This window comes from Dactylosporangium siamense (genome assembly GCF_016862795.1).
GTDB lineage: Bacteria > Actinomycetota > Actinomycetes > Mycobacteriales > Micromonosporaceae > Dactylosporangium > Dactylosporangium siamense.
In genome coordinates, this window is sequence record NZ_BONQ01000036.1 from 1 (window position 1) to 111,542 (window position 111,542).

At 71.6% G+C, this 111,542-nt stretch carries 112 protein-coding genes, 2 tRNA genes and 2 pseudogenes; 40 read left to right on the forward strand and 76 right to left on the reverse strand.

Features of this window, described 5'->3' with window-relative positions:
- A partial coding sequence (locus Dsi01nite_RS12165) for a DUF2786 domain-containing protein (protein WP_239135849.1) occupies positions 1–696 on the reverse strand: 696 nt, incomplete at its 3' end.
- 20 nt (positions 697–716) lie between these two features.
- Positions 717–2,267: a Rieske 2Fe-2S domain-containing protein gene (locus Dsi01nite_RS12170; protein ID WP_203846320.1), complete on the reverse strand. Its 1,551-nt coding sequence runs from the start codon at positions 2,265–2,267 to the stop codon at positions 717–719.
- A gap of 133 nt (positions 2,268–2,400) precedes the next feature.
- Here Dsi01nite_RS12170 and Dsi01nite_RS12175 point away from each other — a divergent pair, with 133 nt between their 5' ends.
- Entirely contained in the window at positions 2,401–2,619 is a 219-nt protein-coding gene (locus tag Dsi01nite_RS12175; RefSeq protein WP_239135850.1) for a DUF2631 domain-containing protein, read from the forward strand.
- A gap of 94 nt (positions 2,620–2,713) precedes the next feature.
- Here Dsi01nite_RS12175 and Dsi01nite_RS12180 read toward each other — a convergent pair whose 3' ends face one another.
- The 8 genes from Dsi01nite_RS12180 to Dsi01nite_RS12215 all read right to left on the reverse strand — a co-directional run bounded on the left by Dsi01nite_RS12180 (position 2,714) and on the right by Dsi01nite_RS12215 (position 10,497).
- On the reverse strand, positions 2,714–3,754 hold the full coding sequence (locus tag Dsi01nite_RS12180) for a DivIVA domain-containing protein (protein WP_203846219.1): 1,041 nt from the start codon (positions 3,752–3,754) through the stop codon (positions 2,714–2,716).
- A complete protein-coding gene (rlmN, locus tag Dsi01nite_RS12185) occupies positions 3,751–4,941 on the reverse strand; it encodes a dual-specificity RNA methyltransferase RlmN (RefSeq protein WP_203846322.1) in 1,191 nt (396 codons plus the stop codon). Before rlmN ends, Dsi01nite_RS12180 begins: the two co-directional genes overlap by 4 nt.
- A gap of 59 nt (positions 4,942–5,000) precedes the next feature.
- Positions 5,001–5,864, reverse strand: a complete 864-nt coding sequence (locus tag Dsi01nite_RS12190; protein WP_373318769.1) for a phosphatidate cytidylyltransferase — start codon at positions 5,862–5,864, stop codon at positions 5,001–5,003.
- 62 nt (positions 5,865–5,926) lie between these two features.
- The gene (frr, locus tag Dsi01nite_RS12195) at positions 5,927–6,484 is read right to left on the reverse strand and encodes a ribosome recycling factor (RefSeq protein ID WP_203846221.1); all 558 of its coding nucleotides are present in this window, start codon (positions 6,482–6,484) and stop codon (positions 5,927–5,929) included.
- Positions 6,481–7,272, reverse strand: coding sequence for a UMP kinase (gene pyrH / locus Dsi01nite_RS12200; RefSeq protein WP_052386308.1), 792 nt, complete (start codon positions 7,270–7,272; stop codon positions 6,481–6,483). Before pyrH ends, frr begins: the two co-directional genes overlap by 4 nt.
- A gap of 134 nt (positions 7,273–7,406) precedes the next feature.
- The gene (tsf, locus tag Dsi01nite_RS12205; RefSeq protein ID WP_203846222.1) at positions 7,407–8,234 is read right to left on the reverse strand and encodes a translation elongation factor Ts; all 828 of its coding nucleotides are present in this window, start codon (positions 8,232–8,234) and stop codon (positions 7,407–7,409) included.
- A gap of 27 nt (positions 8,235–8,261) precedes the next feature.
- Entirely contained in the window at positions 8,262–9,089 is an 828-nt protein-coding gene (gene rpsB / locus Dsi01nite_RS12210; protein ID WP_203846223.1) for a 30S ribosomal protein S2, read from the reverse strand.
- Between the two features lie 532 nt (positions 9,090–9,621).
- Positions 9,622–10,497, reverse strand: coding sequence for a hypothetical protein (locus Dsi01nite_RS12215; protein WP_203846224.1), 876 nt, complete (start codon positions 10,495–10,497; stop codon positions 9,622–9,624).
- A gap of 88 nt (positions 10,498–10,585) precedes the next feature.
- On the opposite strand from Dsi01nite_RS12215, the gene Dsi01nite_RS12220 reads away from it, so the two are divergent.
- Complete coding sequence (locus Dsi01nite_RS12220; RefSeq protein WP_203846225.1) at positions 10,586–11,764, forward strand: pyridoxal phosphate-dependent aminotransferase; 1,179 nt, start codon at positions 10,586–10,588, stop codon at positions 11,762–11,764.
- Between the two features lie 470 nt (positions 11,765–12,234).
- Here Dsi01nite_RS12220 and dprA read toward each other — a convergent pair whose 3' ends face one another.
- The 4 genes from dprA to Dsi01nite_RS58875 form a co-directional block, all read right to left on the reverse strand.
- Positions 12,235–13,440 carry a DNA-processing protein DprA gene (dprA, locus tag Dsi01nite_RS12225; RefSeq protein ID WP_203846226.1) on the reverse strand — a complete coding sequence of 402 codons (1,206 nt, stop codon included), beginning with the start codon at positions 13,438–13,440 and terminating at the stop codon, positions 12,235–12,237.
- Positions 13,437–14,951, reverse strand: coding sequence for a YifB family Mg chelatase-like AAA ATPase (locus Dsi01nite_RS12230; RefSeq protein ID WP_203846227.1), 1,515 nt, complete (start codon positions 14,949–14,951; stop codon positions 13,437–13,439). The genes dprA and Dsi01nite_RS12230 overlap by 4 nt, the downstream gene beginning before the upstream one ends.
- Positions 14,951–15,310 carry a YraN family protein gene (locus Dsi01nite_RS12235; RefSeq protein WP_203846228.1) on the reverse strand — a complete coding sequence of 120 codons (360 nt, stop codon included), beginning with the start codon at positions 15,308–15,310 and terminating at the stop codon, positions 14,951–14,953. The genes Dsi01nite_RS12230 and Dsi01nite_RS12235 overlap by 1 nt, the downstream gene beginning before the upstream one ends.
- 96 nt (positions 15,311–15,406) lie before the next feature.
- Entirely contained in the window at positions 15,407–16,315 is a 909-nt protein-coding gene (locus Dsi01nite_RS58875; RefSeq protein WP_239135851.1) for a bifunctional helix-turn-helix transcriptional regulator/GNAT family N-acetyltransferase, read from the reverse strand.
- A gap of 76 nt (positions 16,316–16,391) precedes the next feature.
- On the opposite strand from Dsi01nite_RS58875, the gene Dsi01nite_RS12250 reads away from it, so the two are divergent.
- From Dsi01nite_RS12250 to Dsi01nite_RS12265, 4 genes are all read left to right on the forward strand, one after another.
- Positions 16,392–16,694, forward strand: coding sequence for an ACT domain-containing protein (locus Dsi01nite_RS12250; RefSeq protein ID WP_239135852.1), 303 nt, complete (start codon positions 16,392–16,394; stop codon positions 16,692–16,694).
- 3 nt (positions 16,695–16,697) lie between these two features.
- Positions 16,698–17,045 (forward strand): hypothetical protein, encoded by a 348-nt coding sequence (locus Dsi01nite_RS12255; protein ID WP_203846229.1) that lies wholly within the window; start codon positions 16,698–16,700, stop codon positions 17,043–17,045.
- 194 nt (positions 17,046–17,239) lie between these two features.
- Entirely contained in the window at positions 17,240–18,139 is a 900-nt protein-coding gene (locus Dsi01nite_RS12260; RefSeq protein WP_203846325.1) for a tyrosine recombinase XerC, read from the forward strand.
- A gap of 47 nt (positions 18,140–18,186) precedes the next feature.
- Complete coding sequence (locus Dsi01nite_RS12265) at positions 18,187–19,347, forward strand: aminotransferase class V-fold PLP-dependent enzyme (RefSeq protein WP_203846230.1); 1,161 nt, start codon at positions 18,187–18,189, stop codon at positions 19,345–19,347.
- Here the strand turns inward: Dsi01nite_RS12265 and Dsi01nite_RS12270 are convergent.
- On the reverse strand, positions 19,238–19,834 hold the full coding sequence (locus Dsi01nite_RS12270; RefSeq protein ID WP_373318770.1) for a peptidoglycan DD-metalloendopeptidase family protein: 597 nt from the start codon (positions 19,832–19,834) through the stop codon (positions 19,238–19,240). The genes Dsi01nite_RS12265 and Dsi01nite_RS12270 overlap by 110 nt on opposite strands.
- A 98-nt stretch (positions 19,835–19,932) precedes the next feature.
- On the opposite strand from Dsi01nite_RS12270, the gene Dsi01nite_RS12275 reads away from it, so the two are divergent.
- Positions 19,933–20,109, forward strand: a complete 177-nt coding sequence (locus Dsi01nite_RS12275) for a hypothetical protein (protein ID WP_203846231.1) — start codon at positions 19,933–19,935, stop codon at positions 20,107–20,109.
- A gap of 28 nt (positions 20,110–20,137) precedes the next feature.
- Here the strand turns inward: Dsi01nite_RS12275 and Dsi01nite_RS12280 are convergent, their stop codons facing one another.
- The 19 genes from Dsi01nite_RS12280 to ftsY all read right to left on the reverse strand — a co-directional run bounded on the left by Dsi01nite_RS12280 (position 20,138) and on the right by ftsY (position 36,936).
- Positions 20,138–20,458, reverse strand: coding sequence for a DUF2469 domain-containing protein (locus Dsi01nite_RS12280; RefSeq protein ID WP_033357832.1), 321 nt, complete (start codon positions 20,456–20,458; stop codon positions 20,138–20,140).
- Entirely contained in the window at positions 20,455–21,201 is a 747-nt protein-coding gene (locus Dsi01nite_RS12285; RefSeq protein ID WP_203846232.1) for a ribonuclease HII, read from the reverse strand. Before Dsi01nite_RS12285 ends, Dsi01nite_RS12280 begins: the two co-directional genes overlap by 4 nt.
- Positions 21,201–21,701: an NUDIX hydrolase gene (locus Dsi01nite_RS12290; RefSeq protein WP_203846233.1), complete on the reverse strand. Its 501-nt coding sequence runs from the start codon at positions 21,699–21,701 to the stop codon at positions 21,201–21,203. The genes Dsi01nite_RS12285 and Dsi01nite_RS12290 overlap by 1 nt, the downstream gene beginning before the upstream one ends.
- A 19-nt stretch (positions 21,702–21,720) precedes the next feature.
- On the reverse strand, positions 21,721–22,365 hold the full coding sequence (lepB, locus tag Dsi01nite_RS12295) for a signal peptidase I (RefSeq protein ID WP_203846234.1): 645 nt from the start codon (positions 22,363–22,365) through the stop codon (positions 21,721–21,723).
- Positions 22,366–22,386: 21 nt separating this feature from the next.
- Positions 22,387–23,199 carry a signal peptidase I gene (lepB, locus tag Dsi01nite_RS57255; protein ID WP_239135859.1) on the reverse strand — a complete coding sequence of 271 codons (813 nt, stop codon included), beginning with the start codon at positions 23,197–23,199 and terminating at the stop codon, positions 22,387–22,389.
- A gap of 896 nt (positions 23,200–24,095) precedes the next feature.
- Entirely contained in the window at positions 24,096–24,452 is a 357-nt protein-coding gene (gene rplS / locus Dsi01nite_RS12305) for a 50S ribosomal protein L19 (protein WP_203846236.1), read from the reverse strand.
- Between the two features lie 98 nt (positions 24,453–24,550).
- Positions 24,551–25,267, reverse strand: coding sequence for a tRNA (guanosine(37)-N1)-methyltransferase TrmD (gene trmD, locus Dsi01nite_RS12310; RefSeq protein ID WP_203846237.1), 717 nt, complete (start codon positions 25,265–25,267; stop codon positions 24,551–24,553).
- Positions 25,264–25,815, reverse strand: a complete 552-nt coding sequence (gene rimM, locus Dsi01nite_RS12315; protein WP_203846238.1) for a ribosome maturation factor RimM — start codon at positions 25,813–25,815, stop codon at positions 25,264–25,266. Before rimM ends, trmD begins: the two co-directional genes overlap by 4 nt.
- 3 nt (positions 25,816–25,818) lie before the next feature.
- Positions 25,819–26,076 (reverse strand): RNA-binding protein, encoded by a 258-nt coding sequence (locus Dsi01nite_RS12320; RefSeq protein WP_033357826.1) that lies wholly within the window; start codon positions 26,074–26,076, stop codon positions 25,819–25,821.
- The gene (rpsP, locus tag Dsi01nite_RS12325) at positions 26,051–26,536 is read right to left on the reverse strand and encodes a 30S ribosomal protein S16 (protein WP_203846239.1); all 486 of its coding nucleotides are present in this window, start codon (positions 26,534–26,536) and stop codon (positions 26,051–26,053) included. Before rpsP ends, Dsi01nite_RS12320 begins: the two co-directional genes overlap by 26 nt.
- Positions 26,537–26,693: 157 nt before the next feature.
- Positions 26,694–27,320: a ribonuclease FAU-1 family protein gene (locus Dsi01nite_RS12330; protein ID WP_203846327.1), complete on the reverse strand. Its 627-nt coding sequence runs from the start codon at positions 27,318–27,320 to the stop codon at positions 26,694–26,696.
- Positions 27,321–27,349: 29 nt separating this feature from the next.
- Complete coding sequence (locus Dsi01nite_RS12335) at positions 27,350–28,003, reverse strand: ribonuclease FAU-1 family protein (RefSeq protein ID WP_203846240.1); 654 nt, start codon at positions 28,001–28,003, stop codon at positions 27,350–27,352.
- A gap of 7 nt (positions 28,004–28,010) precedes the next feature.
- The gene (locus tag Dsi01nite_RS12340; protein WP_203846241.1) at positions 28,011–29,105 is read right to left on the reverse strand and encodes an amidohydrolase family protein; all 1,095 of its coding nucleotides are present in this window, start codon (positions 29,103–29,105) and stop codon (positions 28,011–28,013) included.
- Complete coding sequence (gene ffh, locus Dsi01nite_RS12345; RefSeq protein WP_203846242.1) at positions 29,089–30,627, reverse strand: signal recognition particle protein; 1,539 nt, start codon at positions 30,625–30,627, stop codon at positions 29,089–29,091. The genes Dsi01nite_RS12340 and ffh overlap by 17 nt, the downstream gene beginning before the upstream one ends.
- Before the next feature lie 47 nt (positions 30,628–30,674).
- Entirely contained in the window at positions 30,675–32,924 is a 2,250-nt protein-coding gene (locus tag Dsi01nite_RS12350) for a [protein-PII] uridylyltransferase (protein ID WP_203846243.1), read from the reverse strand.
- Positions 32,925–32,952: 28 nt separating this feature from the next.
- Positions 32,953–33,291: a P-II family nitrogen regulator gene (locus tag Dsi01nite_RS12355; RefSeq protein ID WP_033358035.1), complete on the reverse strand. Its 339-nt coding sequence runs from the start codon at positions 33,289–33,291 to the stop codon at positions 32,953–32,955.
- A gap of 27 nt (positions 33,292–33,318) precedes the next feature.
- Complete coding sequence (locus Dsi01nite_RS12360; RefSeq protein ID WP_275423356.1) at positions 33,319–34,695, reverse strand: ammonium transporter; 1,377 nt, start codon at positions 34,693–34,695, stop codon at positions 33,319–33,321.
- A 173-nt stretch (positions 34,696–34,868) separates the two neighbouring features.
- Positions 34,869–35,657, reverse strand: coding sequence for a phosphotransferase enzyme family protein (locus tag Dsi01nite_RS12365; RefSeq protein WP_033357818.1), 789 nt, complete (start codon positions 35,655–35,657; stop codon positions 34,869–34,871).
- 64 nt (positions 35,658–35,721) lie between these two features.
- The gene (ftsY, locus tag Dsi01nite_RS12370) at positions 35,722–36,936 is read right to left on the reverse strand and encodes a signal recognition particle-docking protein FtsY (protein WP_203846244.1); all 1,215 of its coding nucleotides are present in this window, start codon (positions 36,934–36,936) and stop codon (positions 35,722–35,724) included.
- A gap of 107 nt (positions 36,937–37,043) precedes the next feature.
- On the opposite strand from ftsY, the gene Dsi01nite_RS12375 reads away from it, so the two are divergent.
- Complete coding sequence (locus Dsi01nite_RS12375) at positions 37,044–38,720, forward strand: alkaline phosphatase D family protein (RefSeq protein ID WP_203846245.1); 1,677 nt, start codon at positions 37,044–37,046, stop codon at positions 38,718–38,720.
- Between the two features lie 288 nt (positions 38,721–39,008).
- On the opposite strand, the gene Dsi01nite_RS57260 is transcribed toward Dsi01nite_RS12375, so the two are convergent.
- From Dsi01nite_RS57260 to Dsi01nite_RS12400, 5 genes are read right to left on the reverse strand one after another with little or no spacing between them, the layout of a single operon-like run.
- Positions 39,009–40,793 carry a discoidin domain-containing protein gene (locus tag Dsi01nite_RS57260; RefSeq protein ID WP_239135853.1) on the reverse strand — a complete coding sequence of 595 codons (1,785 nt, stop codon included), beginning with the start codon at positions 40,791–40,793 and terminating at the stop codon, positions 39,009–39,011.
- A gap of 9 nt (positions 40,794–40,802) precedes the next feature.
- On the reverse strand, positions 40,803–41,729 hold the full coding sequence (locus Dsi01nite_RS12385; RefSeq protein WP_203846246.1) for a sugar ABC transporter substrate-binding protein: 927 nt from the start codon (positions 41,727–41,729) through the stop codon (positions 40,803–40,805).
- Positions 41,726–42,691: an ABC transporter permease gene (locus tag Dsi01nite_RS12390; RefSeq protein WP_203846247.1), complete on the reverse strand. Its 966-nt coding sequence runs from the start codon at positions 42,689–42,691 to the stop codon at positions 41,726–41,728. Before Dsi01nite_RS12390 ends, Dsi01nite_RS12385 begins: the two co-directional genes overlap by 4 nt.
- Positions 42,688–44,145 carry a sugar ABC transporter ATP-binding protein gene (locus Dsi01nite_RS12395; protein WP_203846248.1) on the reverse strand — a complete coding sequence of 486 codons (1,458 nt, stop codon included), beginning with the start codon at positions 44,143–44,145 and terminating at the stop codon, positions 42,688–42,690. Before Dsi01nite_RS12395 ends, Dsi01nite_RS12390 begins: the two co-directional genes overlap by 4 nt.
- The gene (locus Dsi01nite_RS12400; RefSeq protein ID WP_203846249.1) at positions 44,142–45,530 is read right to left on the reverse strand and encodes an aldehyde dehydrogenase family protein; all 1,389 of its coding nucleotides are present in this window, start codon (positions 45,528–45,530) and stop codon (positions 44,142–44,144) included. The genes Dsi01nite_RS12395 and Dsi01nite_RS12400 overlap by 4 nt, the downstream gene beginning before the upstream one ends.
- Positions 45,531–45,717: 187 nt before the next feature.
- Between Dsi01nite_RS12400 and Dsi01nite_RS12405 the strand changes: the two genes are divergently transcribed.
- On the forward strand, positions 45,718–46,200 hold the full coding sequence (locus tag Dsi01nite_RS12405) for a glutathione peroxidase (RefSeq protein WP_203846250.1): 483 nt from the start codon (positions 45,718–45,720) through the stop codon (positions 46,198–46,200).
- Positions 46,201–46,406: 206 nt separating this feature from the next.
- On the opposite strand, the gene Dsi01nite_RS12410 is transcribed toward Dsi01nite_RS12405, so the two are convergent.
- From Dsi01nite_RS12410 to Dsi01nite_RS12420, 3 genes are all read right to left on the reverse strand, one after another.
- Positions 46,407–47,003: an HAD-IA family hydrolase gene (locus tag Dsi01nite_RS12410; RefSeq protein ID WP_203846251.1), complete on the reverse strand. Its 597-nt coding sequence runs from the start codon at positions 47,001–47,003 to the stop codon at positions 46,407–46,409.
- Positions 47,000–50,572, reverse strand: coding sequence for a chromosome segregation protein SMC (gene smc, locus Dsi01nite_RS12415; RefSeq protein WP_203846252.1), 3,573 nt, complete (start codon positions 50,570–50,572; stop codon positions 47,000–47,002). Before smc ends, Dsi01nite_RS12410 begins: the two co-directional genes overlap by 4 nt.
- Before the next feature lie 335 nt (positions 50,573–50,907).
- Entirely contained in the window at positions 50,908–51,102 is a 195-nt protein-coding gene (locus Dsi01nite_RS12420) for a hypothetical protein (protein ID WP_203846253.1), read from the reverse strand.
- 292 nt (positions 51,103–51,394) lie between these two features.
- Between Dsi01nite_RS12420 and Dsi01nite_RS12425 the strand changes: the two genes are divergently transcribed.
- A complete protein-coding gene (locus Dsi01nite_RS12425; protein ID WP_203846254.1) occupies positions 51,395–52,039 on the forward strand; it encodes a CAP domain-containing protein in 645 nt (214 codons plus the stop codon).
- 26 nt (positions 52,040–52,065) lie between these two features.
- On the forward strand, positions 52,066–52,845 hold the full coding sequence (locus tag Dsi01nite_RS12430; RefSeq protein WP_203846255.1) for a spherulation-specific family 4 protein: 780 nt from the start codon (positions 52,066–52,068) through the stop codon (positions 52,843–52,845).
- On the opposite strand, the gene mutM is transcribed toward Dsi01nite_RS12430, so the two are convergent.
- The 9 genes from mutM to rsmD form a co-directional block, all read right to left on the reverse strand.
- Entirely contained in the window at positions 52,769–53,635 is an 867-nt protein-coding gene (gene mutM, locus Dsi01nite_RS12435) for a bifunctional DNA-formamidopyrimidine glycosylase/DNA-(apurinic or apyrimidinic site) lyase (RefSeq protein WP_203846256.1), read from the reverse strand. The two genes, Dsi01nite_RS12430 and mutM, sit on opposite strands and share 77 nt — an antisense overlap.
- A gap of 16 nt (positions 53,636–53,651) precedes the next feature.
- Entirely contained in the window at positions 53,652–54,893 is a 1,242-nt protein-coding gene (locus Dsi01nite_RS12440; protein WP_239135854.1) for a mannosyltransferase family protein, read from the reverse strand.
- Positions 54,886–55,554 carry a ribonuclease III gene (gene rnc / locus Dsi01nite_RS12445; RefSeq protein ID WP_203846330.1) on the reverse strand — a complete coding sequence of 223 codons (669 nt, stop codon included), beginning with the start codon at positions 55,552–55,554 and terminating at the stop codon, positions 54,886–54,888. Before rnc ends, Dsi01nite_RS12440 begins: the two co-directional genes overlap by 8 nt.
- Before the next feature lie 50 nt (positions 55,555–55,604).
- Entirely contained in the window at positions 55,605–56,585 is a 981-nt protein-coding gene (locus Dsi01nite_RS12450) for a phosphate acyltransferase (protein WP_203846331.1), read from the reverse strand.
- Positions 56,586–56,634: 49 nt separating this feature from the next.
- A complete protein-coding gene (gene rpmF / locus Dsi01nite_RS12455) occupies positions 56,635–56,808 on the reverse strand; it encodes a 50S ribosomal protein L32 (protein WP_203846258.1) in 174 nt (57 codons plus the stop codon).
- A 5-nt stretch (positions 56,809–56,813) separates the two neighbouring features.
- Positions 56,814–57,377 carry a YceD family protein gene (locus Dsi01nite_RS12460; protein WP_203846259.1) on the reverse strand — a complete coding sequence of 188 codons (564 nt, stop codon included), beginning with the start codon at positions 57,375–57,377 and terminating at the stop codon, positions 56,814–56,816.
- Between the two features lie 79 nt (positions 57,378–57,456).
- The gene (locus tag Dsi01nite_RS12465) at positions 57,457–57,957 is read right to left on the reverse strand and encodes an ATP synthase subunit B family protein (RefSeq protein ID WP_203846260.1); all 501 of its coding nucleotides are present in this window, start codon (positions 57,955–57,957) and stop codon (positions 57,457–57,459) included.
- A gap of 95 nt (positions 57,958–58,052) precedes the next feature.
- Positions 58,053–58,532 (reverse strand): pantetheine-phosphate adenylyltransferase, encoded by a 480-nt coding sequence (coaD, locus tag Dsi01nite_RS12470; RefSeq protein ID WP_203846261.1) that lies wholly within the window; start codon positions 58,530–58,532, stop codon positions 58,053–58,055.
- Positions 58,533–58,590: 58 nt separating this feature from the next.
- The gene (rsmD, locus tag Dsi01nite_RS12475) at positions 58,591–59,157 is read right to left on the reverse strand and encodes a 16S rRNA (guanine(966)-N(2))-methyltransferase RsmD (RefSeq protein ID WP_203846262.1); all 567 of its coding nucleotides are present in this window, start codon (positions 59,155–59,157) and stop codon (positions 58,591–58,593) included.
- A gap of 316 nt (positions 59,158–59,473) precedes the next feature.
- Here rsmD and Dsi01nite_RS12480 point away from each other — a divergent pair, with 316 nt between their 5' ends.
- Positions 59,474–60,775 carry a hypothetical protein gene (locus tag Dsi01nite_RS12480; RefSeq protein WP_203846263.1) on the forward strand — a complete coding sequence of 434 codons (1,302 nt, stop codon included), beginning with the start codon at positions 59,474–59,476 and terminating at the stop codon, positions 60,773–60,775.
- Positions 60,776–61,070: 295 nt separating this feature from the next.
- Here Dsi01nite_RS12480 and recG read toward each other — a convergent pair whose 3' ends face one another.
- The 3 genes and pseudogenes from recG to Dsi01nite_RS12495 form a co-directional block, all read right to left on the reverse strand.
- Positions 61,071–63,263 carry an ATP-dependent DNA helicase RecG gene (gene recG / locus Dsi01nite_RS12485; RefSeq protein ID WP_203846264.1) on the reverse strand — a complete coding sequence of 731 codons (2,193 nt, stop codon included), beginning with the start codon at positions 63,261–63,263 and terminating at the stop codon, positions 61,071–61,073.
- A gap of 4 nt (positions 63,264–63,267) precedes the next feature.
- Positions 63,268–64,458: pseudogene (locus Dsi01nite_RS12490) on the reverse strand (DAK2 domain-containing protein); the annotation flags it as partial.
- Between the two features lie 492 nt (positions 64,459–64,950).
- Positions 64,951–65,433, reverse strand: a pseudogene (locus Dsi01nite_RS12495) (DAK2 domain-containing protein); the annotation flags it as partial.
- A gap of 189 nt (positions 65,434–65,622) precedes the next feature.
- On the opposite strand from Dsi01nite_RS12495, the gene rpmB reads away from it, so the two are divergent.
- A complete protein-coding gene (gene rpmB, locus Dsi01nite_RS12500) occupies positions 65,623–65,814 on the forward strand; it encodes a 50S ribosomal protein L28 (protein ID WP_033357799.1) in 192 nt (63 codons plus the stop codon).
- Positions 65,815–66,150: 336 nt separating this feature from the next.
- Here rpmB and Dsi01nite_RS12505 read toward each other — a convergent pair whose 3' ends face one another.
- Positions 66,151–66,618: a GNAT family N-acetyltransferase gene (locus Dsi01nite_RS12505; RefSeq protein WP_203846265.1), complete on the reverse strand. Its 468-nt coding sequence runs from the start codon at positions 66,616–66,618 to the stop codon at positions 66,151–66,153.
- A 28-nt stretch (positions 66,619–66,646) separates the two neighbouring features.
- Entirely contained in the window at positions 66,647–67,609 is a 963-nt protein-coding gene (locus tag Dsi01nite_RS12510) for a thiamine-phosphate kinase (RefSeq protein ID WP_203846266.1), read from the reverse strand.
- Between the two features lie 163 nt (positions 67,610–67,772).
- On the opposite strand from Dsi01nite_RS12510, the gene Dsi01nite_RS12515 reads away from it, so the two are divergent.
- From Dsi01nite_RS12515 to Dsi01nite_RS12525, 3 genes are all read left to right on the forward strand, one after another.
- The gene (locus tag Dsi01nite_RS12515) at positions 67,773–68,006 is read left to right on the forward strand and encodes an Lrp/AsnC ligand binding domain-containing protein (protein ID WP_203846267.1); all 234 of its coding nucleotides are present in this window, start codon (positions 67,773–67,775) and stop codon (positions 68,004–68,006) included.
- Complete coding sequence (locus Dsi01nite_RS12520; RefSeq protein WP_203846268.1) at positions 68,007–68,519, forward strand: DUF3515 domain-containing protein; 513 nt, start codon at positions 68,007–68,009, stop codon at positions 68,517–68,519.
- A gap of 83 nt (positions 68,520–68,602) precedes the next feature.
- Positions 68,603–69,055 (forward strand): CHRD domain-containing protein, encoded by a 453-nt coding sequence (locus Dsi01nite_RS12525; RefSeq protein ID WP_203846269.1) that lies wholly within the window; start codon positions 68,603–68,605, stop codon positions 69,053–69,055.
- On the opposite strand, the gene Dsi01nite_RS12530 is transcribed toward Dsi01nite_RS12525, so the two are convergent.
- The 4 genes from Dsi01nite_RS12530 to Dsi01nite_RS12545 all read right to left on the reverse strand — a co-directional run bounded on the left by Dsi01nite_RS12530 (position 69,052) and on the right by Dsi01nite_RS12545 (position 73,014).
- On the reverse strand, positions 69,052–70,071 hold the full coding sequence (locus Dsi01nite_RS12530; protein ID WP_203846270.1) for a D-alanine--D-alanine ligase: 1,020 nt from the start codon (positions 70,069–70,071) through the stop codon (positions 69,052–69,054). The two genes, Dsi01nite_RS12525 and Dsi01nite_RS12530, sit on opposite strands and share 4 nt — an antisense overlap.
- 61 nt (positions 70,072–70,132) lie before the next feature.
- Entirely contained in the window at positions 70,133–71,242 is a 1,110-nt protein-coding gene (locus Dsi01nite_RS12535; RefSeq protein WP_203846271.1) for a cystathionine gamma-lyase, read from the reverse strand.
- Positions 71,243–71,252: 10 nt separating this feature from the next.
- Positions 71,253–72,290, reverse strand: coding sequence for an NAD(P)H-dependent glycerol-3-phosphate dehydrogenase (locus Dsi01nite_RS12540; RefSeq protein ID WP_203846272.1), 1,038 nt, complete (start codon positions 72,288–72,290; stop codon positions 71,253–71,255).
- 16 nt (positions 72,291–72,306) lie between these two features.
- Complete coding sequence (locus Dsi01nite_RS12545; RefSeq protein WP_203846273.1) at positions 72,307–73,014, reverse strand: lysophospholipid acyltransferase family protein; 708 nt, start codon at positions 73,012–73,014, stop codon at positions 72,307–72,309.
- Positions 73,015–73,096: 82 nt separating this feature from the next.
- Here Dsi01nite_RS12545 and cofC point away from each other — a divergent pair, with 82 nt between their 5' ends.
- The 5 genes from cofC to Dsi01nite_RS12570 all read left to right on the forward strand — a co-directional run bounded on the left by cofC (position 73,097) and on the right by Dsi01nite_RS12570 (position 78,726).
- Complete coding sequence (cofC, locus tag Dsi01nite_RS12550) at positions 73,097–73,717, forward strand: 2-phospho-L-lactate guanylyltransferase (RefSeq protein ID WP_203846274.1); 621 nt, start codon at positions 73,097–73,099, stop codon at positions 73,715–73,717.
- A 133-nt stretch (positions 73,718–73,850) separates the two neighbouring features.
- The gene (locus Dsi01nite_RS12555) at positions 73,851–74,048 is read left to right on the forward strand and encodes a cold-shock protein (RefSeq protein ID WP_203846275.1); all 198 of its coding nucleotides are present in this window, start codon (positions 73,851–73,853) and stop codon (positions 74,046–74,048) included.
- A gap of 165 nt (positions 74,049–74,213) precedes the next feature.
- Entirely contained in the window at positions 74,214–76,487 is a 2,274-nt protein-coding gene (locus Dsi01nite_RS12560) for an RNA degradosome polyphosphate kinase (protein ID WP_373318771.1), read from the forward strand.
- A complete protein-coding gene (locus Dsi01nite_RS12565; RefSeq protein ID WP_203846277.1) occupies positions 76,484–77,869 on the forward strand; it encodes a CYTH and CHAD domain-containing protein in 1,386 nt (461 codons plus the stop codon). Before Dsi01nite_RS12560 ends, Dsi01nite_RS12565 begins: the two co-directional genes overlap by 4 nt.
- Positions 77,857–78,726 (forward strand): NUDIX hydrolase, encoded by an 870-nt coding sequence (locus Dsi01nite_RS12570; RefSeq protein ID WP_203846278.1) that lies wholly within the window; start codon positions 77,857–77,859, stop codon positions 78,724–78,726. The genes Dsi01nite_RS12565 and Dsi01nite_RS12570 overlap by 13 nt, the downstream gene beginning before the upstream one ends.
- Positions 78,727–78,803: 77 nt before the next feature.
- Here the strand turns inward: Dsi01nite_RS12570 and Dsi01nite_RS12575 are convergent, their stop codons facing one another.
- The 3 genes from Dsi01nite_RS12575 to leuC all read right to left on the reverse strand — a co-directional run bounded on the left by Dsi01nite_RS12575 (position 78,804) and on the right by leuC (position 81,632).
- The gene (locus tag Dsi01nite_RS12575) at positions 78,804–79,457 is read right to left on the reverse strand and encodes an HU family DNA-binding protein (protein ID WP_203846279.1); all 654 of its coding nucleotides are present in this window, start codon (positions 79,455–79,457) and stop codon (positions 78,804–78,806) included.
- Positions 79,458–79,597: 140 nt separating this feature from the next.
- Positions 79,598–80,185, reverse strand: coding sequence for a 3-isopropylmalate dehydratase small subunit (gene leuD, locus Dsi01nite_RS12580; protein ID WP_203846280.1), 588 nt, complete (start codon positions 80,183–80,185; stop codon positions 79,598–79,600).
- Positions 80,186–80,219: 34 nt separating this feature from the next.
- Positions 80,220–81,632, reverse strand: coding sequence for a 3-isopropylmalate dehydratase large subunit (gene leuC, locus Dsi01nite_RS12585; protein ID WP_203846281.1), 1,413 nt, complete (start codon positions 81,630–81,632; stop codon positions 80,220–80,222).
- A gap of 49 nt (positions 81,633–81,681) precedes the next feature.
- Here leuC and Dsi01nite_RS12590 point away from each other — a divergent pair, with 49 nt between their 5' ends.
- The 3 genes from Dsi01nite_RS12590 to Dsi01nite_RS12600 all read left to right on the forward strand — a co-directional run bounded on the left by Dsi01nite_RS12590 (position 81,682) and on the right by Dsi01nite_RS12600 (position 84,656).
- Positions 81,682–82,368, forward strand: a complete 687-nt coding sequence (locus Dsi01nite_RS12590) for an IclR family transcriptional regulator (RefSeq protein ID WP_033357786.1) — start codon at positions 81,682–81,684, stop codon at positions 82,366–82,368.
- Between the two features lie 39 nt (positions 82,369–82,407).
- Positions 82,408–82,707, forward strand: coding sequence for a hypothetical protein (locus Dsi01nite_RS12595; RefSeq protein WP_203846282.1), 300 nt, complete (start codon positions 82,408–82,410; stop codon positions 82,705–82,707).
- A gap of 95 nt (positions 82,708–82,802) precedes the next feature.
- Entirely contained in the window at positions 82,803–84,656 is a 1,854-nt protein-coding gene (locus tag Dsi01nite_RS12600) for a hypothetical protein (RefSeq protein WP_203846283.1), read from the forward strand.
- Positions 84,657–84,709: 53 nt separating this feature from the next.
- Here Dsi01nite_RS12600 and Dsi01nite_RS12605 read toward each other — a convergent pair whose 3' ends face one another.
- Both Dsi01nite_RS12605 and Dsi01nite_RS12610 read right to left on the reverse strand, forming a co-directional pair.
- On the reverse strand, positions 84,710–85,087 hold the full coding sequence (locus tag Dsi01nite_RS12605; protein WP_203846284.1) for a YccF domain-containing protein: 378 nt from the start codon (positions 85,085–85,087) through the stop codon (positions 84,710–84,712).
- A gap of 7 nt (positions 85,088–85,094) precedes the next feature.
- On the reverse strand, positions 85,095–86,045 hold the full coding sequence (locus Dsi01nite_RS12610) for an FAD-dependent oxidoreductase (RefSeq protein ID WP_203846285.1): 951 nt from the start codon (positions 86,043–86,045) through the stop codon (positions 85,095–85,097).
- Between the two features lie 70 nt (positions 86,046–86,115).
- Between Dsi01nite_RS12610 and Dsi01nite_RS12615 the strand changes: the two genes are divergently transcribed.
- The 7 genes from Dsi01nite_RS12615 to Dsi01nite_RS12645 all read left to right on the forward strand — a co-directional run bounded on the left by Dsi01nite_RS12615 (position 86,116) and on the right by Dsi01nite_RS12645 (position 91,240).
- A complete protein-coding gene (locus Dsi01nite_RS12615; RefSeq protein WP_203846286.1) occupies positions 86,116–86,985 on the forward strand; it encodes a LysR family transcriptional regulator in 870 nt (289 codons plus the stop codon).
- Positions 86,986–87,110: 125 nt separating this feature from the next.
- The gene (locus Dsi01nite_RS12620) at positions 87,111–87,863 is read left to right on the forward strand and encodes a lytic polysaccharide monooxygenase (RefSeq protein WP_203846287.1); all 753 of its coding nucleotides are present in this window, start codon (positions 87,111–87,113) and stop codon (positions 87,861–87,863) included.
- A 59-nt stretch (positions 87,864–87,922) separates the two neighbouring features.
- Positions 87,923–88,507 (forward strand): DUF305 domain-containing protein, encoded by a 585-nt coding sequence (locus Dsi01nite_RS12625; RefSeq protein WP_239135855.1) that lies wholly within the window; start codon positions 87,923–87,925, stop codon positions 88,505–88,507.
- Positions 88,508–88,941: 434 nt separating this feature from the next.
- Positions 88,942–90,165, forward strand: a complete 1,224-nt coding sequence (locus tag Dsi01nite_RS12630; protein WP_203846288.1) for an FAD-binding protein — start codon at positions 88,942–88,944, stop codon at positions 90,163–90,165.
- A 9-nt stretch (positions 90,166–90,174) separates the two neighbouring features.
- Complete coding sequence (locus tag Dsi01nite_RS12635; protein WP_203846289.1) at positions 90,175–90,963, forward strand: fumarylacetoacetate hydrolase family protein; 789 nt, start codon at positions 90,175–90,177, stop codon at positions 90,961–90,963.
- Between the two features lie 74 nt (positions 90,964–91,037).
- Positions 91,038–91,109: transfer RNA gene (locus tag Dsi01nite_RS12640), tRNA-Gln, on the forward strand.
- Positions 91,110–91,167: 58 nt separating this feature from the next.
- Positions 91,168–91,240, forward strand: a tRNA-Glu gene (locus Dsi01nite_RS12645).
- A gap of 292 nt (positions 91,241–91,532) precedes the next feature.
- Here Dsi01nite_RS12645 and Dsi01nite_RS12650 read toward each other — a convergent pair.
- The 3 genes from Dsi01nite_RS12650 to Dsi01nite_RS12660 form a co-directional block, all read right to left on the reverse strand.
- Positions 91,533–91,832 (reverse strand): helix-turn-helix domain-containing protein, encoded by a 300-nt coding sequence (locus tag Dsi01nite_RS12650; protein ID WP_203846290.1) that lies wholly within the window; start codon positions 91,830–91,832, stop codon positions 91,533–91,535.
- A complete protein-coding gene (locus Dsi01nite_RS12655) occupies positions 91,829–92,182 on the reverse strand; it encodes a type II toxin-antitoxin system RelE/ParE family toxin (RefSeq protein ID WP_203846291.1) in 354 nt (117 codons plus the stop codon). The genes Dsi01nite_RS12650 and Dsi01nite_RS12655 overlap by 4 nt, the downstream gene beginning before the upstream one ends.
- 162 nt (positions 92,183–92,344) lie before the next feature.
- Positions 92,345–93,127 (reverse strand): 3-methyladenine DNA glycosylase, encoded by a 783-nt coding sequence (locus tag Dsi01nite_RS12660; protein ID WP_203846292.1) that lies wholly within the window; start codon positions 93,125–93,127, stop codon positions 92,345–92,347.
- A 30-nt stretch (positions 93,128–93,157) separates the two neighbouring features.
- Between Dsi01nite_RS12660 and Dsi01nite_RS12665 the strand changes: the two genes are divergently transcribed.
- Entirely contained in the window at positions 93,158–94,510 is a 1,353-nt protein-coding gene (locus tag Dsi01nite_RS12665) for a PQQ-dependent sugar dehydrogenase (protein WP_203846293.1), read from the forward strand.
- Here Dsi01nite_RS12665 and Dsi01nite_RS12670 read toward each other — a convergent pair.
- A complete protein-coding gene (locus tag Dsi01nite_RS12670) occupies positions 94,485–96,440 on the reverse strand; it encodes a glycogen debranching N-terminal domain-containing protein (RefSeq protein WP_203846294.1) in 1,956 nt (651 codons plus the stop codon). The genes Dsi01nite_RS12665 and Dsi01nite_RS12670 overlap by 26 nt on opposite strands.
- A gap of 35 nt (positions 96,441–96,475) precedes the next feature.
- Here Dsi01nite_RS12670 and Dsi01nite_RS12675 point away from each other — a divergent pair, with 35 nt between their 5' ends.
- From Dsi01nite_RS12675 to Dsi01nite_RS12685, 3 genes are all read left to right on the forward strand, one after another.
- A complete protein-coding gene (locus Dsi01nite_RS12675; protein WP_239135856.1) occupies positions 96,476–97,156 on the forward strand; it encodes a hypothetical protein in 681 nt (226 codons plus the stop codon).
- Positions 97,157–97,243: 87 nt separating this feature from the next.
- On the forward strand, positions 97,244–98,158 hold the full coding sequence (locus Dsi01nite_RS12680; protein ID WP_203846295.1) for an ABC transporter ATP-binding protein: 915 nt from the start codon (positions 97,244–97,246) through the stop codon (positions 98,156–98,158).
- A complete protein-coding gene (locus tag Dsi01nite_RS12685) occupies positions 98,155–98,964 on the forward strand; it encodes an ABC-2 transporter permease family protein (protein WP_203846296.1) in 810 nt (269 codons plus the stop codon). Before Dsi01nite_RS12680 ends, Dsi01nite_RS12685 begins: the two co-directional genes overlap by 4 nt.
- Before the next feature lie 105 nt (positions 98,965–99,069).
- Here Dsi01nite_RS12685 and Dsi01nite_RS12690 read toward each other — a convergent pair whose 3' ends face one another.
- From Dsi01nite_RS12690 to Dsi01nite_RS12715, 6 genes are all read right to left on the reverse strand, one after another.
- On the reverse strand, positions 99,070–101,184 hold the full coding sequence (locus Dsi01nite_RS12690) for an MMPL family transporter (protein ID WP_239135857.1): 2,115 nt from the start codon (positions 101,182–101,184) through the stop codon (positions 99,070–99,072).
- 132 nt (positions 101,185–101,316) lie between these two features.
- On the reverse strand, positions 101,317–102,210 hold the full coding sequence (sigJ, locus tag Dsi01nite_RS12695) for an RNA polymerase sigma factor SigJ (protein ID WP_203846297.1): 894 nt from the start codon (positions 102,208–102,210) through the stop codon (positions 101,317–101,319).
- Between the two features lie 92 nt (positions 102,211–102,302).
- Entirely contained in the window at positions 102,303–102,566 is a 264-nt protein-coding gene (locus Dsi01nite_RS12700; protein WP_203846298.1) for a hypothetical protein, read from the reverse strand.
- Entirely contained in the window at positions 102,563–104,110 is a 1,548-nt protein-coding gene (locus tag Dsi01nite_RS12705; protein ID WP_203846299.1) for a radical SAM protein, read from the reverse strand. Before Dsi01nite_RS12705 ends, Dsi01nite_RS12700 begins: the two co-directional genes overlap by 4 nt.
- Positions 104,107–104,499, reverse strand: a complete 393-nt coding sequence (locus tag Dsi01nite_RS12710; RefSeq protein ID WP_203846300.1) for a hypothetical protein — start codon at positions 104,497–104,499, stop codon at positions 104,107–104,109. Before Dsi01nite_RS12710 ends, Dsi01nite_RS12705 begins: the two co-directional genes overlap by 4 nt.
- The gene (locus Dsi01nite_RS12715; protein ID WP_203846301.1) at positions 104,496–105,263 is read right to left on the reverse strand and encodes a prolipoprotein diacylglyceryl transferase; all 768 of its coding nucleotides are present in this window, start codon (positions 105,261–105,263) and stop codon (positions 104,496–104,498) included. Before Dsi01nite_RS12715 ends, Dsi01nite_RS12710 begins: the two co-directional genes overlap by 4 nt.
- Positions 105,264–105,354: 91 nt before the next feature.
- Between Dsi01nite_RS12715 and Dsi01nite_RS12720 the strand changes: the two genes are divergently transcribed.
- The 3 genes from Dsi01nite_RS12720 (at position 105,355) to Dsi01nite_RS12730 (ending at position 108,065) form a co-directional block, all read left to right on the forward strand.
- Positions 105,355–106,356, forward strand: coding sequence for an endonuclease/exonuclease/phosphatase family protein (locus tag Dsi01nite_RS12720; RefSeq protein ID WP_203846302.1), 1,002 nt, complete (start codon positions 105,355–105,357; stop codon positions 106,354–106,356).
- A gap of 65 nt (positions 106,357–106,421) precedes the next feature.
- Positions 106,422–107,438 carry an endonuclease/exonuclease/phosphatase family protein gene (locus Dsi01nite_RS12725; protein WP_203846303.1) on the forward strand — a complete coding sequence of 339 codons (1,017 nt, stop codon included), beginning with the start codon at positions 106,422–106,424 and terminating at the stop codon, positions 107,436–107,438.
- Positions 107,439–107,573: 135 nt separating this feature from the next.
- Positions 107,574–108,065 carry a hypothetical protein gene (locus tag Dsi01nite_RS12730; protein ID WP_203846304.1) on the forward strand — a complete coding sequence of 164 codons (492 nt, stop codon included), beginning with the start codon at positions 107,574–107,576 and terminating at the stop codon, positions 108,063–108,065.
- A gap of 46 nt (positions 108,066–108,111) precedes the next feature.
- Here Dsi01nite_RS12730 and cimA read toward each other — a convergent pair whose 3' ends face one another.
- On the reverse strand, positions 108,112–109,725 hold the full coding sequence (cimA, locus tag Dsi01nite_RS12735) for a citramalate synthase (RefSeq protein WP_203846305.1): 1,614 nt from the start codon (positions 109,723–109,725) through the stop codon (positions 108,112–108,114).
- Between the two features lie 368 nt (positions 109,726–110,093).
- Between cimA and ahpD the strand changes: the two genes are divergently transcribed.
- Positions 110,094–110,624, forward strand: a complete 531-nt coding sequence (gene ahpD, locus Dsi01nite_RS12740; protein ID WP_203846306.1) for an alkylhydroperoxidase, AhpD family — start codon at positions 110,094–110,096, stop codon at positions 110,622–110,624.
- Between the two features lie 284 nt (positions 110,625–110,908).
- Positions 110,909–111,196 carry a hypothetical protein gene (locus Dsi01nite_RS12745; protein WP_203846307.1) on the forward strand — a complete coding sequence of 96 codons (288 nt, stop codon included), beginning with the start codon at positions 110,909–110,911 and terminating at the stop codon, positions 111,194–111,196.
- The last annotated feature ends 346 nt before the right edge of the window (positions 111,197–111,542 follow it).

A 111,542-nucleotide genomic window follows, 5' to 3' on the forward strand; every position in this document is an offset into this window, starting at 1 on the left:
CGACTGACGGGCGGCGGTCGGGACGCGCGGGCTGCCCAGGTCGGCGCGCTGCCCGGCGGCGTTGCCCGCGTCGAAGCCCCCGCCGGTCAACCGCCGCGGGCGGGCCATGCGCAGGTCCGGATACTGCTCGTCCACCGCGACGTCCACGGCGCGGCCCCGGTCGGCCAGGACGAGGGCCACGCCGGGTTGGTCGGGGGCGGCGGCCCGGTTGCGCCGGTCGGCCTCGGTGAACCGGTGCGCGACCGCCGAGCTGAAGCCGATGAGCCAGGACCGGCGCCAGGCGGCGACCTGCTCACCCGGCGGGACGTGCTCGACGAGGACGCCGCGGGCGGCCTGGACGAGCAGGGACGCGAACAGCAGCTCGACGCCGGCGACGTCGGACTCGAAGCCGAACAGGTGCATGGAGATGCGCAGGCCGTCGCGGGTGCGGTGCTGCAGGCGCACCGAGCGGCAGCGCAGCGACGTGGCGACGACGTGCAGGAGATGGGCCTTCTCGCGCAGATACGGCGGGTGCAGCTCGACCAGGCGGTTGCCGACGGCCTGCGGGCGCTGCCCTTCGGCGGCGGCGAGCAGGGCCTGGTCGATGCCGTATTTGCCGATGAGCTCGGCGGCCTTGGCGGTGAGCGCCTCGGCCTCCTCGCGGGTGCATGCGGGGTCTTCGGCCTTGGCGAGCAGCTTGCGAACCTTCTCCAACACGAGCAGAGGCTACCGCCGACCTACGACACTTCCGAGGATGTGCCCGCCGGGCGGGAGCGCAGTTCGTGCCCCACGCTGGTGAGGCAGCGGCCGCTGGGCAGGTCGAACTTCCAGCCGTGCAGCTGGCAGGTGAGGGTCTTGCCGTCGACGATGCCGAAGCGGGTCAGGTCGGCCTTGAGGTGGGGGCAGCGGCGCTGCACGATCCAGTCGCCGAGCTTGATGTCCTCGGCGTCGGGCTTCTGTTCGGCGAACCAGCCCTCCGCGTACTGCAGCCGCTCCTCGGACAGGCACTTGAAGAACGAGTAGACGAACTCGTTGTACTGGCCGATGCGGGTGGCGGTGAAGCGGCAGGACAGGAACAGGGAGTTGACCCAGTCGACCTCCTCGATGAAGAGGAGGTGCTCGATGAGGGCGCGCTCGGTGCGGAACCGGTAGCGGACCTTCTCGTCGGCGTACTCGCGGACCTGCTTGCCCGGGAAGTCCACGACGATCGACTCCACGGAGACACCGTCGTATCCGACGAGGTCGAAGCGGACGGGGCCGCCGACGCCCTTCGCCAGATACACGGACTCGTCCAGCAGGGGCTCGATGCGCTCCTTCATCCCCTTCAGGACGTCGACCTCGGGGTGGCGCCAGGACGCCTTGGCGGCCTCGATCACCGGGCGCTTCCGCTCCCGCATCTCCTCCAGGTGCTCGCGCTTGTGCGCGAAGAACTCCTCGACGTCCGTCGGGTGCACCGTGTCGACCCGATCAACACCCACCGTCATCACCGAGCCGGGCAGCAGGACCGTGGAGTTGGTGCCGCCGTGCTTGGCGTACTCCTGCTGGAACACCCACTGGTCGGGGAAGATGTTGCCCTCGTCACCGAAGATGTCGTTGAACTGCCACAGGTCGTCGTCGAGGAAGCACGGCGGGCCGGCGATGGGCACGACGTGCGAGGCCTTGAGGTCGTCGATGTACCGGAAGGTCCGGTCGAACTGCCGGTCGCGCTTCTGCTTGCCGAACGCGGTCTTCGCCGACTGCGGCAGGTCGTAGACCATCGGATACCAGATGGCGCCGGAGAACTGCAGCAGGTGGGCGTGCACGTGGCCGAGCGCCGTGTAGGTGGTGAGGTCGGTCGGCCGGGCGTCGTTCTGGTTGAGGACGCGCACGCCGTCGTATTCGACCCACAGCGAGGAGTCGCCGATCGGGCCGTCGGTCGGCGAGGTCAGCGCCTGGATCATGATCTTCAGGCCGCCGTCGAGCTCGTGCACCTGGTTGCTCTTCGTCTCCAGGAACCTGGTGAAGCCCAGCGCCTCCAGCTCGTCGCGCATCTCCGAGGTGGGGAACTCCGGCAGCAGGACGGTCGCCTTCTTCGACACGAACCGCTTGAGGTGCTCGGCGTCGAAGTGGTCGCGATGCAGGTGGGACACGTACAGGTAGTCGCAGTCGCCGAGCGCCTCCCAGTCGAGCAGGGAGTTGTCGGGGAACGGGAACCAGGACGCGAAATACGCCGGGTTGACCCACGGGTCGCACAGGATGCTGCCGGCCTCGGTGTCGATGCGCAGGCTGGCGTGCCCGGTCCCGGTGATCCGCACCGCGTTCCTCCTATCAGCCATGAGAAAAACTGCGGTCCCGACGCTACCCGACCGACCCGCAACCGTCGGGCCGGGTGCCGCATGCCAGACTTTGTCGCGAAGCACACCTGCAGCGAAAGGACGCGTCGTGGCCGAGCACGAGCCCGTGACCTCCCCCGACCAGCTCAAGCCGGGACACCCGCGGGCGGCCCGCTTCGGTGCGGCCGTCACCGTGCTGTTGATCCTGGGGATGCTGGTCGGCAACCACCAGGGTCGCGTCGAGGACATCTGGTTGGTCGTTTGTGCCGGTGTACTGGTGCTGGCGCTGGTCGGTGACTGGGTGCTGCGCCGCAACGGCCTGCGCTGACTCGACGACCTGCGCTCGACCGGGCGGTTTGCGCTGGTCGTACACATGGAAAAAGGCGCACCGGAGAACCGGTGCGCCTTTCTTCGTCCCCGTGTCAGCGGCGACGAATCACGATGTCGCGGACTTCCTTCAGCGCGGCGTCGACCTCGGCCTCGAAGTAGCCACCGGGCACGAGGTTGAAGTGCGAGGGGTCCAGGTCACCGTCGGTGAGTGGGCCACCACGGCCGGACAGTGACGCCATCACACCCTCGAACAGCCGGTCGACCTGCGCGCGGTCGTAGCCGCTGCCGAAGCGGCGCAGCTGGAACGTGCGGCGCAGCTGGTCGATGCGGGCCACCTCGGTCGACTGGTGCTGCACGGGGGCCGCCGCCTGGGGCGGGCCGCCGTAGGAGTCGCCGTAGGGGTCGCGGTCGGGGCCGCCGCCATACGGGTCGCGGTCCCGGTCCGGCGCGCCGCCGTAGGTGGTCGGCTCGGGGCGCTCGCGGGGCTCCATGCGGATCTCGGCCGTCATGTCGGCGCGCGGCTGGCGCGGCGCCTCGTAGCCGCGGTCGTCGTCGAAGGCGCCACCGTAGGTGGGCTCGTCGTAACGGCCGTAGTTCTGGTCGCGGGGCGGTGGGCCGGCGGGCGCGGGAGTGGGTCGCGGCGGCAGCGGCGGCGGGGGGGCCATCGGCGGGGGGCCCATCCGCTCGGGCTGCATCCGCTCCATCGGGGGCGGACCCATCCGCTCCGGCTGCATGCGCTCCATCGGCGGGGGGCCCATGCGCTCGGGCTGCATCCGCTCCATCGGGGGCGGACCCATCCGCTCGGGCTGCATGCGCTCGGGCATCCGCTCGGGCGCCATGCGCAGCTCGCCGCTGCGGGAGTCGAGGGCACGGCCGAAGCCACCGCCGCCGCCCCGCTCCTCCAGCTCGGCCAGCTGGCGCTCGACCCGGTCGAGGTGCAGGTCGACCTGCCACTCGTCGTAGCCGCCGAAACGCACGCGGAAGACCACGTCGTGGACCTCCTGCGCACTGACCGGGGCGCCCATGGGGTCACCGGAGAGGGTGGCCTCAACCCGGTCGAGGAACGAGTCGACCTCGTCGACCTTGTATCCCCGCCGCAGCGCACGGCGCCGGAACCGCTGACCCTGACTCACTGTGTCTCCTCGTTCGCTCGCCGTGCTAGCAAGCCTGTTTCACGCTCTCCCACTTTGCCACCGTTTGAGGCGGCAAGCTGCCCGCAGGCCCCGTCGATCTCCCGGCCACGGGTGTCACGCACCGTGGTCGCGACACCGGCGGCCCGGAGGCGTCGGACGAACTCTCGCTCCACCGGCTTAGGACTAGCGTCCCACTTGCTGCCGGGTGTCGGATTGAGCGGGATGAGATTGACATGCGCGAGACGGCCGGACAAGAGCCGACCGAGCAAATCAGCCCGCCACGGGTGGTCGTTCACATCCCGGATCATTGCGTATTCAATGGACACGCGCCGACCGGTGCGAGCCGCATACTCCCACGCGGCATCAAGCACTTCGGCGACCTTCCAACGTTGGTTGACCGGCACGAGCGTGTCGCGCAGATCATCATCGGGTGCGTGCAGCGACAGCGCAAGCGTCACCGACAGCCCCTCCTGCGTCAACCGCCGCATGGCGGGGACCAGCCCGACGGTGGACACCGTGATGTGCCGCTGGGAGAGCCCGAGCCCCTCCGGGGCGGGGTCGGTGAGCCGGCGGACCGCCGCGACGACCCGGTTGTAGTTGGCGAGGGGCTCGCCCATGCCCATGAAGACGACCCGCGACAGCCGGTCCGGACTGCCGGGCAGCACCCCGCGGGCGGCCATCCCGGCGAACCAGACGACCTGGTCGACGATCTCCGCGGTGGACAGGTTGCGGGTCAGGCCGGCCTGCCCGGTGGCGCAGAACGGGCACGCCATCCCGCAGCCCGCCTGGCTCGACACGCACACCGTCACCCGGTCTGGATATCCCATGAGGACGCTCTCAACGAGAGCACCGTCGTGAAGGCGCCACAATGTCTTGCGGGTCGCTCCGTCGTCGGTGGCCTTCTCGTGCACTGGGTGCAGCAGCCTCGGCAGCAGCGCCGCCGCGATCGCGTCCCTGCTCCTGGCGGGGAGGTCCGTCATGCCGTCGGGGTCCCGGACCAGCCGGCCGAAGTAGTGCGCCGAGATCTGCCCCGCGCGGAACGCCTGCTCCCCCAGCTCGGCGACCGCGGCCCGGCGTCCGGCGAGATCGAGGTCGGCCAGGTGCCGTGGTGGCATGGTCGCACGGCGGCCGTCACTGGTCGTGCCGGTCGCGGTGGATGCGAGGTTCAAAACGGGGAGCTGTGTCATGACGTCTTCAAGTGTCCCATGCCGAGTCGCGTGATCTTCAGTACCGCTGGCCAAGGGCACTAGGACGGGGGCACCAGGAACGCCAGGACGGCATAGGCGGTCGGCAGGGCCAGCAGGATCGAGTCCAGCCGGTCCATCAGCCCGCCGTGACCGGGCAGCAGGTTGCTCATGTCCTTGACGCCCAGGTCGCGCTTGATCAGCGACTCACCCAGGTCGCCGAGGACGCTCGCGATCGAGACCGCGACACCGAAGACGGCGCCGTGCCACCAGACGGCGTCGTCCAGCAGCAGGGACAGCGCCAGCGCGCTGCCGGCGCCCGTCCACACGACCGACCCCGCGGCGCCCTCCCAGGACTTCGCCGGGCTGACGGAGGGTGCCATCGGGTGCCTGCCGAGGAAGACACCTGTCACATATCCGCCCGTGTCGGACAGCACCACGGCCAGGACCGTCACGAGGACGCGCACGGCGCCGTCGGACACGTCCTTGCCGGGATGGGCGAGCAGCGCCGCGAACGCACCGAGGAACGGCACGTAGACCGCGATCAGCGCGCCGGCGGTGACGTCGCGCTGATAGTCCCGGGGCCCCCCGGCGAACCGCCACACGAACACCACCAGCAGCGTCGCGAGCAGGCCGACGGGCAGCAGGTCGGCGCCGCCGAACCAGGCGAGCACCACCATGCACGGGCCACCGATCAGCAGCGGCACCAGCGGCGGCTTCGCCTTGTTGACGCTGACGGCCCGGACCATCTCCCAGATGCCGACGATGACGGCGGCGACGACCAGGGCGAGAAACGCCGGGATCCACACGAAGAGCGAGGCGATGACCGCGCCACCGAGCCCCGCGCCGACGCCGATGGCGGCGGGCAGGTTGCGACCGGCGCGGCGCTTGGGCTTCTCTTCGGCCGGCTTCTGTTCTGTTGGCATAGACGCCTCGGGCGCGGCATCAGCGTGCCGCGCCCTGGTCGAAGGGGTACCGGGGGCCGTCATCAGACCTCGAGGAGCTCTGATTCCTTGTGCTTGAGCAGCTCGTCGATCTGGGCGACGAACCGGTGCGTCAGGTCGTCGAGCTCCTTCTCGCCGCGGCGCCCGTCGTCCTCACCCGCCTCGCCGTCCTTGACGATGCGGTCGAGCTCCTCTTTCGCCTTGCGGCGCACGTTGCGCACGGCGACCCGGGCATCCTCGGCCTTGTGCCGCGCCACCTTGATGAACTCGCGGCGGCGTTCCTCGGTCATCTGCGGCAGGTTGATCCGGATCTGGGTGCCCTCGTTGTTCGGGTTCACCCCGAGGTCCGAGTCGCGGATCGCCCGCTCCATCGCACCGATCACACTCGCGTCGTACGGCTTGATGATCGCCATACGCGGCTCCGGGACGGCGATCGACGACATCTGCGGCAGCGGAGTGGGCGTGCCGTAGTAGTCGACCATCACCTTGCCGAACATCGCCGGGGTCGCTCGGCCGGTCCGGATGACCGCGAACTCCTCCTTGGCGTGCTCGATCGCGCGCTCCATCTTCTCTTCGGCCTCGAAGAGAGCTTCTTCGATCACGTGGTCTTTCCTCCTCGATCCGGGATGGGCTCGGCGGTGATGAGCGTGCCGATCCTCTCACCACTCAACGCGCGAGCCACGCTGTCCTCCCCCTCGGCGCCGAACACGAGCATCGGCAGCGCGTTTTCCTGGCAGAGGCTGAACGCGGTCTGGTCGACCACCCGCAGGCCCTGCAGCAGGGCCTCCGCGAACGTCAGGCTGTCGAGCTTGCGTGCCGTCGGGTCGGTGCGCGGGTCGGCCGTGTACACACCGTCGACCCCGTTCTTGCTCATCAGGACCGTGTGGGCGTGGATCTCCAGCGCGCGCTGCACGGCGACGGTGTCGGTCGAGAAGTACGGCATGCCGGCGCCGGCGCCGAAGATCACGACCCGGCCCTTCTCCATGTGCCGGATCGCGCGGCGCGGGATGTACGGCTCCGCGACCTGCGCCATGCTGATCGCGCTCTGCACCCGCGTGTCGATGCCTTCCTTCTCCAGGAAGTCCTGCAGCGCGAGGCAGTTCATGACGGTGCCGAGCATCCCCATGTAGTCGGCACGCGAACGGTCCATACCGGCACGGGACAGCTCCGCGCCGCGGAAGAAGTTGCCGCCGCCGACGACCACGGCGACCTGGACGCCACGGCGGACCACGGTCGCGATCTGGGTGGCCATGTGCCGCACCACGGTCGGGTCGACACCGACCGCGCCCCCGCCGAACACCTCGCCGGAGAGCTTCAGCACGACGCGCCGCACCCCGATCGGGGCCGGCGTCAGTGCCTGCCTTGCCGCTTCCACAGCGGTGTGCGTCATCTGGGCAACCTCTCGTCCGTTCTGCCGCTCTGGGATCTGTCTCGCGCCTTCTGGGGTCTGCCTCGCGCCTGGGGATATGACGAGGGGGTCCCGGCATCCAGTGTGGATTCCGTGACCCCCTCCGCGCCCTGCTGTCAGGCCTGGCCGACCTCGAAGTGGACGAACCGTGTCACCTCGATGCCGGCTTCTGCCAGCACCTGCTTGACGGTCTTCTTGTTGTCGCTGACCGACGCCTGCTCGACGAGGACGAAGTCCTTGAAGAAGCCGTTGACCCGGCCCTCGATGATCTTCGGCAGGGCGCCTTCCGGCTTACCCTCCTCGCGAGCGGTCTGCTCGGCGATGCGGCGCTCCGACTCGACCACGTCCGCCGGGACGGCGTCGCGGCTGAGGTACTTCGGCCGCATGGCCGCGATCTGCATCGCGACGCCACGCGCGTCGGCAATGGCGGCCTCGTCGTCCTTGCCGGTGAACTCGACCGCGACGCCGACCTGCGGCGGCAGGTCGGGGCTCTTGCGGTGCATGTAGATCGCCACCGGCGAACCCAGCACCGCGAGGCGGTTGATGACGAGCTTCTCGCCGATGCGCGCCGACTCGGTCTGGATCAGCTCGGCCACCGTGCTGTCGCCGAGCTTCGAGCCCAGCAGGGTCTCGACGTCGGCCGGCTTCGTCTCGTCGATGTGCCTGGCCAGCTTCTGGCCCAGCTCGACGAACGCCTCGTTCTTGGCGACGAAGTCGGTCTCGCAGTTGATCTCGACAAGAGCCGAGCCGACGTGCGCGACGAGGCCGTTGGCGGTGGTGCGGCCGGCACGCTTGTTGACGTCCTTGGCACCCTTGATGCGCAGCAGCTCAACGGCCTTGTCGAAGTCGCCCTCGGACTCCTCGAGCGCCTTCTTGCAGTCCATCATGCCGGAGCCGGTCAGATCGCGGAGTCGCTTGACGTCCGCGGCGGTGAAGTTGGACATGACTCTCTCTCGCTTGAGTTCGCTCTGTCAGGCCTGGGTGGGTTCGGCAGCGGCGGGAGGTGCGTCTTCGGGCTTGGCACCCTCGAGCAGCTCACGCTCCCACTCAGCGAGCGGCTCGTCGCCGGCCACGACGCCCGGCTCGGGCTTCTGGTCGGCACGGGTGGAACGGCCCGACCGGGCGATGAGGCCCTCCGCGACCGCGTCCGCGACCACGCGGGTCAGCAGCGCGGCGGAGCGGATGGCGTCGTCGTTGCCCGGGATCGGGAAGTCGACCTCGTCGGGGTCGCAGTTGGTGTCGAGCACCGCGATGACCGGGATGCCCAGCTTGCGGGCCTCGTCAACCGCGATGTGCTCCTTCTTGGTGTCGATCACCCAGATCGCCGACGGGAGCTTCTGCATGTCCCGCAGACCACCGAGCGTGCGGCTCAGCTTGATCTGCTCGCGCGACAGCTGCAGGGTCTCCTTCTTGGTGTAACCCTGCGCGGTGCCGGTGAGGTCGAGGGACTCGAGCTCCTTCATCCGCTGGAGCCGCTTGTAGACGGTCTGGAAGTTGGTCAGCATGCCACCCAGCCAGCGGTGGTTGACATACGGCTGACCGACACGCGTCGCCTGCTCGGCGATCGCCTCCTGCGCCTGCTTCTTCGTGCCGACGAACAGCACCGCGCCACCCTCGGCGACGGTGTTGCGGATGTAGTCGGCGGCCTTCTCGATGTAGTCGAGGGTCTGGCGCAGGTCGATGATGTAGATGCCGTTGCGCTCCGTGAAGATGAAGCGCTTCATCTTCGGGTTCCAACGGCGGGTCTGGTGCCCGAAGTGCACGCCGCTTTCCAGCAGCTGGCGCATGGTTACAGCCATGTTCGCGGGATCCTTTCGATCCTGGTTGACACGGCGGTCCGGTCGGTCCGCCGTCCTGGCGCCCGGTCGTCGGCCGTCTCACCCGAGTCAGCACGTGGCTGGGAAACGGGACCAGGGCGGCCGCCGCCCATTTCTCTCGCCCGGCGCAAGAAAGCGGCGGGCTGCGGGAGGGCGCGCGAGGTCGACCGTGCGTGCACGGTCGCCGTTCGGAAGTGTACGCGCAGTCGTCGCCGACCCACGAATCCGCCCCCGGATGCCGCTTTTCGGGGCACGTCCGGCGCCTCGCCGGCGCCTACGGCAAGCGTGCTCCAGCGCCGACTTTTCCGGCAAATCGCCCGCGACTGGCGCGGTCCCCCGGAGCGCGGAACGCGCGGCTGTCGCGCAGCGGCCGTGGTCCCGCGGAGCGCGCGGCTGTCGCGCGGAGCGCGCGGCGGCCGGGGTCCCGTGGAGCGCGCGGCGGCCGGGTGGGCGGCGCGGCACTTCCGTGCGCGAACGCCGCTCCCCCGGCCGGTGGTCACCGCCCGTCAGGCGGTCAGGTCGACAGCGCGGCCGCGATGAACAGCAGCACCGCGATCGGCAGATACGCCAGCGGCGTGCGCGACCAGGCCCGCACCCCAGGTGCGGAGGCCGCGGCGCCGCCGATCAGGCCGTACAGCCCCAGGGCGAACATCGGCAGGCCCAGGATCATGAAGATGCTCGCGAGGGTGCCCGCCGCCTCGATCTTGTCGGCGGTCATCGCGGTCAGGAACAGGCGCAGCACCGGCACCTCGAACACGACGGTGAGCAGCACCAGCGCGACGGCCAGGCCGGGACGCTTCGAGCGGTACACGGCGCCGCCCGGCTCGGCGGCCGCCGGCGGTGGCGGCACCGCGGCGGTCAGCGTGGTCGGCGCGGCGAACGCGTTCTGCGGGCCGAAGCCCGCCTGCGCCGGCGGCCCCGTCGGCACCGTCACCTGGGGCGGCGGCAACTGGGCCGCGGGCGCGCTCGGAGCACCACCGGAGACCGGCCGCTGCAGGGCGCTGCGGTCGATCGCCTCGGACCGCCGCGACCGGGAGACCGACTCGGCGTCGACGCTCTCCGGCCCGGCCGGGAGCGGTGCGCTGAACTGCCCGCTCGGGCTGTCCCCGTAGGGCAGGGGGTCGCCGTAGCCACGGGCGGCGCCACGCGGCTCCGGAACCCGGTAGCCGTCGTCGTACTCACGGTCGTCGGCATACCGCGTCGGCGTGTAACCGCGGTCGTCCCCGTAGGCACGGTCGTCACGCGACCGCTCGTCACGGCGGTCGTCGCGACGGTCATCGAGGCGCTCGTCCCGGCGGTCGTCACGGCCGCGCTCGTCGTATCCACGGTCGTCCGGATACCAGCGGGGTTCCGCATCCGGGTCCGGGGAGAAGTTCCGGCGTCCATCCACGGTCCGTCACGGTAGACGCTCCGGATGATCCCCACCACTCCACGGTCCTGGGAGAACGCGACAGTGACCGGCGTCGCATACTCGGTGGGTGACTGACACCACGCGAGATCAACTCGTCGCCCGGATGCGCCCCTTCGGCACGACCATCTTCGCGGAGATGTCCGCCCTCGCGGCCCGGACCGGTGCCGTCAACCTCGGCCAGGGCTTCCCGGACACCGACGGCCCCACCGCCATGCTCGACGCCGCCGCCGCGGCGATCCACTCGGGTCGCAACCAGTACCCGCCGGGCCCCGGCGTCCCTGAGCTGCGCGCCGCCGTCTCCGCGCACCAGAAGGCCTTCTGGGGGCTGGACTACGACCCGGACGGCGAGATCATCGTCACGGCCGGCGCCACCGAGGCGATCGCGGCCAGCATCCTGGCCCTGTGCGAGGCCGGCGACGAGGTCGTCTGCTTCGAGCCCTACTACGACTCCTACGCCGCCTCGATCGCGCTCGCCGGCGCGGTCCGCCGGCCGGTGACCCTGCGCGCACACGACGGCGGCTACGGCTTCGACCCCGCCGAGCTGCGCGCCGCCTTCGGCCCCCGGACCCGGCTCGTCCTGCTCAACTCCCCCCACAACCCGACCGGCAAGGTCTTCACCCCCAACGAGCTGGGGCAGATCGCCGCCCTCTGCGAGGAGTTCGACGCGGTCGCGGTCACCGACGAGGTCTACGAGCACCTGGTCTTCACCGACGCCGACGCGCCCCACGTGCCGATCGCGTCCCTGCCGGGCATGCGCGCCCGGACGCTGCAGATCTCCTCGGCCGGCAAGACCTTCTCCTGCACCGGCTGGAAGATCGGCTGGATCTGCGGCCCCCGCGACCTGGTCTCCGCCGCCCTACGGGTCAAGCAGTTCCTCACCTTCGTCAACGCGGGCCCCCTCCAGCCGGCCGTCGCCGTGGCCCTGGACTCCCCGCCGTCCTACTACGAGCAGTTCCGCGACGGCCTGCAGCGCAAGCGCGACCGCCTGTGCGAGGGGCTGACCGCGGCCGGTTTCGCCGTCCTGCGCTCGGAGGGCACGTACTTCGTCACCGCCGACATCACGCCCCTGGGCGGCACCGACGGCGTCGACTTCTGCCTGGCCCTGCCGGAGCGCTGCGGCGTGGTCGCGGTGCCCACCCAGGTCTTCTACGACGACGCGTCCGCCGGCCGGCACATCGTGCGCTTCGCCTTCTGCAAGCGCGACGAGGTGATCGAGGAGGCCATCACCCGGCTGCGCCGCCTCTGACCCGAACCCGGCTCCTACCGACCCCGACCAGCCCGGACCCCGACCAGCCCGGACCCGGCCGGTCGCCGGGCATGAGCTGAGCCAGGCACTTCACGACCGGCCGCATCCGGCCCAGGTATCGCAAGGTGGCCGGGCCAGCGGTGACCTCTGGGGAACTCCTGGTTGGTTCCTGGTCACCGGCAACCAGGAACCAACCAGGTAGTGGCGGTTCCCGCAGTCCGGAAAGCGCGGGCAACGCCCGTGCCAGCGACGGCGCGGCACCACAGACCGACACCCTCAACGGCGCGGCACTACCGACCGACACCCTCAACGGCGCGGCGTCACAGACCGGGGCCCTCAACGGCGGTGGGCCATGCGAGCGCGGAGGCCGGGGAACAGCACCTCGACACGCCACACAGCGCAACCACGCTACCCACCCCGAGCGGCCGCGCGAATCCATCGAGCCCCGGACCAGTCGGGTTCCAGGGGTGTCAGGGGCCGCTCCGGGAGGCGAGTCGGTAGCCGCCGTTGGTGCGCACGATGAACCCGTGCTGCTCCAGCACCGGCAGGCTCCGCCGGGCGTCACGGCCCGCCACGCCCGCGATCGCCGCGATCTCCTCCGCCGAGCGGACCGCTCGTGGTGCCACTGCGTCGAGGACGCGGGACTGGGTTGCGTCGAGGGCGTCCTCCGGGCGCTCCGCGCCGTGGATCGGCTCGGCGAGCTCGCCGACGTGGCCGATCTCCTCGACGATCTCCTCGACCCGGGTGACCAGCACCGTGCCGGGTGTGCGCAGCTCCACGTGGCAGCCGACCGACATCGCCGAGGTGACCGGGCCGGGCACGACCATGGTCGAGCGCTGCAGCCGCCGGGCATAACCCAGGGTGTTGCGGGCGCCGCTGCGGGAGCCCGCCTCGACCATGACGGTGCCACGGGTCGCTGCGGCGATGACCCGGTTGCGGGTCAGGAACCGGGTCTTGTGCGGCCGGGTGCCCGGTGGCCACTCGGTCAGCAGGAGCCCTTCCTCGGCAATCCGCTCGAACACGGCCGAGTTGGACACCGGATACACCTGGTCGATGCCGCAGGCGAGCACTGCGCAGGTGACGCCGCCCGCGGCGAGGGCGCCCCGGTGCGCGGTGACGTCGACGCCGAGCGCGCCGCCGGACACCACCGTCCATCCCCGCTCCGCCAGCCCGAAGGCGAACTCCGACGCGACGAACTGCCCGTAGCCGGTCACGGCCCGCGCCCCGACCACCGACACCGAGCGCTCCATGGTCTCCTCGAGCCGCACCGGGCCGCGCAGCCACAGGCACAGCGGCGGGTCGGTGTCGCGGCGGAGGACGTCGGCGCCCTCCTGGCTGATCCGGGTGAGGTCGTCGAGCGCGAGGGGCCATTCGTCGTCGGCGGCGGTGACGATCCGTGCGCCGAGCTCGCCGGCCCGCTCGGTCATCGCGGCCGCCAAGGTGTGCGCGACCCGCTCCGCCCAGGCGTCGGCGGAGCCGGTGCTCGTGCCCAGGCCGGCGGCGTCCAGGCGGGCCCGGACGGCGCCCGCCAGGGGCTCGCTGACCCCGCCGCCGTGCACCGCCATGAGCAGTGCCTCGGGCGCGCCGACCCGGCGCGTCAGCAGCCCGAGCTCCCGGCTGCCCGGCTCGACCAGGTGGGCCAGCGCGAGTCGGGCCGCCCGGTCGGTGGTGCTCATCGCCCGCTCCTTGATCGCATCTCGAGTGCCTCGTAGACGTCGTCGCGGCCGGGGACGTCACGGCCGTCGAGGTCCGCCACGGTCCACGCGACCCTGGTCGTGCGGTCCAGGCCGCGCGCGGACAGCTGGCCGCGGTCCATCGCGGTGGCGAGCGGCTGCAGCACGGTGCGCGGCAGCCGGAACCGCCGCCCGCGCAGCACGGTCGCCGGGACGTCCCCGTTGGACCGGGCGTGCGGTGCCCACCGGTGCGTCGCGGCCTGCCTGGCCCGCACGACCCTGGCTGCGACGGTCGCCGACGACTCGACCGGCTCGGTGTCGAAGAGTGCCGCCGAGCGCACGGCGACGACGTCGACCTGCAGGTCGACCCGGTCCAGCAGCGGACCGGAGAGCCGCGACCGGTAGCGGATCCGCACCCCCGGCGGGCACTGGCACATCGCGTCGCCGCCGGGCTTCGCACACGGGCACGGGTTGGCGGCGAGGACCAGCTGGGCGTTGGCGGGGTAGACGGTCTCGCCGTGGACCCGGCGCAGCCGGACCTCGCCGTGCTCCAAGGGCTCGCGCAGCGCGTTGAGCGCGCTGGCGGCGAACTCGGCGCACTCGTCGAGGAACAGCACGCCGTGGTGGGCGAGGCTGATCGCGCCGGGTTTGGCGATGCCGGAGCCGCCGCCGACGAGCGCCGCGATCGAGGCGGTGTGGTGCGGTGCCTGCAGCGGCGCCCGGCGGATCAGTCCACCGCCCGGCGGCAGCGCGCCCGCGACCGAGTGCAGCGCCGTCGCCTCGATGGACTCCTCCTCGGTGAGCTCGGGCAGGATGCCGGGCAGTCGTTGCGCGAGCATCGTCTTGCCGGCGCCGGGCGGCCCGAACATCGCCAGGTGGTGCCGCCCGGCCGCGGCGAGCTCGACGGCCCGTCGGCCGCGCTCCTGGCCGAGGACGTCGGCGAGGTCGGCCGGTGCCCGCTGCGCCGCCGGTGGCGCGGGCGGCGGGTCGAGCAGGGACTCGGTGCCGTGGACGAAGCCGATGATCCGGCCGAGGCAGTCGGCGGCCCGGACGCGGACGTCGGGCACCAGTCGCGCCTCCTCGATGTTGCCCGGCGGGACGACGACGAGACCGGCGCCGGCCCGGCTCGCCGCGAGCACGGCGGGCAGCACCCCACGCACCGGCCGGAGGGTGCCGTCCAGGCCGAGCTCGCCGAGGACCACGGCGTCGACGAGCAGGCCGGTCGGCAGGTTGGCGCCCGCCGCGAGGACCGCGAGGGCCATGGCGGTGTCGAACCCGGAGCCGTGCTTGCGCACGTGCGCGGGCAGCAGGTTGACCGTGATGCGCTGTTGCGGCCAGGTGGCTCCGGAGTTGTGGACGGCGGCCCGGATGCGGTCCCGGGCCTCGGTGAGCGCGGCGTCGGGCAGCCCGGACACCACGAGGCTCGGCAGCCCGGGGGCGACGTCGGCCTCGACCACGATCACCTGCCCGACGACGCCCTGCAGCGCCACCGAGCGGATCTTCGCGTAGCCCATCAGAGCACCCCGCGCAGGTGCTCGACGCTGACGGTGGCGCCGCCGAGCAGAACGCTGACCACGTCGAAGCGGATCTCCTGGCGGTTGCCGGCGGCGTGTGCGGCCAGCCACTGCGCGGCGAGCCGGCGCAGGCGGCGGGCCTTGTCCACGCCGACCGCCTCGGCCGGCACCCCGAATCGGCCGCTGCGGCGGGTCTTCACCTCCACGAACACCAGCACCGGGCCGTCCCGGGCGACGATGTCGAGCTCACCGGACTGGCAGCGCCAGTTGCGGTCGAGCAGGACCAGGCCGCGCGCGAGGAGGTGCCGGCCGGCCAGGCGCTCGCCATAGCGGCCCACGATCTGGTTGGTGTTCGTCATGCCGGGAAGCCTGCCGCGGGTCGCGGAACGCGGGTGGGCGCGCGCGGCGAACCTGTGGACAACAGGCTGCTTGTGGATAACGGGATCCGGCGAAGGTCAGACCAGCCGGAGCCGCCACTGCTCCTCGACGACGTCCACGCCGTAGACCGATGCCGGCGTGGCACTCTCGAGCACGAACCCGGCCCGCTGGTAGATGTGCCTCGCGGCGGTCAGCACGTCCTGGGTGTACAACACCATCTCCCGGTATCCGGCCCGCCGCGCGAAGCGCACGCACTCCTCCACCAGGGCGTTGCCGACGCCCATCCCCCGCGCCGTCGGCTCCACGAACAGCAGCCGGAGCTTGGCCACCCCCTCGGCGGCACGCACGCAGAAGATCGAGCCGACCGGCGTGCCGTCGACCTCGGCGATCCAGCCGGCCTCGGTCCGCGGGTCGTGCGAGGTCGCGAAGTCCGCCACGATCCGGGCGACCAGTGCCTCGAAGGTGGCGTCGAGGCCGTACTCCGCGGCGTAGAGCGCCCCGTGGCGCTGCACGACCCAGCCGAGGTCGCCGGGCAGCAGCGCGCGCAGCACGACGGTCCGGGCCGGCAGCACGCCCTCGAACACGGACCGGATCGTGTCCATCGCACCGACCAGGCGCCGCCGGTCGACCTCGCCGACGGCCGCGAGCAGCCCACCGATCTGCTCGTCGGAGCGCGCGTCCAGCGCCTCGAACGCCGCTCGCCCGGCCGGCGTCAGCTCGATCCGGCGGCGGCGCGCGTCGGCGGTGGAGCGTGACCGCGCGACGAGCCCGTCGGCCTCCAGCCGCCCCAGGATCCGGCTCAGGTACCCCGCGTCGATGTCCAGCAGCCGCCGCAGCTCCGCGGTGTCGTGTGCCCGGTCGACCGCCAGCTCGTACAGGACCCGCACCTCGGCCAGCGAATACGCCGAGTCGTGCAGTCCGGCCCGCAGCACCCCGATCAGGTTCGTGTAGTAGCGGTTGAACTCCCGTACCGCCGCGATAGTCATAGTTGACATAGTCAACGATTCCACGGACGTGGTCAACAATCAGCCCGAAAGGCCGCCGACGTGGCGTCGTAACTGCATGGAAACGCTGCGTCGTCAGGCTTGGCCCATGTCGCTACGTCACGTGATCGTGGAACTGCCCGACCGTCCCGGCTCCCTGGGTCAGGTGACCACGCTGCTGGGCCGGCTCGGCGTGGACATCCGGCAGATGCGGGTGCTGAGCCGCGACGGCACGGTCGCGACGGACGAGTTCACGGTCAGCGTCCCCGGCGTGGTGATCGACCGCTCCCTGCCCAGCCTGTTGGAAGAGATCCAGGGGGTACGGGTCGTCGAAATGTGGCCTATCGATGCCGCCAGCGAGATAGCGGGCGCTATCGTGTAGGACATGACCGCTCCCGCCGACAAGCTCGTGGAGCTGCTCGAGACGCTCCCCGCCACCACCCGCCAGGAGATCACCGCCTGGCTCCTCGACCGCGGCGCGCCCCACCAGGCCACCGGCGGCAACCTGCTCGCCGCCGCCGTGGAGCTGCGCGCGGGCGTGCTGAGCGGCGCGCACAGCGCCCTCGGCGGCGCCCTTCCGGCCGGCGAGGAGAGCCAGCTCGTCACGTTCCGCCTGCCCGCGGAGCGCCACGCCGAGCTGCGCGCCTGGTGCGCCGAGCACGGGTTCACGATGGCGGCGGTGGTCCGCGGCCTGATCGAACGGTTCCTCGAAGACCAGCTCCGCCGGAAGTGACGAAACCGGAAGTGACAAAGCCGGAAGTGACAAAGCCGGAAGTGACAAAGCCGGAAGTGACAAAGCCGGAAGCGACGAAACCGGAGACGACGAAACCGGAGACGACGAAACCGGGAGCGAAGAAACCGGGAGCGAAGAAACCGGGAGCGAAGAAGCCGGAAGCACGGCAAGCGACAAGCGCCGCCCACGAGGGCCTGCCCGACGCCCTGCGCGCCGCGGTCGACGACTTCGCCAGGCACCTCGCCGGGGAACGCAACCGCTCCGAGCACACCGTCCGCGCCTACGTCGGCGATGTCGTGTCCCTGCTCGACCACGCCGCCCGCGCCGGCACGGCCACCCCCGGCGACCTGACCCTGGCCGTGCTGCGCGGCTGGCTCGCCCGCCGGCGCGCCGCCGGTGCGGCCCGGACCAGCCTGGCCAGGCACGCCGCGGCGGCCAGGACGTTCACCGCCTGGGCGCACCGCGAGGGCCTCCACGCCACCGACCCCGGGCAGCGCCTCGCCAGCCCGAAGGCGCACCGCGACCTGCCGACCGTGCTGCGCGCCGACCAGGCGGAGAGCCTCGTGACCGCGCCGGCCGGCCGCGACGACGCCGTCGGCCTGCGCGACCGGCTGGTCCTGGAGCTGCTCTACGCGACCGGCATCCGCGTCAGCGAGCTGTGCGGCCTCGACCTCGGCGACGTCGACCGGATGCGCCGGGTCGTGCGCGTCATCGGCAAGGGCGACAAGGAACGCGCCGTGCCCTACGGCCTGCCCGCCGAGCAGTCGCTCACCGAGTGGCTGCGGCACGGCCGCCCGGCCCTCGCCACCCCCGCCAGCGGCGAGGCCCTGCTGCTGGGCGCCCGGGGCGGCCGCCTGCAGCCCACCGCCGCCCGCCGCCTCGTCGACGGTCACGCCAGGGCGGCCGGCCTGCCGCACACCTCCCCGCACGACCTGCGCCACTCCGCCGCCACCCATCTGCTCGAAGGCGGCGCCGACCTGCGCTCGGTCCAGGAGCTGCTGGGACATGCCTCCCTCGCGAGCACGCAGATCTACACGCACGTCTCGATCGAGCGGCTCCGCAGCGCGTACGACCAGGCTCACCCACGCGCCTGACGGCAAACCCGCCGGGCCGAGCCGCACAGGACATTAAGATCGTGGATGTGTCCGCTCCAGAGCCGATTCCCGGCGCGCGGCTGCTGTTCTCCAACGACGCAGCGGTCGCGCAGCTCAACCACGGCTCGTTCGGCCTGGTGCCGATCCCGGTGCAGCGGGCCCAGCAGCGGCTGCGCGACGAGATGGAGGCCAACCCGCCGAGGTTCTTCGGCGTCGGGCTGGAGGAGCGGGTCGCGCACGTGCGCCGGCACCTGGCCGCGTTCATCGGCGCCGACCCCGACGGCACGGCCCTCGTGGAGAACGCCACGACGGGCGTCGCCATCGTCCTGGCCGGGCTCGACCTCGGCACCGGCGACGAGGTCGTCACCACCGACCATGGGTACGGCGCGGTGGACCTCGCCGTGGACGAGCTCTGCCGGCGCACCGGCGCGAGCCGGCGCGTCGCCCGCCTGCCCCTCACCGCCCAGGACGACGACGCGGTCGGGGCGGTCCTGGACGCGGTGACCGGCCGGACCCGGCTGGTGATCGTCGACCAGATCACCTCGCCGACCGCGCGGGTGCTGCCGGTCCGCCGGATCGTCGAAGCGGTCCGCGGCCGGGCCGGCGAGCGGGTCGCGATCCTGGTCGACGCGGCGCACGCGCCCGGCATCCTGCCGGATCCGGTGGCCGGCGTCGACGCGGACTTCTGGGTCGGCAACTTCCACAAGTGGGCCTACGCGCCCCGGGGCACGGCCCTGCTGACGGTGGCGGCCCGCTGGCGGGACCGGATCCGGCCGCTGGCGGTGTCCTGGAGCCAGCCCGCCGGTTTCCCCGGCAACCTGGAATGGGTCGGCGCGCGCGACTACACGCCGTGGCTCGCCGCGCCCGTGGGCCTGTTCGTCCTGCGGTCCCTCGGCGTCGACGCCGTCCGCCGGCACAACGTCGCCCTCGCCGAGCACGGCCAGGCCCTCGTCGCCGCCGCCCTGGACGTCGACGTCCCGGCGCGCACGGGCCTGCCGATGGCCGTCGTGCCGTTGCCACCGGGCACGGCGGGCGACCCGGCGGCCGTCGTCGCACTGCGCCGCCGGATCTCCGACGAACTCACCGCCGAGGTCGCCCTCAACTCCTGGCGCGGTCAGGGCTACCTGCGGCTGTCGGCGCAGGTCTACAACCGCGAGGAGGACTTCCAGCGCCTCGTCGAGGGCCTGCCGAAGCTTCTGGGCCGCTGACCGGCAGCAGCCGGACCCGGCCGCGGCGCAGCAGGCTCAACGGGTCCAGGTACACGTCGCCGGCGCGCAACCCCCAGTGCAGGCAGGCAGGCGCCGGGCAGCCGGCGTGGCCCGCCCGCAGGACACCGAGCGGCGTCCCGGCTCCCACCACGGTCCCGGCCCGCACGACGGCGTCCACGGGCTCGTAGGTGGTGCGCAGGCCGCCCGGGTGCGACACGCTCACCACGGGCCGCCCGGCGACCAGGCCGGCGAACGCGACCACCCCGGTGCCGGCGCTGCGCACCCGCGCACCGGCCACCCCGAGCAGGTCGGCGCCGCGATGGCCGGCCTTGTACGGATCGGGCGGCGGCTCGAACCGGCGCGTGACGGTCACCGGTGGATCCAACGGCCACGTAAACCCGGAGCGAACGGGCGCAAGGTGGCGTGGCATGGAGGGCAGCGAGAACGACAGCGCTACCAGTACAAGAGCGAACATCCGCATCGGCATGCGGCAAAGTCTCGCCATCCCACCCGGCACCGACCACCGCCCACCCGCGAACCTGTGGACAACGCGGGCCTTGTGGACGACTGTGCGAAGATCGGCGAATGAACGGCGTGCGGGTCGTGCTGGCCACCATCGGGATCATCGTGATCGGGATGATCGCCTGGTGGCTGATCAAACTCGTCTTCGGCCTGGCGTTCTACCTGATCCTGGGCCTGATCGTGATCGCCGGCGGGTATTACCTCTACACGAAGGCGACGCAGCCGACCCGGCGCCGGTAGTCCGGCGCCGGACCGGCGAACGCTGAGGTCAGCCGCCGAAGCCGTTGTCGGGGAGCGAGATGTCGGGCTTCTCGAGCTCCTCGACGTTGACGTCCTTGAACGTCATCACCCGGACGTTCTTCACGAACCGGGCCGGGCGATACATGTCCCAGACCCAGGCGTCGTGCATCTCGACCTCGAAGTAGACCTCGCCGTCGGAGTTGCGCACGTGCAGGTCGACCTGGTTGGCCAGGTAGAACCGGCGCTCGGTCTCCACCACGTAGGAGAACTGGCGGACGATGTCGCGATACTCCCGGTAGAGCTGGAGCTCCATCTCGGTTTCGTACTTCTCGAGATCTTCGGCGCTCATCGCGGTCCGCCTTCCATAGCCACATTGTCGCCCACTTGCGCCGGCACCTTCGCGGCCTCGCCGGGCGCCACGCCGACGTTACCGCGCCTTTGCCTCCGCTGCCCCACCGCCGCCACGTTCGCGTAGGAGAAACGGTGCTCGGCGCACGGGCCGTACGCCACGAGCGCCGCCTGGTGCACCGGCGTGCAATACCCTTTGTGCTCGTCGAAGCCGTATTCGGGGTACGTCGTGTGCAGCGCCTTCATGATCCGGTCCCGGGTGACCTTCGCCACCACGCTCGCCGCCGCGACACAGGCCGCCACCTGGTCGCCCTTCCACACGGCGAGACCGGGCGCGCCGAGGCCGTCGACCCGGAACCCGTCGGTGAGGGCGTAGTCGGGGCGCTCGGCCAGGCCGGCGAAGGCGCGGCGCATGCCAGCGAGGTTGGACACGTGCAGCCCCCGGCGGTCGATCTCACCCGGAGGGATGATGACGACCGACCACGCGGTGGCGCGGGCGATGACCTCGTCGTAGATCCGGTCGCGGGCCGCGGCGGTGAGCAGCTTCGAGTCGTTGAGCTCGTCGATCTCGCCGCGCCGGCCCTGCGGGAGGATGACCGCGGCGACCACGAGCGGTCCGGCGCAGGCGCCCCGGCCGGCCTCGTCGGCGCCGCCGACCCGGTCGAAGCCGCGCCGCTGCAGCGCCCGCTCCAGGGCCCACAGCCCGGCGGCACGGTGCACGACGGTGCGCGGGGGCGCCAGCATCACGCCACCTCCGGCAGCGGCGAAGGCGACGGCAGCGGCGAAGGCAACAGCGAGCGCAGCAGTGACGGCAGGTCCGGCGGATAGAACCGCTCGTCGGTCGCGTCGAGGTCGGCCGCGGACCACCACCGGGCCTCGTCGATACAGCCCTGCTCCACCTCGTTGAGCCGGGACAGGTCGATCACCGTCTCAAGAGCCCGCGCCACGAAGAACGACTGCTCCTGCGAATACCACGCGCCGTCGAAGGGGAACGTCACCGTGTCGGTGCGGACCGGCCCCTCCAACGCAGCGGGGTCGAAGCGCAGCCCGGTCTCCTCGAACGCCTCGCGCACCGCGGCGTCGAGCAGGGACTCCCCCGGCTCCACGCCGCCGCCGACGGTGAACCAGTAGGTGTGCGACGGGCGCGCCGGGTCCCAGCCGTGCAGCATCAGCACGCGGCCGGCGGGGTCCAGCAGGAGCACCCGCGCGGCCCGGCGGTCGATGTGTCCCCCGTCGCGCGTCATACGACGAGACTACGACGTCTCACTTCGCGGTCGGCGCCGGCACCTTGTCGAAGGTGTCCGGGACGCTGAGCCATTTCGCTCTGGAGAACGGCCAGAACACCACAAAAGCCCGGCCGACCACGGCGTCCTCGGAGATGGTCGCCTGCATGGGATCTTTGTTGTGGCGCAGGAAGTTGTACCGCGAGTCGCCGGATCTCGACCGGTGGTCGCCCATCACCCACAGCCGCCCGGCCGGCACCGTGACGTCGAACTGCTCCTCGCTGGGGAGGTCCTGCAGCCCGGTCTCGTCGGCGTAGATGTAGGTCTCGTCGAGGGCCTTGCCGTTGACCGTGATGCGCTGCTTGTCGTCGCAGCAGACCACGTGGTCGCCGCCGGTCGCGATGACCCGCTTGATGAAGTCCTCCTCGGACGGGTCGTTCCGCCACGAGTCGGGCGCCTCGAAGACGATGACCTCGCCCCGGTGCGGGGACCGGAAGTCGTAGACGAGCTTGTTGACGAGCACACGGTCGCGGATGAGGAGGGTGTTCTCCATCGACTCGGACGGGATGTAGAACGTCTGCAGGACGAAGGCCCGCACCACGACAGCGACGATGATCGCCACGCCCAGAAGCACTGGCAACTCGCGCCAAAACGTGTTGGGGCGCTTGGTCTGCTCGTCAATCACGCCCTGAAGGGTACGTGTTCGTCACCATCGCCGACGCCTCAACCGCTCCTGACGCGCCGAACGGGTCGAAACCGTGAGAGAAACCGCGAGTGGGGCAAGCACGATATCGGGCACCAAAGGTAATTCAGGTGCTTTCGTCACTCTCGGACCCGCCGGTCCCGACGCGCTCTTCGGCACGTTCTTGAATGTGTCGGGCACCGGTAGCCAACCCCACCGCCCGCTCGGCCACAGGATGACGAAGGCCCGCCCGATGACGTTGTCGATCGGCACCTGCCCCTGACACCGGGAGTCCTGCGACACACCGCGATGGTCGCCCATCACGAACATCTGCCCGGGCTCGACCTTGATCGGCCCGAAGCGGCGCGCCGTGCACTGCTTCGGGTTGGGGGTGGCGTCCAGCGGTGAGTCCTCGTAGACGTACGCCGACTCCTCCAGCGGATATCCGTTGACGAGGACCCGGCCCTGCACGTCGCAGCAGGCGACGGTGTCGCCGGGCAGGCCGATGACCCGTTTGATGAAGTCCTTCTCGCCGGGCTGGCTGAAGCCGACGAGGTCGCCGACGGTGCGGCCGAGCTCGGCGAAGAAGCCGGCGTCCTTGTCGACCTGGTTCTCCGGCGCCCAGTTGGCCGGGCCCTCGAACACGACGACCTCACCGCGCATGGGCTCGCGGATGTCATACAGCACCTTGTTGACCAGCACCCTGTCGCCGACGAGGAGGGTCTCCTCCATCGAGCCGGACGGGATGAAGAACGCCTGCACGAGGAACGTGCGGATGAGCACCGCCAGGCAGAACGCGACGATCAGCAGCAGCGGCAGCTCCTGCCACAGGGGCATGTTCTTGCGCTTCTTGCGGACCTTGCTGCGCCACGAGGTGGCGGAGCTGTCGTCGTCGTAGTCGCCGCGCGTCCGGGTCGAGGCGCCCCGGCCGCGGTCGTAGCCGCGCGACGGGCCCTGGGGGCCGGAGCGGCGGTCGTCGTAGCCGCCGCGGTCGTCGTAGCCCCGGTCGTCGTAACCGCGGTCGTCATACCCCTGGGCGTCATAGCCCCGGTCGTCGTAGCCCCGGTCGTCATAGCCGCGGTTGTTGTAGCCACGGGTGTCGTAGCCGCGCTCGTCGTAACCCCTGGCGTCGTAGCCGCGCTCGTCATAGCCCCGGTCGTCGAAGGCACGGTCGCGCACCACCGGCGGCTCGTCGCGGTCCCAGCGGCCCCGGCCGCGGTCACCGTACGGGTCCTCCCACGACCGGCTCGGCCGATTCCAGTCACCGCGCTCCTCAGCGGAGCCACGCCCGTCGGAAGGGCCATGCCCGCCGGAAGCGCCACGCCCGTCAGAGGACGCCGGACCACGCCCGTCGGAAGGGCCAGGCCCGTCGGCAGGGCCCCCGCGGTGCGCCGCGCGGGAGTCGCCGCGCCCCCAGGCGTCGAACGTCTGCTGGGCACCCTCGCCCGGCTGCCCCCAGTAATCGTGCTCCGGGTAGCTGTTGCCGCCGAAACCCGGCTGCCCACGCTCCCCGCCCTCCTGATCGAGGGGGCGGCGGCGTGGGTGTATGTCATCGCCGCGATCGTCGTAACCATCGCGGCCATAGTCGCTTGCCATCGGCGTCAGCCTAGAGGCACAAGACCAAAATGGGGAGCCCAGCCCCGGTTGACCGGAAAGCGAGCTTTCAGGTCAACGACTTCGAGGAGGACCCGAATCCCGGGTCCTCCTCGAAGGAAGTCGATCAAAGGTGCGGCTCAGCCGACCCTGGTGTCGCGCTTCTCCTTGATCTTGGCCTTCTTGCCCCGGAGGTCGCGCAGGTAGTAGAGCTTGGCCCGGCGCACGTCACCGCGGGTGACGACCTCGATGCGGTCGACGGCGGGGCTGTTGACCGGGTAGGTGCGCTCGACGCCGACGCCGAAGCTCACCTTCCGGACCGAGAAGGTCTCCCGCAGGCCGTCACCCTGGCGACGGATCACCACGCCCTGGAAGACCTGGACCCGGGACCGGTTGCCCTCGACGACCCGTGCGTGCACCTTGATGGTGTCACCGGCACGGAAGCTCGGGATATCGGTCCGCTGCGACATTGCGTCGAGCGCGTCCAGCGTGTTCATCGCGGCAGTTCCTCGTCACTCAAGGCACGCCCGAATCAGTGGCGCGCGAACGTAAAGATGATCATGAGGTGCGCAGGCGTCAGCCCGCAGCAACCCCACTACTTTGCCACATCGACGCCCGGAACCTGAAATCCGGCCCCCTCGAGGAGGTCGGGACGCCGCTGAGCAGTGCGCCGCAGCCCCTCCTCCCGCCGCCAGCGGGCGATCTTGCCGTGGTCGCCGGAGCGCAGCACGTCGGGCACGTCCAGCCCGCGCCACGTCGGCGGCTTGGTGTACATCGGCGCCTCGAGCACGCCCGCCGCGTGCGACTCCTCGACCAGCGAGTCGGCGTTGCCCAGCACCCCGGGCAGCAGGCGGGTCACCGCTTCGAGGACGACCAGCACCGCGACCTCGCCGCCGAAGAGGACGTAGTCGCCGAGCGAGACCTCGCTCACCCGCATCCGGGTCGCCGCGTGCTCGATCACCCGCTGATCAATTCCCTCATATCGCCCACAGGCGAACATGAGGTGCGAATCGCCCGAAAGGGCGCGAGCAAGAGTCTGCGTGAAGGGCGCACCCGCTGGCGACGGCACGATCAGGTGTGTGTCGGGGGTGGCCAGCGAATCCAACGCGGCACCCCACGGCTCGGGGCGCATCACCATGCCGGGGCCACCCCCATAGGGCGTGTCGTCCACGGTGCGGTGCACATCGTGGGTCCAGCGGCGCAGGTCGTGCACGGCGAGCTCGAGGATCCCGGTGCCACGGGCCTTGCCGATCAGCGACAGGTCCAGCGGGGCGAGATAGTCCGGGAAGATCGTGACGACGTCGACCTTCATAGGTCGAACAGGCCTTCCGGCGGCGTGACGACGATCCGCCCGCCGGGCACGTCGACCTCGGGGACGATCTCACGGACGAACGGCACCAGGCCGGTGCGGCCGTCGGTGAGCCGGACGACCAGCAGGTCGTGCGCGGGCGCGTGGTCGACGCGCAGCAGCTCGCCGAGCTTCTCCCCCGCCGTGTCGACGATGGCGAGGCCGACGAGATCGTGATCGTTCCACTCGTCGGGGTCCGTCGGGGCCGGGACGGTGGCGCTGTCGACGCAGAGCAGCACGCCGCGCATGGCCTCGGCGAGGTTGCGGTCGTAGATGCCGTCGAACACGATGAGCAGCTTGCCCTGGTGGGGGCGGACCGACTCGACGGTGACGCTCGCCGGCGGGCGCCACGCCGTGGCCGGCACGTTCTGCAGATGCCGGACCGCCGTCGAGTCGGTCACCAGGACCGACCCGACGGCGAAACGATCTGCCGGATCATCGGTGCGGATGTCGACCACGACCTCGCCGTGGACGCCGTGCGCACGAAATATCTGACCGACGACGAGGAACATGGATCAGTACGCGTCGACGATCTCGACGCGGACGCCGCGACCACCGATCGACGTGATCACCTGGCGCAGCGCCTTCGCGGTGCGACCACCGCGACCGATCACCGTGCCGAGATCCTCCGGGTTGACGCGGACCTCGAGGCGCTGACCGCGGCGGGAGTCAACCATGCGGACGCGGACATCGTCAGGGTTGTCGACGATGCCCTTGACCAGGTGCTCCAACGCGGGGCGCAGCACGTCAGGCCTCCGTGCCGGCGCCGGCACCGGTCTGCTCCTCAGCCTGCGCGGCCGGGGCCGCGGGGGCCTCTGCCGGAGCCTCAGCCGGAGTCTCGGCCTTCTTCTTCGGCTCGGCCTTCTTCGCCTTCGGCGCCTCGGCGAGACCGGCGGCGGCCTGCGCCTCGGCCTCGTAGGTGGCCCGGCGGTCCGGCGCGACGGCCTTGACCTTCAGCGGCTCGGCCGGTGCGGGCAGGCCCTTGAACTGCTGCCAGTCACCGGTCTTGGAGAGGATCGCCCGCACGGCGTCGCTCGGCTGCGCGCCGACCGAGAGCCAGTGCTGCACGCGCTCGGAGTTGACCTCGATACGCGAGGGCTCCTCCTTCGGGTGGTAGAGCCCGACGAACTCGATCGCCCGACCGTCACGCTTGGTGCGCGAGTCGGCGACGACGATGCGGTACTGCGGGTTGCGGATCTTGCCCATCCGCAGGAGCCGGATCTTGACGGCCACTTTGTTTGCTCGCTCCTGGATCTGTGTGGAAGCCGAGCGAACGTCCGGACACCGTGGGGATTGGCGCCTTCGGCTCTGCTCTGATGGAAAGGACCCGACGCCGGGTTAGAGGGCTCGACGCGAAACCTGATACCAGCCGTCCATTGTGCCAGACCCGCTACGCACCGCAAAAACCGCGGTCCCAGCCCGGCACGAGACCGGGCAGTGTCCAGTCCGAAGGTGGGGTGAAATCGGTCCAGGTGCCGTCGAACGGGAACACGCCCGCCTCGATCTCCTTCACGACCCGCTCACCCTCGGCGCGGACGAAGGCCTCGTCCGGCACCCAGTAGTGCTCCGGCAGGGCGAGGCGCTCCAGGAACTCCTCCTCGTCCTTCCAGTGCCAGGACCGGTCGGGCGCCACCACGATGTCGAGGTCCCAGTCGGTGACGTCGACGCCGGCCGCGCCACCCTCGTCACTCCAGCGCACCGCCGGGCGCTCCAGGTTGACGTACCAGTTCTTGAACCGGCCCAGATCGTCGTGGAACCACCAGACCGAGTGCGACGGGTCGCCGGGCCGGTGCAGCTTGAGCACGCCGGGCCCGTCCCAGGTGCCGTGCTTCAGCGCCGTGCCCCGGGTCACGAACTCCGTGAACGGCATCGTGCGCATCCCGAACCCGTCGCCGGAGACCTCGTTGACGACCGGCGTGCCCCGCTCGATCCACAGCAGCAGCCCGCGCTCGTCGTCGGAGACCACCCTGGCCGGGCGCACCCAGCCGAGCCGGCCCAGCCGCACGTTGCGGTGCATGACGACCTGCCCGGGCACAAACCTGACGCTCAACCGCGCTCCCTCGGTCGGTCCCAGCCCTCCGTGACCGGTGGCGGTGGGACGCTCCAGTCGGCCGGCGGCCGGTAATCGGTCCAGGTGCCGTCGAACGGCCACGCGCCGGCCTCGATCGCCGGCACGACCCGCCGGCCCTGCTCCCACACCGCCTCGGCGTCACCGACCCAGTAATGATCGGGGAAGGCGAGGCGCTCGGTGAGCTCGTCCTCGTCCTTCCAGTCCCAGCGCCGGTCCGGCCAGACCCAGATGTCCAGGTCCTGGTCGGTCAGGTCGACGCCGGCCACGGCACCGTCGTCCCAGGTGACCGACGGCTCCTCCAGGTTGACGTACCACGCCCGGAAGCGCCCGGCCGGGTCGAACAGCCACCACACCGAATACGCCGCGCCGCGCGGGTTGAACTTCAGCGTGCCCGGTCCGCGATAGATGTCCTGGATGAGCTTTTTCGGCGTCTGTACCCACTCCGCGAACGGCATCTCACGGGGGCCTCGCCCGTCGACGGTGACCTCGCGGATGACGGGGCTTCCGGTCGGCATCCAGAGCCGGAGGCCCAGCTCGTCGTCGGCGACGACCCGGGTGAGGGGTGCCCAGACCAGGGCGTCCCGGGCGAAGTGCCGGTGCAGGATCACCCGTCCTGAGCTCAGCGCCACCCGGTGATCATAGGACGACCCGGCCTTTCAGGACGATCCGCCGCGGCCGCAGCAGCTCGGTCAGGTCGTGTCGTGGATCACTGTCGTAGACGACCAGATCCGCCAGCCCGCCCTCGACCAGGCCGGGGAAGCCGAGCCACTCCCGGGCCCCCCACGAGCCGGCCCGCAGCACGTCCAGCGCCGGCATGCCGGCCTCGCGGTGCAGCAGCAGCATCTCCTGCGCGGCGAGGCCGTGCGCGATGCCGCCGCCGGCGTCGCTGCCGACGTAGATCGGCACGCCGGCCTCGTGCGCGGCGCGCACCACCGACGGGAACCGGTCGCGCAGCGCGAGCATGTGCCGGGCATACCCGGGAAATTTGTCCGAAGCGGCCGCGGCGATCCCGCCGAACGTGGCAATGTTGATCATCGTCGGGACGAGCGCGGTGCGCTGCCCGGCCATCACGTCGATGTCGTCGGCGGACAGCCCGGTGCCGTGCTCGACCGAGTCGACGCCGGCCCGGACCAGCGCGGCCACGGACTCCTCGGCGAACGTGTGGACGGCCACGCGGGCGCCCGCGGCGTGCGCGGCCGCGACGGCGCCGGCCATCGACTCGAGATCCCAGGCGGGCGCGAGGTCGCCCACGCCCCGGTCGATCCAGTCGCCGACGAGCTTCACCCAGCCGTTGCCGAGCCCGGCCTGCCGGGTGACCTCCTCGGCGAGGGAGGCGGCCCCCACCTCGACGCCGATGTCGCGCAGGTAGCGCTTCGGCGGGGCGACGTGCCGGCCCGCCCTGGCCAGCCGGGGGATCTCCGGGTCGTCGTCGAGCATCGGATAGGCGATGGGCGAGCCCGCGTCGCGGATCGCCAGGACGCCCGCGGCCCGGTCGATCAGGGCCAGGTCCCTGGCGGCGTCGACGCCGGTGGACGGGTGACCGCCGGGCGCGATGCCCAGGTGGCAGTGCGCGTCGACCAGACCGGGCAGGACGTATCCGCCGTCGGCGACCGTCACGGCGCCCGGCACCGGCGCCAGGGTCACCCGGTCCCCGACCAGCCAGAGGTCGGTCGTCGTGTCGTCCGGGAGCAGCACGCCCCGGACATGCAGTGCCTCAGGAGTCCTTGTCACGCTTCTGCAGCTTCGAGAAGTCGAGCTTCGGCAGCTTGAAGCCGGCCGGCAGGCCCGCCGAGTTGGGGTCCATGGCCGCCGGGTCGAACCCGGGCGGCAGCTGCGGCATCCCGCCGCCGAGCCGCGGCTGCCGGGCGCCGCCGCCCTTGCCACCCTTGGCGTCCTTGCGCTTGTTCTTCGGCGACTTGGTGGCCTTGCGGCGGCCGCCGGGCAGGCCCATCATGCCGCCCATCTGCTTCATCATCTTCTGCGCGTCGGCGAAGCGGTTGAGCAGCTGGTTGACGTCGGTGACGGTGACGCCGGAGCCGTTGGCGATACGGACCCGGCGGGACGCGTTGAGGATCTTGGGGTTGGTGCGCTCGCCCGGGGTCATCGAGCGGATGATCGCGGTGACCTTGTCGAAGTGCTTGTCGTCGATCTCGGCCAGCTGGTCCTTCATCTGGCCCATGCCGGGCATCATCGCCAGGACGTTGGCGATCGGGCCCATCCGCCGCACCGCCTGCAGCTGCTCGAGGAAGTCCTCCAGCGTGAACGACTCGCCGCCCATGAGCTTGGCGGCCATCCGCTCCTTCTGGTCGTCCTCGAACGCCAGCTCGGCCTGCTCGATCAGGGTGAGCACGTCACCCATGCCGAGGATGCGCGAGGCCATCCGGTCGGGGTGGAAGACGTCGAAGTCCTCGAGCTTCTCACCGGTCGACGCGAACATGATCGGCTGGCCGGTGACGTGGCGGACGGAGAGCGCGGCACCACCGCGGGCGTCGCCGTCGAGCTTGGACAGGACCACGCCGGTGATGCCGACGCCGTCGCGGAACGCCTGGGCGGTGGTGACGGCGTCCTGGCCGACCATCGCGTCGATGACGAAGATGACCTCGTCGGGGTCGACCGCGTCACGGATGTCGGCGGCCTGCTGCATCATCTCGGCGTCGATGCCGAGGCGGCCGGCGGTGTCGACGATGACGATGTCGCGCATCTGCCGCCGGGCGTGCTCGATCGACTCGCGGGCGACGCTGACCGGGTCGCCGACGCCGTTGCCGGGCTGCGGCGCGTAGACCTCCACGCCGGCCCGGCCGCCGAGGACCTGCAGCTGGTTGACGGCGTTGGGGCGCTGGAGGTCACAGGCGACGAGCAGCGGCTGGTGCCCCTGCGCCTTGAGCCAGCGGGCGAGCTTGCCCGCCAGGGTGGTCTTGCCGGAGCCCTGGAGACCGGCCAGCATGATCACGGTCGGCGCGGTCTTGGCGAACTGCAGCCGGCGGGCCTCGCCGCCGAGCGTCGCGACCAGCTCCTCGTGCACGATCTTGATGACCTGCTGGGCCGGGTTGAGGGCCTTGGACACCTCGGCGCCGCGGGCGCGCTCCTTGAGCCGGGCGATGAAGTCCTTCACCACCGGCAGCGCGACGTCCGCCTCGAGCAACGCGAGGCGGATCTCCCGCGCGGTGGCGTCGACGTCAGCGTCGGTGAGCCTGCCCTTGCTCTTCAGCTTCGAGAAGATGCCGGAGAGCCGGTCACTCAGGGTGTCAAACACGACGAATCCGTCCTCGAGGTAGGCGCTGCTGCAAAGGGTAACCGACGCTACGCGGGGGTCGCCGCCTGTAGCACGGCGTCCTGCACCCGCGCCTTGTCGTCGGCGGACAGCTCACCGGCCAGGTAGAAGGCGTCGACGACCTCCCCGCCCAGGGTCGAGATGCGCGCGGAACGCACGTCGGCGCCGACGTCCTCCAGGGCCCGGGCCACCCGGAAGAGCAGGCCGGGCGTGTCGGAGGCGCGCAGCTCCAGGACGGTGGCGGCGGTCGCGGCGGCCGGCGGCTGCCACACCACCCGCGGCGGCACGGCGTTGCGGTGCCTGGCGGAGCGCTCCCGGGCGGCGAGCCGCTCGGCGACGGGCAGCTCGCCGAGCACGGCGCGGCGCAGGTCGCTGGCGATCGCCTCCTTGTCGAGCTCGCCGCCATACCGTGGCTGGACCGCGCAGACCATCCTGGCCAGGCCGCCCGAGCTGATCGTGTCGGCGGTGACCACGTCGAGGCGGTGCAGCGACAGGCAGCCGGCCACTGCGGCGAGCAGCCCGCGCCGGTCGCGCGCCGTCACCGACACCGTGTCGGTGTCGATCTCCACCGCCGGCAGTTTCGACGGTGACGGCAGCGCCGCGGCCGGCGAGGGCGGCGGGGCGACCACGCCGGTGTCCAGGGCCCGCTCGACATGCCTGACCAGGTCCGCGATGAGCCGGCCCTTCCAGTCCGACCAGGCACCGGGCCCGGTCGCGGCGGCGTCGGCCCGGGCGAGCGCGTGCAGCACGGCGAGGGTGGAGGCGTCACCGACGGCGGCGGCCACCCCGGCGATGGTCTGCGGGTCGCTGAGGTCGCGGCGGGTCGCGGTGTCCGGCAGCAGCAGGTGCAGCCGGACGACCTTCTCGACCTGCTCGACGTCGCCGGGCGGCAGGCCGAGCCGGGACGCGATGTCGGCCGCGATCGGCGCGCCGACGGTGCTGTGGTCGCCGGCCAGGCCCTTGCCGACGTCGTGCAGCAGCCCGCAGAGCACCAGCAGGTCCGGGCGGTCGACGTCGCGGGACAGCTTCGCCGCGTGCCGGGCCGTCTCGACCAGATGCCGGTCGACGGTGAACAGGTGCACCGGGCTGTGCTGCGGCAGGCTGCGGACCCGGGCCCATTCGGGCAGCCAGTTCACCACGAGGCCGTAGCGGTCGCAGGCCTCCCAGATCGAGATCATCGAGGGGCCGCTGCCCAGCAGCGTGAGCAGGGCGTCGCGGGCGGGTGCCGGCCACGGCTGGGGCATCGGCGCGGCGAACCCGCCGAGCCACTCCAGGGTCGCGTGCGCGATCGGCAGCTCGGCCCGGGCCGCGGCGGCGGCGACCCGCAGCGGCAGCGTCGGGTCGGGCCGCGGGGTCACCGCGGCCCGCGCCAGGACCACCTCACCGTGCTGCTCGACGACGTCCCGGGCGAGCGGCCGGCGCTCCGCGTGGCCGCGCGTGCCGGGCGACGACCAGCGCTCCACCGCCCGCCAGGCGTCGTCGCTGGCATACGCGATGGTGCGGGCCGCCTCGGCGATGCGCCGCAGCACCTCGTCGCGGTCGCCGAGGTCGAGCAGCTCGGCGACCTCGTCACGGTCCTGGGCGAGGAGCCGGTCGACCCGGCGGCCACGCACCGCGTGCAGCGCGTCGCGGACGTCGAGCAGCGTCCGGTACGCACCACGGACGGCCGGGCGGGGTCCGTCGGCGACGCCGGCGAAGCCGATGCCGCGCAGCACGCCCACGTCGCGCAGGCCGCCGCGGGACTCCTTGACGTCGCCTTCGAGCAGGAACGCCAGCTCCCCGTGGGCGTCCCAGCGGGCCTGGGTCAGCGCGCGCAGCGAGGGCAGCAGGTGGCGGGCCTCACGCCGCCACTGCGCGACCGCGTCGGTGTGCAGGCGGGCCAGCAGGCCGGCGTCGCCGGCGACGAGCCGGGCGTCGAGCAGCCCGAGGGCGACCTTCAGGTCCTCCCTGGCCAGGTCGAGCGCCTGCGAAGGGGTCCGGGTCGAGTGGTCGAGGGCGAACTTGGCGTCCCAGATCTGATACCAGATCCGCGTGCCGAGCTCGTCGGCGAACGTGGAGTTCGAAGCGGTGTGCAGCAGCACCAGGTCGAGGTCGCTGCGCGGGGCGCACTCGCGACGGCCGAGTCCGCCGACCGCGACCAGGGCGAGGCCGTCAGCGACGCCGCCCGTCGACGCGTAGACGGCGGCGAGCCAGGCGTCGAGCGCGGCCGACCGCGAAGCTCGCGCGGCGGCGCCCGCCCCGGTGGAAAGGACCGGAACGGGCGCCGACGGTTGTGTCATGTGTTCAGTATTCAGGTGTGTTCAGTCCTCAGAGCGCGTCGAGGCCGCGTTCGCCGGTGCGGACCCGGATGACCTCGTCGACCGAGGTGACCCACACCTTGCCGTCACCGATCTTGCCGGTGCGGGCGGCGGTGACGATGGCGTCCACGACCTTCTCGAAGTCCAGCTCGTCGGTGACGATCTCGACGCGGATCTTCGGGACGAACTCCACCGTGTACTCCGCACCGCGGTAGACCTCGGTGTGGCCCTTCTGACGTCCGTATCCCTGAACCTCGCTCACGGTCAGGCCGGCCACACCAAGTGCGTGCAGGGCCTCTTTCACCGCGTCGAGCTGATACGGCTTGATGACCGCGGTCACCAGCTTCATGCCCATTCCCTCCGTCATCCCTCGACGCTAACCGGCAACTGATTCCGACGCCGGGGCCTGCGCCGCCGGTGCTGATGCACTCTTACCGAGCCCCGCCAGGGCGAAGGCACCGGACGAGCCGCTGCTCCCACCCGGGTTGGAAAGATCGTAACCACTCTCGGCGTGCTCCGAGATGTCGATACCCTCGGTCTCCGCCTCGGGCTTGACCCGGAAGCCGATCGTCTTCTCGATGATCCAGGCGAGGCCGAAGGCGACCGCGAAGGACCAGACGGTGACGATCGCCGCCGCGCCGGCCTGGCTGCCGAGCTGTCCCGCGCCGCCGCCGAAGAACAGACCGTCCTTGGCGCCGAAGGCCGACTCGATCGAGGGGTTGGTCCCGACGTGGGCGAAGAAGCCGAGCCACAGGGTGCCGATCCAGCCACCGACGAAGTGCACGCCGACCACGTCGAGCGAGTCGTCGAAGCCGAAGCGGTACTTGAGGCTGACCGCGAGGGCGCAGAGGACGCCGGCGACGAGGCCGAGCAGGACCGCGGACCACGGGTCGATGAAGCCACAGGCGGGGGTGATCGCGACCAGGCCGGCGATGGCACCGGACGAGGCACCGACCAGGGTCGGCTTGCGGTCACGGATCCACTCGACGATGACCCAGCCGAGGACGGCCGCGGCGGTCGCGACCTGGGTGTTGATGAACGCCAGGCCGGTGACGCTGTCGACGGTCAGCTCGGAGCCCGCGTTGAAGCCGAACCAGCCGAACCACAGCAGACCGGCGCCGAGGGCGACGAACGGCACGTTGTGCGGCTTCATGCTCTCCCGCGGCCAGCCGATGCGCTTGCCGAGGACCAGCGCGACACCGAGTGCTGCCGCACCGGCGTTGATGTGCACCGCGGTGCCACCGGCGAAGTCGAGCGGGTGGAGCTTCTGGAAGATCCAGCCGCCGCCCCACACGTTGTGGGCGACCGGGAAGTACACCAGCGTGGCCCAGCCCAGGGCGAACAGCAGCCAGCCGGCGAACTTCGCCCGGTCGGAGATGGCGCCGCTGATCAGCGCGACGGTGATGACCGCGAAGGTCATCTGGAACGCCATGAAGACGTAGACCGGGATGCCCGTGGCGCCCCAGAGGTCCGTCTCGGCCAGGAACGTCTTGGTGCCCGGGAAGCTGGTCAGGTCACCGATGAGGCCGCCGGCGGTGTCCGTGCCGAATGACATGCTGAAGCCGTAGAAGAGCCAGATCACGCTGACGAGCCCGATGGCGGAGAAGCTCATCATCATCATGTTCAGAGCGCCCTTGGCACGGTTCAGGCCACCGTAGAACAGTGCCAGACCCGGCGTCATGAGCAGCACGAGCGCTGTGGAGATCAGCAACCATGCGGTATTACTGCCGTTAAAAGGCGTCGGTTCCGGCACGCCGGCCTCCTATTAGTCGGATCCTCCCTCCGGCCTTCGAGGCAACGTCGCCCTTCGACCGGTTGGCCGAGAGCTTCTAGGGCCCACGTTTCGCGCACCGGCGCTGAGCGGTTTCTAAGGCGTCACGTCATGTTTCCAGCGTGTGAAGAAACCTTCACACGTCCGGGCAAGCCCTATCGAAGGGCATATTCGAGCGTGTGCCGCTCGTAGTCGATGAGCCGCAGGTCACGGACCGGACGGCGGAGGTGGCCCTTGTGCACGATCCGCACGAAGGCCGGGTCCCCGGCGGCCGCCATCCGTCGAATACCTTCGATGTGATCGACGATTCGTTTCCGGATGACGCGCACGAGGCGGTGCCGGTCACGGGGGGTCAGACCATACGCGTCGGCGAACATGCGCAGCCGTCGTGGGCGGTTCGGCCGCTTCCAGCCCAGGGTGTAGGAGTCCCGGTCGGAGAAGAGCGGGACCCAGGTCCAGGCCGCATACGCGACGTCGTAGATCCTGGCGCCCGGCGAGGCGAGGTCGAAGTCGATCAGCGACAACGTCCCGTCGGGCCGCCAGATGACGTTGTGCGGCGCCGCGTCGTGGTGACAGATCACCTCGGTGTCCGGCGGCGGCGGGCCGAAGGAGCGCCACACCGCGTTGGGCGGCGGGCGGAACCCGGCCTGCGCGTCGTGGAACATCCGCAGCATCGTCGCCACGGTGACCATCGCCTCGTCGGTCACCCAGTGCGGGGCGAGCGGATAGCCGCCCGACTCGCCCTCCAGGTAGGACAGGACCTCACGGCCCCGCTCGTCGATGCCGAACGCCCTCGGCGCGCCGGTGAACCCGACATACTCCAGGTGCCGCAGCAGCGCATGCACCGCCGGCGTCCAGGGGCCGGCGTTGCGGCGCACGGTGTCTCCCGAGCGCACCACGACGGACGTGTTTCCGCCGTGGAGGGGGATCTCCTGCTGCGTCACGTGTAGTCCTTCACGTTCCGGTCGAGTCTCGTCAGGCTTACCAGCGTGCCTTTAGCGTCCGAGGTTACGCGTCCGTGCCAATGAGTGCGTCGACGAACTGCCGGGCATCGAAGGGCGCCAGATCGTCCGGGCCCTCGCCGAGGCCGACGAGCTTCACCGGAATGCCCAGTTTCCGCTGGACGGCGATGACGATCCCGCCCTTGGCGGTGCCGTCGAGCTTCGTGAGCACCACCCCCGTGACGTCGACCACCTCGGTGAAGACCCGCGCCTGCTCCAGGCCGTTCTGGCCGGTGGTGGCGTCGAGGATCAGCAACGTCTCGTCGACCGGCCCGTGCTTCTCCACCACCCGCTTGACCTTGCCCAGCTCATCCATCAGGCCGACCTTGTTCTGCAGCCGTCCGGCGGTGTCGATCAGCACGGTGTCCACACCGGCTTCGATACCCCGTTTCACCGCGTCGAACGCCACCGACGCCGGATCCGCGCCCTCGGGGCCGCGGACCACCTCGGCGCCCACCCGGCTGCCCCAGGTGGCGAGCTGCTCGGAGGCGGCCGCCCGGAACGTGTCGGCGGCGCCCATCACCACGGTGTGGCCGTCGGCGACCAGCACCCGCGCGATCTTGCCGCAGGTGGTCGTCTTCCCCGCGCCGTTGACGCCGACGACCAGCAGGACCGCCGGCCGGCCGTCGCGCTGGGTCGCGGCCAGCCCGCGGTCCATCTCCGGGGCCAGCGCGGCGACCAGCTCGTCGGCGAGCATGTCGCGCAGGTCGGAGGCGGTCGCGGTGCCGTGCACGCGGGCCCGCTCACGGAGCTTGCCGACGATCTCGGTGGTCGCGGCGACCCCGACGTCGGCGCCGATGAGGGTCTCCTCGATCTCGTCCCAGGTGTCGTCGTCGAGCTTGTCGCGCGACAGCAGGGCGAGCAGGCCCTTGCCGAAGACGTTCTGCGAGCGCGACAGCCGGGCCCGCAGCCGCACCAGACGCCCGGCGGTCGGCTCCGGGGTCTCGACCGGCGGCGGCACCTCGACGACCGGCGGCGGCGCCTCCACCACGGGCGGCGGCGCCTCCACGACCGGGGGCACCTGCTTTTTCGGCGGCAGCTTCGTCGGTACGGGTGGCGCCTGCTTGGTCGGTGCCGGCGGCGCCTGCTTCACGGGCGGAGCGGTCGGCTTCTGCGCCGGTGGAAGGGTCGGTGGCTTGCGGAAACGGGGCGCTACCAGCGCGAGGGTCGCCCCGATCACCACGACGAGCAGCACCAGGCCGAAGACGATGTACGACTCCATGGCAGGAATCCTCCCAGACGACGCGCTCCGGGGCCCGAAGTGGCGCCAGGTCCGCCCACGCAGGATCATCTTCAGTGCACCCCCCGCAGGCACTGGAGGTCCGTGACATGCCGGAGGACGACTCACCCCGAAGCCTCGACGAGGATCACGGCCCGCTGGTCCTGGGGCCTGTCCTGCGCCGCGTCGAAGGCGACCGGGCGACGATCTGGGTGGAGACGTCCCATCCGGCGACGGTCGCGGTCGACGCCGCCCCCGCGAGCGGTTCCGCCCGGACCTTCACCGTCCACGGGCACCATTACGCCCTGGTCGTGGTGTCCGGGCTGCCCGAGGGCGCCGTCACGCCGTACACCGTGAGCATCGACGGCGCACCGGTCTGGCCGCTGCCGGGGAACACCTCCCCACCCTCCGCGATCCGCACGAGGCCGGACGGTGCGGCGGTCCGGCTGATCTTCGGCTCCTGCCGCGAGTCGAGTCCGCTGAGCGTGACCCGGTTCCCGCCCGACGCGCTGGACGCCTACGCGGGCCGCCTGATCGAGTCGATCAACGCCGACGCGCCCACGGAGTGGCCCGACCTGCTCGTGCTGCTCGGTGACCAGGTGTACGCCGACGAGACGCCCGAGAAGATCCAGCGGTGGCTCGGCCGGCGCAAGCGCCGCGCCGACGCGCCGAAGAAGCAGGTGGTGGACTTCCACGAGTACACCAAGCTCTACCTCGACTCCTGGGGCGACCCGGAGATCCGCTGGCTGCTGTCCACCGTGCCCAGCGTGATGATCTTCGACGACCACGAGATCATCGACGACTGGAACACCTCCGACCGCTGGCGCACGTCCATGGCCGCGCTGTCATGGTGGGAGGAGCGCATCCGGGCCGGTCTGTCCTCCTACTGGGTCTACCAGCACCTCGGCAACATCGCCCCGAGCGCGCTGGCCGACGACCCGGTGTATGCGGCCGTCCTTTCGGCCGGCGACTCCTCCGGCGGCGATGCCACCGAGGTGCTGGACGCGTTCGGCACCCGCGCCGACCACGAGCCCACCGCGTACCGGTGGAGCTACGCCATCGACATCGACCGCACCCGCCTCGTCGTCGTCGACAACCGCGCCGCCCGCGTCCTGGCCCGCGGCCACCGGGCGATGCTGGCGGAGTCGGAGTGGACCTGGTTCACCGAGCAGATCCCCGGCGACTACGACCACCTGCTGATCGGCTCCTCGCTGCCCTGGCTGCTGCCCCCGGCGATCCACCACCTGGAGGCCGCCACCGAGCGGCTGGCCGAGTCGCCCCGCAACTGGGTCTCGAAGGTCGGCGAGAAGCTCCGCCAGGCCGTCGACCTGGAGCACTGGGCCGCGTTCAAGCGCTCGTTCGACGCCCTCACCGCCCTGCTCAGCCAGGTCGGCGCCGGTCAGGGCGGCGTCTCACCGCCACCGGCGTCGATCAGCGTGCTCTCCGGTGACGTGCACCACTCCTACGCCGCCCGCGCCGTGCTCGGACCCGACGTGGTCAGCCCGATCCACCAGTTGACCTGCTCCCCGGTGCACAACGACATGCCGAGGTACATCCGGCCCGCGATGAAGTTCGGCTGGAACCCGCCCGCCGCGAAGCTGATGCGCTCCCTGGCCCGCTCCGTCGGCCTGCCCCGGCCGCCGGTGCGCTGGGACAAGACCGCCGACCCCTACTTCGGCAACGCCGTCGGCGTGCTCGTGCTCGACGGCCGCTCCGCACACGTCACGGTCGAGGGCACCCGGCCCGACAAGACCCTCGGCGAGGTGGCCTCACTCAAGCTGACCTGAGGCCGTTCGCCTGGCGCAGGGTCACCGGCGCCACTCGCGTGCGTCCGGTGAGATACCCCACAGCGGGTCGCGGCCGCAGGTCGCGTCGCGGCCGTCCACGGCCGCGGGCTTGTCGCGACCGTCAGGTCGCGGCTGCGCGACTGTCCGCGGACCCGGCAGGGAGGCCGTTCACGGCCGACTGGTGGCTGACGGGAGCGGCGGACCTCGCGCCCGACGGACCGGAGCAGAGAAACTTGACCTTGGAGACTTTGACACGCCAGGGCGGGCCAAAGTCTCCAAGGTCAACGATCAGCTGGAATAGGCCTCCAGTTCGAAGATGCGGGCGGCGGTGTCCGAGTCGTTCGTCGGGGTGATCACGTTGAGGCGGAGATGCCGGGCGGTCACCGGGGTGAACGTGTGCGTGGTCGTGCTCGCCGTGTTGTTTCTGACCTGGGCGACCGTGGTCCAGGTGTTGCCGTCCAGGCTGGTCTGCAGGTCGAAGTCCTTCGTGTTCCAGCTGGTCTTCTCGCCGCCGGCGCCCGAGTGGCGCAGGACGACCCGGCCGACCTGCTGGTTCGAGCCCAGATCGACGCGCAGCCACTTGCTGGCGCCCAGGGCGCACCACTTGTCGGAGAGGCCGCCGGTCCAGCTGCCGTTGACAGCCTTCGCGGGTGCCTCCGCCGCGGCGCACTGCGACGACGCGGTGGCCGGCTTGTTCAGCGCCAGGTTCGTGACCGGCGGCGTCGTGTCCGGGACGAACAGCTTGATGTCGGTGAGGCTGGCGGAGCCCTCGTAGACGTTGGTGTAGAGGTCACCGATCACGAACGAGTCGGGGTAGGCGGACCCCGACGGCCACTGGTTGGGCCAGGTGGTGCTGCCGAAGTCGTCGTTCTGGACCAGGTTGCCGTTGAACTGCCCGTTGTAGCCGGCGGCGGTGGTGTTGTAGTGCCAGATCGGCACGTTGTTGACCACGAAGTCGCGGTGGAAGCGCAGCGTGCGCTGGCCGGAGCGGGCGAAGTTGCCGGTCGCCTCGAGGGTGTAGCCGGTCGCGTCGCGTTCGATGGCGAACGTGTAGTACTCGTTCGGCATCAGTTCCGGCTGCAGCTCGCCGGCGCTGGAGAGCTGGTTCTCGGCCGCGCCGCCGGAGCAGCTGGTCATGAACCACTGGGAGTTGCCGGGCAGGCCGCCCGCGCCGGGGTTCCAGTTCGGCATCCCGGAGATCCACATGTTGACGGTGTTGAAGTTGCCGTCGCGGTAGTTGTAGTAGGTGTTGTTGGCCGCGTTGCAGACCCGGCCGCCGGTGCCCGAGCCGACCCGGTCGGGGTGCTGGGAGAAGGAGTCCATCAGCACCTTGCGGTGGTAGTGCCAGAAGTGGTTGTTGCGGGGCGCCGGGTTCGCGAAGTCCACGATGGACAGGAAGTGGAAGCCGTTGTACCCGTACGGCCCGGCCCGCACGTCCTGCCACTCGCAGTAGGGCACGGCCGCGTTGCCGCTCCAGCCGGGGCTGTTGGAGCCCTCGCCCCACGGGTGCTGGGTCTTGCAGCCAGCGGTGCCGTAGCCGTTGACCCGGCCGCCGTAGTTGATGGTGCCGTTGCGCTTGCCGCCGAAGTCGATGGTCTTGAGCTTGTATTCGATGCGGTACTGGTCGGGCAGCGCCTGCGTCGGCCGGAAGATCGCGCCGCCGGTGCTCTCGGGGACGTTGAGGACCGCGGCGCTGGACCCGCCGACCGTGCCGGTGGTGATCGACGGCGGCGCCTCCAGCACGCCGTCCTTGTTGAAGTCACGGGCGGACAGGGAGGCGGTGAGCCAGCCGTTCTGGCCGACGGTGAACTCCTTGCGGTAGGTGTCGAAGGAGTTGAACTGGGTGGTCCAGGCCGGGCCGTAGTCGTTGCGGTACCACTGCCCGGCGTCGTCGGTGATCGTGTCGAACGGGTTGGCGTAGGTCTCCCGGACCCACGGCGCGTTACCGGTGTTGATGGGCTGGGCGAAGTTCTCGGAGTACAGCAGGCGCCAGGTCGGCGCGGCGGCGGCGGGGGTGGCCGGGATCGCGATCAGTGACCCGGCGACCAAGACCCCGGTGAGCAGTCGTCTCACAACAGGCTCCTAGAGGTATTGGGACGCGTTGTCCTTGGTGATCTGCGGCGACGGCACGACGGTGTCCTTCTCCACCTTGGCGCCGCCGAGCACCTCGACGGTGCGGTCCAGGGCGAGCTTGCCGATCACGTTCGGGCTGTTGAGGCCGGTCACGACGTAGTTGGTGCCGTCGAGGATGGCCTTGAGCGCCTCGGCCTGGCCGTCGACGCCGGCGAGGACGATCTGGGCCGTCTTGCCGGCCGAGGCGATCGCCCGCTGCGCGCCGAGGCACATGGCGTCGTTCTCGCAGAAGACGGCGACGAGGTCGGGGTGCTTGGCCAGCAGGCCCTCCATGACGGTGAGCCCGCCGTCGGAGCCCCAGTTGCCGAAGTCGGACGCCTCGACCAGGGTGATGTCGGACTTGGTGCCGAGCACCGACTTCAACCCGTTGGTGCGGGCCAGACCGATCGAGTTGTCGGCCGGGCCGCCCTTGATGATCGCGACCTTGCCCTTGACCTTGGCCGCGAGGAACTCGCCGTCCTGCTTGCCGATGGCCTCGTTGTCCGGCCCGATCCAGCTCGTGTACTCGCCGGTGGAGAACTTGCGGTCGACCAGCACGACGGGCTTCTTCGCCGCCTTGATCGCGTTCAGGGCGGCCGGGGCCGACTCGAGCGGGCCGCCGGAGATGATGATCGCGTCGACGTTCTTGCTGAGCAGGTCCTCGACGTTGGCGGCGAGCTTGGCGGCGTCGCCCCCGGCGTCGGTGCTGACGATCTTCACGTTGCCCTTGGTCTTGGCCTGCGCGGCGATGGCGGCGTCCATGCCGCTGAAGTACGGCCCGCTGAGCAGGAAGTTCGCGACCCCGATGGTGTAGCCGTCCTTCTTGCCGGCTGCGTCGTCGCTGCAGCCGGCCAGGCCGAGCGCCGCCACCAGGACCAGGGATAAGGCTTTTCTCATGCGCGTCCCTTCGCTTCGGAACGCGGCCGCCGCGTGCGCTGCACGAGGATGACCGCGATGATGATCAGTCCCTTGAGCACCTGCTGCCAGAACGACTGCACGCCGTACAGGTTGAGCAGGTTGTTGATCAGGACCAGGACGAGCACCCCGCCGAAGGCACCCTTCGCCGAACCCCGGCCGCCGGACAGGCTCGCGCCGCCGATGACGCAGGCCGCGATCGCGTCGAGCTCGAAAGCGACCCCGACGCTGGGTTGTGCGATGCCGACTCTGCTGGTGAGGATGATTCCGGCGAGTCCGGCACAGAGACCGCTGATGGTGTACGCGAGCACGATGTGCCGACGCACGTCGATGCCCGCGAGGCGGACCGTCTCGGCGTTGCCGCCGATGGCGATGATCGAGCGCCCGGGTGGCGTCCGGGCCAGGAAGACGCCGCCGATGCCGAAGACGGCCAGCATGATCAGCGTGATCAGGGGGATGGGACCGACCATGGCCGAGCCCAGCGTGAGGAAGCCGGGGTCGGCCGGTGCGATCGGCACCTCCGAGTAGACGAACGCGAGCCCGCGGATCGTGGTGAGCGCCGCGAGGGTGACGACGAACGGCGCGAGCTCGAACCGGGCCACGAGGACGCCGTTGACCGCGCCGAACGCGATCCCGCTCGCGACGCCGACCAGCATCGCCAGCGGGATCGGCAGGTCCGCGACGAGCCCAGCGGTCACGATCCCGCTGAACGCGACGACCGAGCCGACGGACAGGTCGATGCCGCCGGTGAGGATGACCACGAGCATGCCGAAGGCGAGCAGCCCGGTGGTCACCATCTGTTTGAGCAGGTTGGTGAGGTTGGTGGCGGTGAGGAAGCTCTCGGACGTGGTGGCGGCCACGATGATCAGCGCCGCGATCAGCAGCGTGAACGCCGCCTCGACCGTGACGTCCCGGCCACGGACGCGGACTGCCAAGGTTGTCATGCTGCGATCGCCCTTTCCAGGACCTGTTCCTCGGTGGTGCCCTCCGACGGCAGCTCGCCGGTGAGCCGGCCCTGGCGCATGACGAGGACCCGGTCGGTGGCGCCGAGCACCTCGGTCAGGTCGGAGGAGATGAGCAGCACGGCGAGCCCGTCGCGGGCGAGGCCGTCGATCATGCGGTAGATGTCGACCCGGGTCGCCATGTCCACGCCCCGGGTGGGTTCGTCGAGGATCAGCACCCGCGGATCCGTGAGCAGCCACTTCGCCAGCACGACCTTCTGCTGGTTTCCGCCGCTCAGGTGCACGACCGGCATGGTCGCGCAGCCCTGGGGTGCGATGGCCAGGTCCTGGATCATGGCGGCCGCGTCGGTCCGCTGTCGCTGGCGGTCGATGAGCGGCCCGCGGGCGGTGGAGCGCCAGGTGGTGAGCCCGATGTTGTCCCGCACGGTCATGCCGAGGACGAGGCCGCTGCCGGCCCGGTCCTCGGTGACCATCGCCACGCCGGCGCGGATCGCCTCCGCGGGACTGCGGAACGCCGCGCCGGCGGTCGGCCTGGCTGCGCCGAAGACGCATGCGGCGAGTTCGGTCCGGCCCGACCCGACCAGGCCGAACAGCCCGACGATCTCCCCGGCCCGCAGCGTGAACGACACGCCGTCGAACTCCCCCGTCCGGCCGAGTCCGTCGACGGTCAGCAGCGGCTCGCCCGGGGCGGGCCGCCGCTCGGGGTAGATGCGGTCGAGGGTCCGGCCCGCCATGAGCCGGATGAGCGAGCCCTCGTCGGTAGCGTCCGGCGTGGTCGTCGCCACGACGCGGCCGTCCTTGACCACGACGATCCGGGTGGCGAGCTCGAGGACCTCGGCGAGGCGGTGCGACACGTACACCACCAGGACCCCGCGCGACTGCAGGCGCCGGATCAGCGCGAACAGCGCGTCGAGGTCGGCGCCGGCGAGGACCGCGGAGGGTTCGTCGAGGACGAGGACGCTGGGCTCACTCACGAGGGCCTTCGCGATCTCGACCATCTGCTGGCGGGCCACGGTCAGCCGGCCGGCCCGGGTCCGCGGGTCGATCACCCCGAACCCGGCCTCCTGCAGCAGTTGCCCGGCCCGGCGGTGCGCCGCCGGCCAGTCGATCAGACCGAACCGCCGCGGGAAGTTGCCCATCAGCAGGTTCTCCGTGACGGTGAGCTCCGGCACGAGGGAGAGCTCCTGATGGACGGTCCGGATGCCGTGCGCGTGGGCGTCGTGCGGCGAGCTGACCGCCAGTTCGACGCCGTCCCACGTCAGCGTGCCGGAGCTCATCGGCACCGCACCCGAAAGGATCTTGATCAGGGTGGACTTGCCGGCACCGTTGGCACCCACGATCGCGAGGACCTCGCCCGGCGCGCCGTCCAGCGTCACGCCGTGCAGGACCTCGACGCCGCCGTAGGACTTGTGGACCTCGTGCAGCCGCAGCGTCATCGGAAGGCGTCCATGACGACGACGGTCTTCTGCCGGGTGAAGTCCAGGACGGTGTCGTGGATGCCCTCCCGGTAGCCGCCGGTGTCCTTGGTGCCGCCGAACGGCAGGTTCTCCGCCCGCAGCGCGGTCGAGCCGTTGATCACGACGCCGCCGACGTCCAGCTGCTTGGCGATGCTCAGCGCGCGGGAGATGTCGCGGGTGAAGACGGCGGCGTGCAGCCCGTACGGTGAGGCGTTGGCGAGCCGGACCGCCTCCTCCGGGTCGTCGAAGCGGGCGACCGGCGCCACCGGCCCGAAGATCTCCTCCGCGAAGGCCGGGCTGTCGGCGGGCACGTCGACGAGGACCGTCGGGTCCATGAAGGCCCGGCTGCGGATCCCGCCGGCGACGAGCCGGGCACCGTCGGCGACGAGCGTGCGGACGGCGTCGAGCACCCGGCCGGCGGCCTCCTCGGCGATGAGCGGGCCGACGTCGGTGGACTCGAGGAGCTGGTCGCCGACCGTCAGCTTCGCGGTCTGCGCGACGAGCGCGTCCACGAAGGAGTCGTGCACGGCGGACTGGACGTACACCCGCTTCACCGCGCAACAGATCTGGCCGTTGCCCCGGGCGAGCCGGCCGAGGACGACGGCGCGGGCGGCCTCCTCGACGTCGGCGTCGGCGCAGACGATGAGCGCGTCGTTGCCGCCGAGCTCCAGGTAGACCTTCTTCAGCGTGCCGGCCGCGCGGCGGGCGATCTCCCGGCCGGCGGCGGTGCTGCCGGTGAGGGTGACGGCGGCGATCCCGGGCAGCTCGGCGAGCTGCTGGCTGACCTCCGCGCCACCGATCACGACCTGATGCGCGTATTCGGGAGCGGCATTTTGTACCAATTCCGCCACTTTTGTCATGGCGAGTGGGCAGCGGGCCGGGGGTTGGACGACGACCGCGTTGCCGGCGGCGAGGGCGGCGGCGGCCTTGTGGGCGTACAGCTCGACGGGGTAGTTGAACGGCACGAGCGCGGCGACGACCCCGAGCGGCTCGCGCACGGTGACCGCCAGGTGGTGCTCCAGCCCCGGCACCGCGTCCAGGGGGATCTGCCGGCCGAAGAGCCTGGTCGCCTCCCCCGCGTAGCCGCGGAAGATGCGGACGGCGGCCTCGACCTCGCCGCGGGTCTGCTGGATCGGCTTGCCGTTCTCGGCGGCGAGCAGCCGGGCCAGGTCCTCCAGCTCGGCCGCGATCCCGTCGGCGACGCGGCGGAGCAGGTCGGCTCGCTCGTGCGCGGGGGTGGCGGCCATCGCACGCTGGCCCGTCGCCGCTTGTTGGACGATCGCGGCGACCTGTGCCGCGTCGGTTGCCGGCACCTCCCCCAGCACTTCCCCGGTGCCGGGATTGCGCACGGTGACAACGGCCATGATGGCTGGGCCCTCCTCGAAGACGGCGGTCGCGGGCGTGCCCTTTTTCGTGCAGGGCAGGTCCGCCGGCGCCGTCCGGCGAGGATGAAGGCAGGACCGCGGTGAGTGAGGGTGGGCTCACCGGAATCGGTCTTTGTTAATCTACCGAACGAACCTCCGAAGTCAAGGTCGGCATACGATCAACGGCATGAGCATCTACGACGTCAAGATCGCCGGCCTGCAGGGCGATCCTCTGGACCTCGGCCAGTTCCGCGGCCACCCCGTGCTGGTCGTCAACGTGGCCTCGAAGTGCGGGCTGACCCCGCAGTACACCGAGCTCGAGGCGCTGCAGAAGGAGTACGCGGACCGCGGCTTCACCGTGCTCGGCGTGCCGTGCAACCAGTTCGGCGGCCAGGAGCCGGGCACCACCGAGGAGATCGCCGAGTTCTGCAGCACCACCTACGGCGTGACCTTCCCCATGACGGAGAAGGTCGAGGTCAACGGCGACGGCCGGCACCCGCTCTACCAGCACCTCGTCGACGTTCCGGACGCCGAGGGGCACACGGGCGACATCCGGTGGAACTTCGAGAAGTTCCTGATCGCCCCCGACGGCACGGTCGCGGCGCGGTTCTCGCCCCGGGCCACCCCCAAGTCGGACGAGGTCGTCAAGGCGATCGAGGCTGCGCTCTAAGGCCTGTGTCGAAGTAGGGGTCGGAGCGAGGCGAGGTCCAGCGCCCGGGCTGGGCCGGTCCGGCGCAGCGCGCCGGGCCAGGCTGGGCGAGTCGCCGGGGCCGCGCCGGGCGCGTTCGGATACCGGGGTTGTATCCGGACGTGACCGGCGTGGTTCCGGGCGGCGTCTGGGCCCGCCGCAGCCCGGCTCCTACTTCGACACAGGCCTTAAATTCCCAGCGCCTTGCGGGCGTAGGTCAGATCGTCGCCGGGCGTGTAGCGGTAGGCCGTGAGGCCTGCCGCTCGCGCCGCGCGGATGTTGCGGTCGACGTCGTCGATGAAGAGGCACTGCTTCGGGTGCGCGTCGATCAGCGCGCACGCCGCCCGGAAGTAGCCGGGGGCCGGCTTGTGCACGCTGATCTCCGAGGAGTTGGCGACCGCGTCGAACTTCTTCGTGAGTCCGTGCCGCGCGAGGACGGCCGGCAGGTCGTCCATGGCGTTGGTGGCCAGGCCGACCTTCATCCCGGCCTTCCGGACATCCTTCACGAACTGCAGCACCTCGGGCACGATCTCGCCCTTGTCCTGGTCCCATTCCAGGACGACGGACTCGTCGACGCCCAGGGCCTCGGCGATCGAGGACAGCCACTCCTCGCGCGTGATCTCCCCGGTGATCGCCGGCAGCTGCCGGTCCCACTCGAGGCCGGCCGCGAGGATCGCGCCCGGCTCCAGACCGTGCCGGGTCTCGATCGCGGCGGCGATGGCCGGGTCGTGCCGCCGCAGGACACCGTCGAAGTCGATCAACAAAGCGGTGGGACGCTGGATCATGCGGCTTCTTCCGTGCGGAGGCGCTGGGAGATGACCTCGGTCACGCCCTGGCGCATGGTGACGCCGTACAGGGCGTCGGCGACCTCCATCGTGCGCTTCTGGTGCGTGATGATGATCAGCTGGCTCTTCTCGCGGAGCTGCTCGAAGAGCGTGATCAGGCGGCCGAGGTTAACGTCGTCGAGGGCGGCCTCGACCTCGTCCATGATGTAGAAGGGCGAGGGGCGGGCCCGGAAGATCGCGCACAGCAGGGCGACCGCGGTCAGGGACCGCTCGCCACCGGACAGCAGCGACAGCCGCTTGATCTTCTTGCCGGGTGGGCGGGCCTCGACCTCGATGCCGGTGGTGAGCATGTCGTCGGGGTCGGTGAGGACCAGGCGGCCCTCGCCGCCGGGGAACAGCACCGCGAAGACCTGCTCGAACTCCCGCGCCGTGTCGTGGTAGGCGCTGGTGAAGACCTCGAGGATCCGGTCGTCGACGTCCTTGACGACGGTGAGCAGGTCACGGCGGGTGGCCTTGAGGTCCTCGAGCTGGTCGGAGAGGAACTTGAACCGCTCCTCCATCGCCGCGAACTCCTCCAGGGCCAGGGGGTTGACCTTGCCGAGGAGGTTGAGCTCGCGCTCGGCCTTCGCGGCGCGCTTCTCCTGCGTGGCCCGGTCGAACGGCACCGGCTCGGGCGCCGCCCGGCCCTCGGCCTCGGCGGCGGCCAGCTCCGGCGCGGTGGGCGGCACGTCCAGCTGGGGGCCGTACTCGGCGACGAGGGTGTCGGCGTCCAGGCCGAACTCCTCGGCCGAGCGCGCCTCCAGCTGCTCGATGCGCATCCGCTGCTCGGCCCGCGCGACCTCGTCGCGGTGCACGGCGTTGGTGAGCCGGTCCAGCTCGCCGGTGAACTGCTTCGCCCGGCCCCGGACCGCGATCAGCGTCGACTCCCGCTCAGCCCGGGTCTCGGCGAGCGCGTCCCGGGTCTCCTGCGCCTCGGCGATCGAGTCGGCCAGGTTGTCCAGGGCGAGCTGCGCCGCGGCGGCGACCGTCTCGGCGACCTTGGCGCCGCGGGCGCGGGTGGCCTTGCGCGCGGCGGCCCGCTCCCGGGTGGCGCGCTCCTGGGCCGCCTGGCGCAGCAGCGCGTCGGCCCGGCCGGCGAGGGCGCCGACGCGCTCCTCGGCGGTGCGGACCGCGAGCCGGACCTCCATCTCCTGCTGGCGGGCGACAGGCACCTCACCGGCGAGGTCGTCGCGCTCCATCGTCGAGGGGTCCTCGTCGATCGGGGTCTCCTCGGCGAGGGCGAGGCGCTCCTCGAGCTCGGCGAGGCTGGTCACCCCGGACTCGCGGGCGGCCTCCGCCTTGGCCCGCGCCGCGGCGTGCCGCTCGACCTCGGCCTTCGCGGACTTGGCGGCGGCGCCGAACTCGGCGAGGCGGCGGGCGGCGGCGTTGCGGACGCTGTCGGCCTCCTTCTTCGCCGCGGCGGCCTCGGCGACCTGCTGCTTGGCGCCGGTCGCCGCGTGCCGGGCGAGCGCGAGCAGCTCACGGGCCTCGGCGACGCGGTGCTCGGCGTCGACCTTCTGCTGGCGGGCCTCCTCGACGGCGGCCTGGACCTCGATGTAGCTGTGCTGCTTGCCCGACCCGCCGGCGGCCGCGTACGCCCCGAGGACGTCGCCCTCGGGCGTGACGGCGCGCAGGTTGGGCGCGTAGGACACGATCCGCTTGGCGACGGTGAGGTCCGGCGCGAAGACGACGTCACCGATCGCCTTCTCCAGCGCGGGGCGCAGCTCGTCGGGGGCCCGGACCAGGTCCAGGGCCCAGGCGGCGCCCGGCGGCAGCGGCACCCGCTCGACCGGCGGGGTGGTGTGCGTCGGCGCGGACGCGATCAGCAGCGCGGCCCGGCCGGCGTCGTCCTGCTTGAGCATCTCCACCGACGCGGTGGCGCCGTCGATGTTGGCGACCGCGACCGCGTCGGCGAGCGCGCCGAGCGCGGCGGCGAGGGCCGCCTCATGCCCGGCCTGCACCGACAGCAGGGCCGCGACGCTGCCGAGCACGCCCGGGATCCGGTCGGCGCGGGCGAGCAGCGTGCCGGCGCCGTCCTTGCGGCGCAGACCGGTCGCGAGGGCCTCCTCACGGGCCTTCCACTGCGCGGCGTCCTTCTCGGCCGCCCGCTCGGCGTCGCTGTGCTGCTTGACCTCGTTGTTGATCGCGTCGAGCTCGCGGGTCGCCTCCTGGTGGCGGATCTCCAGGTCGGCGTTGGTGTGGTCGGCCACGGTCGCGCCGGCGCTCGCCTCCTCGTAGAGGGCGGCGGCGTGCTCGGAGCGGGTCTCGGCCTCGGCGAGCTGGACCGACAGGCGCTCGATCTCGTCGGCGGCGGCGGTCGCGCGGCTGCGGGCGGACTCGACCTGGCCGGTGAGCTTCGCCAGGCCTTCCCGCCGGTCGGCGATGGCCTTGTGCGCGGCGACGATCGCCTTCTCCGCGAACGCCAGGCGCCGCTCCATGTCCTGGCGCCGGTCGACGGCCTCGGCGAGCCGCTCCTGGCTCGCCTCCAGGGCGGCGCGCAGCTCGTCCTCCTGCTCCCGGACCTTCTCCGCCTCGGCGGTCAGCTGCTCGGGGTCGCGGCCGGGACGCTCGTCGACCGGGGCGGCCGACAGGTTGCGGTGCCGCTCGGCGGCCAGCTGGTGCAGCGAGCGGTACCGCTCCTGCAGCGTGGAGAGCTGGAACCAGGTGTCCTGTGCCTCGGCGAGCACCGGCGCGTCGGCGGCGTGCTCGGCCTCCAGCACGGCGAGCCGCTCGTTGATCGACTCGACCTCGGCCTCGACCTCCTCGCGGCGGGCCCGCAGCGCGGTCTCGTCGGCGATCTCCTTGTCGAGGGTGGTGCGCAGCGTGGCGAGGTCGTCGGCGAGCAGCCGCAGCCGGGCGTCGCGCAGGTCGGCCTGGATGCCGGCGGCCCGGCGGGCGACCTCGGCCTGCCGGCCGAGCGGCTTGAGCTGGCGGCGCAGCTCGGTGGTGAGGTCACCGAGGCGGTTGAGGTTGGCGGCCATCGCGTCGAGCTTGCGGATCGCCTTCTCTTTGCGCTTGCGGTGCTTCAGGACGCCGGCGGCCTCCTCGATGAACGAGCGGCGGTCCTCCGGCCGGGCGTGCAGCACGCCGTCGAGCCGGCCCTGGCCGACGATCACGTGCATCTCGCGGCCGATGCCGGAGTCCGACAGCAGCTCCTGGATGTCGAGCAGGCGGCACTGGTTGCCGTTGATCTCGTATTCGCTCTCGCCGGAGCGGAACATCCGGCGGGTGATCGACACCTCGGTGTAGTCGATCGGCAGTGCACCGTCGGTGTTGTCGATCGTGAGCGTGACCTCGGCGCGCCCCAGCGGGGCCCGGCCGGAGGTCCCGGCGAAGATGACGTCCTCCATCTTGCCGCCGCGCAGCGCCTTGGCGCCCTGCTCGCCCAGCACCCAGGAGATCGCGTCGACCACGTTGGACTTGCCCGAGCCGTTTGGCCCGACGACGCACGTGATGCCCGGCTCGAGTCGCAGCGTGGTCGCGGACGCGAAGGACTTGAAGCCCTTGACCGTCAGGCTCTTGAGATGCACGGATCTCCACAGGTCGAGGTGGGTGCGGTACCGGGCAGACTACCGCCCGGCAGGATACCCAATCCCGCCGAGCCGCACACCATAATGCGCGTTTCCGTGCCCCTTGAACTGCGGTTCATGAACCATTCGCAACCATTGTCGACGCTGCGTCGTTACTCGACTGCACGGCGCTTTCCGAATGCGCTGACCGCACGTGATCGCGATATAACTCACGGACATGACTGCGCGCCGAGACCCAGAGGATGTCGGCGCGCGGGTTTGCTATTCAGTTCTGCGTAGGTTCCAGCGAAGAGCGCCGGATCCGCCGGCGTTCTACTTTGGGCGAGGGCCTAGGGTCAGGCCATCGCCGGCTCGGCGAGCCGGATCAGGTGATCCGTCTCGGCAGCCGCCGCAGCGAGCCGGTCATTCTCGGCGCGCAGCCGGACGACCTCGAACTCGAGCGCCCGAACCTTGGCACGCAGTTGGGTGACCTCGTCTACGAGGCGCCGATCGGGCGCGCCGCCTACGTGGCCGAAGAGGGCCTTAGCCATATCGTCTCCTTGATAAGCGCAGCCGGTCGGATTCCGGCAAACGCGCGCCCAGCACCCGCGACCGAAGCACTAGGGCATGATTGGGCGCGACTGGCGACCCCTCTATGTTCAGCCCGGGCGGCGACTTAGTCAAGCCGACCGGCATGCCAAACGTCCTGGCCAGGGTGTTCTCACTCACCCGGGTGCGTGATCACGCCCCTGTAGCCGATCGTGGCAGTGTGCCACCGGTTGCCCGCAAGCGCCACTGCAAAGTAGCGTCGTGTCGAAGAAATTCTGACCCGAGGAGATCTGCATGGCGCCTGGCTTGATCGCCCGGCTCGGCGGTCCCACGGGCGTCGCCGCGATCGTCACGGCGATCCTGATCCTCTTCGGCATCGGCGCGGTGGTCGTGCCCGCGCTCTCCGACGGCGGAGGCGAGCCCTCAGCGGCCGCCGCGGCCGCCGAGCCGGCTCCCGCCGCCGGCACCTCGGAAGCGGCCACCGAGGCGGCCTCCAGCGCCCCCGCGCCGAGCACCGCGAGCACCACCGGCAAGGCCAGCCCCACCGTCAACGCCAGCTTCAACAGCGGCTACGAGGACCGGGTCGTCCAGCTGGTCAACGGCGAGCGCCGCAAGGCCAAGTGCGAGGCGGTGCGGATGCACCCGCAGCTGCGCACCGCGGCCAGGGCGCACAGCGCCGACATGGCGGCCCGCGACTTCAGCCGGAGCCAGGGCAGCGACGGCAGCTCCCCCCAGGACCGGGTCAGCAGGGCCGGCTACAACGGCTTCTCCGACGAGCTGGTGGCCAAGGACGGCGATGCCGGCGACGTCGTCAAGAGCTGGCTGCGGGACAACAACAGCCGCGAGATCCTGCTGGACTGTGCCACCAAGTCGATCGGTGTCGGTGCCGCGATGCGCGGCAAAACGCCCTACTGGACCGTGGACACCGGCCGTGCTTGAGGGGGCCCAGCATCGTTAGTCCGGTCGTGGACCGGGTTCCGACGCTCCTGCCACTGCGGGCGCATCCTCTCGCCCGGCCACACGCATGGGAGATCGTCGCGGGACACGGTGCCGCGTTCACCGTCGTCGTCGACGTCGCGCGAGGTCCGGGCAGCGGGCGCGACCCGGCGTACACGGCCGCCCTGAGCAGGCTGGCCGCCGCCGGTGTGCGGCTGCTCGGCTATGTCGACGTCGACCTGTCCACCAGGCCGGTCGATCGGATCCGCGCCGACGTGTACCGGTGGGCCGGCTACCCCGTCCAGGGCGTCTTCCTCGACAACGTGCCGGTCAGCCCGCACTCGATCGGCCCGGTCGCCATCGCGGCCCGCCTCGCCCAGCGGGCCGACCTGCCGGACGTCGTGCTCAATCCGGGCGGGCCGCCCGACCAGACGTACCGTGACCTGGGACTGCCGATCTGCGTCTTCGACGGCAGCTGGCGGGACTACCGCCGCTGGAACGGCGCGGGCGCGCTCCCCGGCGACGGGCACCTGGTGCACGCCGTGCCGCCGTGGGAGCTCGACGAGGCGGCCCGGTTGCAGGTCTCGCGGGGCGCGGGCTTCGGCATCGTGACCGACCTCGGCGCCCCCGACCCCTACGCCGACCTGCCCGCCTGGTGCGGTCAGGTGCCGGGCCTCGCCGAGCTGAACCCGCCGACGCCGCTGCCGCGCCGGCCCCGGCCGCACCGGTTGATCAACGCGGGGTCCGGGCTGCCGGGATCCGCGGCCGCGGCTGGCAGCGTGGGCAGGAGTAGGACGACCGGTTCATGAACGCCTCACGGCGGATCGGGCTGCCGCAGCGCCCGCACGGCTCGCCCTCGCGCCCGTAGGCGTTGAGCGAGCGGTCGAAGTAGCCGCTCTCGCCGTTGACGTTGACGTACAGCGCGTCGAAGCTGGTGCCGCCCTGCCCGATCGCCTCGTTGAGCACGTCGCGGACGTGCCCGAGCAGCCGCCGCACCACCGGGCGGGACAGCTGGTCGGTCTGCCGGGCGCCGTGCAGCTTCGCCCGCCACAGGGCCTCGTCGGCGTAGATGTTGCCGACGCCGGAGATCAGGGTCTGGTCGAGCAGGGCCCGCTTGACGTCGGTCCGGCGGCGGCGCAGGTGCTCCACGAACGCGTCGTCGGAGAACGACGGGTCGACCGGGTCGAGCGCGATGTGCGTCAGCTCGGCGGGCAGGACCGCGCCGCCGCTGGACACCGCCAGCCCCCCGAACGTGCGCTGGTCGACGAAGCGCAGCTCCGGGCCGTCGTCGTCGAAGCTGAACCGGACCCGCAGATGGATCTCGGCGGGCGCCTCGACCGGCTGCATGAGCAGCTGGCCGGACATCCCGAGGTGACCGACGAGGGCGTCCTCGTCGTCGAGCGGCAGCCACAGGTACTTGCCGCGGCGCTGGACGGCACCGACGAGCCGGCCGGCGAGGACGTCGGCGAAGTGGACGGCGCCGGGCAGGTGGCGGCGGATCGCCCGCGGGTGCAGCACCTCGACGGTGGCGATGCGCCGGCCGGAGACCCACTTGTCGAGTCCGCGGCGGACGGTCTCGACCTCGGGAAGCTCAGGCATCGGTCTCCAAAGGGGGTCAGATCGCGTAGTGCCAGACGGTGATCAGGTATGAGCCGTACCACAGCCCGAAGGCCGCGCAGCCCGACAACACTAGCGCCGCCGTGCGGGGCTTCGCCCGTCCGAGCGCGACCGCCGGCGGGACCAGGATCAGCAGCACCGGGACCAGCAGCCGCGGCTTGGAGTGGTAGTAGCCGCCCTGGCCGAGGACCAGCACGAGCGCGATCAGGCCGTACACCAGCAGCGGCGGCCACACCCTCTGCGCCACCGCGATGGCGGCCAGCACGACGACGCCGATGATCATCCAGGCGATGCTCACCTGGATCCAGCCGTCGCCGGTGCGCAGCGCGTTGCGGACGAACTCGAACGTGGACCTGCCGTAGTCGAACGTGGTGCCCCAGCCGGCGGTCTGGATGTCGAACCAGGCGCCGAGGTCGCCGACGCGCAGGCCGACCCACAGCAGGTAGCCGGGGACGCCGGCGAGCGCGACGGCGGCGGCGGCGATCGGCTGCCAGGTGGGGGCTTCGCGCACCGTGGGGGCGGTGTCGGCTGCGGCGATTCTCGCGGCGCGCCGCGCCCTGTAGCTGTCACGGGCGCTGTCGGTGACCGGGTCCGCGGTGTCCTCGGCGGCTGCGCGGCGGCTCCTGTGCACGGCCATCGCGGCGGCGACCACGAGCCCGATCGCGGCGGCGGCGCCGGTCGGCCGGGACAGCCCGGCCCCCAGGCCGAACAGCCCGGCGAGGAGCCAGTCGCCGCGGTGCGCGAAGAGCAGCATGCCGGCGACCATCGCGACGAACAGCGCCTCCGAGTACGCCATCGACAGCGCCATGGACATCGGCTGGGTGCAGAACAGGACGGTGAGCGCCAGGCCGACCCGCTGGTCGTACAGCCGGGTGCCGAGCGCGCACACCAGCACCGCGGCGAACGCCCCGGCGATCCACGCCACGGTGATCGCGGCCGTGCCGACCTCCAGGCCGGTGACGAGGTGCACGATCCGCACGAGCATCGGGTAGCCGGGGAAGAACGCCAGGCCGTTGCCGGTCAGCGCGCCCTCGGTGGTGTAGCTGTACCCCTGCGGGTAGCCGTCCTCGGCGAGGCGGACGAAGTGACCGCCGTCCCAGGCGAGCAGGCGGCTGCGGACCTCACCGTTGTCCGCCATCCACCAGACGAACGCCAGCTGGAGCAGGCGGCTCAGCGCGTACACGGCCAGCGGCAGCGCCCACACGATCTGGGTGCTGCGGCGCCGGGCGACCTCAGTCACCGTGGCCATCGTCGCCCTTCTCCGGCGCCCGCGTCGACAGCTCCCGCCAGGCCGCCTCGGCGGCGCGCTGCTCGGCCTCCTTCTTGCTGCCGCCCTGCGCACCGCCGTAGCGCCGCTTGGCGACGATCACCCAGGCGGTGAAGCGCTTGGCGTGGTCCGGGCCCTCCTCGTCGATGCGGTACTCGGGGACGCCGAGGCCACGTCCGGCGGTGAGCTCCTGCAGGCTGGTCTTCCAGTCGAGCCCGGCGCCGCGCAGGGCGGCCTCGGCCATCAGCTCGTCGAACAGCTTGTGGATCACCGTCGCGGCGGTGTCCAGCCCGTACTGGAGGTAGATCGCGCCGATGAGCGCCTCGAGGGTGTCGGCGAGGATGCTGGCCTTGTTGCGGCCGCCGGTCGCCTCCTCCCCCTTGCCGAGCAGCAGGTAGGGGCCGATGCCCTCCGGACCGAGCCGCCGGGCGACGTCGGCGAGGGCGCGCATGTTGACCACGCTCGCGCGCAGCTTCGCCAGCTGGCCCTCGGCGAGGTCGGGGTGGTTGTTGAACAGCGCGGTGGTGATCACCACCCCGAGCACGGCGTCGCCGAGGAACTCGAGCCGCTCGTTGGTGGGCAGGCCGCCGTTCTCGTAGGCGAAGGACCGGTGGGTCAGCGCCCGCCGGAGCATGTCGGGCTCGAGGTCCACCTCGAAGGCGGCCCCGAGTGGGGTCGGGTTCGTCACGAGCGCTCCCCTAGTGCGTCACGGATGGTGAGGCCGCCGGCCGAGGAGAGTTCGGTCAGCAGATCGTCGGCGAGCCCGGCCACCGCGGGGATGGCCCCCTCGCGGTGCAGGCGGGCGGCGAGGGCGATGCCGGAGGCGATGTCGGGGCCGTCGGCGGAGCCGTGGCAGACCACGACGGTGCCGGTGACCCCGAGCAGGGCCGCCCCCTGCTCCGCCGTCCGCTGCCTGGCGGTGGCGCCTTCGAGGCCCTTGAGCAGGATGTTGCCGGTGAAGCCGTCGGTGACGATCACGTCGGCCGGGCCGCCGAGCGGGACGTCGTGGCCTTCCACCAGACCGATGTAGCGCCCACCGGCGGGCAGGACGGTGTCGTGCAGGGCGACCGCGACGGCCTTGCGGAGCCGGTCGCCCTTGCCGGGTTCGCTGCCGATGGACAGCAGGCCGACGCGGGGTTCGGACACGCCGAGGGCGGTGGCGGCGTACGCGGCACCGAGCACCGCGTGCTGCACCAGCTCCAGCATGGTCCCGTCGATCGTCACGCCGACGTCGAGCAGCAGCACCGGGCCGTGCTGGGTGGGCACGTGCGCGGCGAGACCCGGCCGGCGCACTCCGGGGAGGCGGCCGAGGACGTGGGCGGAGGCGGCGACGACGGCGCCGCTGGAGCCCGCGGAGACCATCGCGTCGGCGCGGCCACCGTAGACCGCCTCGGCGGCGGCCCGGACGGTGGACTCCCGCCGGACGTGGCGCAACGGGGAGTCGCCCATGCCGATGGTGCGGTCGACCACGCTGACACCGACGCGCTCGCGGTCGTGGACCGCGAGCGCGCCAAGGACCTCGTCGGCCGTCTCGCGCGGCCCTACGAGGAGGAGATGCAGGTCTGGGTCGGCGCTGCACGCGCGCAGAGCGCCGTCAACCACGACGGCGGGAGCACTGTCCCCGCCGAGGAGGTCGACGGCGATCCGCGCGGTGCCGGACGGGATCTCCCCGCCGTGCGGCGACCTGTCGGATCGCGTCACCCGGATCCGGAAATCAGACCTCGATGACCTGACGGCCGTTGTACGTGCCGCAGACCGAGCAGGCAGTGTGGGACAGCTTCGGAGAGCGGCACTGCGGGCACGGCTGCGTCTGCACCGCGACGGCTTTCCACTGGCTCCGGCGTGCCCGGGTGTTGCTGCGCGACATCTTCCGCTTCGGAACGGCCACGGGTCTTACTCCTCTGAGTGCTTGATCTGGGTCAGGGCGGCCCAGCGCGGGTCGACCTGCTCGTGGTTGTGACCCGCGGGCAGCTCATCCAGCGGCACCCCGCAGTCGGGGCACAGCCCTGGGCAGTCTTCACGGCACACGGGGTTGGCGGCCAGGGAGAGCACCACCGCGTCCCGCAGTGCCGGCTCCAGGTCGATCAGGTCGCCCTGCAGCCTTCCGACCTCGTCCTCGTCGGTCGTCTCGTCCGTCGTGCTGTGCTCATAGGCATAGAACTCTTGGATCGGGACGTCCAACGTGGCACTGATCGGGCGCAGGCAGCGTCCGCACTCGCCCACCAGCGGGCCGGTGACGGTGCCGGAGACGAGAACGCCTTCTGACACCGACTCCATCCGCAGCTGGAGGTCGAGCTCGGCGCCGACAGGCACGCCGATCAGCTCCAGACCGAGGTCCTCGGGTGCCGGCACTTGGCGCGACACCGCGTGCAGAGCACCCGGTCGCCGGGGCAGGTCTCTCGTCTCGAGGACCAGCGGCTTGCGGGGATCCAGTTGCGGGTGCGGTTGATGTGGCATCTTCAGACTCCGGCCAGGCAGGGCCGACGGACAAGGCTACCCGAGCGGCAGATCTCCCGTCGAATCGCCCCTGCGTTCGTCAGAAAGGCAGCGGCCGGTCGTCGTCGCCGGACGGTGTGAATGAGCCTATCTCGCGCAGCGCGTGCATCTTGTCGCGGCCTCGCTCGATCGAGGCGAGGGAGCGGGTGAGGAACTGCTCGAAGTTGGCGAGGGCCGTGTCCACGTAGTCGTCGACCTCGTCACGGAGGCGCTGGGTCTCGGCCCGCGCCTCGTTGATCATGCGCGACGCCTCGTGCTCGGCCGACACCACGATCTCGTTGATCGACACGAGCCGGTTGTGCTCCGACTCGGCCTCCGTGATGATCCGCTCGGCCTCGCGGCGCCCGGCGTCGACGATCTTGTCCCGCTCGTCGAGCAGCGCGGTGGCCCGCCGTAGTTCACCCGGCAGGTCGGCGCGCAACTGGTCGAGCAGGTTGATCATCTCGGCGCGGTCGGCCACGAAGTTGCTCCGCGACATCGGCGCCGACCGTGCACCCTCGACCAGCGCGATGATCTGGTCGATGCTCTCGAGCGGATCCACTTGCGGTCACTCCCTGTCCCCACGGCAAACAACGTCCACCATCATGCGGCCCAAACCATGATGCCGCTCCATCGCCACACGGAAAGCCCTGAGTTTCAGGGTTTTACGAGCCTTTCTCGCAGCAGGTTTGCCACAAGGTCGGGCACATGCGGCGAAACGTCGCCGCCCCATTTGGCGACCTCTTTGATGAGGCTCGACGAGACGAAGGAGTACTTCGGGTTGGTCGGCATGAAGAGCGTCTCGATCGCGCCGAGCCCGTAGTTCATCTGCGCCATCTGCAGCTCGTAGTCGAAGTCGCCGGCGACCCGGACCCCTTTGACGATCGCACCGATGTCGTTGGCCTGGCAGAAGTCGACCAGCAGGCCCTGGAACGCGTCGACCCGCACGTTGGCGTACGGCGCCGTCACCTCCGCGAGCATCTCCTGCCGCTCCTCGACCGTGAACAGCCCGGCCTTGCTCGTGTTGATCAGCACCGCGACGACGACCTCATCGAACATCTTCGACGCACGTCCCACGATGTCCAGGTGTCCGTTGGTCACCGGATCGAACGAACCCGGACACACCGCGCGCCTCATTGCACCAGCCCAAGCCTCATGAGCGGGGACCGTACCAAAGAGGTTTCTGCCAACAGCGTCACACGCCCTCGTCGCGTTCGGCATACCACAGCGTCGTCTCGCCGTAGCGCCGCTCCGCGCGCTGCACCAGGCCCTCGGGCCAGCGCATCGGGGCGCCACGGCTGCTGCGCTCGACCACGACGACCGCGCCACCGGCGAGCCACCGGGCGGCGAGAGCCTCCAGGACCGCGCCGACCCGTTCGTCGGTCATCGCGTACGGCGGGTCGACGAACACCACGTCGAACAGCTCCTCCGGCTCCTGCTGGAGCAGCCGCTCGACCTTGTCCGCGACCAGTTTGACGGTGCCGCCGACACCGAGCGTGGCGATGTTGGCCCGGACGATCCTGGCGGCCTTCGCGTCGGACTCGGCGAGCAGGACGTGTGCCGCCCCTCGCGAGCAGGCCTCGAACCCGACCGCGCCCGAGCCCGCGTACAGGTCGGCGAACCGGGATCCGTCGAGGTCGACCATGGCCTCCAGGCTGCTGAACAGGGCCTCCCGGACCCGGTCGGAGGTCGGCCTGGTGCCCTGGCCCGCGGGGACCGTGAGGCGCCGGCCGCCCAGGGTGCCGGCCACGATGCGTGTCACGCCCCCAGCCTAGGCATGGCCAGCGAGTGACCTGCACCACTCCAGCTTCGGACATTTCCGATTTTTCATGTTGTACTGGCTTTCATTCAGGCATGACTACTCTGCGTGTCTGACTACGGAGGGTGACGGGCCTCTGAGCAGGGCTTTTCCCGCTCCGTAGTTGGTCTTACGCTGATTGCAGTCGCGACAAAACGTCACGACTACCCAGAAAATGGGGAGACGTTGAACCGGGCCGAGCATCAATCGGTCACCGCTTTGCGGCCCGGGGAGTCAGTGGTGAGACCGCCCCCAGCCGAGACGCCTTTGGGGGCACGTCTTGCGGAAGACCCTGCTCATTCTCGGTAGCACGATGCTGTTCGGCGGCGCTTTCATCGGCACCGCGTACGCGTCGGCCACCACCTCCCAGAACTGCGTGACCGCGTCGGCCGCGACCTACCGGCACACCTTCGACGGCCCGGCCGGCACCGCGACGATCACCTCGACCGCGGCGCTGTGCGACGGCGAGCAGCAGGCGTTCACGCTGGTGTCGTACACCGCCCCCGCGAAGAACTTCGGCAACCCCCAGTTCGTCTACGCCACCGACACGGCCACCGTCACGGCCTCGAAGCCCTCGGTCACGCTGCGTGTCGACGTCCCTGCCTGCTACACCCAGGTCGACACGATCTTCGGCACCGGCGTGATCAACCCCATCGTCGACGGCGGCCCCCGCTACGGCACCACCAAGGTCGGCGAAACGGCCGCCCCCGGCAACCGCTCGGCGGGCGTGCGAGCCTGGCACAACGGCGGCACCACCACCTGCGCCCCGCGCCCCATGGCCACCTTCGTCAGCGCCTGCGACGGCACCCTGACCGCCCACCTCACCAACGCCACCGGGGCGAACGTCGACGCCGTGTTCACCGTCGCCGGCCGCATCGTCCGGGTCGCGCCGGGCCGGGCGGTCGACGTTCCGGTCGCCACCAAGCAGGTCACGGTGCAGGACAACACGTTCAAGACCGTGACGGGCGCCTGGACCGAGCCGTCGTCGTGCGACAGCGGCTCGCCGTCAGCCTCCCCGTCCGCGTCCGCCTCGCCGTCGGCCTCCGTCTCCCCGTCGGCCTCCGTCTCCCCGTCGGCTTCCGTCTCGCCGTCGGCTTCCGTGTCTCCGTCGGCGTCGGCTTCACCGTCCGAGTCCGCTTCCCCTGTCGAGTCCGCTTCTCCGACCGGGTCCGCTTCCCCGTCCGCGTCTGCCGCTCCGTCCGAGTCGGCCGCGCCGGAGTCGCCCGCTGCTTCCGTTTCGCCGTCCGCGTCGTCGTCACCGTCCGCCTCGGTTCCGCCGTCCGCCTCGTCGTCGCCGTCCGCCTCGGTTTCGCCGTCGGCCTCGGTTTCGCCTTCCGCCTCCGTGTCATGGACCAACAACCCGGTCGAGACGGTCACCGAGATCACCCCCGGCGACGGCAACGGCAACGGCACCGTCGTCGTCCCCACCACGATCGACGTCTCCACCACCACGCCGGCCAGCCTCCCGGTCACCGGCTCGAACGCCACCGTCCTCGGCGGCGCCGCCCTGTTCATGATCGCCTTCGGTGGCGGTCTGATCCTGCTCAGCCGCCGCCCCCGCCGCGGCCGCCACGCCGCCTGACCCCCACTCGCAGCCCAGCTCCAAAGATCGGCAGCCCAGCTCCAAGGGATCGAAGGACGGATCCGGTCGCCCCCACGACCGGGTCCGTCCTTCGATCACGTTCGCGAGACAACGCGTGATCAACCCCGTCCACCCGGTCGCATCGGAGGTGGATCGCGCCCTGCCCATCGGGCAAATGCTACGAAATGAGCATCGAGCGTCCCCTCCACGAAGCACGGTCGCCCCGGTCGCCGCGGTGTGGCCACCGGCGCGACCCCCGGACCACTGCGCTTCGCGGACCGAAGGACTTCGGTGGTCAGCCCTTTTCGAGGTATTCGGCGCGTTCCTCGTCGACGAGCTGGGACACCGTGGCGGCGAGGCCCGGGTGGCGGGTCAGCTCGCGGTCGTCCTCCAGCAGTTCGATCGCCTCGGCGCGGGCGTCGCCGATCAGTTCGGCGTCTCGGAGCAGGGACAGCAGCTTCAGGTGGGAGCGGCGGCCGGACTGGGTGGCGCCGAGGACGTCGCCCTCGCGGCGTTGCTCGAGGTCGAGCTCGGCGAGCTTGAAGCCGTCGGTGGTCGAGGCGACCGCGTCGAGGCGGGTCCTGGCGGCGGTGCCCTCGCCGGACTCGGTGACGAGCAGGCAGAGGCCCGGTGCGCTGCCCCGCCCGACGCGGCCGCGGAGCTGGTGCAGCTGGGAGACGCCGAAGCGGTCCGCGTCGAGGATCACCATCATCGTGGAGTTGGGCACGTCGACGCCGACCTCGATGACGGTGGTGGCGATCAGGACGTCGAGGTTGCCGGCGGCGAAGGTGCGCATGACCGTGTCCTTCTCGTCGGCGGGCAGCCGGCCGTGCAGGATGCCGATCCGCAGCCCGTGCAGCGGGCCCTCCTCCAGCTGGGGCGCGACGTCGAGGACGGCGAGGGGTGCCCGGCGCTCGTCGTCGCCGGCGGGCAGGTCCTCGCCGTCGGACTTGGCGTCGCCGATGCGGGGGCAGACGATGTACACCTGATGGCCGGCGGCGACCTCCTCGCGGATGCGGCGCCAGGCCCGGTCGAGGAACGCGGGCTTGTCCGTGGCGGGCACGACGTGCGACGCGATCGGTGAGCGCCCGTTGGGCAGCTGGCTGAGCACCGACGTCTCCAGGTCGCCGAAGACCGTCATCGCGACCGTCCGTGGGATCGGGGTCGCGGTCATCACGAGCACGTGCGGCGGCTGGTCGGCCTTGGCGCGCAGGGCGTCGCGCTGCTCGACGCCGAAGCGGTGCTGCTCGTCGACGACGATGAGGCCCAGGTCCTTGAACGCGACGCCCTCATACAGCAGGGCGTGGGTGCCGACGATGATGCCGGCGGCACCCGAGCCGATCTCCTCGAGGACCTTGCGCTTGGCCGCGGCGCCAAGGGAGCCGGTCAGCAGCGCCACCCGGGTCGCGTCGGGCGTGGCGTCGAGCTCGCCGGCCCGGGCCATGCCGCCGAGCAGGTCCATCACGTTGCGGTGGTGCTGGGCGGCGAGGACCTCGGTCGGGGCGAGCATCGCGGCCTGCCCACCGGCGTCGACCACCTGCAGCATGGCCCGCAGAGCGCACACGGTCTTGCCCGAGCCGACCTCGCCCTGCAGGAGGCGGTGCATCGGATGCGGGCGGGCCAGGTCGGCCGCGATCTCGTCGCCGACGTCGCGCTGGCCCCGGGTCAGCTCATACGGCAGCCGGGCGTCGAAGCTCGCCAGCAGCCCGTCGTCGCGCAGCGGCCGGGCCCGGGCGGGCCAGTCGGCGGCGCGGTGCTTGCGCTGCACCAGGGTCAGCTGGAGCGCGAACGCCTCGTCCCACTTCAGCCGGCGCTTCGCGAAGAACAGCGACTCGCGGGACTCGGGCCGGTGGATCTCGCGCAGCGCCTTGTCGAGCGCGGACAACTTCTGCTTGGCACGAACGGGCGCCGGGACCGGGTCGGGCGTCGGCGGCAGGACGTCCAGAACGGTGCGCACGGCGGCGGCGATCCGCCAGGTCGGCACCTTCGCGGTCGCCGGGTAGACGGGAATGATCGCACCGGCGAACTCCTCGACGCTCTCCTCTCCCTCGGCGCCGTCGAGCAGGACGTAGTCGGGCTGGTTGAGCTGCAACTTGCTCTGGAACCGGCCGACCTTGCCGGAGAACAGGCCCCACCGGCCGGGGCGCAGCTGCGACTCCCGCCACGCCTGGTTGAAGAAGGTGACACTCAGCTCGCCGCCGCTGTCGTCGCCGACGACCACCTCGAGCAGCGAGCCCCGCTTGCCCGCCGTCTTGCCCCGCTGTTGCATGAACGTCCGCGACGAGACCCGCTTGACCTGCCCGAACACCGTGACCTCGGTGTCCATCTCCAGGGACCGGATGTCGGTGTGCTCGCCCCGCTCCTCGTAGCGGCGGGGGAAGTGGTAGACCAGGTCACCGACGGTGTGCAGGTTGAGGCTGTCGGCAAGCAGCTTCGCGCCGTTGCCGATCACCTTCTGCAGCGGCGTGGTCAGGTCGATCTCGGTCACCGGCTCACTCCACCCCGACCAGCAGCGGATAGTGCGGCTGGCCTCCCTCGTAGCACTGGACTTCGACGAACGGCCACGCCGCGGCGACGTGCCCGCGCAGCGTCTCCCCCAGGCCCGCGGGCGCGCCCTGACCCGCGATGAGGGTCACCAGCTCCCCGCCGGCCAGCAACATCCGGTCCAGCAGCAGACAGGCGGTCCGCTCCAGATCCTGCCCGATCAGGTTGACCTCCCCGTCGACGATCGCCAGCACGTCACCCCGCTGGCATCGCCCGGCGACGGTGAGCGCCTCACGGGCCGCGACGGTCAGCTCGGCCGACCGGCACCTGGCCGCGGCCTCCGCCATCGCGATCACGTCGTCCTCGAACCGCCGGCTCGTGTCCCGCACGGCCATCGCGGCGAGGGCCTGCACCGGCGACCGCGTCGGCACGACACCGGCCCGGATCCCCGCGGCCCGGGCCTCGGCCGCTGCCGTGTTGGCGACGGCCAGGACGTTGGTGTCATTGGGCAGGACCACCACCCGGGACGCACCCGTCGCCTGGATCGCGGCCAGCACCTCGCCCGTCGACGGCGTGCCCGTCAGCACCGTGGCGCCCTCGGCGGCGAGCAGCTCGCCCATCCCCCGGCCGCTGCACACGACCACGACGCCCGAGCCGGCGACCTCGACCGGGACCGGCGACCCGCCACCGAACAGGTCGGGCGACGTCTCGGACAGCTCGGGCGTCCGGACCGAACGCTGCTCCGCGATCTGCTCGGCGAACCTCGTCACGGCGATCCTGCTGGGCCGCCCGGCCGCGATTCCCGCCTCGATCGCCGCGCCGACGTCGTTGACGTGCACATGGACGTGCCAGGTCGGGTCGTCACCGACGACGACGAGCGAGTCGCCGAGCGCCCCGAGCGCCTCCCGCAGCGGGCCGATCGCCGCCGGCGGGGCATCGAGCAGGAACTGCACCTCGTAGCCGAACTCGACCGACCCCGCCTCGCGATCCATGACCCCACCGGGCGCGGCGACGGCACCGACGTGCGTCGGTCCGGCGGCCGGTGGAGGCTCCCCGGTCAGCGACGTCACGAACGCCTCCAGCAGCACAACCAGGCCACGACCCCCGGCGTCGACGACCCCCGCCCGCGCCAGCGCGGGCAGCTGCTCCGGCGTGCGGGCGAGCGCGACCCGCGCCCCCTCGGCCGCCGCCCGCGCCACCGCAACGACGCCCACCGACCCGCCACCACCAAACAACCCACCGACAGCTGACCCACCGATGGCTGACGGACCGCCACCGACAGCTGACCCACCGATGGCTGACGGACCGCCACCACCAGACGACCCACCGACGGCCGACCCACCGATGGCTGACGGACCGCCATCAACAGGCGACCCGCCTGCGTCCGACGAACCACCGCCGGCCGGCAACCCGCCGCCGACCGGCGAACCACCATCGGCCGAAGCACCGAAGACAGTCGAAGACCCGCCACCGGGCAAGGAAGCGCCAGCCGAAGACCCACCGGCGGCCGATGAAGCCCAGCCCGGCCGGGAAGCGCCTGTTGAGGAAGAGGAAGCAGCGGACGAGACCGAAGCGTTCACTGCGGAGGACGAGCCAGAGGCAGAGGCAGCGGACGAACCAAAGGACGAGCCAGAGGCGTCCGACGCCCGAGACGAGCCAGAGGCGTCCGACGCGCGAGACGAGCCAGAGGCGGCGGAGGCAGCCGCCCGGGCCGCGGCGGTGGCGACCGACAGCACCGTGCCCTCCACTGGGGCGGCCACCGCCGCATAGGCCGACCGGGCCGCGCCGTCCAGCGCCGCCGCAAGCTCCGCCCCGCCCACGACCGGCGACGACGCCGACGCCGACGCCAGTGACGAGGCCAGCCCCTTGAGCAGCTGCGCCAGGATGATGCCCGAGTTGCCCCGGGCGCCGAGCAGCGCGCCCCTCGCGGCGACCGCCAGCAGCTCCGCGGCGCCGGCGGTGTCCGGGGCCGCGTCGACCGCGTCGACCGCGGCCGACATCGTCAACGCCAGGTTGGTCCCGGTGTCGCCGTCGGGCACGGGATAGACGTTGAGGGCGTCGATCTCTGACCGGTGCCGACGCAGCGCGTCAAGACCGGCGGCACACCACCGGCGAACGGTGGCACCGTCCCCACTCTCTGGCACGCGCCAGAGCCTATCGGCGACCACCGACATTTTCCTCGCGCGCCACCGCGCGAGGCGGCCGCAGGAGCGCGACAAGGGCCGATTGGGAGCAGGCGGGTCCCATCAGGTAACCTTGCGGGGTTGCCCGCCGGTTCGCCGGCCGGTGACACCTGGAATCCGCCGCCGGCCAGTCCGGTGGAGGGGTCCAGCCCGAGACGCAATCAATCCCAGGAGATCCCCGTGGCTAGCGTGTGCGACGTCTGCGGCAAGGGACCGGGCTTCGGCCACAACGTGTCCCACTCGCACCGGCGGACCAACCGCCGTTGGAACCCCAACATTCAGACGGTGCGCACCCCTGCCGGTGGCGGCACCACGCGGAAGGTGCAGGCATGCACCTCCTGCCTCAAGGCCGGCAAGGTCGTTCGCGGCTGATCGCCTGCAGCAAGCGCAACCCAGCACGACCCAGCATCGAGAAAGCCCCGCGACGCACCGTCGCGGGGCTTCTCGGCATCTGGCGCATCGGGTGAACGACCGGCCGCCGAGCAACCGGACGCAGCGCCCCAGGCGAGCACCCGGCCGCGGAGCGCCCTGACGAGCAACCGGGCGCAGAGCGCCCAACGAGCCACATGGCACAGAGCGCCCAACGAGCCACCCGACGCGGAGCGCCCCACCGAACAACCAGGCGCGGAGCGCCCAAGCGACCAACGAGGCGCAAAGGCGTCCGAGCGAACAACCAGGCGCAAAGGCGTCCGGGCGGACGACCGGCCGCTACAACTCCCGGCCGAACGACCGCACGCTCGGATACCCCTTGTAGTGACCGAAGTCAGGGATCACCGAGTAACCGGCCTTCTGGTACAGCGCGATCGCCTCCGGCTGCGCCGTCCCGGTCTCCAGCCAGATCCGCTCCCGCCCCGCCTCCCGCGCCGCCCCCTCCACCGCCGTGAGCAGCCGCTGCGCCACCCCCAGCCCACGGAACGCGGGATCGACGTAGAGCCGCTTCAGCTCCGCCGTGGTCTCGTCCTCGGCGAAGGTCCGCCAGCCGCAGCACCCCGCCGGCGCATGGTCGACGTACGCGACGAAGAAGCCGCCCAGCGGTGGGTCGAACTCCCCCGGCTGGATGGGGGTGGTGTCCCCGTCCCCGCCGTAACGCCTGCTCAGGTCGGCGAGCGTGGCGCTGATCAGTTCGGTGGCGACCCGCGAGCCGTAGCGGGTCAGTCGGATGTCGAGCTCGGTCACCCGTAAAGGGTATCGAGGCGATCGCTCGTTACCGGAAGTGGTCCCATCCGGGGGCTCCACCGGTGTACCGGCGGCCGTCCACGGTCACCCCATCGCCGGCGGTGAAGAGGCTGGCCGGCAGGACCTCCCCGACGACCCGCCAGTCGTCCGGCAGCTCGATCGAGGGCGGGAAGGTGGCCGCGAGCGGGTGGTCGTCCCCGCCGGCGAGGATCCAGCCGTACGGGTCGACGCCCAGCGCCGTCGCCGCGTCCCGCATCTGCTCGGGCACCACGAACGCGGACCGGTGCAGGTCGATCCCGACGCCGCTGGCGGTCGCGATGTGGCCCAGGTCGGCGAGCAGCCCGTCCGAGACGTCGATCATGGACGTGGCACCGAGCCGCGCGCCGGACGGGCCCGCGGCGTAGGGCACCTGGGGGCGGCGATGGGCTTCCACCAGCAGTTTCGGCGAGCGGAAGCCGCGGGACAGGATGGTGTAGCCGGCCGCCGCGTATCCGATCCGACCGCAGACCGCCACCACGTCACCCGGGCGGGCCCCGGTGCGGACCAGCGGCGCCCGTCCCTCCAGGTTGCCCAGGGCGGTCACCGCGATGGTCAGCGTGGGGCTGGCGGACATGTCGCCGCCGACGACGATCGCGCCGACCTTGCCCGCCTCCGCCGCGAGACCGTCCGCGAGTTCCTCCGCCCAGGTGATCTCAAGGTTGGCGGGGGTACAGAGCGCGACGAGCAGCGCCGTCGGGCGGGCGCCCATGGCGGCGATGTCGGCGAGGTTGGCGGCGGCGGCCCGGTGGCCGATGTCGCGGGCGGTGGACCAGTCACGGCGGAAGTGCCGGCCGTCCACGAGCACGTCGGTGCTGGCCACGACCCGGCCGTCAGGCGCTGCGACCAGGGCCGCGTCGTCGCCGGGTCCCAGCAGGACCAGGGGCGACGCCGCCCCGAGCCGGGCCGTCACCCGTGAGATGAGCCCGAACTCCCCGGCGGTTGCAACGGTCACCCGTCCTCCAATTTCAACAAGAACATGAACACCGAATGCGCGATGTTGCGGTTGACGCAGCGTGTTGTGACACGATCACGCACGGCTGCTGGTTCGCTGCCTCCCATGGTGCGGTAGGTTCAGCGCTGATCAGCGCTCGCGCGGCGCAGGAAGGAGTCGTGTCGTGGTACAGGCATACATCCTGATCCAAACAGAGGTCGGCAAGGCACGCGATGTGGCGACCGCCATCCAGGAGCTCACCGGGGTCGTCCGGGTGGACGCGGTCACCGGGCCGTATGACGTGGTGGTGCTCACCGAGGCGCGTAGCGTCGACGAGCTGGGCAAGTTGATCGTCAGCAACGTGCAGCTGGTGCCCGGCATCACCCGCACCCTGACCTGCTCGGTGGTGCACTTATAAATGACGGCGACCAGCCCCGCCAGGATTGCCACCATCGCCGCGGTCCCCGTCGCGCTGCTGGTGGGGGTCCTGGCGTTCTGGCTGCTCGGAGGCTTCCCCACGGCGGCGGCGACCGGCACCGTGCGCACCGACGCGGCAGCGATGGACGAGGCCACGACGGCGACCTGCCGCGCGCTGGTGGCGCGCCTGCCCGAGACGCTCGGCGGGCTGAACCGGCGCCCCGTCAGCGCCGGCCCCGAGCAGAACGCGGCGTTCGGCGACCCGGCGATCGTGCTGTCCTGCGGCACCGTCGGTAAGCGGGCGATTCCGCAAGACGCCCAGCTCCTGGGCCTGTCGGACGTATGTTGGTATCCGGAGGAGCGGGGCGACGAGACCGTCTGGACGACGGTGGACCGCCAGGTCCCGCTGCGGGTCGTGGTGCCGGCGAAGGCCGACGGCGCGTGGCTGGTCAACCTCTCGGCACCGATCGTCGCGACCGTGCCGTTCACCGATCCGGGCACCACCCACTGCTGAAATACCGATCTCCCCTCGGTCAGCACGGAACTCGGCAACGCACCGAACACGGTGCGGAACCGAACCGAACGAGGAGGAGATCCATGCGTACATTGCTGGCCGCCGCGGCGGCCCTGGTCGTCGGCGCCACGACGTTCGCCACCCCGGCAACCGCCGCGCCCGCGCCGAGGACGGTGGCGCTGGGCGCGTCCCTGACCGGGAAACAGGAGGTCCCCAAGGGCAAGGGCGACCCGGACGCCACCGGCATCGCCCTGCTCCAGCTGCACCGCGACAACCGGCTCTGCTACGTCATCCGCGTCCGCGACGTCGACGGCAAGATCGACGCCGCGCACATCCATGCCGGCCGCCCGGGCAGGAACGGGCCGGTGAGCGTCGCGCTGACGGCGCCGACCTGGTACGGATCGGTCGCCACGTGCACGCAGCTCACCGGCAAGCTCGCCCGGCGCCTCCGCGACGACCCGGAGCGCTACTACGTCAACGTGCACTCGTCGGCCTACCCCGACGGCGCCCTGCGCGGGCAGCTGCACAGCGGCTAGTGCAGTCCGGTCCCACGCCGCACGGCCGCCTTGACCAGTCTCGAGATCAGCGTCTGGTACGCCACGCCGCTCGCCTGCCACACCACGGGGAACGGCGCGCCGGGGTCGAAGCCGGGCATCGTGTCGATCCGGTCGAAGAAGACCTGGCCGTCGGGGGTGACCGTGCACTCGACCACGGCCAGTCCGGCGCAGTCGAGCGTGATGAACGCCTCGACGGCCAGGTCCCGGACCCGGCGCTCGACGGCGTGGTCGAGCTCGGCGGGTGCGGCGACCCGGTCGCCGAGGACCTCGCCGGGCACGCTGGCCTCGGGCCGGTCGCCTGAACCGGTGTCCAGGACACCGACGGTGATCTTCCGGCCGGCGGGGGCGGCGACGACGACGACCTTCGGGTCGACGGCACGGGCCGCGGCGACCGCGTCCGGCAGCGCCGCCCAGTCCGCGACCTCGGTCACGGCACCGGCGCCGCGGGCCGGGCGGACCACGACGGGCAGGCCGAGCCGCGCCCGGTCGGCCGCGCCGAGGCCGGCGGTGTCGGCGGTGTCGGCGGTGTCGGCGGTGTCCCTGAGCACGACGTAGGGCGCGACGGGCAGGCCGGCGGCGGCGGCGAGCTTGCGGGAGAAGTCCTGGTCCACGGCGACGGACGCGGCGAGGACGCCCGACCCGACATACGGCAGGTCGGCCATCTCCAGCAGCCCCTGGATGGTGCCCTCGTCGCCGAAGGCGCCCTGCAGGACTGGGAAGACCACGTCGATGCCGCCGAGGTGGGCGACCCCGACGCCGGCGTCGACGACCGAGACCGCGGCGCCGGCCGGGACGAGCTCCGTGGACGGCCCGCCGGCCTGTGCGGCCGCGCTGAGCACCCAGCGACCCTCCCGGGTCACCCCGATCGGCACGATCTCGAACTCGTCGCCGTCGAGGGCGTCGAGGAGGTCGGCGGCGCCGACGCTGGACACGGCGTGCTCGGTGCTGCCGCCGCCGAACACGACGGCGACCCGGGTCTTCTCTGGCGTTTCCACGCGCCGACCCTAACCGGACGGTCAACCGGGCGCTGTCAACTGGTCAGCACCGCACGCTGCGTCAGGCGACGACCGCGTCGAGTGCCCGTCGCACGTCGGCGACCAGGTCCTCGGTGTCCTCGATGCCGCACGAGAACCGGATCAGGCCGTCGGGGGTGTCGTCGCCCCACTGGGCCCGCCGGTCGGCGGAGGTGTGCAGGCCGCCGAAGGACGTGGCCGCGAACACCAGCGAGGCGGCCTCCAGGAACCGGTCGACGGCCGCCTTGTCGGCGAGCGTGAACGTCACCACGCCGGGGATGCGGCGCATCTGCCGGGACGCCACCGCATACGCCGGGTCCTCGGGCCGGCCGGGCCAGCGCACGGAGGAGACCGCCGGGTGCGCCGCGAGCAACGCCGCGACGGCGGCGGCGTTGGCGCTCTGCCGGGCCAGGCGCAGGTCGAGGGTGCCGATCGAGCGGTGCGCGAGCCAGGCCTCGAACGGGCCGGTCACCGCGCCGGTGGCGCCGCGCCACGCGGTGAGGGACGCGGCGAGCTCCGGGTCGCGGGTGCACGCGTAGCCGAGCAGGATGTCGGAGTGGCCGGTCAGGGCCTTGGTGCCGGAGGCGACGGAGATGTCGGCGCCCAGGTCGAGGGGGCGCTGCCCGAGCGGGGTCGCGGTGGTGTTGTCGACCGCGACGAGGCCGCCGCCGGCGTGCACGCGCGCGGCCAGGTCGGCGATGTCGCACACGTCGAGGCCGGGGTTGGCGGGGGTCTCGATCAGCAGCAGCCGGACGGTTTCCAGCGGCGGGTAGGGCCCGGCGGTCGGCACCTCGAGCACCGTGACGCCGCGCTCGGCGAGGTGCGAGGACGCGAACGCCCTGGTCTTGTAGTAACCGTCGCCGGGGACGACGACGGTGTCGCCGGGCCGCAGGACGCTGAGCAGCACGGCGCTGACGGCGGCCATGCCGGAGGCGAACGTCACGCACTCGCCGCCCTCGAGCCCGCCGATCGCCGACTCCAGCGCCCGCCACGTCGGGTTGTCGGTGCGGCCGTAGCCGTCGACGCCGGGCTGCGGTCCGAGGACGGGATCGAGATGGTACGGCGCGCCGAAGGCCGGACCGGGCATGAACGAACGGCCGGGCACCGGCGCGGGAAGCCCAGCGTGCACGACCCGGGTGCCGTCTCCAGTCATGCCGAAAACCCTACTGATGCTCCCCCGTCGACGGCACGCCGGGCCGCTCGGGCTTCGTCTCGCGGGCCATCAGCGCGGCCAGGGCCTTGAGCGGGTCGACGCCCTCGTGGCAGACCAGCTCGACCTGCTCGGTGATCGGCATCTCCACGCCGACGCTGTGCGCCAGGTCGCGGATCGACAGGCAGCTCTTGACCCCCTCGGCGGTCTGCCTGGTCGCGGCCTGGGCCTGCTCCAGGGTCTCGCCGCGCCCGAGGTGCTCGCCGAACGTGCGGTTGCGCGACAGCGGCGAGGAGCAGGTCGCGACGAGGTCGCCGAGGCCGGCCAGCCCGGCGAACGTCATCAGGTTGGCGCCGAGCGCCCCGCCGAGGCGGGTGGTCTCCGCGAGGCCGCGGGTGATCAGCGTCGCCCGGGTGTTGTCGCCGAACCCGAGCGCCGAGGCCATCCCGTAGGCGAGGGCGATCGCGTTCTTGACCGCGCCGCCGAGCTCGCATCCGATGACGTCGTCGTTGGTGTACGGCCGCAGGTAGCGCGTGCTGATCGCCCGCTGGACCAGCTCGGCCCGGCGGATGTCGGTGCAGGCCACCACGGTCGCGGCGGGCTGCTCGGCGGCGATCTCCGGGGCGAGGTTGGGGCCGGTGACGACGGCGATGCGGTCGGGCTCGACGCCGGCGGAGTCCACGATCACCTCGCTCATCCGCTTGAGCGTGCCCAGCTCGATGCCCTTCATCAGGCTGACGAGCGTCGCGTCGGAGCCGATCGTGCCGGCCCAGGCGCCCAGGTTGTCGCGCAGCGTCTGCGACGGCACGGCGAGCACGACCAGGTCGGCGCCGTCGATCGCCTCGGCGGCGTCACCGGTCGCGGTCACCGCCGGCGGCAGCCACGTGTTGGGCAGGTAGTCCGGGTTCACGTGCCGCTCGCGGATCGCCTCGGCCACGTCGGGGCGGCGGGCCCACACGGTGACCTCGGGTGTGCCCGCGTCGGCGAGCAGCTTCGCGAAGACCGTGCCCCACGAACCGGCCCCGAGCACGGCGGCGCGTCGAATGCTCATCTGCCCTCCGTCGTCATCATGCGAGCGACTTGCGCGGTGTCCACAACGGTGGCGGGGTCCCGCCTCGGATCTCCACGAGCATGTCGCGGAGGTGCAGCATGATGTGGTCGGTGATCTCGTTGAGCGTCTGGGCGCTGGGCTGCGCGTCGTCCCAGGCGGACAGGTCGATCGGGTCGCCCGCGACGACCGTCACGTCGGCGCGCGGCAGCAGCCGCAGTTTGCTGGTGCGCGGGTCGTAGATCCGCTCGGGGCCCCACATGACGATCGGGATCATCGGCGCCCGGGTGTCGAGCCAGAGGCGCGCGGCGCCGGTCTTGCCGCGCATCGGCCACAGGTCGGGCTCCCGGGTGGTGGTGCCCTCGGGGTAGATGACCACGGCCTCGCCGTCGCGGACGCCGGCCCGGGCCGCTTCCAGGGCCCGCACCGCGTCGGTGGTGCCGCGGCGGACCGGGATCTGGTGCACCGCGCGCAAGAGCGAGCCGAGCACCGGCACGCTGAACAGGCTGGCCTTGGCCAGGAACGACGGCCAGCGACCGGCGTCGTAGATGTAGTGGGCGACGGCGAGCGGGTCGGCGTGGGAGATGTGGTTGACCACGATGATCACCCCACCCTCGGCCGGGATGTGCTCCATGCCCGTCCAGGTGCGGCGGGTCAGCGCCTGCATCGCGGGCTTCACGGTCGCGACGGCGAAACGCCGCCAAAAGCCGAGCCTCCGGCGCGTCATCTCACCCTCCCCTCACGGTTCTGCTGCGAATCATGCCACTGCCGGACGCTGAGACGTGATGGGCGCCGTGTCAGGATGGGTCATGCTCAGCACCTGGGTGGCCGTGGTGCCGGTCAAGCCGCTCGGTGCGGCGAAGACCCGGCTGCGCGGCGCCGTCCCGCGGCCGTCGCATCCGGGGCTGGTGCTGGCCATGGCCCGCGACACGGTCGCGGCGGCGCTCGCCTGCCCGGCGGTGGCCCGGGTCGTGGCGGTCTGTGACGACCCGCTGGTGCGGGCCGCCGTCACGGCCGCCGGCGCCACGTGGCTGCCCGACACCCCGGCGGCCGGACTGAACGCGGCCCTCGCCTTCGGCGCCCGGGCCGCGGGCGGCGCGCCGGTGGTCGCGCTGACCGCCGACCTGCCGGCGATGCGCCCCGCCGACCTGGCCGTCGTCCTGGCCGAGGCGGCCCGCCTCGCCCGCCGCGCGTTCGTGCCCGATCTGGAGGGCAGCGGCACCGTCCTGCTGGCCGCCCCCGCCGGGGTGGCCCTCGACCCGCACTTCGGGCCCGGGTCCGCGGCCGCCCACCTGCGCTCCGGCGCGGTCCGGCTGGACGGCGACTGGCCGAGCCTGCGCCGCGACGTGGACACCGCCGCCGACCTCGACGCCGCCGCCGACCTCGGCCTCGGCCCGCACACCGGCGAGGTCCTGTGCACCCGCGCATAGGTCCCGCACGCCCGCGCGGAGGTCCTGCGCACCCCTGCGTCGTGGGTCCTGCGCACCCCTGCGTAACAGACATGTCGCCGGGACGCAGTCACGCGAAACACGGCCGGACATCGACGCGCGGTAGCGTGGACTGATGCAGGGGACCGTGGCGACGTTCGACGAGGACACCCGCACCGGGACGGTGCTGCTGGACGACGGTGCCCAGCTGCAGTTCCCGGCCGCTGCGTTCGACGCGTCCGGCCTCCGGCACCTCCGGCTGGGGCAGCGGGTCCGCATCGATCATGATGCCGCCGGGGACGTCATCAAGGTCACACTGCCGACCCTCCCGTAGTTGCCATGCAGCGGGAAGTTCATGTTCAGACCGGCACAAACGGGCGATGATGATCCTGTGGACGAAACGCCTACCGGTCGCAGCCGCCCCCGCAACGCCGCGCAACGCCCCGACCCGCAGAGCGCGCCCTCGAAGGCCGCCCCGCGCAAGGCGGCACCGCGACGGGTGGCCCCGGCAGCGGGCGCGACACCACGGGTCCGTCGGGCGACGAAGGCCGCGGCACCAGCAACCGGGGAAGACGACCAGGCGAGCCAGGCCGAGCCCGAGGAGGTCACCTTGAGCGAGTCGGTGACGGAGCAGACCACGCTGGTCCCAGCGCAGAAGGCACCGGCCACAGAGCCGTCGGCCGAGCACGACGCGCTGGTCGTACCGAGTGAGAAACCGCTGCCTGAGGACCGGTATCTCAACCGCGAGCTGTCGTGGCTCGACTTCAACGCACGGGTGCTGACCCTCGCCGAGGACCCCGCCACGCCGCTGCTGGAGCGGGCCAAGTTTCTCGCCATCTTCGCCAGCAACCTCGACGAGTTCTACATGGTCCGGGTCGCGGGCCTGAAGCGGCGGCTGCAGACCGGCATCCCGGTGCGCCGCCCCGGGTTCCTGCCGCCGACGGAGCAGCTGGAGCAGATCGCCGAGCGCACCACCGCGCTCGTCGCGCGCCAGTCGCGGGTGTTCGCCGAGGAGATCGCCCCGGCGATGGCCGAGGAGCACATCCACATCGTGCGCTGGAGCGAGCTCGACCCGGCCGAGCGGGAGCGGATGCGCACCGCGTTCCGCGAGCAGATCTTCCCGGTGCTGACGCCCCTGGCGGTCGACCCGGCGCACCCGTTCCCCTACATCTCCGGCCTGTCGCTCAACCTGGCGGTCGTGGTCCGTGAGCGCGACGGCGGCCCGGAGCTGTTCGCCCGGATCAAGGTGCCCAACAACGTGCCCCGCTTCTACGCGCTGGACCGCACCACCCGTGACGGGGTGCGCACGGTGCGGTTCCTGCCGGTGGAGGAGCTGATCGCGGCGCACCTGGGGCAGCTGTTCTCCGGGATGCTGGTGGTCGAGCACCACCTGTTCCGGGTGACCCGCAACGCCGAGGTCGAGCTGGACGAGGACCGCGACGAGGACCTGCTGCAGGCCCTGGAGCGGGAGCTGGCCCGGCGCCGCTTCGGCCCGCCGGTGCGGCTGGAGGTCGCCGCCTCGATCTCCGACCACGTGCTCGAGCTGCTGGTCCGCGAGCTGGACATGGACTCCCACGACGTGCTGCGGGTGCCGGGCCTGCTGGACCTGACCGCGCTGTGGGAGATCTACAACGGCGTGGACCGGCCGGCGCTGAAGGACAAACCGTTCGTGCCGGCGACCCACCCGCACTTCGCCGAGGGCGAGACCCCGCGCAGCGTCTTCGCCCGGCTGCGGGACCACGACATCCTGGTGCATCACCCCTACCACTCGTTCTCCACCAGCGTGCAGCGGTTCGTGGAGCAGGCCGCCGCCGATCCCAACGTGCTGGCGATCAAGCTCACGCTGTACCGGACCAGCGGCGACTCGCCGATCGTCGACGCCCTGGTCGACGCGGCCGAGGCCGGCAAGCAGGTCGTCGTCCTGGTCGAGGTGAAGGCGCGGTTCGACGAGAAGGCCAACATCGGCTGGGCCAGGACCCTGGAGCGGGCCGGCTGCCATGTCGTCTACGGGCTCGTCGGGCTCAAGACCCACACGAAGACCGCGCTGGTCGTGCGCCAGGAGGGCAACCACATCCGGCGGTACTGCCACGTGGGCACCGGCAACTACCACCCGAAGACCGCCAGGCTGTACGAGGACTACGGCCTGCTGACCGCGGACCCGGAGGTCGGCGCGGACCTGACCGACCTGTTCAACGTGCTCACCGGGTACAGCCGGCAGACCTCCTACCGGCGGCTGCTGGTCGCACCGCACGGGGTGCGCCGCGGCATCATCGACCGGATCGACCACGAGATCACCCTCGGCGAGCGCGGCCTGATCCAGCTGAAGGTCAACTCGCTGGTCGACGAGGAGATCATCGACTCGCTCTACCGGGCCGGCCAGGCCGGGGTGAGCGTCGACCTGATCGTGCGCGGCATCTGCGCGCTGCGCCCCGGCGTGCCGGACCTGTCGGACAACATCCGGGTCCGCTCGGTGCTGGGACGGTTCCTGGAGCACTCCCGGGTGTTCCGGTTCGGCCGGGACGCCGCCGCGGAGTACTGGATCGGCTCGGCGGACCTCATGCACCGCAACCTCGACCGCCGGGTCGAGGCCCTGGTCAAGGTCACCGACCCGGCCGCGGCCGGCGAGCTCGACCGGATGCTGAAGCTGATGATGAGCGACGAGACCGGCGCGTTCGAGCTGGCCGGCGACGGCACCTGGCACCGCCGGCCGGGCAAGAACCCGCAGGAGGCGCTGCTGCGCCGGATGGTCGACCGGGCGGAGCCCAACACGTGAGCCCCTACGTCCGGTTCCAGGTCGGTGAAAGCTTCACGCTGCCGGATCTCGCCGGGCCGGGCGGCGCCGTCACCCTGGACGCGACCTTCCACGACACCCCGGACGCGGCGCTCGCGCACGCCGGGGTGTCGCTGCGCCAGCACCCCGACGGCACGTGGACGCTGCTGCTGCCGGGGCGCGGGCGCGAGCTGCACCGCCCGGCCGCCGGCGCCGGGGTCGTCCCACCGGACCTGCTGGACGCCGTGACCGCGTTCCGCCGCGGGTCCGGCCTGGCCGCGGTGCGGACGGTCCGCGCGGCCGTCCATGTGCTTTCCGCCGCGGGTGGTGTGCTGGCGGAGGCTCGCGTCCTGTCCGCGCGCGGGACCGGCCGGCGCCCGCGCAGCGTCGAGGTGTCGCTGATCGACGGCACCCCCGCGGACCTCGCCCGCATCGCCGAGCAACTGCTCGCCGCCGGTGCCGTGCCCGACCCGGCCACCGCCGCCATCGCCGTCACCGCCGACGGTGCTGACGACGGCAGCGCCGGTGCGGTGGTCGCCGGTGCGCTGCGGTCCGGCGTCGCGCGGATCCTGCGGCACGACGCGTTCGCGCGGCTGCGCGAGACGATGCCCAACGGCGACACCCCGGTGCACCAGATGCGGGTCGGCACCCGGCGGCTGCGCAGCGACCTGCAGACGTTTCAGCCGCTGCTCGATCCGGCCTGGAGTCGGCCGCTGCGAGCCGAGCTGAGCCGGCTGGCCGGCGCGCTCGGCGGGGCCAGGGACGTCGAGGTGCTGCGGGCCCGGCTGCACGTCACCGCCGCCGCCGATCCCCTGGCGCCGGCGGACCTCGACGCCGTGGACCGCATCGACGCCGCGCTCGCCGGCCGGCAGGAGACGGCGCTGTCGGCGCTGGACGAGGCGCTGCGCTCCGGGCGGTACGTCCCGCTCCTGGACACACTGGTGCGGCCGCCCCGGCTGGCCGGCCGGCACACCGCCCCGGCGGGCCGGGTGCTGCCGGGCCTGGCACGCAAGCCGTGGCGGCAGCTCGTGGCCGGCGCGGACGCGCTGACCCCGCTCCTGCCCGACGACGACTGGCACGAGGTGCGGAAGCTGGCCAAGCGGGCCCGATACGCGTTCTCCTGGGTCCCCGGCCCCGAGGCGGCGGTGCTCGCCAAGCGGATCGCGAAGGTGCAGAAGGTCCTCGGCGAGCACCAGGACGCCGCGACCGCCGCCGACACGTGGTTGTTCGTCGCGAGGTTCCTCGACCGTGGCGACCACCGGCTCGCCGTCACCGCGGGCAGACTGTTCGAGCGGGAGCGGGCGGCGGTCACCCGGGCGCGGGCCGCGTTCCCGGCGGTGTGGGCCGCGGTCTGCGAGGAGAACACCACAGCATGGTTGAAGTGAACACGGTCGTCCGCGCGGCGGGCGGGGTGGTGTGGCGCCCGGCCGGGGACGGTGTGGAGATCGTGCTGGTGCACCGGCCCCGGTACGACGACTGGTCGCTGCCCAAGGGCAAGGTCGACCCCGGCGAGCACGAGCTGGCGGCCGCGGTGCGGGAGGTGCACGAGGAGACCCTCGTGCACGGCGTCCCGCAGGCGCGCCTGCCCTCGATCCGGTACCTGACCGGCGCCCCGGGCGTGGAGAAGACCGTCGAGTTCTGGTCGATGCGGGCCCTGGTGTGGCAGGACCGGCCGGCCGACGACGAGATCGAGGAGGCGCGCTGGGTGCCGGCCGGGCACGCCCCGGCGCTGCTGAGCTACGCCCACGACCGGGGCGTGGTGAAGGCGTTCCTGGACCTGCCGCCGGTGACCGCGGTGGTGGCGCTGGTGCGCCACGCGAAGGCCGGCAAGCGCAAGGAATGGACCGGACCGGACGCGGCCCGCCCGCTGGACCCGACCGGAGCACGCGACGCGGCGGCGCTGAGCGGCCTCCTGCGGCTCCTGCGGCCGGATCGGGTGGTGTCGGCCACCCCCTTGCGCTGCACGCAGACGGTGGAGCCGCTGGGCCTGCCGTTCGACCTGGACGCCGCGTTCGACGAGGGGCAGTCACCCGAGGCGGCGGCCGGGGCCCTGCGGGGCGTGGCGGCGCGGGGCGGCACGAGCGTCGTGTGCAGCCAGGGCAAGCTGATGCCGGCGCTGCTGACGGCATTGACCGGCCGCACCAATGTGGACTTCCACACCCGCAAGGGCAGCGGGTGGATCCTCACCTTCAGCGGTGACCGGCTCCTCGCCTGGGATCCGCTGCACCCGCTGACGGTCTGACGCGACGAAAGGGGCGGCGCCGCGAACTGACTCGCGGCGCCGCCCCTTTTCCGTTGCCTACCGGCGTTGCGGCCGGGTCACTTGGCGGTGGCGGCCTTCTTGGCGGGCGCCTTCTTGGCGGCCGTCGTGGTGGACGCCGTGGTCGTCTTGCGCGCGGTCGTCGACACGGCGGCCTTCGTGGCCTTCGTGGTGGCCTTCTTGGCGGGGGCGGCCTTGGTGGCGGCGGCCTTCGCCGGAGCGGCCTTCGCCGCGGCCTTGGTGGCGGTCGCCTTGGTGGCGGCCTTGGCCGGAGCGGCCTTCGCCGTCGTGGCCTTCGCCGTCGTGGCCTTGGCGGCGGCGGTCTTCGTGGCGGCCTTGGCCGGAGCGGCCTTCGCCGTCGTGGCCTTGGCGGTCGTGGCCTTGGCGGCGGTGGTCTTGGTGGCGGCGGCCTTCTTGGCCGGCGCGACCTTCGGCACCTTGCCGGCGGCGACCATCTCGCGGAAGCTGGCGCCGGCCCGGAACGCGGGCACCGACGTCTTCTTCACCTTGACGGCCTCACCGGTGCGCGGGTTGCGCGCGGTTCTCGCACCACGGACGCGCTTCTCGAAGACACCGAAACCGGTGATGGCGACCTTGTCGCCCTTGGTCACGGCAGCCTGGATCTCGGCCAGCACCGCGTCCAGCGCCGCGTTTGCCGACTTCTTGTCGCCCAGGCGAGCGCTGAGCGCCTCGATGAGCTCGGCCTTGTTCACGTTGTTTCCTCCCGTACCAGAAATGAAGTCCCTGTGGGCAAGGTATCCCAACGCACACAGGATACAAACATATGACGGAAAAGAAATCGTTGTGGAGCAACGGATCCGGCCGGAGGCTCATCGAGACGTCCAGCTAGGGCCTAGTGAACGACGGGTGTCCACTCCGGACGGCCTTGTTCGAAGGCCGTGATGGACTCCTCGTGGCGCAGTGTCAGACCGATGTCGTCCAGGCCCTCCAGCAGGCGCCAACGGCTGAAATCGTCGATCGGGAAGGCCCATTCGCGGCCCGCCGCACGCAACTGGCGGTCCTGCAGATCGACCGTTACCGACAACTGCGGATCCGCTTCGATCGCGGCCCAGAGTTCCTCGACCACTTTCAGGTCCAACTCGATGGGCAGGAGCCCGGCCTTGAGCGCGTTTCCCCGGAAGATGTCGCCGAAACGCGGCGCGACGACCGCCTTGAAGCCGTAGTTCTGCAACGCCCACACGGCGTGCTCGCGCGATGATCCGGTGCCGAAGTCGGGTCCGGCCACGAGGACCGAGGCGCCGGCGTAGGCGGGATTGTTGAGCACGAATGCGGGATCCGAACGCCACGCGTTGAACAACCCGTCCTCGAACCCGGTGCGGGTGACGCGCTTCAGATATACGGCGGGGATGATCTGGTCGGTGTCCACGTTGGACCGGCGCAGCGGGACGGCCGTGCCGGTGTGGACGGTGAACTTCTCCATGTCAGATTCTGCCTGTCTTCGCTTCGGGCTTCGACTAGTTCAGGTCCGCGGGGGCCGCGAGGCGGCCGACGACGGCGGTGGCGGCGGCGACCTGCGGCGACACCAGGTGGGTGCGGCCACCACGGCCCTGCCGGCCCTCGAAGTTGCGGTTGGACGTCGAGGCGGAGCGCTCGCCCGGCTTCAGCGTGTCCGGGTTCATGCCCAGGCACATCGAACAGCCCGCGAAGCGCCACTCGGCACCGGCGGCGGTGAAGACCTCGTTGAGGCCCTCCTCCTCCGCCGCGGCGCGCACCGACGCGGATCCGGGCACGACGAGCATGCGCACGGACTCGGCGACCTTGCGCCCGCGCAGCACGTCGGCGGCGGCCCGCAGGTCCTCGAGCCGGCCGTTCGTGCACGAGCCGAGGAAGACCACGTCGACCGCGACGTCGCGCAGCGGCGTGCCCGGCGTCAGCGCCATGTACTCGAGCGCCTTCTGTGCCGCGACGCGGTCGGCGTCCTCGGCGAAGTCGGCCGGGTCCGGCACGCTCGCGCCCAGCGGCGCACCCTGGCCCGGGTTGGTGCCCCAGGTGACGAACGGGGTGAGGTGGGTGATGTCGAGGGTGACCTCGGTGTCGAACTTCGCGCCCTCGTCGGTGCGCAGCGAGGTCCAGTACGCCTTCGCGCGGTCCCAGGCCTCGCCCTTCGGCGCGTACTCGCGGCCCTCGACATACGCGAACGTGGTCTCGTCCGGCGCGATCATGCCGGCCTTGGCGCCCCACTCGATCGACATGTTGGAGACCGTCATCCGGCCCTCCATCGACATGCGCTCGATGGCGGGTCCGCGGTATTCCACCACGTGGCCGCGCCCGCCGCCGGTGCCGACCTGGGTGATGAGCGCCAGCACCAGGTCCTTGGCCGTGACGCCCGGGGCGAGGTCGCCGACGACGTTGACCGCCATCGTCTTCAGCGGCGGCTGCGGCAGCGTCTGGGTCGCCAGGACGTGCTCGACCTCACTGGTGCCGATGCCGAACGCCAGCGCGCCGAACGCGCCGTGCGTGGAGGTGTGCGAGTCACCGCAGACGATCGTCATGCCCGGCTGGGTGAGTCCCAGCTGCGGTCCCATGACGTGGACCACGCCCTGCTGCGAGTCGCCGAGCGAGTGGCGGCGCACGCCGAACTCGTCGCAGTTGCGCCGCAGCGTCTCGATCTGGGTGCGGGACACCGGGTCGCTGATCGTCAGCAGGTTGTCGGTCGGCGTGTTGTGGTCCTCGGTCGCGATCGTCAGCTCGGGACGGCGCACCGTGCGGCCGCTCAGCCGCAGGCCGTCGAAGGCCTGCGGGCTGGTGACCTCGTGCACCAGGTGCAGGTCGATGTAGAGCAGATCCGGCTCGCCGTCGGCGGAACGGACGACGTGCGCGTTCCACACCTTCTCTGCGAGCGTCCGCGGTCGTGCTTCTCCCACCATCTGGACATCCTAAAGTTTGGGAGGTATGTTTCGGTCTGTGGGACACAGTATGAGCGGTGTTGGCGTGCTCGACAAGGCGGTGGTCATCCTGGCCGCCTGTGTCGACGGCGCCAGCCTGGCCGAACTGGTGGACCGGACCAAGCTTCCCCGGGCAACGGCGCACCGGCTCGCACAGGCCCTGGAAATCCACCGATTGCTCGTTCGGGACGCGCAAGGACGCTGGCGGCCGGGCCCGCGTCTGGGCGAACTCGCCAACGCGGCACCCGACGTTCTTCTGACCGCGGCCGAGCCGATGCTCACCGCACTGCGCGACGCGACCGGCGAAAGCGCGCAGCTCTATCTCCGCCGCGCCGACGAGCGGCTCTGCGTGGCCGCCGCCGAGCGCGCCAGCGGGCTGCGCGACACGGTGCCGATCGGTTCGGTGCTGCCGATGACCGCCGGCTCCGCCGCGCAGGTGCTGCTCGCGTGGGAGCCGCCGGAGGCGGTGATGCCGCTCCTGCCCCGGTGCAAGTTCACCGGCCGCACCCTCGCCGAGGTCCGCCGCCGCGGCTGGGCGCAGAGCGTGGCCGAGCGCGAGGCCGGCGTGGCCAGCGTCTCCGCGCCGATCCGCGACCGCACCGGCCGGGTCATCGCGGCGATCAGTGTCTCGGGCCCGATCGAGCGGCTCGGGCGGCGCCCCGGCGACCGTCACGCGATGGCCGTGGTGCGGGCTGGACAACGCCTGTCCGGCCTGTAGCGTGCCGCTCATCGAGCACGCTTGACTGGAGGAACGCCAGTGCCTGAATCCACCCCTGCCGCTCCGGAACCGATCGACGCGGGCGTCTCCGAGGCACCCGAGACCCCCGAGGGTGAGGCGTCCGGCGTCGGTCAGGCACCCTCGGGTGCCCCGGACAAGCCGACCGGCGCCCCCGGCTCCCCCAGCCCCGACGGCCCGCAGCGGCCGACCCCGCCCACGGCACCCACCGTTCCGGCCGAACCGGCGCCGGCCGGCGGCGGCCGGGGTGGTTGCCTGAGCATGGTGCTCGGCCTGCTCCTGCTCGTCGCCGCGCTGCTGGGCATCTCCGGCCAGTTCTGACCTGTCGCGGGGTTCTCCGGACCGTCCGGAGGGCCCCGCACTGGTCCGCTTCCCCGTTACGATGCCGCCGACATCACACGGGGAGGGACATCATCATGTCCGAACACATCGAGCCTCCGGACGGATCCAGCACCGCCGAACCGGCTCCGGAGGCCGCGGCGCCGCCCGCCGGCGCCGACCAGCCGGACGACCCGGCACCGTTACTGAACCCCGCTCCCACCGGCGACCCCGCGCTCGCGGAGCCGCCGACATCCCCGCAGGGCCCGGCGCCGGCCTCCGGTTATGGAGACCTGGGGGCATTCCTGGCCGGCGTGACACCGGTCGACGCAGACGTGATCGAGTCGCCGCCGCCGCGGCGCCGCCGGCCGGTCGTCCTCGCGCTGACCTCCGCCGCGGTCGTCCTGGTCGTCCTGCTCGGCGGCGGCGCGTTCGCCCTGGCCCGGCTGTGGAACGGCCCGGTCGGCACCCTGCCCGAGGAGCTCGTGCCGGGGTCGGTCGCCGCGTTCGCCCGCCTCGACCTCTCCCCCGGCATCGGCCAGCGGCTCAAGGTCGAGGCCCTGCTACGCAAGGCCGCCGGTAGCGGCGGCGCGCCCAAGTCGTTCGACGACGCGAAGCGCGACGTCTTCGCCGACGCCGGCGCGCCGATCGGCTACGACGACGTCGCCTCGTGGTTCGACGACCGGGTCGGCGTCGCCGTGTGGGGCGGCCCCGAGGGCAGCGCCGGACCTGTCGTGCTCCTCGTCCTGTCCTCGCGGGACGACGGCAAGGCCCGCACGGCGCTCGCCGCGGCGCAGCAGAAGGTCGGCACCAACCGGCTCGGCTTCGTCGCCGGTGACGGGCGGGCCCTGCTCGCGTTCGGCGGCAAGGACCTCCAGCGGCTCGCCACCTCAGCGGCGGACGCCGCGAAGAAGGCCCCGCTGTCGAAGTCGCCCGCGTTCACCTCGGCCGTCGCCAAGCTCCCCGCGGACCAGCCCGGCCTGGCGTGGGCCGACCTGGCCCGCGTGACCGAGCTGCAGCGGGCGTTCCTGGACGCGGCGATCGACGAGGAGGGCTTCGACGACGAGGAGGCGTTCGACATCGCGCCGGTCCTCCCGCCGACGGTCACGGGCATGCTCGTCGCCGGCGTCCAGGCCGGCGACGACGGTTTCGAGGTCCGCGCCCGGGTGTCCGGCGGCGGTCTGCCGCTGACCGGCGCGACGGGCGGCACCGACGCCCTCGCGCTTCTCGGCGCCCTTCCGGCCGGTGTCACCGCGGCCGGCGTCGCCAGCGGTCCCTTCGGCAACGACTCGCTCTTCGGCGACACCGGCGGGTTGCTGTCCACGTTCCTGTTCCCGATGTCGATGTTCGGCTTCGCCGTCGGTGAGGCGTCCGACCCGGAGGAGATGCCCCCGGGCTTCGACCCCGACACCGGCCTGCCGCCCGGCGTGGACCCGTCCGACCCCGCGGCGGTCGAGAAGTACTTCCGGGAGCACCCCGAGCTGCTCACCGGCGGCGCCATGGGGATGCAGAAGAGCACCGAGGCGCTGACGAAGGCCATCTCCACCGCGACGTCGGTGTCGTTCACCGTCGCCGGCCTGCCGGGCACCGCCGCGCAGGCCCCGACGTCCGACGGATCGGACCTCGGGCTGCAGCTCGACCTGCGGCTCGCCGACGCCGCCGCGGCCAAGCAACTGCAGACCGACCTGGCCGAGCTGGTCAAGGCCGGCGGGACCGTCTGCGAGGTGCGCGGGGAGCACGTGGTGCTGCGGACGAAGGCGTACAAGGGCGGCACCGGCAAGCTCGCCGACGACCCGCGCTTCCGCGCCGCGACCGCCGGCGGGGTCCCGAACGCCACCACGGCGCTCTACTTCGGCAGCGAGCCCGGCAGCACTCCGGCCACGTCCGTCGGCGTGACCGTCGGCCGCGACGGCGCCGACACTGTGGTGATGGCGAAGATCCTGGTCGGTTGACGCGCTTCCCCCCGGGCCTGTGCGGCGACGCTCAGGCCCGGGGCACCGCGGGCCTACAGGTCGACCACCTCGCGGCCCAGCGGCCAGAGCGCGGCCGGGACGAGCTTGAAGTTGGCGATGCCGAACGGGATCCCGATGATCGTGACGCACAGCGCGATGCCGGCGGTGATGTGGCTCAGCGCCAGCCACCACCCGGCGAGCACGAGCCACAGGACGTTGGCCACCCCGGTCGCCACGCCGGCGTCGGACTTGGCCTGCAGCGTGCGGCCGAACGGCCACAGGGAGTAGACGGCCAGCCGCCACGACGCCACCGCGAACGGGATCGTGATGATCAGCACGAAGCAGATCACCGCGGCGAATGCGTAGCCGATGAACAGCAGGAAGCCGCCACCGAAGATCAGCCACAGCACGTTCAGGATGAAGCGAATCATGCTTCGATCATGCGCCTGCCGCGCTACTGATCAGAGTGAGGACCTCGTCGGCGCAGCCCCAGGCGAGGGTGACCCCGGCGCCGCCGTGGCCGTAGTCGTGCACGAGGCGCGCGCCGCCGGGCAGTTCGACGGGGTCGAGCTCGACCCGGGCACCGCCGTGCCGGGCCGGGCGCAGCCCGGCCGCCTGCCACAGCACAGCGGCCCCGGCCAGCTCCGGAACGAGGTCCAGGCAGCGGGCGAGGATCGCCGCGGTGGTGGCCGGATCGACCGTGGTGTCCCAGACGCCGGGCTGGAACGTGCCGCCGAGCACCACGTCGCGGCTGCGGGGGTGGACGTACGTCATTCCGGCAGGGTGCTCTTCGTCACGAACCGAGGTGACAAGTCCCGGATTGGCGACGCCGACGATCTGGCCGCGGGCCGGGTGCACGGCGGGGTCCGCGGCGAGGTCCCGCGCCGCGAGGCCGCTCGCGTTGACCACGACGTCCGCGCCGCCGGCCACCCGGGGCACGTCGGACAGCCGCTCGACCCGGTGCCGGACCACCCGGCCGCCCGCGGCCTCGAACCGGTCCAGCAGCCACTGGAGGTACACCTCCATCTCGACGGACGGCACGGTGAACCGCCACTCACCGGGCGCCACGGTGAAGTCCGGGACCGCGGCGGCCCACCACGGCGTCGCGTGCGGCCGGCGCAGGATCATGCGGGTCGGCCGTGGGACCACTCCGGGCACACCCGCGGCCGCCTGCGCGGACAGCTCCTCGTAGGTGCGGTGGGCCCAGGTCAGCACGCGCGGGTCGGCGGCGGTGTGGGAGGGGTACCAGACGGCGGCGGCGAGCCGTGACACGGTGCCGGCCGGCTCGTCGGCGGTCACGACCGTCACCGCGTGCCCGTGCTCCCGCAGGCGCACGGCGCAGGCGAGCCCGCTGATCCCCGCGCCGAGGACGGCGACCTTACTGCTCATGGGACTCACGGAACCAGGGCCGGCCGACGGTGTCCAAGACCGGTTGGCGAGGTCATGATAAGCCTGGCTTATGGAACTGCGACGGTTGCGGTATTTCGCCGTCCTCGCCGAGGAGCTGCACTTCACGCGGGCCGCGGCCCGGCTGCGCATCGCCCAGCCGGCGCTCAGCCAGCAGGTGAAGGCCCTCGAGCGGGAGGTCGGCGCCCGGCTGGTCGAGCGGGGCCGCGGCGGCTGCGTCCTCACCCCGGTCGGGACGGTGGTGGCCGCGGAGGCGGCGGCGCTGCTCGCCCAGGCGGCCGGCGCCGAGCAGCGGATCGCGGCGGCGGTGCGCGGGCAGGGCGGGCGGCTGCGGCTGGCCTACACGCGATCGGCCCGCGGTGGCGTGGTCGACGACCTGGTCGAGCGGTTCCGCGCCGCGCACCCCTTGGTCGAGGTGGTGCCGGAGACCGGCTGGACCGCGCCCAACGTGGCCGGGCTGCTCGCCGGGCGCTACGACGCGGCGTTCGTGCGGCCGCCGGTCGACGACGAGGGGATCCGGTGGCGGCTGGTCGGCACCGAGGAGCTGCTGCTCGCCCTGCCCACCGGGCATCCCCTGGCGGCGCGGCGGCGGGTGCCGCGGGAGCTGCTGCGCGGCGAACCGGCCGTGATGTGGCCGCGGGACAACGGTCCCGGCATGTACGACCGGATCGTCGCGCAGATCTGGCCCGGCGGCGGCTTCGCGCTGGCCCGGCACGAGCCCGACGACGAGCAGCTGCTGCGGGCGGTGGCGGCCGGCGGCGTGCTCGCGGCGGTGCCCGAGGGCCGGGCGAGGGCGTTGCGGATGCCGGGGGTGCTGCTGCGCCGGTTCACCGGGGTGCCGCCGACGGTCGACATCGGGCTCGCCTGGGCGCCGCGGCACCTGAATCCGGTCGTGCGCAGCCTGCTGGATGTCCTGGGTTAAAGAAGGCTGGACCCTACCTTAAATGAGAGCGCTCTATCGACCGAGTTCCATAAAGGTTATTTACTGTTAACAATCCTTCCTTTACATTGGCGAGCATCACCCCCACTGCACGAAGGGAGCGATCGATGCGAAGAACGATCGCGCTGGTACCTCTGGCGCTCGCCGCCATCGCAACATCACTGCTCGTCTCGGCCCAGCCGGCGGCAGCGCACGGGTACATCTCCTCTCCGGCGAGCCGCCAGGCGATGTGCGCCCAGGGGCGGGTCGCCAACTGCGGCGAGATCGTCTACGAACCACAGAGCGTCGAAGGTCCCAAGGGCCTGATGAGCTGCAGTGGCGGCAACAGCCGGTTCGCCCAGCTCGACGACCCGAACAAGGGCTGGCCCGCGACCGCGGTCGGCAACTCCGTCACGTTCAACTGGGTGCTCACCGCCCGGCACAGCACCAGCACGTGGGAGTACTTCGTCGGCGGCACCCGCATCGGGGTCATCGACGACGGCGGCCGGCAGCCCGGCGCGACCGTCTCCCACACGGTGAGCCTCGGCGGGCGCACCGGCCGGATCCTGGTCCTGGCCCGGTGGAACATCTCCGACACCGGCAACGCCTTCTACTCCTGCGTCGACCTGCAGGTCGGTGGTGGCGGCAACCCGACGCCGACCCCGACGCAGCCCACCCCGACGCCCACCACCAACCCCACGCCGACCCCGACCCCGACGACCACCACGCCTCCGGCCGGCGGCACGTGGCAGGCGGGCACCGCGTACAAGGTCGGTGACCGGGTCACGTACGGCGGCGCCACGTATCAGTGCCGCCAGGCTCACACCGCCATCGCCGGTTGGGAACCGCCCAACGTCCCGGCGCTCTGGCTGCGCGTCTGACGTCCCGGGTGCCCGGTCCGCCGGGCACCCGCTTTTTCTTTCCTCCGGAGGGGTTTCGGGTGCGGTTACACGTCTCCGCGTCACGGTCACACGTCTTCGCGTTGCTGTCCCTCGTCACGGCGATGCTCCTCGCCGGCTGCGCCGCCGCCCCGGCGCAGCCGGTCCCCTCCGGGACCTCGGCCGTCTACAACGACACCGACGTCATGTTCGCCCAGATGATGGTCGCCCACCACGGCCAGGCCCTGGAGATGGTCCGGCTGGCCCGCACCAAGACCGTCCGCGAGGACGTGCGCACCCTCGCCGCGGCCATCGACGTCACCGAGGCCGACGAGACCAAGACCATGCAGGTCTGGCTGCAGTCCTGGAACCGGCCGGCCACCGCGGCCGCGGACGCCCACGAGGGCCACGGCGGCGCCCACGGCACGAACGCCGACGACATCGCCGCCCTCGCGACCTACGACGGCGCCGAGTTCGAGCAGCGGTTCCTCAACATGCTCGTCGCCCACCAGCACAACGCGGTCGAGATCGCCCGGATGGAGACCGGCTCCGGGGTGAACCCCGGCGCCCTGGACCTCGCCCGGCGCATCACCGAGTCCCGCACCGCCGAGATCCAGCAGATGCTCGGGTACCTCGGGAAGGTCTGAGCCCGCCGTCCGGCCCGCCCAGCCACGCGAGCCGGCGCGAAATGGGGCCTGAGGGACACGCCGGGTGGAACTCCTGCGGCAACCCGGTGGATCCCAGGAACCCGGTGAATCGCCGGTGCCCGGGCAACAACCCGGCACCGGTTGCCGCAATCAACCGAGTTGTGACAGCTCGCCGGCCCGGCTGCACCCACTCGGCCGGCAATCGGCAGGCCCACCTCTGCCGTCTGCTCGCGACGCTGAGTCAACCTCGGCGCAGCGATGTCGCTCCGCTACTCGCGGCCGATCCCCGTCGTCGATGCCGGGAACCCTGACCGGGTCCTGGTTGCATGCCGGGCCGTTGCCGCCCTTTGAAGCCAGTAGCCGAACGGATGCGTTCGGTGATACCGACGTCGGCTCGCCGCCTCGAACGGTGCGGCGTGCATAGACTCGGTCGCATGACCCTCACCAACTGGGCGGGAAACATCGCGTTCGACGCGGCCCGGGTGCACCGACCGTCCACCGTGGACCGGGTCCGGGAGGTGGTGGCCGGGGCGGAGCGGGTGCGGGTCCTCGGCTCCGGGCACTCGTTCAACGACATCGCGGACACGCCCGCGGATCTCATCAGCGTCGCCGGATTGCCGGTGGAGCCGCGGATCGACGCGGCGGCGGGGACCGTCACCGTGGCCGGCGGGGTGCGATACGGGCAGCTGGCGGCGTTCCTGGACGCCCAGGGGTATGCGTTGCACAACCTCGGGTCGCTGCCGCACATCTCGATCGCCGGGGCCATCGCCACCGGTACCCACGGATCCGGCGCGGCACTGGGCAACCTTGCGACGGCCGTCGCCGGGATCGAGCTCGTGACCGCGGGCGGGGACCTGGTCCGGCTGGCCCGCGGGGACGCCGACTTCCCCGGCGCGGTCGTGTCGCTCGGCACGCTCGGGGTCGTGGTGGGTGTGACGTTGGACGTGCGGCCGGCGTACACCATCCGCCAGTTCGTCTTCGAGCACCTGCCGAGGAGCGTCCTGGACGCGCGGTGGGAGGACATCGCGACCGCCGGCTACTCGGTCAGCCTGTTCACCGGCTGGGCCGGGGACACGGTCGACCAGTTGTGGCTCAAGCTCGCCGACGGTGAGGAGCCCGACGGGTTCGGGGCGGTGCCGGCCGGGCGGGCGATGCACCCGATCGCGGCGATGCCCCCGGAGAGCTGCACCGACCAGGGCGGGGTCCCCGGGCCGTGGCACCGTCGGCTGCCGCACTTCAAGCTCGAGTTCACCCCGAGCAGCGGCGAGGAGCTGCAGACCGAGTACTTCGTGGCGCGTGACGACGCGGTGGAGGCGTTCGCCGCGATCGAGCGGCTGCGGCACCTCGTGACGCCCGTGTTGCAGATCTCCGAGATCAGGGTCGTGGCGGCGGACGAGTTGTGGCTGAGCCCGACGTACCGGCGCGACAGCGTGGCCCTGCACTTCACCTGGATCCAGGATGCCGCCCGCGTCGCACCGGTCGTCGCGGCGCTCGAGGAGGCGCTGGCGCCACTGGCGGCCCGGCCGCACTGGGGGAAGGTGTTCCACCGGGCGGCGCGGCCCGAGCGGCTCACCGACTTCCTCGCGTTGCGTGACCGGCTCGACCCGGACCGCAAGTTCAGCAACGCGTTCGTGGAGCGTCACCTGGCGGCGGAGTAGATTCCAGGCGTGCGTATCGCTCGTTTCGCCCACAGCAGTGGGATGTCGTTCGGAGTCGTCGAGGGCGAGCCCTCGGCCGGACTCACCGGACTCACCGTCGCCGAGATCGACGGTCACCCGTTCGGGGAGCTGCGGTTCACCGGCCAGCGCTGGGCCGTCGCCGACGTGCGGCTGCTCTCCCCGATGCTGCCCAGCAAGGTGGTGTGCGTCGGGCGCAACTACGCCGACCACGCCGCCGAACTCGGCAACGACGTGCCGAAGGAGCCCCTGCTCTTCCTCAAGCCGTCCACGTCGATCATCGGCCCCAACGACGCGATCCGGATCCCGCCGCAGTCGCAGCAGGTCGAGCACGAGGCCGAGCTCGCCGTCGTGATCGGCGTCACCGGCGCCCGCCGCGTCGACCGCGCCGGCGCCGCCGCGGCCATCTTCGGCTACACCGCCGCCAACGACGTCACCGCCCGTGACCTGCAGCGCAAGGACGTCCAGTTCACCCGGGGCAAGAGCTTCGACTCGTTCTGCCCCATCGGCCCGTGGATCGTCACCGGCCTGGACGTCAGCGACGTCGAGGTCCGCTGCGAGGTCAACGACGAGGTCCGCCAGCTCGGCCGCACCAAGGACATGGTGTTCGACGTCCCCACGCTCGTGTCGTATGTCTCACACGTCATGACCCTCCTCCCCGGCGACGTCATCCTCACCGGCACCCCCGCCGGCGTCTCCAAGCTCAACCCCGGCGACGAGGTCACCGTCACGATCGAGGGCGTCGGCGCGCTCAGCAACAGGGTCCTGACCTTGGAATAGGCGTGTTTGCGACAACCGATTTGGCCTGGTGCGTTCGCTCCGGTAAAGTTTCCAACCGGCGCACACAGCGCCAATGGGGTATGGGGTAATTGGCAGCCCAACTGATTCTGGTTCAGTTAGTCTAGGTTCGAGTCCTGGTACCCCAGCACCGCAGCAAGATCGCGGTGCTGTATTGTTCCACCCGCAACACCGAGCAAGACCTGGGGCCCCGTCGTCTAGCGGCCCAGGACGCCGCCCTCTCAAGGCGGTAGCGCCGGTTCGAATCCGGTCGGGGCTACAGTCCAATGGGTCCACCCTGTTCATGGGGTGGACCCATTTCCCGTTGGTGGACTTCCGCGTTCTTCGCGCAGCGGCTTCGCCGCCGCTCCCCAGCGGGGGGTTCCCACCCCGCACCCCCCATGCTTCGCTTCGCTCGCACTGCCTCGCTTCGCGTCGGCAGGGACGGCGCTGCGCGAGGCATCCCTCCCCAGCCCGACAGGTGCCGTCGGGCGGGTGGCGCGGGGATGGTCGCAGAGTCCTGAGTGGACTGGAGCGACCTCAGGTCGCCTCCGTCATGGCACGCCAAATGGTCATGCCGCGTCAGACCTCGCTTGGAAACCAACCGCCAGTTCGACGTCGAGTGCCCGCGCCAAGCGTTCGAGAACCGGCAACGTCGGCACGGTTCCGCCGGCCTCGAACCGGGCGATCGCGGACTGCGTCATAGAGGCCGCCTCCGCCAGCTCGGTCTGGCTCCAACCGCGGCGCTCGCGAAGCTCACGGACCGCCCGGCCCAACTCGAACGCGAGCCTCGTCGACTCGTAGGCCTCCGCTGCACCGGGCTCAGCCATACGCCGGCCACGCAGCTCGTTCCAGTCGCCGCGACTGCTCATCCCTCGTCCTCCTCTTCGACGGTGTGCATCTCAGCGACGCAACGCGCCAGCGCCTTCCGGGCCCGCTTGACTTCACCGGTTTCGCGGTCTCGGGTCTTCCGGAACGCCGTGAGCAGAATGATCCGCTCCCCGGACGCGATCCAGTAGGTGATCCGAACGGCGTCACGCTCCAGGTGAAACCGCAGCTCACGAAGCTTGCCATCCAACTGCTTCGTATAGGGCTCACCCAGCAGTGGCCCTTCGTTGGCGAGCAGGTCGATGTAGAAGGCCACTCGCGCGAACTGCACGGTTGCCAGCTCTTCGAGCCACTCCTGAACTTCAGGCTCCAACTCGACGGTACCCCAGGACATAGCATCGATGCTATATGTATCGCCAGACTTCCATCCGCTCCGCGGACGCCAGCCAGCCCCTCGGCCGGCCGGGGGTGAAGGTACTCGATGTGCATGCGACGTCATCGCCGGAACTGACGTCGTGGTCGACGGTTTCCACGGAATGCCGGGAGTCGGCGGCGGTCAGGGCGTCGCGATCGGGGCGGGGGCGGTGTCGCAGACGGCGATCAGAGCGGCGCGCAGTGGGGCGGCGCGGTCGGACAGGTCGCGTTGGCGGCGGGTGTACTCGGCGCGGCCCTCCGGGGTCTCGATCTCCACGGGTGGGTAGCCCAGGGCGGCCAGGTCATACGGGCTGGCCTGCATGTCGAGGGTGCGGATGGCGACGGCCAGCTCGAAGCAGTCGGCGACCAGCTCGCTCGGGGTGAGCGGGCTCAGCTTGTAGGACCACTTGTAGAGGTCCATGTTGGCGTGCAGGCAGCCGGGTTGCTCGTTGGCCGTCTGGGTCTCGCGGGTCGGTTGCAGCAGGTTCAGTGAGCGGGCCGGGGCGGTGTAGAAGCGGAAGGCGTCGAAGTGGCTGCAGCGGATGCGGCTCGCCTCGACGACCGCGTCGGTGCCGGTCGGGCCGAGGCGCAGCGGCCAGGCGTTGTGCCGCAGCTCGTCCTGGGTCTGCCGGTAGACCATCGCCCACTCGTGCAGGCCGAAGCAGCCCAGATGCGGTGGGCGGGCGGCGGTTGCCGCGAGGAGGTCCCGGATCCAGGCGACGGACTCCAACCGGCGGGGCGGGTCGCCGCCCGGGCGCCACTGCCGCAGCTGTGCGGGACGGAACGAGTAGTACGTGAACAGGAAGTCGAGCACCGGGTGTTTCTCGCCGCGGCGGCGGCGCTGCAGGTGCGGCACGATCCACTCGTCGACCCGTGCCTCGTGCGCGGCCCGGCGGGCCTGCCACGATGACTGGTCTGTGAGCATCCGCCAAGTTTAGGTTGTACCGTCTCACGCATGCGCAAGCTCGGTGCAGTGCTCGTGGCCGCCGCGGCATGCTCGCTGGTGCTTGCCGGCTGCGGCGGGAAGACGCCCGAAGCGGCCAGGCCAGGGGCGTCGGGCAGCGGCGCCGCGGGATCGGGGTCGCAGCCTTCGACGGCACTCGTGCTGGGGGCGCCGGCGAGCGTGAAGGTCACCGTCGGTGCCGGGCTGAACGCCGCGCCGTTCGATGTGGCGCGGAGCGTGACGCTGCCGGCGGGGTGGACCGCGGCGGTGTACGCGCGGGTCGACAAGGCCCGGTTCATGACGTTCACGCCGAGCGGCGACCTGCTGGTGTCGCAGCCGAGCCAGGGCAAGATCCGGGTGGTGCGGGCCGGGAAGGCAACCGAGTTCGCGTCCGGGCTGAACCGGCCGCATGACCTGGTGTTCGCCGAGGTCGGCGGGGCCACCTGGCTGTTCGTGGCGGAGGCCGACAAGGTCGTGCGCTACCCGTACAAGTCCGGTGATCTCAAGGCGCACGACGGGCAGGTCGTCGTGGACGGGTTGCCGGACACCAGCACGCCGGAGCTGCGGGGCAACTACGCGCACGTGCTGAAGAACATCGCGGTCAAGGGCGAGCTGCTGTACCTGTCGATCGCCTCGACCTGCAACGCCTGCGTCGAGGACACGGTGAGCGACCCGCGGCGGGCGGCGATCTACACGTACGACGCGGCCGGGAAGAACGCGGGCAAGCACCTGCTGGCGACCGGGATCCGCAACGCGGAGGGGCTCGCGTTCCGGCCGGGCAGCGACGAGCTGTGGGTCGTGGTGAACAACCGCGACAACACCCTCGTCCCCGACGACCGCGACGTGGACGGCGACGGCAAGTCCGACAAGGGCAAGAAGATGAGCCAGTTCGTCGACCAGTACCCGGTGGAGGAGCTCATCAAGGTGCGCGACGGCGGCTTCTACGGCTGGCCGTTCTGCAACCCGGACAGCGACAACGGCACGCACAACCTCGGCTTCCACCGCGACTACGAGCTCAACCGCGACGGGAGCAAGGCCGACTGCGCCAAGGCGGACCCGATCGACCTCGGCCTGCCGGCGCACACCGCGCCGCTGGGGCTGACGTTCTCCCCGGCGCTCGGCGGGGCGGTCATCCCGCTGCACGGCTCGTGGAACAGCACCAAGCCCGTCGGCTACAAGGTGGTGTTCGTGCCGTGGACGGCGAACGGGCCCGGCGACCCGGTCGACCTGCTGTCCGGGCTCGTCGACCTCAAGGCCGCCAAGCCGTGGCTGCGGCCGGTCGACGCGGCGCTGGACGCCGACGGTTCGATCCTCGTCAGCGACGACTTCGGCGGCTCCATCATCCGCCTGACGCCCCCGAAATAGCACGCGCGATCGACGCCGGACGACCGGATGCGAGCAGAAACTCGATGCCGACCGGTCCATTGTGGACCGTCACCGCGCCGGAGGCGTCGACGGTGACGTCCAGCTCGCCCCCGGCCACCTTCAGGCCCCGCACCCGGAACGCACCCACCGGCGACGGCGCGATCGGGTCGAACGTGATCCGCCCCGCGGGCACGTCCACGTCCAGCCCCAGCAGCGCGGTGAGCAACGCCGGCCCCACCGCCGCCGCCCACGCCTGCGGCCGGCACGCCGCCGGGTAGGGCGTCGCGTCGTCGTCGCCGCCGTACAGCTCCGGCAGCCGGAAGTCGAACCGCTCGGCCGCCCCCAGCAGCGCCCGGACGAGCGCGGCAGCCTCCTCCCGGTGCCCTTCGCGGGCCAGGCCGAGCAGCGCGATCACGGTGTCGTGCGGCCAGACGGACCCGGCGTGATACGAGCCCGCGTCGTAGCCGGCGGACGAGGCAGCGAGGGTCCGTAGCCCGAACGGCGACCGCAGCCGATCCAACCAGCCGGCGACCGCAGCGCTCTCGGCCGCGGACAGCAGGCCGGTGCCGAGCAGGTGCCCCATGTTGGACGCCACGCCGTCGACCCGCTCCCCGCCGCCGGTCACCGCGACCGCCGGATAGTCGCCGGGGCACCAGAACGCGGCCCGGAACCGCTCGGCGAGGTCCGCGGCCCAGTCCCGCCACCGCCGCCCGCCGGTCCGGCCGAACGCGTCCAGCAGGTCGGCGCCGCGCACGGCGGCCTGGTAGGCGTACCCCTGGACCTCGCACAACGCCAAGGTCCCGGTGGCGATGCGACCGTCGGCGAACTGGACCCCGTCGCCGGAGTCCTTCCAGCCCTGGTGGGTCAGGCCCGTCCCGGTCGAGCGGTAGGCGACGAATCCCTCGTGCCCGGCCAGCCACTCGAGCGCGGCCTCCACGTTGGGCAGCAGCGCCTCCACGGCGTCCGGGCGCATGCCCCAGCGGTACGCGTCCGCGAGCGTGCACACGAACAGGGCGGTCGCGTCGACCGTGCCGTAGTAGATCGGCGGCAGGCGGTGCGCGGCGTCGGGCGGCCGCAGCTCGTGCAGGACGCGGCCGGGCTCCTCCTCGGTGTCGCCGTCGTGCGTGGTGCCCTGCCGCGCGCCGAGCGCCCGCAGTGTGCCGGCCGCGACGTCGACCCCGAGCGGCAGCCCCAGCCGCGCCGACCACAACGCGTCGCGGCCGAAGAGGGTGAGGTACCAGGGGCTGCCGGCGCAGTAGTACACGTCGGCGCCGTCGGTGCGCCGCAGCGCGTCGAGGTCCTGGACGCCGGTGCGCACCAGCGCGTCGAGCCGCGGGTCGGCCGCGGCGACCCGGAGCGTGCTGAACCGCTTGGCGCGTTGGATGGTGGCGACGTCGGTGCGGGTGAAGCGCAGCTCCACGGAGCACCGCTCCCCGGGCTCCAGCGTCACCGCCCAGCGCAACGGCCCGTCGGGCGGCGGGGTGACGTCGAGCCGGACCGCCATGCCGTCCGCGGACCGCGCCCACCAGGTGCCGCCCGCGTCGGGCTCGAAGTCCACTGTGGATCCTGTGCGGCCGTCCCGGATCGCGCCGGTGGTGGCGAAGTCCGTCGCCGCGCTGATCGCCAGCACCACGCTCCGGGGCTCGTCGGCGTCGTTGGACAGCGTGACGGTCTCGGTGCCGCCGAGCGGTTCGGCCAAGCGGCTGCGGGTGTCCCGTACCCCCGCGAACACCGCCGAAGCGGCACCCGTGCGGTGCCCGGTCAACGCCGGCGCCGCGCCGTCGATCGTGACCTCCAGGCGGGCCACGGCCCGGCGGTCCTCGACGTAGAGCCCGTCCGCCGCTCCGGTCATCCGGCCGTCCGGACCTGACAGCCAGGTCGCGGGCGCGGCCACGCAGGTGACGCGGTCGTGGAGTTGGTGCTGTGCCATGCCGTCCGACGGTACAAGGGCTAGCGTTAACGCCCGTGAGTGACGTGCCCCCCGCGTCCACCCAGCCGCCCGGCTGGCTGCGCCGCACCGAGGCCGAGCAGCGCTGGCCGGCCGCCCTGGCGATCGCCGTCGCCGTCGGCATCCACCTGCTCCTGCCCGCCGACCTGGCGCCCCGGCCGCGCTGGCTGCTGCCCGGCCTGGAGGCGGCCCTGCTGCTCAGCGTGGTCGTGGTCAACCCGTTGCGGATCAACCGGGAGACGCGGATCCTGCGTCCGCTGAGCATCGGCCTGGCCGGGCTGCTCGGGGTGGCGACCGCGCTGTCCGCGATCCGGCTCGTGCGCGCCCTCTTCGGCGAGGGCCACATCGCCTCGCACCTGCTGCTGTGGGGTGCCGCGATCTGGCTGACGAACGTCATCGTCTTCGCCCTGTGGTTCTGGGAGGGCGACCGCGGCGGCCCGGCATCCCGTGCCGACGGGCTGCGCCCCCATCCCGACTTCCTCTTCACCCAGATGAGCTCGCCGGAGCTCGCGCCGCGGGACTGGGAGCCGGGGTTCTTCGACTACTTCTACCTCTCGTTCACCAACGCCACCGCCTTCAGCCCCACCGACACCCTGCCGATGTCCACCTGGGCCAAGCTCGGCATGCTCGCCGAGTCCGCGGTGTCCCTCGTCACCGTCCTGCTCGTGGTGGCCCGCGCCGTCAACGTGATCGGCTGAGCCCGCGCACAGCTTCTCTTAGGCTCGCCACAGCAACGGTTGGTTACGTTCCCCCCGACTCGCGCTTCGCTTCGATGGGGGAACGTCATGATCGAGGCTGTCGGCCTCACCAAACGGTACGGCGACCGCGTCGCCGTCGACCAGCTGTCCTTCACGGTGCGACCGGGGCAGGTGACGGGCTTCCTCGGCCCGAACGGCGCCGGGAAGTCCACCACGATGCGGATGATCCTCGGCCTGGACGCGCCCACCAGCGGCCGCGTCACGGTCAACGGCCGCCCGTTCGCCCGCCTCGACAACCCGATGCTCGCGGTCGGGGCGCTGCTGGACGCGAAGGCGATCCACGGCGGCCGTAGCGCGTACCACCACCTGCTGTGCCTCGCGCAGACCAACAACCTGCCCCGCCGCCGGGTCGACGAGGTCCTCGACGTCGTCGGCCTCAGCACGGTCGCCCGCAAGCGGTCGAAGGGCTTCTCGCTCGGCATGGGGCAGCGCCTCGGCATCGCCACGGCCCTGCTCGGCGACCCACAGATCCTCATGTTCGACGAGCCGGTCAACGGCCTCGATCCCGAGGGCATCCTGTGGATCCGCAACCTGATGAAGTCCCTCGCCGCCGAGGGCCGCACGGTCTTCGTCTCCAGCCACCTCATGTCCGAGATGGAGCACACCGCCGACCACCTGCTCGTCATCGGCCGGGGCCGCCTGATCGCCGATTGCACGGTCAAGGAGTTCATCGAGGGCAACTCCGTCCTGGCCACCCGGGTCCGCACCCCCGATGCCCCGGCGTTGGCAGCTCTGGTTTCCGCCGCCGGCGGCACCGTCACCTCCGAGCCCGACGGCTCCCTGCTGGTGACCGAACTGCCGATGCGCCGCGTCGGCGACCTCGCGTTCGACAACGGCCTCCGGCTGCACGAGCTCGCCCCGCTGCAGGCGTCGCTGGAGCAGGCATTCATGGAACTCACCAAGGACAGCGTCGAATACCACGGCTCTCTGGGGGCACAATGACCACGCTCACCGCCACCCGCCGCGCCGGCTTCGACGGCCTGCTGCGCTCCGAGTGGACGAAGCTGCGAACCGTCCGCTCCACCACCTGGTCCCTGGCCGCCATGGCGGCGGTCTCGGTCGGCCTGATGTCCTTCATCGCCTGGGTCATCATGCGGCAGTGGGACCAGTTCTCCCCCGACGAGCAGGCCATGATGGCCGCCGAACCCCTCCAGATCATCATCGACCAGCCGGTCTTCATCTCCCAGCTCATCGTCGCGGTCCTCGGCGTCATGGTCGTCTCGGCCGAGTACACGACCGGCATGATCCGCTCCACCCTCCAGGCCCAGCCCCGCCGCCTGCCGGTCCTGGGCGCGAAGGTCGTGGTCTTCGCGGTCCTCATGTTCGTCGTGGGCGAGCTGCTGAGCTTCGCCGCCTTCTTCGCCGGCCGCTGGGTCATGTCCGACCACATCACGGTCAACCTCGGCGACCCCGGCATCGCCCGCTCCGTCTTCGGCGCCGGCCTGTTCCTCACCGTCCTGGGCCTGTTCTCCCTGGCCTTCGGCGCGATCATCCGCCACACCGCGGGCGCCATCACCGGCGTCCTGGGCCTGATCCTCATCGTCTCCAACCTGACGGTCCTGCTCCCCGGCAGCTGGGGCGACCACGTCCACGCCTGGATGCCCACCAACGCCGGCCAGCTCGTCTTCAAGCCGTCGCTGCCCCCGGACTCCCTGCTGACCCAGTGGCAGGGCCTGGCCGTCTTCACCGGCTGGACAGCCCTGCTCCTGGTCGTGGCCGCCTACCTGTTCCGCACCCGCGACGCCTGACCCGCTTCGCCCCGGCCCGCGTGACCAAGCCGCCGCCCTGACGGCGAGGTTGGTCGCGCGGGCCGGCCTTCCGCAGGTTGCCGGAGCGGCCGCGGCGAACGCCTGTCAGGTGCCGGCGCCCACGACGGCGGGTTCGGGGTCGGACCTGCCCGCAGGCGGCTGGGGGTCGTGCTGCTTGAAGAGCTTGCTGGGCCACCACATCCATCGACCCACGTCCAGGGTGAGCGCGGTGACCAGCACCGAACGGACGATCATGGTGTCAAGCAGCACGCCGAACGCCACCGCGAACCCCAGCTGCGCCGCGAACACCAACGGCAGCGATCCCAGCGCCGCGAAGGTGCCGGCCAGCACCAGACCCGCCGACGTGATCACGCCGCCGGTGGCGGACAGCCCGGTCCGCGCACCGCGCCGGGTGCCGTGCAGCAGCGCCTCTTCCCGCACCCGGGTCACCAGGAAGATGTTGTAGTCGATGCCCAGGGCGACCAGGAACACGAACACCAGGAGCGGGAAGTTCGCGTCCGCCCCGGCGAAGTCGAACACGTGGTTGAACATCAGAGCGCTCACGCCGAGGGCCGCTCCGAATGACAGCACCACCGTCGCCATGAGCAGCAGCGGGGCGACGATCGCCCGCAGCAGCAGCGCGAGGATGCAGAAGACCACGATCAGCACGACGGGGATGATCACCTTGGTGTCGCGGGCGGCTGACCGTTGCGTGTCGAAGGCGATCGCCGTGCTGCCGCCGAGCCGGGCATCCGCGCCCTCGATCCGGTGGATCGCGGCTCTGGCCCGCTCGACGGTGCGCATCGCGGCCTCGCTGCCGGGAGCGTCCTTGAGCGTCCCGAGCACGAGGACCTCACCATCCTTGATCACCGGCGCCGCGACGTCGGCGATCCCTGGAACGCCTGACAGCACGCTCCTGACCTGCTCCGCCGAGGCGGCCTTGGCCACGACGTAGACAGGGTCGCCCGACCCGGCCGGGAAGTGCCTGGACTGGATCTCCTCGCCGACGACCGCCTGTGGCTCGCCGGTGAACTGGCCCTTGCCCGGGATCCCATCGGCCTTGAGTCCCGTCACCCCGAGTGTCAGGACGCCGAGGGCGAGCGCGGTGCCGACCCACACGATCCGCGGCCGGCCGGCGATGACGGTGCCGACCCAGGTCCAGATGCTGCCCTTGACCGTGCCCACCGAGCCGTACGACGGCTTCGCGGGCCAGAAGATCCAGCGGCCGCAGATGACCAGCAGCGCCGGCATCAGCGTGACCATGGCGAGCAGCCCGACGAGAATGCCGATGGCACAGGCCGGCCCGAGCCCTTTGGTGGAGTTGAGCGTGGCCAGCAGCAGCACCAGCAGGCTGACAGCGACGGTCGCGGCGCTGGCGATGATCGCCGGGCTGGAGCGGTACAAGGCCTCCGCCATCGCCTCGTGCCGGTCCTCGTGGCGCCGCAGCTCCTCCCGGTATCGCGAGATGAGCAGGAGCGCATAGTCGGTGGCGGCGCCGAACACCAGGACGGTCAGCACGAGGCTGGTCTGCGTGTTGACGGTGAGCCCGGCATGCTTCGCCAGCATGTAGATCACGGCTTCCGCCATGACCAGGGCGCCACCCGCGGACAGCAGCGGCAGCAGTGGCAGCAGCGGGCTGCGGTAGGTGAGCAGCAGGATGACGACCACCACCACTGCGGTGATCATCCCGAGGGCACCACTGCCTCCGAAGGCTGTGATCGAGTCGGATGCGTAACCCGCCGGTCCGGTGACGTGGAACCCGAGACCGTCGGCGTGCTGTTCGCCGATCCTGGTCATCGCCTCAACGACCTTGTGAGCCCCGGCCCAGCCCTCGTCACCGTCGTCGACCTGGACCACGGTCTGGATGGCCTTGCCGTCCTGGGCCCGCAACGGGCCCTGGGGCTGCCCCACGACCTTGTCGATGCGCTTGAAGGCTTCGATGTCAGCCTGCGCCTTGGCCATGTCGGCAGGTGTGACACCCTCCGGCCGGTCGTAGATCACGATCGCTGGCAGGGTCTCGGCGGGCTGGAACTTCCTGGCCTGGTCGATGACCTTGGTCGCCTCCGCGTCGCTGGGCAGCCAGGCCGAATTGTCGTTCTTCTCGACGTCGCCCAGCTTGCCGGCCAGCATGAGCGCCGGCACCAACAGGACGATCCAGACGGCCAGGACGGCCCACTTCGCAATCCTGCCACTGGGCAGGGTCATGACTTTTCGCAACATGGAGATTCCTCAGTGTCCAGTCGACGTGGGAGAGCTTGCCGGGATTGATGACGGCGGAGATCCGCACACTTTTGGGGGCGAGAGCGACGACGGCGAAGGGTGCCGTCGACGGCGCCAGGGCCTGCGGGCCCATTACCGGCTGATCTGACGCCGGACCGTCATCGCGACGAGCTTGTCCGGATTGCGGACGGCGTAGAAGTTGGTGATCTTCCCGTCGATGATCTCGATCAGGAGGACACCTTCGGCACGATCGCCGAGGTGCGCGACCATCGCGGGACCGTTGTTGCAGTTGACCATCTGGATCCGCATACCCGGCGTCCGCCCGCCGGTGCGGAAGAGGTCGATGAGGAGGCCGGCCACCTTCTGCGCGCCCACCACCGGCGAACGCGCCGCAGTGGCCTTGCCACCGCTGTCGGCGGTCCAGGTGACGTTCGGCGCGAGCAGGGACAGCAGCCCGGCCATGTCCCCGGTGACCGACGCGGTCCTGAACCGCTCGGTGATCTGCACGGTCTCCGCGGCGTCGACGGGCTGGAACCGCCTGCGTCGCGCCTGCACGTGCTCGCGGGAGCGGTGCGCCACCTGATGCACCGTCGTCACGGATTTGCCCACCGCTGCGGCGATCTCGTCATAGCCGAAGCCGAACACCTCGCGCAGCACGAACACCGCACGCTCATCGGGGGTGAGCGTTTCGAGCAGCACGAGCATCGCCATCGACACCGACTCGGCGAGCACCACATCGGCCGAGGGGTCGGTGTCGTCGAGCAGCAGCGGTTCGGGCAGCCACGGGCCTACGTAGTCCTCCCGACGGCGCGCACTCGCCCGCAACGCGTTGAGCGTCTGACGGGTCACCAGCCGGGCCAGATACGACCTGGTGTCCCGCACCGTCGCAAGGTCCACCTCGGCCCACCGCAGATAGCTGTCCTGCAGCACGTCGTCGGATTCGGTGGCCGAGCCGAGGATCTCGTAGACGATCGTGAACAGTAACGGCCGCAACAGGGTGAATCGCTCGGCATGCTGCTCAGTCATGCCCCCAAGACACCGGGGAGCGCCGAGACCTGACACTACGTGACGCGCATCACCCCACAGCCGTACGCGCTCGTGTCGGAAGCGTCGTCAGGTCAGGTGAGCCAGGTGTAGACGTTCCAGGTGATGCCAGCGACCGCGGCGAGAGCGAGGGCGCCCAGGTAGGTCAGGACGAGGCGGGTGTCGCGCAGGACGCATTTGGAGTGGGTCAGGCCCTGGCGGCGGGCCCGCACGTAGCCGGCGAAGCCCAGCACCGCGAAGCCCAGCAGCGCGACCGGGCCCAGCAGCCAGGCGAGGGCGGCGATCGTCGCGTACACGCACAGGCGCAGCGGGTCGTACGGCTGCGGGGTGGATGTCACAGCAGCGCTCTGGGGAGGCGCTGGGCGGACAGGGCGGGCCAGGCCTGGACGGCGCAGAAGGGGGCGCACTGGTGGGCCGACTCGGAGGAGACGGTGGCGACGTGGACGCAGCACTGCAGGAGGCGTTCCTCGATCATCGTGGCCATGTCCATGAACGGCTTGACCGTGATGCGTTTGACGCGTTCGCCGAGCATCTTGCGCAGCCGGTTGCGGCCGCCGGGCAGCGACGAGGAGACCAGCGTGGTCAGGGTCGAGATGCCCAGGTCGCAGTTCTCGCAGATGTCGCGCCACAGCGAGCCGACGTCGGGGTGCGACAGCGACGACTGCTCCGACAGCAGGCCGAGCAGGGAGTCCTTGACGGCGGTCCGCAGGGCGAGGGGCAGTTGCACGTCGGCGATGCGGTTGGCGACCAGGTCGGGTTCGAGGTCCAGAAACGTGAGCAGGCGGTCGTGGCCGATGAGCTTGGTCATCGACTGCCACTCGCCGGCGTCGTCGCGCAGCAGGTACCCCACCGAGCAGCAGTGCGGGTGCGAGCACGGCAGCGCGGTCAGGTCGCGCCAGGTGACCTGGTCGGCGGTCTGCGGGCCGAGGCGGGCCAGGACGCCGGTGTGAGTGAGCCGGTCGAGGGGGTCGATCGCACCCGAACGGCCCGAGCCGAACTGCGGTTGCAGCGAGACGCCGCCGACGTACGGGGTGTCGAGGGCCCGTTTCACGACGGCACCGATCTCGTCGTCGTTGACGCCGAGGGCGCAGGTCATCGTGAGGGTGGTGAAGATGCCGCGGGACGAGAGGCGGTCGATCGCCTGGTCCTTGAGGCGGCGCAGGTCGGCGCCGCGGTGGTGGCGGGCGGCGCGTTCGGTGACGCCGTCGTACTGCAGGTAGACCTCGACCCGCTCGCGGTGCTCGGTCAGCAGGTCCAGCAGCGCGTCGTCGCGGGCGATCCTCACCCCGTTGGAGTTGACCAGGACGCGGACCACGTTGCGGGCGGAGACCTCCCGCAGCAGCTCCGGCAGGTGCGGATACAGGGTGGGCTCGCCGCCGGACAGCATGAGCACGTCGATGCGGCCGTTCTCGCGGGACAGCTTGGTGTCGACGCTGCGGAGAATCTCGGCGAGGGGCACGACACCCTCGATCGCCGGGGACGAGTCGGTGAAGCACGTGGGGCAGCGCAGGTTGCAGCTGTCGGTGAGGTCGGTGAGCAGGATGCAGGTGTGCTGGGTCTGCATCTCCGGCAGCCCGGCCAGGTACGCCGACGGCACGGGCGCGAAGTTTCCGGCGAGGTCCGGCACGTGGGTCTTCGTCGGGGCGGTCCACTGCTCCAGGTACCGCAGGATCTCCGGCGACTCGTCGTAGAGCGTGCGGACGAGGCCGTGCGATGGGCAGCCGCGCTCCAGCCAGATCCGGCCGTCGCGTTCGGCGAGCCAGCCCGACAGCCGCTGCACCGTCTCCAGTGGACGGTCCGGCTGCTCGTCGTGGCAGTGCGGGCAGAAGGCGTTGACGTACCGATGGATCCGGTCGCCTCTCAGCTGCATGCCGTTGCTCACGACGCCCCCGTGTTGGCGTTGACGATCGCGATGCAGACCCCGATCCCGGCGACCGGGAAGACGATGACGCTGACCGCCCAGCCGATGAGGATGCCGAGGCCGAGACCCCGGTCCCGGCGGGCGATCCAGACGATGCCGATCACCAGGCAGGCGACGAACAGCACCAGTTGCAGCAGCAGCTCAAGGTAGACGCCGAACAGCGCGTTCTCGCTGTTGTCCGTGGAGGCGAGCGCGATCGTCACCAGCACGCCGATGCCGATCGCGAGGACCTGGGCGCCGGCCGCGATGCCCAGGCCGGCGGCGACCTTACGGCCGCGGATCGGGCGCTCCTGCCCGTTCGGGGGCGGCGGGGACGGCACGGTCCAGCCCGAGTTGGGTGGCATCGTCATGCGGCCACGGCTTCCTTCCGTCTCACCAGATCACTCACCAGGCCCGCCACGATGAGCGGCAGGCACGCGAGGAGGAACAGCTGCGGCCGGGTCAGCCCGTGCCACACCACCTCGTTGCCCCGCACGAACTCCACCACGAAACGGAACGCGGCGTAAGCGGCAAGATAGATTTTGAACAGCGCGCCCGGCGCGGTGACCTTCGTCCGGAGCGCCAGCAGCGCGCCGAACGCGACCACGTGGAACAGGATCTCGTAGCCGAAGGATGGGTGCAGCGGCACACCGGCGACGGTGTGCAGCGCCTCGGCCTGCGCCGCGTTCAGCGTGACGCCCCACGGCAGGTCCGTCGGGGTGCCGGGCGGTTCGGCGAGGAGGCAGCCGAGCCGGCCGATCGCCATCCCGGCGGCGACCGCTGGCGCGAAGAGGTCCCCGGTCCGCCACGGATAGCCGGACACCTTCTTCGCCACGATCGCGCCCACGTAGGCGCCGACGAGGCCGGACAGGATGCTGCGGTTGCCGTAGGCCCACTGCTCCACCAGCGTCGCGTTGTCCCTCGGGTCGAGGTGCTGCGCCCAGGTGCCCAGCCGGGCGAAGAGGGCGCCGCCGACGAGGGCGCCGGCCAGCACGTACCAGAGCCGGTCGTCCTGCGCGCGGCGGCGGCGGACCTCCCACAGGAACACCAGGGCGGCGACCCCGATGCCGAGCGCGACGCACACGTCGTGGGTCAGGATCGCCACCGGACCGAGCTTCGCGATGACCGGGTGCACGATTGCGCAGCTTAGTGCGGCACCGCCGGGTTCTGTGAAGATTCACAGCAGGGGGCGGGCCGGCGGACCCCGGTCCCCTACCCTTGGCGGGATGGTCAGCACCGAGGAGATCGTGCCGCTCGTGGTGTCCCGGCGGCGGCGGTGGCTGACGGTGCTGCTGTGGCTGCTCGTCGCCCCGTTCGCGCTGTGGGCGGCCGCGCGGGTGTTCGGCCTGGAGCGCGGCTACCCGACCGTCCAGCTCATCGCCTTCACCCCGTATGTCGCGCTGGCTTCGTTGGTGCCGCTGGCGCTCGCGCTGCTGACGAAACGGCTCTGGCCGGCGGTCGCGGCGGCGGTGGTGACCGTCGCGTTCGCCGCGTGTGTCCTGCCGCGCTGGATCCCCGACCCCGACGCCGGGGTCCCGGCCGGGCCGACGCTGCGGGTGATGAGCGTCAACATGCTCTACGGCCAGGCCGACCCCGCCCACGTCGTGCGCCTCGTCCGCGACGGCGCCGTCGACGTGCTCGCGGTGCAGGAGTACACCGAGGAGGGACGCACCGCGCTGCGCGCGGCCGGGCTGGAGGAGACCCTGCCCAACGCGGCCACCTATCCGCGGGCCGACGCGGGCGGCTCGGCCGTCTACAGCCGCTTCCCGCTCGCCGACCCGGGCTACCGGCAGCTCGCCGGCGGCTTCACGCAGGCGCACGCCGCGGTGCGGGTGCCGGGCGCCCCGGAGGTGCACGTCGAGTCGGCGCACCCCTGCGCCCCGATGGGCCGCGTGTCGGACGCCTGCTGGCTGGCTGACCTCGCGGCGCAGCCGGCGGCGACCCCGGGCGGCCCGGTCACCGTGCTCATGGGCGACTTCAACGCGACCCTCGACCACGAGGCGTTCCGCCAGGTGGTGGCGAAGGGATACCAGGACGCCGCCGATGTCGCCGGTGCCGGGCTGTCCACGTCGTGGCCCTACGACAACCGGTGGTACTTCCCGGGCGTGACGCTCGACCACGTCCTCGCCGATGAGCGGGTCGGGGTGCGCGAGGTCGTGATCCACCGCATCCCGGGGACCGACCACCGGGCCGTGTTCGCCGAGCTGGTGCTCCCGAAGGCCGGGTGAGCGGGTGCTGTGAAGATTTCGCAGCGGGGCGGGGCCGGCTGGCGCAGCTCCCCTACCCTGGCGGGATGGTCAGCACCGAGGAAACCCTGCCGCTCGCGGCACCGGCCGCGACACCCAGGCGACGCCGGTGGCTGACCGTGCTGCTGTGGCTGCTCATCGCGCCGTTCGCGGCGTGGGCGGCGGCGCGGGTGTTCGGCCTGGAGAGCGGCTTCCCGACGGTGCAGCTGATCGCGTTCACCCCCTATGTGGCGGCGATCTCGCTGCTGCCGCTGGTGCTCGCGCTGCTGACGAAGCGGATCTGGCCGGCGGTCGCGGCGGCGGTGGTGGCGATCGCGTTCGCGGCCTGCGTCCTGCCGCGCTGGATCTCCGACAGTGACGCGGGGGTACCGGCCGGGCCGACGCTGCGGGTGATGAGTGTCAACATGCTCATGGGCCGCGCCGACCCCGACCGGATCGTCGGCCTCGTGCGTTCCGGCGCCGTCGACCTGCTCGCGGTGCAGGAGTACACCGACGAGGGGCGGACCGCCCTGCGCCAGGCCGGGCTCGACGAGACGCTGCCCAACGTGGTGTCGTACCCGCGTCCAGGGGTGAGCGGCTCGGCCGTCTACAGCCGGTTCCCGCTCACCGACCAGGGCTACCGGCGGTTCCCCTCCGACTTCGGTCAGGCGCGGGCCGGGGTGCGGGTCCCGGGTGCCCTGGACGTGAACGTCGAGTCGGTGCACCCGTGTGCCCCGTCGGACCGTGGGCGCGACTCCTGCTGGGTCGCGGATCTCGCGGCACAGCCGGCGGCGACCCCGAAGGGCGCGGTCAGCCTGCTCATCGGCGACTTCAACGCGACCCTCGACCACGAGGCGTTCCGCCAGGTGCTCGCCAAGGGCTACCAGGACGCCGCGGACGTCACCGGCGCCGGGCTGGACACGTCGTGGCCCTACGACGATCGGTGGTTCATCCCGGGCGTGACGCTCGACCACGTGCTGGCCGATGAGCGCGTCGGTGTGCGGAAGGTCGTGGTCCATCGCATCGCGGGGACAGATCACAAGGCCGTGTTCGCCGAGCTGGTGCTCCCGAAGGCCGACGGCTGACCTGTCCGATCATGCCGAATACCGCCCGAAAGATCACTCACGCGTACCTCCGCCTGTACGCGGTTCGTTGGCCGGGAGTACCTTCACGTACGGATCGGGCGGAACGCCCCGACAGAACCACGTTGGAGCAGATGGGTGACACGAACCTTCCGCGGCATCGCGCTCGCCGTCATCACGCCGGTTGTGCTCGCAGGCGTCCTGGCCGGGTGCTCGGACAAGAAGGACGACGCCGGCGAGTCACCGTCCGCTGACCGGCCGACGGTCGAGGTGACCGCGCAACCGCAGGACGCGCAGACCGCGCAGGTCACGGCGGAGCAGGTGTTCGACAACCTGTCCGACGGCGACTGGGCTGGCGCCTGGGAGCTCTGGACCGACACCGCGCAGTCCGCCATCGCCAAGGACGCCTACGTCGACCTGATCTCGACCTGCACCACGTTGCAGGGCGACTATGTCGTGACCGGGGTGACGCCGGTCGACGACTCGACCGCGACCGTCAAGTGGACCCGGACGCCGGCCAGCGGCAGCGCGGCGAGCGGCACCAACACCATCAAGTACCAGAAGGGCCAGTGGAGGTTCGAGCCGGACGCGACAGCGCTGGCCGCCTTCCGGCAGAACAAGTGCCCGTAAAGCGGTGACCGGGTGGGGCCGCGGGGCCCCACCCGTTTCCGCGCCGTTACACCCGGACCTGGCGGGACAGGCCGTAGCTGAGCGCGTCGACGAGCGCCGTCCAGCTCGCCTCCACCACGTTTTCGTGGACGCCGACCGTGGTCCAGTCCTCCCCCGTCGACCGGGTCTCCACCAGCACGCGCGTGACGGCACCCGTGCCGTGGCTGCCTTCGAGGATGCGGACCTTGTAGTCGGCCAGCTCGAAGCGCGACAGCTCCGGGTAGTGCTTCGTCAACGCCACCCGCAGCGCCTCGTCGAGCGCGTTGACCGGGCCGTTGCCCTCCGCCGTGGCGATGATCCGTTCGCCCTTGACCCGGACCTTGACCGTCGCCTCGGACACCACCGCGCCGTCCTCCCGGTGCTCGACGAGGACGCGGTACGACTCGAGCGTGAACGGCTTCGGCAGCGCGCCGTCCTGCTGCTCGGCCCTCAGCTCGGCCCGGGCCAGCAGCTCGAACGACGCGTCGGCGGCCTCGAACGACCAGCCCCGCGCCTCCAGCTCCTTGACCCGGGTGGTGACCCGGGACAGGGCCTCCGGATGGCCGGCCAGGTCGACACCGAGCTCGCGTGCCTTGAGCTCGATGCTGGCCCGGCCGGCCATCTCGGTGACCAGGATCCGCATGTCATTGCCCACGACGACGGGGTCGATGTGGTTGTAGAGCACGGGATCCACTTTGATCGCGCTCGCGTGCAGGCCCGCCTTGTGAGCGAACGCTGACGACCCGACATAGGCCTGGTGGGTGTCGGGTGCGATGTTGGCGATCTCTGCGATGGCGTGCGAGACGCGCACCATCTGTTCGATGCACCCGTCCGGTAGGACCGGCATACCGAGCTTCAACTGGAGGTTCGCGACGACGGCGAAGAGGTCGGCGTTGCCGGGCCGCTCGCCGTAGCCGTTCGCGGTGCACTGGAAGTGCGGGACGCCCGCCTCGACGGCGGCGACCGTGTTGGCCACCGCGCAGGAGGTGTCGTTCTGGCAGTGGATGCCGAGCCGGGTCACGGCCTCGTCCTCGGTGACGCCGAGCACGACCGCGAGCCGGCCCTTGACCTCGCCGATCGTCCTGGTGATCAGGGACGGCAGCATGCCGCCGTTGGTGTCGCACATGACGGCCTTCTCCGCGCCGGCGGCGAGCGCGGTCGCGGCGACCTTCGCGGTGTAGTCCGGGTCGAACGCGTATCCGTCGAAGAAGTGCTCCAGGTCCAGGAACACCCGCCGGCCCTCGGACACCAGGTACGCCACGGTGTCGTGGACCATCGCCAGGTTCTCCTCGGGCGTGGTGCGCAGGGCCCGCTCCACGTGCCGCAGGTCCGACTTGGCGACCAGGGTCACGGCCGGGGTCTCCGCGTCGAGCAGCGCCCGCACCTGCTGGTCGTCCTGCACCCGGACGCCCGCCTTGCGGGTCGCGCCGAACGCGACGAACACCGCGTGTTTCAGGTCCAGCTCGGTGCGCGCCCTTCGGAAGAACTCGGTGTCCTTCGGCATCGCACCCGGCCAGCCGCCCTCGATGAAGCCGACGCCGAACTCGTCGAGCAGCCGGGCCACCGCCAGCTTGTCGACGACTGAGTAGCTGATCGCCTCTCGCTGGGCCCCGTCGCGCAGCGTGGTGTCGTACACCTGCATGGTCTTCTCCTGGCTTTGGGAGTCTTTGTGGCTTCTGGCGGCTTCCGGCCGGCGGGCCTGGACCAACAAAAAGACCCCTCGCGAATGCGAGAGGTCTAGCGCGGCCAGCTAGGGGATGCTGGTCGCGCTAAGGGCCAATAATGAGCCGAGTCACGTTGGGTAGCGTGCCACACGTGCGCTCGCTGTGGCACGTGATTCCGGATTCTGAGAAACCGGGTGATCTGCTTCACGATTCACCCTGTTCGTCACGTACCTGTAACGCACGTCCGTCAAGGTTGGAACCAGTCAAGCGAAAGCAACCAGGAGGTCCCCGTGCTCACCGTTGGTGAGATCCATTCACCGCTCCGGCTGGGCGGGTCTTCGGTCTGATGTCGATCGAGGCACTGAAGGCCGCGCTGCCGTCGTATGCGAAGGACGTCGAGCTCAACCTCGACGCCGCGCTCGCCGGCAACCTGCTCACCGAGCAGCAGCTGTGGGGCACCGCGCTCTCCTGCGCGATGACCACACGCAGCGCCTTCGTGTTCCGCTCGATCCTCGCCGAGGCCGGGAATCACCTGAAGCCCGAGGCTGTTGAAGCAGCCAAGGCGGTCGCGTCCCGCATGGCGATCCACAACGTCTATTTCCGCGCCAAGCACCTCATCGGTGACGAGGCGTACAACCACCTGCCGGCGCGGCTGCGCCGCCAGGTGACCACCTGGCCCGGCGTCGGCACGGTCGACGTCGAGCTGTGGTCCACAGCAGTATCCGCGATCACCGGGTGCGGGGTGTGCCTGGAATCGCACGAAAGATCACTTCGTGGTGCAGGGGTGTCCCGCGAAGTGGTCGACGAGGGTCTACGCGTCGCCGCGGTTGTTCACGCGTTGGCCGTGACCCTCGATGCAGAGGCAGCTTCCGTCTAGGAGCTTTCCTCTTGTACGGGTGTCGGAGTGGCGGCTCCGGCACCCGTACGCATCTCTCCCGCACTTTCGGATGATGTCATTTGTCTGTTCGGGTGGGGTTTCGCCTGGTTCATCGAGCGTTCGCGCTGCTCAGACGGGTGACAGCCGGTGACGGTGTCGCTCGGTCGTGCAAGTTGCGCACAGCGTGTCTGCGCGAGGGTGGGATCGGCGGTTACCGTTTCCGGCAGCAGCCGTCGAGCGCGGCCGCGGCGGATGGGACTCGCGATCCTGGGGGCGAACGGACGATGATCGACGACGGTGTTCCGCCCGGGTCCGACGCCGACGCGGGGGGTGAGCCGCCGCTGGAGCCACCGTTCGGCTGCGCTGATCCGATGCTGTGGCGGGTCGCCCGCGCCCTGCACGACGCGCACAAGCCCCGCACCGACAACTTCTGCGAGTGCAAGGCGTTCTGGCCGTGCCCGGACGCGCAGCTCGCCGAGGAAGCTTTGTTACTTGCGTATGAACGCCCGACCCCCCGCGGCATCCGCCCCAGCTACGGCCGCACCTCAAACCTCGGCCGCTGGTCCGCCTGACCCCTGGGGGCGCCCGCACCTCCGACCACCCGCCTCCGCGACCACCTGCCCGTGGCCATCCGTCTCTGTGGCCATCCGCCTCCGTCGTCGCCTGCCAGCCTGGTCACCTGCCTCCGTGATCCAAGGACAGCCCTGGCTGTTGGAGCGACCCGCTCACGCCATCGATCCGTGAGAGGTCTTGTCGATCAGGTGCGTTGGCAGTGGTCCGGGGCTGCCAGTTTGCCGCTGGCTGCAAAATTTCGGGCAAATCGCCTGATTCGTTGCGTCGGCCGGGGCCATTCCAGGGTCTAGCGATCTTGGCCGCTTGATCGAAGGTGCCGGGTGGTCGCGTGGACGACCACGGCGC

Bases quoted from the DNA above. Each gene is read 5' to 3' on its own strand.
- Dsi01nite_RS12620 (WP_203846287.1), top strand. From the start codon at position 87,111: ATGCGAAGAACGATCGCGCTGGTACCTCTGGCGCTCGCCGCCATCGCA.
- Dsi01nite_RS12690 (WP_239135857.1), bottom strand. From the start codon at position 101,184: ATGTTGCGAAAAGTCATGACCCTGCCCAGTGGCAGGATTGCGAAGTGG.
- leuD (WP_203846280.1), bottom strand. From the start codon at position 80,185: ATGGAGAAGTTCACCGTCCACACCGGCACGGCCGTCCCGCTGCGCCGG.
- Dsi01nite_RS12255 (WP_203846229.1), top strand. From the start codon at position 16,698: ATGACCGCTCCCGCCGACAAGCTCGTGGAGCTGCTCGAGACGCTCCCC.
- Dsi01nite_RS12555 (WP_203846275.1), top strand. From the start codon at position 73,851: ATGCAGGGGACCGTGGCGACGTTCGACGAGGACACCCGCACCGGGACG.
- Dsi01nite_RS12375 (WP_203846245.1), top strand. From the start codon at position 37,044: ATGCCGGAGGACGACTCACCCCGAAGCCTCGACGAGGATCACGGCCCG.
- Dsi01nite_RS12610 (WP_203846285.1), bottom strand. From the start codon at position 86,045: ATGAGCAGTAAGGTCGCCGTCCTCGGCGCGGGGATCAGCGGGCTCGCC.
- Dsi01nite_RS12290 (WP_203846233.1), bottom strand. From the start codon at position 21,701: ATGACGCGCGACGGGGGACACATCGACCGCCGGGCCGCGCGGGTGCTC.
- Dsi01nite_RS12395 (WP_203846248.1), bottom strand. From the start codon at position 44,145: ATGACGCTGCGGCTGCACGAGGTCCACAAGTCCTACGGCGGCGTCGAG.
- Dsi01nite_RS12230 (WP_203846227.1), bottom strand. From the start codon at position 14,951: ATGGGCTACGCGAAGATCCGCTCGGTGGCGCTGCAGGGCGTCGTCGGG.
- Dsi01nite_RS12570 (WP_203846278.1), top strand. From the start codon at position 77,857: ATGGTTGAAGTGAACACGGTCGTCCGCGCGGCGGGCGGGGTGGTGTGG.
- Dsi01nite_RS12285 (WP_203846232.1), bottom strand. From the start codon at position 21,201: ATGCTGGCGCCCCCGCGCACCGTCGTGCACCGTGCCGCCGGGCTGTGG.
- Dsi01nite_RS12665 (WP_203846293.1), top strand. From the start codon at position 93,158: ATGCGCAAGCTCGGTGCAGTGCTCGTGGCCGCCGCGGCATGCTCGCTG.
- Dsi01nite_RS12670 (WP_203846294.1), bottom strand. From the start codon at position 96,440: ATGGCACAGCACCAACTCCACGACCGCGTCACCTGCGTGGCCGCGCCC.
- rlmN (WP_203846322.1), bottom strand. From the start codon at position 4,941: ATGACACAGCTCCCCGTTTTGAACCTCGCATCCACCGCGACCGGCACG.
- rplS (WP_203846236.1), bottom strand. From the start codon at position 24,452: ATGAACACGCTGGACGCGCTCGACGCAATGTCGCAGCGGACCGATATC.
- Dsi01nite_RS12250 (WP_239135852.1), top strand. From the start codon at position 16,392: ATGGAAACGCTGCGTCGTCAGGCTTGGCCCATGTCGCTACGTCACGTG.
- Dsi01nite_RS12390 (WP_203846247.1), bottom strand. From the start codon at position 42,691: ATGACAACCTTGGCAGTCCGCGTCCGTGGCCGGGACGTCACGGTCGAG.
- Dsi01nite_RS12520 (WP_203846268.1), top strand. From the start codon at position 68,007: ATGACGGCGACCAGCCCCGCCAGGATTGCCACCATCGCCGCGGTCCCC.
- Dsi01nite_RS12385 (WP_203846246.1), bottom strand. From the start codon at position 41,729: ATGAGAAAAGCCTTATCCCTGGTCCTGGTGGCGGCGCTCGGCCTGGCC.
- Dsi01nite_RS12680 (WP_203846295.1), top strand. From the start codon at position 97,244: ATGATCGAGGCTGTCGGCCTCACCAAACGGTACGGCGACCGCGTCGCC.
- Dsi01nite_RS12525 (WP_203846269.1), top strand. From the start codon at position 68,603: ATGCGTACATTGCTGGCCGCCGCGGCGGCCCTGGTCGTCGGCGCCACG.
- Dsi01nite_RS12745 (WP_203846307.1), top strand. From the start codon at position 110,909: ATGATCGACGACGGTGTTCCGCCCGGGTCCGACGCCGACGCGGGGGGT.
- cimA (WP_203846305.1), bottom strand. From the start codon at position 109,725: ATGCAGGTGTACGACACCACGCTGCGCGACGGGGCCCAGCGAGAGGCG.
- Dsi01nite_RS12420 (WP_203846253.1), bottom strand. From the start codon at position 51,102: ATGGCTAAGGCCCTCTTCGGCCACGTAGGCGGCGCGCCCGATCGGCGC.
- Dsi01nite_RS12725 (WP_203846303.1), top strand. From the start codon at position 106,422: ATGGTCAGCACCGAGGAAACCCTGCCGCTCGCGGCACCGGCCGCGACA.
- Dsi01nite_RS12355 (WP_033358035.1), bottom strand. From the start codon at position 33,291: ATGAAGCTGGTGACCGCGGTCATCAAGCCGTATCAGCTCGACGCGGTG.
- Dsi01nite_RS12660 (WP_203846292.1), bottom strand. From the start codon at position 93,127: ATGCTCACAGACCAGTCATCGTGGCAGGCCCGCCGGGCCGCGCACGAG.
- rimM (WP_203846238.1), bottom strand. From the start codon at position 25,815: ATGTTCCTCGTCGTCGGTCAGATATTTCGTGCGCACGGCGTCCACGGC.
- Dsi01nite_RS12190 (WP_373318769.1), bottom strand. From the start codon at position 5,864: ATGCCAACAGAACAGAAGCCGGCCGAAGAGAAGCCCAAGCGCCGCGCC.
- Dsi01nite_RS12710 (WP_203846300.1), bottom strand. From the start codon at position 104,499: ATGACGATGCCACCCAACTCGGGCTGGACCGTGCCGTCCCCGCCGCCC.
- Dsi01nite_RS12650 (WP_203846290.1), bottom strand. From the start codon at position 91,832: ATGAGCAGTCGCGGCGACTGGAACGAGCTGCGTGGCCGGCGTATGGCT.
- Dsi01nite_RS12685 (WP_203846296.1), top strand. From the start codon at position 98,155: ATGACCACGCTCACCGCCACCCGCCGCGCCGGCTTCGACGGCCTGCTG.
- Dsi01nite_RS58875 (WP_239135851.1), bottom strand. From the start codon at position 16,315: ATGACTATCGCGGCGGTACGGGAGTTCAACCGCTACTACACGAACCTG.
- Dsi01nite_RS12350 (WP_203846243.1), bottom strand. From the start codon at position 32,924: ATGACACAACCGTCGGCGCCCGTTCCGGTCCTTTCCACCGGGGCGGGC.
- mutM (WP_203846256.1), bottom strand. From the start codon at position 53,635: ATGCCTGAGCTTCCCGAGGTCGAGACCGTCCGCCGCGGACTCGACAAG.
- Dsi01nite_RS12410 (WP_203846251.1), bottom strand. From the start codon at position 47,003: ATGATCCAGCGTCCCACCGCTTTGTTGATCGACTTCGACGGTGTCCTG.
- Dsi01nite_RS12400 (WP_203846249.1), bottom strand. From the start codon at position 45,530: ATGGCCGTTGTCACCGTGCGCAATCCCGGCACCGGGGAAGTGCTGGGG.
- Dsi01nite_RS12600 (WP_203846283.1), top strand. From the start codon at position 82,803: ATGTCCGAACACATCGAGCCTCCGGACGGATCCAGCACCGCCGAACCG.
- rpsB (WP_203846223.1), bottom strand. From the start codon at position 9,089: ATGGCTGTAACCATGCGCCAGCTGCTGGAAAGCGGCGTGCACTTCGGG.
- ftsY (WP_203846244.1), bottom strand. From the start codon at position 36,936: ATGGAGTCGTACATCGTCTTCGGCCTGGTGCTGCTCGTCGTGGTGATC.
- trmD (WP_203846237.1), bottom strand. From the start codon at position 25,267: ATGAAGGTCGACGTCGTCACGATCTTCCCGGACTATCTCGCCCCGCTG.
- Dsi01nite_RS12655 (WP_203846291.1), bottom strand. From the start codon at position 92,182: ATGTCCTGGGGTACCGTCGAGTTGGAGCCTGAAGTTCAGGAGTGGCTC.
- Dsi01nite_RS12540 (WP_203846272.1), bottom strand. From the start codon at position 72,290: ATGAGCATTCGACGCGCCGCCGTGCTCGGGGCCGGTTCGTGGGGCACG.
- Dsi01nite_RS12630 (WP_203846288.1), top strand. From the start codon at position 88,942: ATGACCCTCACCAACTGGGCGGGAAACATCGCGTTCGACGCGGCCCGG.
- Dsi01nite_RS12270 (WP_373318770.1), bottom strand. From the start codon at position 19,834: ATGCCGATGCGGATGTTCGCTCTTGTACTGGTAGCGCTGTCGTTCTCG.
- ahpD (WP_203846306.1), top strand. From the start codon at position 110,094: ATGTCGATCGAGGCACTGAAGGCCGCGCTGCCGTCGTATGCGAAGGAC.
- Dsi01nite_RS12235 (WP_203846228.1), bottom strand. From the start codon at position 15,310: ATGACGAACACCAACCAGATCGTGGGCCGCTATGGCGAGCGCCTGGCC.
- dprA (WP_203846226.1), bottom strand. From the start codon at position 13,440: ATGAGCACCACCGACCGGGCGGCCCGACTCGCGCTGGCCCACCTGGTC.
- Dsi01nite_RS12425 (WP_203846254.1), top strand. From the start codon at position 51,395: ATGGCGCCTGGCTTGATCGCCCGGCTCGGCGGTCCCACGGGCGTCGCC.
- Dsi01nite_RS12720 (WP_203846302.1), top strand. From the start codon at position 105,355: ATGGTCAGCACCGAGGAGATCGTGCCGCTCGTGGTGTCCCGGCGGCGG.
- lepB (WP_239135859.1), bottom strand. From the start codon at position 23,199: ATGCCCCTGTGGCAGGAGCTGCCGCTGCTGCTGATCGTCGCGTTCTGC.
- Dsi01nite_RS12275 (WP_203846231.1), top strand. From the start codon at position 19,933: ATGAACGGCGTGCGGGTCGTGCTGGCCACCATCGGGATCATCGTGATC.
- tsf (WP_203846222.1), bottom strand. From the start codon at position 8,234: ATGTCCAACTTCACCGCCGCGGACGTCAAGCGACTCCGCGATCTGACC.
- Dsi01nite_RS12535 (WP_203846271.1), bottom strand. From the start codon at position 71,242: ATGACTGGAGACGGCACCCGGGTCGTGCACGCTGGGCTTCCCGCGCCG.
- Dsi01nite_RS12590 (WP_033357786.1), top strand. From the start codon at position 81,682: ATGAGCGGTGTTGGCGTGCTCGACAAGGCGGTGGTCATCCTGGCCGCC.
- sigJ (WP_203846297.1), bottom strand. From the start codon at position 102,210: ATGACTGAGCAGCATGCCGAGCGATTCACCCTGTTGCGGCCGTTACTG.
- coaD (WP_203846261.1), bottom strand. From the start codon at position 58,532: ATGAGGCGCGCGGTGTGTCCGGGTTCGTTCGATCCGGTGACCAACGGA.
- Dsi01nite_RS12615 (WP_203846286.1), top strand. From the start codon at position 86,116: ATGGAACTGCGACGGTTGCGGTATTTCGCCGTCCTCGCCGAGGAGCTG.
- pyrH (WP_052386308.1), bottom strand. From the start codon at position 7,272: ATGACGCACACCGCTGTGGAAGCGGCAAGGCAGGCACTGACGCCGGCC.
- Dsi01nite_RS12460 (WP_203846259.1), bottom strand. From the start codon at position 57,377: ATGCCACATCAACCGCACCCGCAACTGGATCCCCGCAAGCCGCTGGTC.
- Dsi01nite_RS12605 (WP_203846284.1), bottom strand. From the start codon at position 85,087: ATGATTCGCTTCATCCTGAACGTGCTGTGGCTGATCTTCGGTGGCGGC.
- Dsi01nite_RS12545 (WP_203846273.1), bottom strand. From the start codon at position 73,014: ATGACGCGCCGGAGGCTCGGCTTTTGGCGGCGTTTCGCCGTCGCGACC.
- Dsi01nite_RS12330 (WP_203846327.1), bottom strand. From the start codon at position 27,320: ATGCACCGCAACGTGCGGCTGGGCCGGCTCGGCTGGGTGCGCCCGGCC.
- rnc (WP_203846330.1), bottom strand. From the start codon at position 55,554: ATGCTCCGGCGGGCGCTGACCCACCGGTCCTTCGCCTACGAGAACGGC.
- Dsi01nite_RS12405 (WP_203846250.1), top strand. From the start codon at position 45,718: ATGAGCATCTACGACGTCAAGATCGCCGGCCTGCAGGGCGATCCTCTG.
- cofC (WP_203846274.1), top strand. From the start codon at position 73,097: ATGCTCAGCACCTGGGTGGCCGTGGTGCCGGTCAAGCCGCTCGGTGCG.
- leuC (WP_203846281.1), bottom strand. From the start codon at position 81,632: ATGGTGGGAGAAGCACGACCGCGGACGCTCGCAGAGAAGGTGTGGAAC.
- Dsi01nite_RS12280 (WP_033357832.1), bottom strand. From the start codon at position 20,458: ATGAGCGCCGAAGATCTCGAGAAGTACGAAACCGAGATGGAGCTCCAG.